The sequence below is a fragment of the Aliarcobacter lanthieri genome (assembly GCF_013201625.1).
Taxonomy (GTDB): Bacteria; Campylobacterota; Campylobacteria; order Campylobacterales; family Arcobacteraceae; genus Aliarcobacter; species Aliarcobacter lanthieri.
Genome location: NZ_CP053839.1, coordinates 1,325,955 through 1,441,297, shown reverse-complemented (window position 1 = coordinate 1,441,297; position 115,343 = coordinate 1,325,955). Strand labels below are relative to the sequence as shown.

The 115,343-nt window shown below is 26.0% G+C and carries 110 protein-coding genes and 1 tRNA gene (2 of these 111 cut by a window edge); 61 read left to right on the top strand and 50 right to left on the bottom strand.

Annotated elements, in window-relative coordinates; all coding sequences use genetic code 11:
- The 5 genes from ALANTH_RS07275 to ALANTH_RS07255 form a co-directional block, all read right to left on the bottom strand.
- Positions 1–617 carry the 5' portion of a hypothetical protein gene (locus ALANTH_RS07275; protein ID WP_026804553.1) on the bottom strand. 139 nt of this gene lie to the left of the window's left edge, so only the first 617 of its 756 coding nucleotides appear in the window; the start codon lies at positions 615–617; the stop codon falls past the left edge of the window.
- The gene (locus ALANTH_RS07270) at positions 608–949 is read right to left on the bottom strand and encodes a DUF2325 domain-containing protein (RefSeq protein ID WP_026804552.1); all 342 of its coding nucleotides are present in this window, start codon (positions 947–949) and stop codon (positions 608–610) included. The genes ALANTH_RS07275 and ALANTH_RS07270 overlap by 10 nt, the downstream gene beginning before the upstream one ends.
- Positions 950–1,091: 142 nt before the next feature.
- Positions 1,092–1,589: a transglycosylase SLT domain-containing protein gene (locus tag ALANTH_RS07265; RefSeq protein WP_026804551.1), complete on the bottom strand. Its 498-nt coding sequence runs from the start codon at positions 1,587–1,589 to the stop codon at positions 1,092–1,094.
- A gap of 80 nt (positions 1,590–1,669) precedes the next feature.
- Positions 1,670–2,386 (bottom strand): carbon-nitrogen hydrolase family protein, encoded by a 717-nt coding sequence (locus ALANTH_RS07260; RefSeq protein ID WP_026804550.1) that lies wholly within the window; start codon positions 2,384–2,386, stop codon positions 1,670–1,672.
- Positions 2,349–2,906, bottom strand: a complete 558-nt coding sequence (locus ALANTH_RS07255; protein ID WP_051583635.1) for a methylated-DNA--[protein]-cysteine S-methyltransferase — start codon at positions 2,904–2,906, stop codon at positions 2,349–2,351. Before ALANTH_RS07255 ends, ALANTH_RS07260 begins: the two co-directional genes overlap by 38 nt.
- A 42-nt stretch (positions 2,907–2,948) precedes the next feature.
- Here ALANTH_RS07255 and ALANTH_RS07250 point away from each other — a divergent pair, with 42 nt between their 5' ends.
- Entirely contained in the window at positions 2,949–3,629 is a 681-nt protein-coding gene (locus ALANTH_RS07250) for a response regulator transcription factor (protein WP_026807905.1), read from the top strand.
- Positions 3,607–4,938, top strand: a complete 1,332-nt coding sequence (locus ALANTH_RS07245) for a sensor histidine kinase (protein ID WP_306458788.1) — start codon at positions 3,607–3,609, stop codon at positions 4,936–4,938. The genes ALANTH_RS07250 and ALANTH_RS07245 overlap by 23 nt, the downstream gene beginning before the upstream one ends.
- A 28-nt stretch (positions 4,939–4,966) precedes the next feature.
- On the opposite strand, the gene ccoG is transcribed toward ALANTH_RS07245, so the two are convergent.
- A complete protein-coding gene (gene ccoG, locus ALANTH_RS07240) occupies positions 4,967–6,283 on the bottom strand; it encodes a cytochrome c oxidase accessory protein CcoG (RefSeq protein ID WP_026807903.1) in 1,317 nt (438 codons plus the stop codon).
- Between the two features lie 116 nt (positions 6,284–6,399).
- Here ccoG and ALANTH_RS07235 point away from each other — a divergent pair, with 116 nt between their 5' ends.
- On the top strand, positions 6,400–7,020 hold the full coding sequence (locus tag ALANTH_RS07235) for a hypothetical protein (protein ID WP_026807902.1): 621 nt from the start codon (positions 6,400–6,402) through the stop codon (positions 7,018–7,020).
- A 25-nt stretch (positions 7,021–7,045) separates the two neighbouring features.
- Here ALANTH_RS07235 and ALANTH_RS07230 read toward each other — a convergent pair whose 3' ends face one another.
- From ALANTH_RS07230 to ALANTH_RS07215, 4 genes are read right to left on the bottom strand one after another with little or no spacing between them, the layout of a single operon-like run.
- Positions 7,046–8,935, bottom strand: coding sequence for a glycoside hydrolase family 17 protein (locus ALANTH_RS07230; RefSeq protein WP_029888342.1), 1,890 nt, complete (start codon positions 8,933–8,935; stop codon positions 7,046–7,048).
- Positions 8,935–10,170 carry a glutamate-5-semialdehyde dehydrogenase gene (locus ALANTH_RS07225; RefSeq protein ID WP_026807900.1) on the bottom strand — a complete coding sequence of 412 codons (1,236 nt, stop codon included), beginning with the start codon at positions 10,168–10,170 and terminating at the stop codon, positions 8,935–8,937. Before ALANTH_RS07225 ends, ALANTH_RS07230 begins: the two co-directional genes overlap by 1 nt.
- A 55-nt stretch (positions 10,171–10,225) precedes the next feature.
- On the bottom strand, positions 10,226–10,984 hold the full coding sequence (thiD, locus tag ALANTH_RS07220; protein WP_026804543.1) for a bifunctional hydroxymethylpyrimidine kinase/phosphomethylpyrimidine kinase: 759 nt from the start codon (positions 10,982–10,984) through the stop codon (positions 10,226–10,228).
- A gap of 2 nt (positions 10,985–10,986) precedes the next feature.
- Positions 10,987–11,208 carry a hypothetical protein gene (locus tag ALANTH_RS07215; RefSeq protein ID WP_026807899.1) on the bottom strand — a complete coding sequence of 74 codons (222 nt, stop codon included), beginning with the start codon at positions 11,206–11,208 and terminating at the stop codon, positions 10,987–10,989.
- Positions 11,209–11,487: 279 nt separating this feature from the next.
- On the opposite strand from ALANTH_RS07215, the gene ALANTH_RS07210 reads away from it, so the two are divergent.
- The 3 genes from ALANTH_RS07210 to ALANTH_RS07200 are packed head-to-tail and all read left to right on the top strand — an operon-like array spanning position 11,488 to position 12,643.
- Positions 11,488–11,802, top strand: a complete 315-nt coding sequence (locus ALANTH_RS07210) for a hypothetical protein (RefSeq protein ID WP_026804541.1) — start codon at positions 11,488–11,490, stop codon at positions 11,800–11,802.
- An 8-nt stretch (positions 11,803–11,810) separates the two neighbouring features.
- Positions 11,811–12,194 carry a hypothetical protein gene (locus ALANTH_RS07205; protein ID WP_026804540.1) on the top strand — a complete coding sequence of 128 codons (384 nt, stop codon included), beginning with the start codon at positions 11,811–11,813 and terminating at the stop codon, positions 12,192–12,194.
- A gap of 44 nt (positions 12,195–12,238) precedes the next feature.
- Complete coding sequence (locus tag ALANTH_RS07200; protein ID WP_026804539.1) at positions 12,239–12,643, top strand: hypothetical protein; 405 nt, start codon at positions 12,239–12,241, stop codon at positions 12,641–12,643.
- A gap of 18 nt (positions 12,644–12,661) precedes the next feature.
- Here ALANTH_RS07200 and ALANTH_RS07195 read toward each other — a convergent pair.
- Positions 12,662–12,745 (bottom strand) — tRNA-Leu (locus ALANTH_RS07195).
- Between the two features lie 43 nt (positions 12,746–12,788).
- Positions 12,789–13,289 carry a gamma carbonic anhydrase family protein gene (locus ALANTH_RS07190; protein WP_026807898.1) on the bottom strand — a complete coding sequence of 167 codons (501 nt, stop codon included), beginning with the start codon at positions 13,287–13,289 and terminating at the stop codon, positions 12,789–12,791.
- A gap of 141 nt (positions 13,290–13,430) precedes the next feature.
- Between ALANTH_RS07190 and ALANTH_RS07185 the strand changes: the two genes are divergently transcribed.
- The 5 genes from ALANTH_RS07185 to ALANTH_RS07165 are packed head-to-tail and all read left to right on the top strand — an operon-like array spanning position 13,431 to position 17,508.
- The gene (locus ALANTH_RS07185; RefSeq protein ID WP_026804537.1) at positions 13,431–13,661 is read left to right on the top strand and encodes an acyl carrier protein; all 231 of its coding nucleotides are present in this window, start codon (positions 13,431–13,433) and stop codon (positions 13,659–13,661) included.
- On the top strand, positions 13,658–14,785 hold the full coding sequence (locus ALANTH_RS07180) for a D-alanyl-lipoteichoic acid biosynthesis protein DltD (protein WP_026807897.1): 1,128 nt from the start codon (positions 13,658–13,660) through the stop codon (positions 14,783–14,785). Before ALANTH_RS07185 ends, ALANTH_RS07180 begins: the two co-directional genes overlap by 4 nt.
- 10 nt (positions 14,786–14,795) lie before the next feature.
- A complete protein-coding gene (locus ALANTH_RS07175; protein ID WP_162830429.1) occupies positions 14,796–14,936 on the top strand; it encodes a hypothetical protein in 141 nt (46 codons plus the stop codon).
- Positions 14,936–16,075 (top strand): MBOAT family O-acyltransferase, encoded by a 1,140-nt coding sequence (locus tag ALANTH_RS07170; RefSeq protein ID WP_026807896.1) that lies wholly within the window; start codon positions 14,936–14,938, stop codon positions 16,073–16,075. Before ALANTH_RS07175 ends, ALANTH_RS07170 begins: the two co-directional genes overlap by 1 nt.
- Positions 16,072–17,508: an AMP-binding protein gene (locus ALANTH_RS07165; RefSeq protein ID WP_026807895.1), complete on the top strand. Its 1,437-nt coding sequence runs from the start codon at positions 16,072–16,074 to the stop codon at positions 17,506–17,508. Before ALANTH_RS07170 ends, ALANTH_RS07165 begins: the two co-directional genes overlap by 4 nt.
- A 34-nt stretch (positions 17,509–17,542) precedes the next feature.
- Here the strand turns inward: ALANTH_RS07165 and ALANTH_RS07160 are convergent, their stop codons facing one another.
- Positions 17,543–18,781: an argininosuccinate synthase gene (locus ALANTH_RS07160; RefSeq protein WP_026804533.1), complete on the bottom strand. Its 1,239-nt coding sequence runs from the start codon at positions 18,779–18,781 to the stop codon at positions 17,543–17,545.
- A gap of 99 nt (positions 18,782–18,880) precedes the next feature.
- Here ALANTH_RS07160 and ALANTH_RS07155 point away from each other — a divergent pair, with 99 nt between their 5' ends.
- Positions 18,881–19,129: a S4 domain-containing protein gene (locus ALANTH_RS07155; RefSeq protein WP_026807894.1), complete on the top strand. Its 249-nt coding sequence runs from the start codon at positions 18,881–18,883 to the stop codon at positions 19,127–19,129.
- Positions 19,130–19,140: 11 nt separating this feature from the next.
- Here the strand turns inward: ALANTH_RS07155 and ALANTH_RS07150 are convergent, their stop codons facing one another.
- Positions 19,141–20,016: a DUF234 domain-containing protein gene (locus ALANTH_RS07150; RefSeq protein WP_026807893.1), complete on the bottom strand. Its 876-nt coding sequence runs from the start codon at positions 20,014–20,016 to the stop codon at positions 19,141–19,143.
- A gap of 214 nt (positions 20,017–20,230) precedes the next feature.
- Between ALANTH_RS07150 and trpD the strand changes: the two genes are divergently transcribed.
- Genes trpD through lptB form a run of 3 tightly spaced genes read left to right on the top strand, consistent with a single transcriptional unit; the run spans position 20,231 to position 22,359 of the window.
- Positions 20,231–21,217, top strand: a complete 987-nt coding sequence (gene trpD, locus ALANTH_RS07145; RefSeq protein WP_026807892.1) for an anthranilate phosphoribosyltransferase — start codon at positions 20,231–20,233, stop codon at positions 21,215–21,217.
- 13 nt (positions 21,218–21,230) lie between these two features.
- On the top strand, positions 21,231–21,644 hold the full coding sequence (gene tsaE, locus ALANTH_RS07140) for a tRNA (adenosine(37)-N6)-threonylcarbamoyltransferase complex ATPase subunit type 1 TsaE (RefSeq protein ID WP_026804529.1): 414 nt from the start codon (positions 21,231–21,233) through the stop codon (positions 21,642–21,644).
- Entirely contained in the window at positions 21,637–22,359 is a 723-nt protein-coding gene (gene lptB / locus ALANTH_RS07135) for an LPS export ABC transporter ATP-binding protein (RefSeq protein ID WP_026804528.1), read from the top strand. Before tsaE ends, lptB begins: the two co-directional genes overlap by 8 nt.
- A gap of 25 nt (positions 22,360–22,384) precedes the next feature.
- Here lptB and kdsB read toward each other — a convergent pair whose 3' ends face one another.
- A complete protein-coding gene (kdsB, locus tag ALANTH_RS07130) occupies positions 22,385–23,104 on the bottom strand; it encodes a 3-deoxy-manno-octulosonate cytidylyltransferase (protein ID WP_026807891.1) in 720 nt (239 codons plus the stop codon).
- 369 nt (positions 23,105–23,473) lie between these two features.
- Between kdsB and polA the strand changes: the two genes are divergently transcribed.
- Genes polA through ALANTH_RS07105 form a run of 5 tightly spaced genes read left to right on the top strand, consistent with a single transcriptional unit; the run spans position 23,474 to position 29,810 of the window.
- Complete coding sequence (polA, locus tag ALANTH_RS07125) at positions 23,474–26,164, top strand: DNA polymerase I (protein WP_026807890.1); 2,691 nt, start codon at positions 23,474–23,476, stop codon at positions 26,162–26,164.
- 59 nt (positions 26,165–26,223) lie between these two features.
- Positions 26,224–26,733, top strand: a complete 510-nt coding sequence (locus ALANTH_RS07120) for a hypothetical protein (protein WP_026807889.1) — start codon at positions 26,224–26,226, stop codon at positions 26,731–26,733.
- A gap of 3 nt (positions 26,734–26,736) precedes the next feature.
- Positions 26,737–27,585 (top strand): ModD protein, encoded by an 849-nt coding sequence (gene modD / locus ALANTH_RS07115; protein ID WP_026807888.1) that lies wholly within the window; start codon positions 26,737–26,739, stop codon positions 27,583–27,585.
- A gap of 30 nt (positions 27,586–27,615) precedes the next feature.
- Entirely contained in the window at positions 27,616–28,464 is an 849-nt protein-coding gene (locus tag ALANTH_RS07110) for a TIGR01777 family oxidoreductase (RefSeq protein ID WP_026807887.1), read from the top strand.
- The gene (locus ALANTH_RS07105; protein ID WP_026807886.1) at positions 28,464–29,810 is read left to right on the top strand and encodes a cryptochrome/photolyase family protein; all 1,347 of its coding nucleotides are present in this window, start codon (positions 28,464–28,466) and stop codon (positions 29,808–29,810) included. The genes ALANTH_RS07110 and ALANTH_RS07105 overlap by 1 nt, the downstream gene beginning before the upstream one ends.
- Before the next feature lie 19 nt (positions 29,811–29,829).
- Here ALANTH_RS07105 and argC read toward each other — a convergent pair whose 3' ends face one another.
- The 17 genes from argC to ALANTH_RS07020 all read right to left on the bottom strand — a co-directional run bounded on the left by argC (position 29,830) and on the right by ALANTH_RS07020 (position 48,330).
- Positions 29,830–30,780, bottom strand: coding sequence for an N-acetyl-gamma-glutamyl-phosphate reductase (gene argC / locus ALANTH_RS07100; RefSeq protein WP_026804521.1), 951 nt, complete (start codon positions 30,778–30,780; stop codon positions 29,830–29,832).
- A 65-nt stretch (positions 30,781–30,845) separates the two neighbouring features.
- Positions 30,846–31,328, bottom strand: a complete 483-nt coding sequence (locus tag ALANTH_RS07095; RefSeq protein WP_026807885.1) for a redoxin domain-containing protein — start codon at positions 31,326–31,328, stop codon at positions 30,846–30,848.
- 16 nt (positions 31,329–31,344) lie between these two features.
- Entirely contained in the window at positions 31,345–31,866 is a 522-nt protein-coding gene (locus ALANTH_RS07090) for a GrpB family protein (RefSeq protein WP_026807884.1), read from the bottom strand.
- An 18-nt stretch (positions 31,867–31,884) separates the two neighbouring features.
- Complete coding sequence (locus tag ALANTH_RS11495; RefSeq protein ID WP_026807883.1) at positions 31,885–33,540, bottom strand: efflux RND transporter permease subunit; 1,656 nt, start codon at positions 33,538–33,540, stop codon at positions 31,885–31,887.
- Positions 33,537–35,090, bottom strand: coding sequence for an efflux RND transporter permease subunit (locus tag ALANTH_RS11490; RefSeq protein ID WP_029888341.1), 1,554 nt, complete (start codon positions 35,088–35,090; stop codon positions 33,537–33,539). The genes ALANTH_RS11495 and ALANTH_RS11490 overlap by 4 nt, the downstream gene beginning before the upstream one ends.
- A gap of 1 nt (position 35,091) precedes the next feature.
- A complete protein-coding gene (locus ALANTH_RS07075; protein WP_026807881.1) occupies positions 35,092–35,805 on the bottom strand; it encodes an efflux RND transporter periplasmic adaptor subunit in 714 nt (237 codons plus the stop codon).
- Positions 35,802–37,151, bottom strand: coding sequence for a TolC family protein (locus tag ALANTH_RS07070; protein ID WP_026807880.1), 1,350 nt, complete (start codon positions 37,149–37,151; stop codon positions 35,802–35,804). The genes ALANTH_RS07075 and ALANTH_RS07070 overlap by 4 nt, the downstream gene beginning before the upstream one ends.
- A gap of 121 nt (positions 37,152–37,272) precedes the next feature.
- Positions 37,273–39,210 (bottom strand): HD domain-containing phosphohydrolase, encoded by a 1,938-nt coding sequence (locus tag ALANTH_RS07065; RefSeq protein WP_026807879.1) that lies wholly within the window; start codon positions 39,208–39,210, stop codon positions 37,273–37,275.
- Between the two features lie 23 nt (positions 39,211–39,233).
- Positions 39,234–39,962 carry a flagellar type III secretion system pore protein FliP gene (fliP, locus tag ALANTH_RS07060; protein ID WP_026804513.1) on the bottom strand — a complete coding sequence of 243 codons (729 nt, stop codon included), beginning with the start codon at positions 39,960–39,962 and terminating at the stop codon, positions 39,234–39,236.
- A 55-nt stretch (positions 39,963–40,017) separates the two neighbouring features.
- Complete coding sequence (gene mrdA, locus ALANTH_RS07055; protein WP_026807878.1) at positions 40,018–41,796, bottom strand: penicillin-binding protein 2; 1,779 nt, start codon at positions 41,794–41,796, stop codon at positions 40,018–40,020.
- A complete protein-coding gene (locus tag ALANTH_RS07050) occupies positions 41,793–42,221 on the bottom strand; it encodes a hypothetical protein (protein ID WP_026807877.1) in 429 nt (142 codons plus the stop codon). The genes mrdA and ALANTH_RS07050 overlap by 4 nt, the downstream gene beginning before the upstream one ends.
- Positions 42,222–42,230: 9 nt before the next feature.
- Positions 42,231–43,475, bottom strand: coding sequence for a murein hydrolase activator EnvC family protein (locus tag ALANTH_RS07045; RefSeq protein WP_026807876.1), 1,245 nt, complete (start codon positions 43,473–43,475; stop codon positions 42,231–42,233).
- Positions 43,468–44,286 carry an FtsX-like permease family protein gene (locus ALANTH_RS07040; RefSeq protein WP_026804509.1) on the bottom strand — a complete coding sequence of 273 codons (819 nt, stop codon included), beginning with the start codon at positions 44,284–44,286 and terminating at the stop codon, positions 43,468–43,470. Before ALANTH_RS07040 ends, ALANTH_RS07045 begins: the two co-directional genes overlap by 8 nt.
- Positions 44,273–44,935, bottom strand: a complete 663-nt coding sequence (locus tag ALANTH_RS07035; protein WP_026804508.1) for a cell division ATP-binding protein FtsE — start codon at positions 44,933–44,935, stop codon at positions 44,273–44,275. Before ALANTH_RS07035 ends, ALANTH_RS07040 begins: the two co-directional genes overlap by 14 nt.
- Positions 44,932–46,125, bottom strand: coding sequence for a tRNA (guanosine(46)-N7)-methyltransferase TrmB (gene trmB, locus ALANTH_RS07030; protein WP_026807875.1), 1,194 nt, complete (start codon positions 46,123–46,125; stop codon positions 44,932–44,934). Before trmB ends, ALANTH_RS07035 begins: the two co-directional genes overlap by 4 nt.
- Positions 46,126–46,127: 2 nt before the next feature.
- A complete protein-coding gene (locus ALANTH_RS07025; RefSeq protein WP_026804506.1) occupies positions 46,128–47,396 on the bottom strand; it encodes a fibronectin type III domain-containing protein in 1,269 nt (422 codons plus the stop codon).
- Positions 47,344–48,330 carry an RluA family pseudouridine synthase gene (locus ALANTH_RS07020; RefSeq protein WP_026804505.1) on the bottom strand — a complete coding sequence of 329 codons (987 nt, stop codon included), beginning with the start codon at positions 48,328–48,330 and terminating at the stop codon, positions 47,344–47,346. Before ALANTH_RS07020 ends, ALANTH_RS07025 begins: the two co-directional genes overlap by 53 nt.
- A gap of 19 nt (positions 48,331–48,349) precedes the next feature.
- Between ALANTH_RS07020 and ALANTH_RS07015 the strand changes: the two genes are divergently transcribed.
- Positions 48,350–49,459: an FtsW/RodA/SpoVE family cell cycle protein gene (locus tag ALANTH_RS07015; protein WP_026804504.1), complete on the top strand. Its 1,110-nt coding sequence runs from the start codon at positions 48,350–48,352 to the stop codon at positions 49,457–49,459.
- A 3-nt stretch (positions 49,460–49,462) separates the two neighbouring features.
- Here the strand turns inward: ALANTH_RS07015 and ALANTH_RS07010 are convergent, their stop codons facing one another.
- Positions 49,463–50,206, bottom strand: coding sequence for an energy transducer TonB (locus tag ALANTH_RS07010; protein WP_026807874.1), 744 nt, complete (start codon positions 50,204–50,206; stop codon positions 49,463–49,465).
- 99 nt (positions 50,207–50,305) lie between these two features.
- Between ALANTH_RS07010 and ALANTH_RS07005 the strand changes: the two genes are divergently transcribed.
- The 13 genes from ALANTH_RS07005 (at position 50,306) to ALANTH_RS06945 (ending at position 65,638) form a co-directional block, all read left to right on the top strand.
- Positions 50,306–50,974 carry an AzlC family ABC transporter permease gene (locus ALANTH_RS07005; RefSeq protein WP_026807873.1) on the top strand — a complete coding sequence of 223 codons (669 nt, stop codon included), beginning with the start codon at positions 50,306–50,308 and terminating at the stop codon, positions 50,972–50,974.
- Positions 50,971–51,309, top strand: coding sequence for a branched-chain amino acid transporter permease (locus ALANTH_RS07000; RefSeq protein ID WP_026804501.1), 339 nt, complete (start codon positions 50,971–50,973; stop codon positions 51,307–51,309). The genes ALANTH_RS07005 and ALANTH_RS07000 overlap by 4 nt, the downstream gene beginning before the upstream one ends.
- Before the next feature lie 66 nt (positions 51,310–51,375).
- Positions 51,376–52,656 carry a glutamate-1-semialdehyde 2,1-aminomutase gene (hemL, locus tag ALANTH_RS06995; protein ID WP_026804500.1) on the top strand — a complete coding sequence of 427 codons (1,281 nt, stop codon included), beginning with the start codon at positions 51,376–51,378 and terminating at the stop codon, positions 52,654–52,656.
- A gap of 8 nt (positions 52,657–52,664) precedes the next feature.
- On the top strand, positions 52,665–52,985 hold the full coding sequence (locus tag ALANTH_RS06990; protein ID WP_026804499.1) for an AtpZ/AtpI family protein: 321 nt from the start codon (positions 52,665–52,667) through the stop codon (positions 52,983–52,985).
- Positions 52,921–53,523, top strand: coding sequence for a hypothetical protein (locus ALANTH_RS06985; protein ID WP_228133192.1), 603 nt, complete (start codon positions 52,921–52,923; stop codon positions 53,521–53,523). The genes ALANTH_RS06990 and ALANTH_RS06985 overlap by 65 nt, the downstream gene beginning before the upstream one ends.
- 64 nt (positions 53,524–53,587) lie before the next feature.
- Complete coding sequence (locus ALANTH_RS06980) at positions 53,588–55,642, top strand: TonB-dependent receptor (protein ID WP_081801323.1); 2,055 nt, start codon at positions 53,588–53,590, stop codon at positions 55,640–55,642.
- Complete coding sequence (locus ALANTH_RS06975) at positions 55,632–56,168, top strand: hypothetical protein (RefSeq protein ID WP_026804496.1); 537 nt, start codon at positions 55,632–55,634, stop codon at positions 56,166–56,168. Before ALANTH_RS06980 ends, ALANTH_RS06975 begins: the two co-directional genes overlap by 11 nt.
- Complete coding sequence (locus ALANTH_RS06970; protein WP_026807870.1) at positions 56,165–57,541, top strand: sensor histidine kinase; 1,377 nt, start codon at positions 56,165–56,167, stop codon at positions 57,539–57,541. The genes ALANTH_RS06975 and ALANTH_RS06970 overlap by 4 nt, the downstream gene beginning before the upstream one ends.
- On the top strand, positions 57,531–58,223 hold the full coding sequence (locus tag ALANTH_RS06965) for a response regulator transcription factor (RefSeq protein ID WP_026804494.1): 693 nt from the start codon (positions 57,531–57,533) through the stop codon (positions 58,221–58,223). Before ALANTH_RS06970 ends, ALANTH_RS06965 begins: the two co-directional genes overlap by 11 nt.
- 95 nt (positions 58,224–58,318) lie before the next feature.
- Positions 58,319–58,558 carry a hypothetical protein gene (locus ALANTH_RS06960; protein ID WP_029888338.1) on the top strand — a complete coding sequence of 80 codons (240 nt, stop codon included), beginning with the start codon at positions 58,319–58,321 and terminating at the stop codon, positions 58,556–58,558.
- A gap of 20 nt (positions 58,559–58,578) precedes the next feature.
- On the top strand, positions 58,579–58,764 hold the full coding sequence (locus tag ALANTH_RS06955; protein ID WP_026807868.1) for a hypothetical protein: 186 nt from the start codon (positions 58,579–58,581) through the stop codon (positions 58,762–58,764).
- Between the two features lie 197 nt (positions 58,765–58,961).
- Positions 58,962–63,965 (top strand): beta strand repeat-containing protein, encoded by a 5,004-nt coding sequence (locus tag ALANTH_RS06950; protein ID WP_172658508.1) that lies wholly within the window; start codon positions 58,962–58,964, stop codon positions 63,963–63,965.
- An 8-nt stretch (positions 63,966–63,973) separates the two neighbouring features.
- Entirely contained in the window at positions 63,974–65,638 is a 1,665-nt protein-coding gene (locus ALANTH_RS06945) for a ShlB/FhaC/HecB family hemolysin secretion/activation protein (RefSeq protein ID WP_026807866.1), read from the top strand.
- Positions 65,639–65,654: 16 nt separating this feature from the next.
- Here ALANTH_RS06945 and rpoD read toward each other — a convergent pair whose 3' ends face one another.
- Positions 65,655–67,529 (bottom strand): RNA polymerase sigma factor RpoD, encoded by a 1,875-nt coding sequence (rpoD, locus tag ALANTH_RS06940; protein WP_026804490.1) that lies wholly within the window; start codon positions 67,527–67,529, stop codon positions 65,655–65,657.
- A 160-nt stretch (positions 67,530–67,689) separates the two neighbouring features.
- Between rpoD and ALANTH_RS06935 the strand changes: the two genes are divergently transcribed.
- The 3 genes from ALANTH_RS06935 to ALANTH_RS06925 are packed head-to-tail and all read left to right on the top strand — an operon-like array spanning position 67,690 to position 70,202.
- On the top strand, positions 67,690–68,190 hold the full coding sequence (locus ALANTH_RS06935; protein WP_026804489.1) for a 3-isopropylmalate dehydratase small subunit: 501 nt from the start codon (positions 67,690–67,692) through the stop codon (positions 68,188–68,190).
- Positions 68,190–69,257 carry a 3-isopropylmalate dehydrogenase gene (gene leuB, locus ALANTH_RS06930; RefSeq protein ID WP_026804488.1) on the top strand — a complete coding sequence of 356 codons (1,068 nt, stop codon included), beginning with the start codon at positions 68,190–68,192 and terminating at the stop codon, positions 69,255–69,257. The genes ALANTH_RS06935 and leuB overlap by 1 nt, the downstream gene beginning before the upstream one ends.
- A 15-nt stretch (positions 69,258–69,272) precedes the next feature.
- On the top strand, positions 69,273–70,202 hold the full coding sequence (locus ALANTH_RS06925) for a DHHA1 domain-containing protein (protein ID WP_026804487.1): 930 nt from the start codon (positions 69,273–69,275) through the stop codon (positions 70,200–70,202).
- Positions 70,203–70,209: 7 nt separating this feature from the next.
- Here ALANTH_RS06925 and ALANTH_RS06920 read toward each other — a convergent pair whose 3' ends face one another.
- Entirely contained in the window at positions 70,210–70,566 is a 357-nt protein-coding gene (locus ALANTH_RS06920; RefSeq protein ID WP_202961206.1) for an HIT family protein, read from the bottom strand.
- Between the two features lie 237 nt (positions 70,567–70,803).
- Here ALANTH_RS06920 and rpmJ point away from each other — a divergent pair, with 237 nt between their 5' ends.
- The 8 genes from rpmJ (at position 70,804) to guaB (ending at position 76,700) form a co-directional block, all read left to right on the top strand.
- Positions 70,804–70,917 (top strand): 50S ribosomal protein L36, encoded by a 114-nt coding sequence (rpmJ, locus tag ALANTH_RS06915; RefSeq protein WP_004509205.1) that lies wholly within the window; start codon positions 70,804–70,806, stop codon positions 70,915–70,917.
- Between the two features lie 5 nt (positions 70,918–70,922).
- Positions 70,923–71,291, top strand: a complete 369-nt coding sequence (rpsM, locus tag ALANTH_RS06910) for a 30S ribosomal protein S13 (RefSeq protein WP_026804485.1) — start codon at positions 70,923–70,925, stop codon at positions 71,289–71,291.
- A gap of 10 nt (positions 71,292–71,301) precedes the next feature.
- A complete protein-coding gene (gene rpsK, locus ALANTH_RS06905) occupies positions 71,302–71,694 on the top strand; it encodes a 30S ribosomal protein S11 (RefSeq protein WP_026804484.1) in 393 nt (130 codons plus the stop codon).
- Positions 71,695–71,704: 10 nt separating this feature from the next.
- Positions 71,705–72,331 (top strand): 30S ribosomal protein S4, encoded by a 627-nt coding sequence (gene rpsD / locus ALANTH_RS06900; RefSeq protein WP_026804483.1) that lies wholly within the window; start codon positions 71,705–71,707, stop codon positions 72,329–72,331.
- Between the two features lie 21 nt (positions 72,332–72,352).
- Complete coding sequence (locus ALANTH_RS06895) at positions 72,353–73,351, top strand: DNA-directed RNA polymerase subunit alpha (protein ID WP_026804482.1); 999 nt, start codon at positions 72,353–72,355, stop codon at positions 73,349–73,351.
- A 14-nt stretch (positions 73,352–73,365) separates the two neighbouring features.
- Positions 73,366–73,716 (top strand): 50S ribosomal protein L17, encoded by a 351-nt coding sequence (gene rplQ / locus ALANTH_RS06890; protein ID WP_026804481.1) that lies wholly within the window; start codon positions 73,366–73,368, stop codon positions 73,714–73,716.
- 161 nt (positions 73,717–73,877) lie between these two features.
- Entirely contained in the window at positions 73,878–75,236 is a 1,359-nt protein-coding gene (gatA, locus tag ALANTH_RS06885; RefSeq protein WP_026807864.1) for an Asp-tRNA(Asn)/Glu-tRNA(Gln) amidotransferase subunit GatA, read from the top strand.
- 18 nt (positions 75,237–75,254) lie between these two features.
- Entirely contained in the window at positions 75,255–76,700 is a 1,446-nt protein-coding gene (gene guaB / locus ALANTH_RS06880; RefSeq protein ID WP_026807863.1) for an IMP dehydrogenase, read from the top strand.
- 41 nt (positions 76,701–76,741) lie between these two features.
- On the opposite strand, the gene ALANTH_RS11555 is transcribed toward guaB, so the two are convergent.
- The 7 genes from ALANTH_RS11555 to ALANTH_RS06845 all read right to left on the bottom strand — a co-directional run bounded on the left by ALANTH_RS11555 (position 76,742) and on the right by ALANTH_RS06845 (position 85,977).
- Positions 76,742–77,869, bottom strand: coding sequence for a methyl-accepting chemotaxis protein (locus ALANTH_RS11555; protein ID WP_051583633.1), 1,128 nt, complete (start codon positions 77,867–77,869; stop codon positions 76,742–76,744).
- A gap of 77 nt (positions 77,870–77,946) precedes the next feature.
- Positions 77,947–78,888 (bottom strand): cache domain-containing protein, encoded by a 942-nt coding sequence (locus ALANTH_RS06870; RefSeq protein ID WP_051583632.1) that lies wholly within the window; start codon positions 78,886–78,888, stop codon positions 77,947–77,949.
- 346 nt (positions 78,889–79,234) lie between these two features.
- Entirely contained in the window at positions 79,235–80,521 is a 1,287-nt protein-coding gene (locus tag ALANTH_RS06865) for a zinc-binding metallopeptidase family protein (RefSeq protein WP_026807862.1), read from the bottom strand.
- Positions 80,522–80,563: 42 nt separating this feature from the next.
- Entirely contained in the window at positions 80,564–83,311 is a 2,748-nt protein-coding gene (gene ccsA / locus ALANTH_RS06860; protein ID WP_026807861.1) for a cytochrome c biogenesis protein CcsA, read from the bottom strand.
- A gap of 101 nt (positions 83,312–83,412) precedes the next feature.
- The gene (locus ALANTH_RS06855) at positions 83,413–84,396 is read right to left on the bottom strand and encodes a site-specific integrase (RefSeq protein WP_162175247.1); all 984 of its coding nucleotides are present in this window, start codon (positions 84,394–84,396) and stop codon (positions 83,413–83,415) included.
- 62 nt (positions 84,397–84,458) lie between these two features.
- Positions 84,459–84,755 (bottom strand): hypothetical protein, encoded by a 297-nt coding sequence (locus ALANTH_RS06850; protein WP_026804475.1) that lies wholly within the window; start codon positions 84,753–84,755, stop codon positions 84,459–84,461.
- Positions 84,756–84,915: 160 nt separating this feature from the next.
- Positions 84,916–85,977, bottom strand: a complete 1,062-nt coding sequence (locus ALANTH_RS06845; protein ID WP_026807860.1) for a replication endonuclease — start codon at positions 85,975–85,977, stop codon at positions 84,916–84,918.
- A 671-nt stretch (positions 85,978–86,648) separates the two neighbouring features.
- Here ALANTH_RS06845 and ALANTH_RS06840 point away from each other — a divergent pair.
- The 4 genes from ALANTH_RS06840 to cmoB all read left to right on the top strand — a co-directional run bounded on the left by ALANTH_RS06840 (position 86,649) and on the right by cmoB (position 98,660).
- Positions 86,649–95,243, top strand: coding sequence for a Calx-beta domain-containing protein (locus ALANTH_RS06840; protein ID WP_026807859.1), 8,595 nt, complete (start codon positions 86,649–86,651; stop codon positions 95,241–95,243).
- Positions 95,244–95,332: 89 nt separating this feature from the next.
- The gene (locus ALANTH_RS11520; RefSeq protein ID WP_026807858.1) at positions 95,333–95,920 is read left to right on the top strand and encodes a response regulator transcription factor; all 588 of its coding nucleotides are present in this window, start codon (positions 95,333–95,335) and stop codon (positions 95,918–95,920) included.
- 40 nt (positions 95,921–95,960) lie between these two features.
- Positions 95,961–97,712 (top strand): GGDEF domain-containing protein, encoded by a 1,752-nt coding sequence (locus ALANTH_RS06830; protein ID WP_029888336.1) that lies wholly within the window; start codon positions 95,961–95,963, stop codon positions 97,710–97,712.
- A gap of 33 nt (positions 97,713–97,745) precedes the next feature.
- Positions 97,746–98,660 carry a tRNA 5-methoxyuridine(34)/uridine 5-oxyacetic acid(34) synthase CmoB gene (gene cmoB / locus ALANTH_RS06825; protein ID WP_026804470.1) on the top strand — a complete coding sequence of 305 codons (915 nt, stop codon included), beginning with the start codon at positions 97,746–97,748 and terminating at the stop codon, positions 98,658–98,660.
- On the opposite strand, the gene ALANTH_RS06820 is transcribed toward cmoB, so the two are convergent.
- The 3 genes from ALANTH_RS06820 to ALANTH_RS06810 are packed head-to-tail and all read right to left on the bottom strand — an operon-like array spanning position 98,661 to position 101,135.
- Positions 98,661–99,635, bottom strand: a complete 975-nt coding sequence (locus tag ALANTH_RS06820; RefSeq protein ID WP_026804469.1) for a GGDEF domain-containing protein — start codon at positions 99,633–99,635, stop codon at positions 98,661–98,663. It lies immediately after the preceding gene.
- Positions 99,636–99,642: 7 nt separating this feature from the next.
- Complete coding sequence (locus ALANTH_RS06815; RefSeq protein WP_172658507.1) at positions 99,643–100,560, bottom strand: GGDEF domain-containing protein; 918 nt, start codon at positions 100,558–100,560, stop codon at positions 99,643–99,645.
- Positions 100,539–101,135: an MBL fold metallo-hydrolase gene (locus tag ALANTH_RS06810; RefSeq protein ID WP_026807855.1), complete on the bottom strand. Its 597-nt coding sequence runs from the start codon at positions 101,133–101,135 to the stop codon at positions 100,539–100,541. The genes ALANTH_RS06815 and ALANTH_RS06810 overlap by 22 nt, the downstream gene beginning before the upstream one ends.
- Before the next feature lie 54 nt (positions 101,136–101,189).
- Here ALANTH_RS06810 and ALANTH_RS06805 point away from each other — a divergent pair, with 54 nt between their 5' ends.
- Together ALANTH_RS06805 and ALANTH_RS06800 are read left to right on the top strand one after the other, a co-directional pair.
- A complete protein-coding gene (locus tag ALANTH_RS06805) occupies positions 101,190–102,014 on the top strand; it encodes a ferritin-like domain-containing protein (RefSeq protein ID WP_026804466.1) in 825 nt (274 codons plus the stop codon).
- A 13-nt stretch (positions 102,015–102,027) separates the two neighbouring features.
- Positions 102,028–102,681, top strand: coding sequence for a hypothetical protein (locus tag ALANTH_RS06800; RefSeq protein ID WP_026804465.1), 654 nt, complete (start codon positions 102,028–102,030; stop codon positions 102,679–102,681).
- On the opposite strand, the gene ALANTH_RS06795 is transcribed toward ALANTH_RS06800, so the two are convergent.
- On the bottom strand, positions 102,678–103,271 hold the full coding sequence (locus ALANTH_RS06795) for a hypothetical protein (RefSeq protein WP_026807854.1): 594 nt from the start codon (positions 103,269–103,271) through the stop codon (positions 102,678–102,680). The genes ALANTH_RS06800 and ALANTH_RS06795 overlap by 4 nt on opposite strands.
- Before the next feature lie 29 nt (positions 103,272–103,300).
- Entirely contained in the window at positions 103,301–104,410 is a 1,110-nt protein-coding gene (gene dnaJ, locus ALANTH_RS06790; protein ID WP_026804463.1) for a molecular chaperone DnaJ, read from the bottom strand.
- 109 nt (positions 104,411–104,519) lie between these two features.
- Between dnaJ and recR the strand changes: the two genes are divergently transcribed.
- Genes recR through ALANTH_RS06775 form a run of 3 tightly spaced genes read left to right on the top strand, consistent with a single transcriptional unit; the run spans position 104,520 to position 106,201 of the window.
- Positions 104,520–105,092: a recombination mediator RecR gene (gene recR, locus ALANTH_RS06785; RefSeq protein WP_026804462.1), complete on the top strand. Its 573-nt coding sequence runs from the start codon at positions 104,520–104,522 to the stop codon at positions 105,090–105,092.
- Between the two features lies 1 nt (position 105,093).
- Positions 105,094–105,276, top strand: coding sequence for a hypothetical protein (locus ALANTH_RS06780; protein ID WP_026804461.1), 183 nt, complete (start codon positions 105,094–105,096; stop codon positions 105,274–105,276).
- Between the two features lies 1 nt (position 105,277).
- Positions 105,278–106,201 carry a dUTP diphosphatase gene (locus tag ALANTH_RS06775; protein WP_034236775.1) on the top strand — a complete coding sequence of 308 codons (924 nt, stop codon included), beginning with the start codon at positions 105,278–105,280 and terminating at the stop codon, positions 106,199–106,201.
- A gap of 6 nt (positions 106,202–106,207) precedes the next feature.
- On the opposite strand, the gene ALANTH_RS06770 is transcribed toward ALANTH_RS06775, so the two are convergent.
- Complete coding sequence (locus ALANTH_RS06770) at positions 106,208–106,417, bottom strand: hypothetical protein (RefSeq protein WP_026807852.1); 210 nt, start codon at positions 106,415–106,417, stop codon at positions 106,208–106,210.
- Between the two features lie 50 nt (positions 106,418–106,467).
- Between ALANTH_RS06770 and ALANTH_RS06765 the strand changes: the two genes are divergently transcribed.
- The 5 genes from ALANTH_RS06765 to ALANTH_RS06745 all read left to right on the top strand — a co-directional run bounded on the left by ALANTH_RS06765 (position 106,468) and on the right by ALANTH_RS06745 (position 112,159).
- Positions 106,468–107,442: an SLAC1 anion channel family protein gene (locus tag ALANTH_RS06765; protein ID WP_026807851.1), complete on the top strand. Its 975-nt coding sequence runs from the start codon at positions 106,468–106,470 to the stop codon at positions 107,440–107,442.
- Between the two features lie 90 nt (positions 107,443–107,532).
- Entirely contained in the window at positions 107,533–108,552 is a 1,020-nt protein-coding gene (locus tag ALANTH_RS06760; protein ID WP_026807850.1) for an aldo/keto reductase, read from the top strand.
- Between the two features lie 70 nt (positions 108,553–108,622).
- Entirely contained in the window at positions 108,623–111,172 is a 2,550-nt protein-coding gene (locus ALANTH_RS06755) for a methyl-accepting chemotaxis protein (protein ID WP_026807849.1), read from the top strand.
- 73 nt (positions 111,173–111,245) lie between these two features.
- Positions 111,246–111,944 (top strand): response regulator transcription factor, encoded by a 699-nt coding sequence (locus ALANTH_RS06750; RefSeq protein ID WP_026804455.1) that lies wholly within the window; start codon positions 111,246–111,248, stop codon positions 111,942–111,944.
- 17 nt (positions 111,945–111,961) lie between these two features.
- Entirely contained in the window at positions 111,962–112,159 is a 198-nt protein-coding gene (locus tag ALANTH_RS06745; RefSeq protein WP_026804454.1) for a hypothetical protein, read from the top strand.
- 16 nt (positions 112,160–112,175) lie between these two features.
- Here the strand turns inward: ALANTH_RS06745 and lgt are convergent, their stop codons facing one another.
- Together lgt and ALANTH_RS06735 are read right to left on the bottom strand one after the other, a co-directional pair.
- Entirely contained in the window at positions 112,176–112,988 is an 813-nt protein-coding gene (gene lgt / locus ALANTH_RS06740; protein ID WP_026807848.1) for a prolipoprotein diacylglyceryl transferase, read from the bottom strand.
- 1 nt (position 112,989) lies between these two features.
- Entirely contained in the window at positions 112,990–114,270 is a 1,281-nt protein-coding gene (locus ALANTH_RS06735; RefSeq protein WP_026804452.1) for a (Fe-S)-binding protein, read from the bottom strand.
- Positions 114,271–114,407: 137 nt separating this feature from the next.
- On the opposite strand from ALANTH_RS06735, the gene ALANTH_RS06730 reads away from it, so the two are divergent.
- Together ALANTH_RS06730 and ALANTH_RS06725 are read left to right on the top strand one after the other, a co-directional pair.
- Positions 114,408–114,965 (top strand): gamma-glutamylcyclotransferase, encoded by a 558-nt coding sequence (locus tag ALANTH_RS06730; protein WP_026807847.1) that lies wholly within the window; start codon positions 114,408–114,410, stop codon positions 114,963–114,965.
- Positions 114,965–115,343, top strand: partial view of a tetratricopeptide repeat protein gene (locus ALANTH_RS06725; RefSeq protein WP_026807846.1) — the start only. The gene runs 1,820 nt beyond the window's last position; only the first 379 of its 2,199 coding nucleotides appear in the window; it begins with the start codon at positions 114,965–114,967; its stop codon lies beyond the right edge, outside the window. Before ALANTH_RS06730 ends, ALANTH_RS06725 begins: the two co-directional genes overlap by 1 nt.

Here is a 115,343-nt window from a genome sequence, read left to right as displayed (position 1 = left end):
TCACCTTTTTTTATAGATTTTATTGCATTATCTAACTCATTTTTTATATTTGGTTTTTTTGCTTCTATATGTTTCCAAGATGTATAAATTTTAACACCTATAGAATCTTGTACTCGTATACAAATAGAATCGCCTAAATCAATAACTTTTTTACTTCCATGAAGTTTTTTTATTTTATCTAAAACAAACTCATGGAATAGTAAATCTTTATCAATTAATAATTGAAATCTATTTTGTATGAAACAAATCGATATTAGTTTTGCTACAGGTAGCAAATTACTAGAAGAAATAACATAACTTATATTACCATTTAAATAATTGTTAATAATCTTTGTAGAACTTACACACAAATTGAACTTCATACTTGTAGTTTTTTTTACTTTTACAAATTCTATAGGTAACATATTTTTTATTTTATATTCAAAAGCTTTATTTAAAGGGATAAGTGATAATTTCTTTTGTTCATATTTTGTAAAATTACAATATGATTTTAAAATATTATTGCTAAGTCCTAAGAATAAATGTCTTAATCTGTATATAGAGTTAAATTCATCAAAATCTTTAGGTAAATACTCTATATTGCTTGAAAATCCAATAAATGTATTTTCTATTGGCATTCAAGTTCCTTATTACTACAGTTAGCATAGCATTGACTACAATCTTTTATTCCCATAATTTTTACATATTCATCATAAACACAAGATATTGATCTTTTTGCACATATAAATGGAATATTTTTCTTTTTTGCTTCATTTTTATATTTAAGCATAGTATTATGGTTTAAAAAAGAAGTTAGCATAACTATGCAATCTGTATCTTGAGGAACTTTTTTCTTTGGAGCAGAAGATTTTTTTCTTGCATCCCAGTGATTTATATTTTTTGCACCTAAATTTGTTAGCATCGAAGTAATTTGTGATATTTGGTCTCCACCGATAATTAAAACACTCATTTTTTATCCTTTATAGTGATAATTGGTATCGGAACATATTACAAGAACTAAACTTAAAAATTAATTAAATTATGATAATTGCTATTATTTTTTTTGATTTTCTTAAACTTTGAGTACAACCAGAAGAAACTGGCTGTTTTTATTATACGTTAATTTTTTTTAGCTCTCTAATGATTGAGGCAATTTCTTTTGAGTATGCTTGAGCTTCTTTACTATTGTATTTATATCCAGCGTTATAACTTCCCCAAACTTTTGACCAATCATTTCGATGAATTTTTTGCCAAAAAGTTAGTTCTTCTATTGCATTTTGAGTAGCAAATTGGAAATCAGAAACAAGTTTTGAAGCAAAAACATTTCTATTCCAAACAGTATCTTTTATATTTTGTCTACTTAAAACAGTTCTTATATTTGCTTGATAAAGTCCAAAATCCTTTGTATCAAGATTTACCATATAAGTACCTAATTTTGACTCTTTTATGGCTATTGCCATTAAAGTATAGCCAAGTCCATGGTCTTCTCCATATTTTTTTATCTCTTTTAGAGTTTCTAATTGTTGAGGGGTTAAATTTTTTATATCTATTTCAGATGCAAAGACATTAGAAATGAATAATAAAACCAGTAGTATTGACTTAAATTTCAATGCTTTTCTCCTTATTGAATTTTTACTATGAGTTTAGATAATATTTTAAAATTGTGAAAAAATTGTATATGCAAAAATAATCATTTTAAACCTACATTTATATAACTTCTAACTTTTTTTATCTCATCTTTATCAAAAGTTGCTTTTATTATAGTTTGTGAATCATCTTTTATAACTGTTCCAAAAGGGCTTATTATAGCACTTCCTTTTGCCATATTATCATTTGCACTATTTGATGCTATCACAAAACATTGATTTACTAATGCTAAAGCTTTATTTATACTTTCATAATGATCTTTTCTTTTTATACCCCACATTGCTGGATTTAATATAATATCAGCACCTTTTAATTGTTCCCAAAGAATAGGAAATCTAAGTTCAAAACAAATAAGAGTTGCAATTTTTAAACCATTAACTTCAATTATTTTTATAGTATTTGAATTGCTTGGTGTGAAATATTTATCTTCTTCTCCTAATGGAAAAAGTTTTATTTTTGATTGAATATGAATAATGTTTCTATTATAAATTATAAAAAGTGTATTATAAAATTTTTCATCTTCTTTTATAATAGTTGTAAATGCTAAAATTTTGTTAATTGATAAATTTATTAATTCTTCTATTGCTTTAATAGAAAATATACTAGCTTCTTCCATCTTATCATATGCAAATCCACTAATAGCTAACTCTGGTGCTAAAATAATAGAATTATCTTCACATTTTTGTATTAATTCTTTTAATGTTTTTAGATTTTCTTCAAAATTATTTGTTGTTTTCATCTGAAGTGCTATTAAATTCATATTTGTCCTTTTTTATATTTTCTAAATTTAGTAAAAACTCTTTTATCCAAATTCCACCTGTGTAACCACCAATCTTACCATCTTTTGCTATAACTCTATGACATGGAACAATAATACTGAAGTTATTCTTTCCATTTGCATTTGCAACAGCTCTATAAGCTTTTTCATTTCCTATATTTTTTGCTTCTTCTTTATAACTAATAGTTTTTCCATAAGGAATTTCTTGTAAAACTTTCCAACATTTGATTTGAAAAGGTGTTCCTATAAATTTTAAAGGTATTGTAAAAAAGAATCGTTTTTTATTAAAATACTCATTTAATTCTATTTTTAATTTATCAAATTTATTATCATCTCTTATGATACTAGATGCACCTAAAATCTTCTTAAATTTTTCAATTCTTTTTTCACAATAATCTTTTTCATAAGGAATAAAAAGAATAAGTTCATTTTTATAACTAGCTGTAAACATATTAAGTATAGGAGTTTTGATAATAGTTGTATAAATATTATAATCTTTCATTGTAAAAATTTTAGCATAATAGTATATAAGATATAATACAAAATGTTAAAAAATATTAATAAAAATATTAAAATTTTATATGTTGAAGATGATGATATAGCAAGAGAAAATGGTATTGAATACTTGGAAAATTACTTTGAAACTATTTATGAAGCTTCAAATGCTATAACTGCCTTACAAATATATGAAAAATATAAACCAGATATAATAATAACAGATATACAAATGCCAAAAATGGATGGATTAGAATTTGTAAAAAGAATAAGACAAAAAGATAAAAATACTCAAATTATTATAATTACAGCTTTTTGTAAACAAGAGTATTTACTAAAAGCAGTTGAATTACATCTTATAAAATATCTTATAAAACCAGTAAATGAAAAAGATTTTGAATCTGCTTTATATTTATGTATAGAAGCTTTGAGTGAAGATATTTCAAATATTGTAAAACTTGATGAAGATTCATATTTTGATACTTTTAATAAAACACTAGTAATAAAAAATGAAATAGTAAAATTAAGAGCAAAAGAGATGGCTTTTTTAGATATTTTAATCAAAAATAAATCTAGATATGTAAGCTATGAAGAGCTTGAAGCTTATATTTGGTTTGATAGTGTGATGACTAAAGATGCCTTAAAAACTTTAGTAAAGAATATAAAACATAAATTACCAAATGATTTGATACAAAATCTTACAAATATTGGATATAAAATTGGACTTTGAAATAAATTTAATACTTTTTTATGGTATAACTTTTGGAATTTTACTAATGACAATAGTATATACCTTTGTTAGATATTTATATTCAAAAGAGATATTTTATATCAGCTATTGTTTTATGCAAATTTTTTCTCTTATTTTTATCATAGGATATAGTAAACTTTATGAAATAAGTCATTTTTATAAAGAGGCATCTTTTATTTTAGCTTCTATTTCTGCTCTTATTTTTGCAATAAATTACTATGAAGGGCAATTTATACCTAAAATTACAACTTATAAAGAATTATTTATAAATACTTTTTTATTAAATATTGTTATATTAACAGCCTTTTATCATTATATTTTATTTGAATATTTACCATATACTATTATTTATGCAGTTTTATTTATATCAATAGTTTTTAATTTAAAACAAGGATTTAAACCTACACTGATTTATGTTGTTGGTTGGAGTTTTTTTTGTATAGTTTTATTTATATTTGATTTAAAAAATTTTTATATAACTAAAGGTTATTTTGATTTAGTTTTACTTGTATTTACTTTAGAAGCGGTACTCTTTACAGTTTCAATAGCTTATAAATATAATGATTTAAAAAAACAAAATATAGAGTTTGAAAAGATGGTTTTACAACAGTCAAAATTTGTAAAATCTGGTGAAATGATAGCAAATATAACTCATCAATTTAGGCAACCTTTAAACAATATTTCATATATTTTAATAAATATAAAAAAAAGATTTGAAAGTGGAAAACTTGATGATGTTTTTTTTGAAAAGAAAATAGAACAAGCAAATGAACAGTTGATATTTTTATCTAAAACAATCAATGACTTTAAAGAGTTTTATGAAAAATCAAAAAATATTGAAGATTTTTTAGTAAAAGATGCTATTGAAAATGCACTTACAATATTAAGTGCAGATATAAAAAAACACAATATTTCTATTAGTTTAGACTTTGAAGTTTATGAAGGCATAAAAGTATTTGGTGTTAAAAATGAACTTTCACAAGTTATTTTATCTATTGTTTCAAATTCTATAGATGTTTTAAAAAATAAAGAGTTTCCTAAAATATTTATAAGAGTTCTAGCATCTAGTGCCGAAGTAATAATTGAGATTTTTGATAATGGTGGTGGAATAAAACCAAAAAATATTAAGAGAATATTTGAACCATATTTTTCTACAAAAGAAGAAGGTACTGGAATAGGATTATATTTATCAAAAATTATAATTGAAGAGAGTTTCAATGGAAAATTACAAGTACAAAATATAAAAGATGGGGCAAAGTTTTCTATATTTATAGAGAAGTCTATTTAATATTATATGGAAAAATTCCATATAATATTTAAGGTTTTGAGAAAATTAGTTTTTTTACAACTTTAAAATCTTTTTCTTTTGTACTAACTTCTATAAAAATAGGTATATTTTTTATTTGAACATATTTCATATCATTTAAGCTTTCGATAATTAATACTATTTTAGCTCTTTTCCCTGCTTCTAAAGTTGGACTTTCAGCTCTTTTTATTTTGAAGTTTTCTTGATCTTGAAGTTTTATATCAAAAGTTAGAAGTTCATCTTGAGTATTATGAATTGTTAAAATATAGTTATTTACTATTTTCTTATCCTCTGTAACTTTATAAAGTTCTGTAGTTTTATTGATATTTACTAAAAATTGTTCTTTTTCAAGTGAAAAGTAGAATGCTAAGAAAATACACATAAAAAGTGAAACAAAATAAGTAATATTTCTTTTTGTAAAAAGAGATACTTTTTTATGATTTAAAACTTTATTTGTACTTCCCCAGTTTATTAGTGATGGTTTTCCTAATTTACCCATAACTGTACTACAAGCATCACTACATTCAAGGCAGTTTATACATTCAACTTGTAAACCTTTTCTAATATCAATATGAGTTGGACAAATTTTAACACATGCATTACAAGTTGTACATTCTTCATTGTTTTTCAATTGATTTACTTTGAAAATAGATTGAATACCATTTTGATATATCTTTCCTCCACGGTTGAAATCATAAGTTACTTGTTTTGTATCATTGTCATATAAAACTGATTGTATTCTTGAATAAGGACAAACATATACACAAAAGTTTTCTTTCATAAAAACAATATCATAAAGTAAAAATAGAGCAACACTTAAAATAAATATAATCATGAAGCTATGTTCAAATGGCTCTTGAATATATATAAAGAAATCCTCAGGAGGTACAAAGTAAAGCATAAAATTTGAAGAAATAATCAATGTTATAATAAACCATAAAATAATAGAGATATATTTTTTAATTTGATTTAATTTTTTTGAATAATCTATATCTTTTTGTTTATTTTTTATTCTTCTTAAATCTAAAATTGTACTTTCAATTAGATCTCTATAAATTACTCTAAAAATAGTTTGTGGACATGCCCAACCACACCAAATTCTACCTAATATTGAAGTTAATGCAAATATTCCAATAAACAAAAACATTAATAAGAATGGCATAACATATAGTTCGTTTACATTATAAGCAACTCCTAAAAAATGGAACTGTAACTTATCAAATGATAGTAATAAAATATGATTTTCATTTATTGTTATAAATGGAATAATCATCACAACTAATGTAATAGCTAAATATACAAAATATCTTTTTTTAGCATAAGACATAAAAACTCCTTTTATTTTTTTTAATGTTAATAAAAAATGGTGGCTATTTGGTGGTATGAATAGTAAATTTATTTATATATATGTATAATTTGTATAAATTATTTAAGGAATAGGCCGTGAAGAAAGCACTTTGTATAATTATATTCTTATTTATTGGTTTGAATAATTTATTTGCTCAAACTAATAGATATGATATGAAATCTGGGATTGTTGAATATGATATTTTAGGAACTACAGGTAATAGTACTATTACTGGTTCTAGTGTATTATATTTTAAGGATTTTGGTAAGTTAGAACTTGTTGATGAAAGACTTATCTATAAAATGGCTAATTTTGATGATGAAGAAGAGCGAAATATCAATAAAATTTCAAAAGATAAACTATATACAGTAGATTTTAATGATGAGATAATTTATTCTCAAGATTTACAAATTGATAAAGAAAACCCAGCTGAAAATATTAAAAATAAAGATAGCTTTACTCAAATGGGAGCTAAATTTTTAGGAAATGAAAATATTTTAGGATATAAGTGTGATATTTGGCAACTTGGTGAATATAAAATTTGGGTTTATAATAGTGTTCCTTTAAAACAAATAACAAAAACTGGAGATAATGAACAGCTTTATATTGCAAAAAATGCAAATTTTAATATTGATATAAAAGATAATAAATTTAAATTACCTAATTTTCCAGTTAAAGCTATAGATATTATAATTTCTGAGGGAGAAGAAGATTAAAATAGATTGAAAATTTCAATCTATTTTAATCAAGAAGCTTTTTATCACTATCTTTTGTAATAACATACATTACAATAATAAATGCAATTGCTCCTAAGAAAGTATTTGTTAGCATAGAAGCTAAAATACTCAAGAATAGTGCTATTAGAACAAATACTCTTGTATTTATCAAAAATGCTACTATTGATGCAATTATTGCAGCAGTTCCAATATAATTAAAGTATAGTAAATACCAAATATATCCTACAAATGAACATAATATTCCACCATTTTCTTTACAACTCATACCTAAACTATTATTCATAATCAAACCATTTTTAAATAAAAGTAGGGCAATAGTTGTAACTATTATATAAAGAATTGGTTTTTTGAGTTTTTCAAAACTACCATTTTTAATTGAACCAAGATAAAGAATAGCTACAAAAATAAAACTTATAATTGCTAAAATATTACTAAAGATATTCATAGTAGTTTCACTATAAATCATAACAAAAGTATTTATAAGTAAAATTATCGCAAATAATCTTTCAAAATTTCCAAATTTTAATCTATCAAAATTACCAATATATGACCAAATAAATGATATTGCAAGAATTGATAAACCATAAATTTCAAAGTTTTCATATCTTCCATTGTATGCTAGTTTTACAATCATAATAAATATAGAAATTGCACTCAAATAAAATGCAACTTTTGATATGATTTCATACTGATTTTTACATATAATGTGTTTTAGAATTTGATAATATACATATATTTGAACTCCTAAAAGTAAAATAGCCCAAATTGCTTCTAAATAGTTTCTTGAAATTACAATATATTGTTCAACTTGAAGCATAAAAAGAATAGAGAATATTGTATTTACAGCACTAAATGTTATAAGTTTAATAGTTGAAGTTTGTTCTTTTCTAAAAATCAGAAAGAAACCTAAAATTAAAACTAAAGAACCAAATGCTAAAGATAAATAGTTTGGAAAGTTTGAAACATCACCACTAAATACATTTTTATCTGCTCTATCTTTATCAAATATTCCCCAAAAGCCTCCAACTGCACCTTCACTTATTCTTTTCCAAGGTTGGTCTATTGCTTCTATTATGTTGTATTGCCAGTTATGTTCATTTGCAAGGCTTACAAAATCTCTTATATATTTTGCTTGATTTATTTTACTAGGCTGTGCATCTTCTCTTGTTCTTCCTTCACTCGGCCAACCAGTTTCTCCTATTAAAATATTTGAAGTTCCCAACTCTTTCTCAACTTCTAATCTTACATTTTTTATATGTTCTATTGAATCATGAATATTCTTTGGTTCATCTTCCCAATATGGCAAAATATGGATAGTTACAAAATCTGTAAGCTCTTTAATTTTTGGATATTTAAGCCAATATTCCCAAACATCAGCATAAGTTACTTGATATTGGGGGAGGGCTTCTTTTACCTCTTTTATATATTTTGCTAGTTGATTTTCTGTTGTATCACCTCTTAAAAGTACTTCATTTCCTACGATAATAGCTTTTATAACTTCTGGATATTGTGCAGCTAATTCTTTTAGTTTTGCAATTTCTGCAATAGCTTGTTTTTCTTCTTTACCTATCCAAATACCCATTAGAACTTGCATATTTAAATCTTTTGCAACTTTTGGAATAAGTTCTTGTCCTACTGTTGAGTATGTTCTAACACAAGAAGTATACTTTGAAAGAAGTTCCATATCTTTTCTGATATTTTCTTCTTTTAAAACTAAACCTTTATCGAATAAAAAAGGTGATTCATCCTTTCCATATGGTGCATAAGATACGCATTGAAGTTTATCAAAACTATTTGTTTCATCTTTTAAAATAGCTTTTTCACCTAAATAGTGCCAAAAAAACAGTGCAATTATTACACTACAAAATATTAAAAAAAGTTTATTCGTGTTCATTATTTTCTCGTTTGTCCTTGTCCATAGATTTTATATTTAAATGTTGTTAAATCATTTATCCCCATTGGCCCTCTTGAGTGAAGTTTGTTTGTAGATATACCAACTTCTGCACCTAATCCAAACTCTCCACCATCAGTAAATCTTGTACTTGCATTTGCATAAACACAAGCAGCATCAATTTCGTTTAAAAACTTATTTATTGTTGTATAGTTTTCACTTAAAATAGATTCAGAGTGTCCAGAACCATATTTTTGAATATGCTCTATTGCTTCATTTACATTTGATACAACTTTTATATTTAGAACATTATCTAAATATTCCATATAAAAATCATTGTCTTGTGCAAAATCTATTTTTATATACTCTAAAGTTTTAGCACAACCTTTTAATTTTGTTCCTTGAAGTTCTAATTCTTCTTTAAGTCCAGTTAAAATATATGGTGCTATTGCATCATGAACTAAAATTGTTTCTATTGAGTTACAAGCACTTGGACGTTGACATTTAGCATTGATTACAATAGATATAACTTTGTTAGCATTAGCATCTTTATCAATAAAAATATGACAAACTCCTTTATCATGTTTTATCACAGGAATTGAAGAGTTTTCACTAATAAATCTTATAAGGGCTTCTCCTCCTCTTGGAACTATTAAATCTACATATTTATCTTCTTTTATTAATTTTGCTACACCTTCTCTACTACTATCTGGAAGTAAAGAGATAGCTTGTTCAGGTAGATCATTTTTTATTAAAACATCTTGTAAAATTTTTGCTATTGCTTGATTTGAGTTCTCAGCTTCTTTTCCACCTTTTAATACACAAACATTTCCACTTTTAAAACAAAGTGCTGCTGTATCACTTGTTACATTTGGACGGCTTTCATAAATTATTCCAATAACTCCAATAGGAATAGATACTTTTTGAATATTTAGACCATCTTTTGTAACCCAACCATCTAAAATTCTTCCTACTGGTTCTGTTTGTGAAGCGATTTGTCTTATCGCATTTGCCATATCAATAACTCTTTTTTCATTTAAAAGAAGTCTATCTTGCATAGCAGAACTTAAGTTATTTACTCTTGCATTTTGCATATCTTTACTATTTTCTTTAATAATATATAAAGAGTTTTTTTCTAAAGCATTTGCAATTTGTAAAAGTACATTATTTTTAACTTCTGTGCTTAAAGTACCGATGATTCGACTACTTTGCTTTGCTTTTTGTAAAAAATCTTGCATAAAATTTCCTAAATTTTTTATGTAAATATACTAAAATTAGGCTTTGTTAAGCCTTTTAAAAATTTAGTATATGATTTATTGGACCATTTCCTCTTCCAAAATTTGGAGCTTGGTTTATAGCTTCATAAATATATTTTTTAGATAAATCTATGCTATCTTTTAAGCTATAATCTCTTGCTATTAAAGAAGCGATTGATGCACTAAAACTACAACCAGTACCATGAGTGTTTGAAATATCGGCTTTTTGCCCAATAAAAAGTTCAATATTTCCATCTTTTGTTAAAAGAACATCAGTTGTTGTTTCATCATTTTTTACTATATTTTTAAAAATAATATTTGTAGGAATATCTTTTAGACTTCTTATATCTTCAATATTTTCTACACCAAAAAAAAGTTTTGCTTCCAAACTATTTGGAGTAATTAGTAAAGCATGTTTAAACATAGATTTTAAACTATTTATAGCTTCATCATCTATTAATTTTGACCCAGCTCTTGAAATAGCAACTGGATCTAAAATAATAGGAATATCTAATTCTTTAATAGTATTAAAAACTTCTAAAATAAGCTCTTTAGAACTTAACATTCCTATTTTTATACAATCTATTTTAAAGTCTTCTACTACAGAATTTATTTGTTCAACTACAAATTTTGGGTCTAAAATTACTGCATTTGATACACCTAAAGTATTTTGAACAGTAATTGCTGTAATTGCTGTTGTCATAAAAACTTTATGATAAAACCCACTTTTTATATCTGCTTGTATTCCAGCTCCTCCACTACTATCACTTCCAGCTATACTTAAAACTACTTTCATTTTTACTCCTTACAAACTCCACTATCTTTTAAAATCTCTTTCATCTTTTTATATTTTAAATTTTCAATGTAGAGATCTAGCCATGATTTTACCCAATAAGGAATAGCACGATTGTTATTCCCCCATGTATTTACACTTTGATATTTTAATCCAATAAAAGTTGCAAAACTTTTTTTTGAAAACTTTGCTTCTTTTAGAAGTTTCTTAAACTCGTCTTTATCCATTTTTTTCCAAATAATAAAATATTCAAAAGTATATCATAATATATTAAAAAATATATAAAAGTATATTTATTTAAGTTGTTTGTAACTTCAAATTAGATAGAATAAATATTATTTTAAAAGGAGATAAAATGCTTATTAAAGCTTTTTTAGCAAGTGGAAGATTTACTTTTATTAAAGTTATTGGATTTGATGATATAAGAAAAGTAGCTAATAATTATAAAAGATGGGAGTATGTATCTTAAAATTATGATAGAATTTATAAAATTTTAGGAAGATATTATGGGAATAAAAGATATTTTAAAAGATAAATCAAAAGAACTTGTAAATATAACAAGTGAAAATGTAACAAAAGCTTTTGACTATCCAAAAATAAAAAGTAAACAATTAAAAGATACTATAAATTTAAAAATTAGAGAAAAAGCAATTATTGCAACAAAAGCAAGATTAATTGAAAATGGAAAGACTATAAATGATTTTAGTGATGATGATTTAGAAATTATTATTGCAGATGAAGAGAGAAAGATAATTGATGATTTGAAAACAAAATCACTTGTTGTTGCTTTAGCCGCTTTAGGAATAAACTTTTTTGTATAGGTTAAAATATGTTTAAGCAAGTAAAATCAGCAGTTTTTTGGTACTACTTATATAAGTTTAGAAAAAGAGCAATTTTAATATTTTTTTTTCTTTTGGTTGCTTTGTTTTCTGGACTTATTTATGGAGATGTTGTTGAATATTTAAAGCTTACAGATAATATAAGATATTTGAAATTTGCGTTATTTATAAAATGGTTTATAATAATTTTTAATATTCTATGTTCTATATATTTAATACTGACTTTATTTAAAAAAGAACCTGAAATAAGAGAAAAAGAGTTAAAAAAAGAACAAAAGATCTATAAAGAAGAAAAATTTACACAAAGAGAAAAAGAACTTTTACATAAAAAAAAGTTGAAAACAAAAGCTGATTCATTGATAAATGAAAATTAGATTTTTTTATTTATAGAAAAATATATAATAGAAAAGGTGGTTTTATGGCTATTTTTGCTTTGCAAGCAATAGCAGGTGGATTTCTAGATGAAGATTTACAACATTTTAATAAAAAATTTGATGATTGGTGTATTTCATTTGAAAGTTATGAAGACGCTATGGATATTGTAAAAACTCTTGAAGAACCAGAGAATATTGATATAGTTGAAATAACACCATTAAGTTATCCAAAATATTTTTTTTCAGAACTTCAAGGTACTATTTATGTAACAAAACAAATTGAAGATAAAATCATTTGTGTTATTGAACCATTTATAGGTTCAAATTTTAGAATTGCAATATGTGATTTAAAAACAAAGAGATTAAGGTTAACAAAAACTGTATATAAAAATATTCCTAGTATTGAAAATGCTTTTGCAAATTTTAAATTGATAGAATCAGAAATATAAGATAATTAATAAAATTTATGGTGCGGCTGGCGAGACTTGAACTCGCACAGCTGTTGCCACTACCACCTCAAGATAGCGTGTCTACCATTCCACCACAGCCGCACAGGAAAAAATAGATTGGAATTATATCTATTTTTTCTTAAGCTTATCTATATTCATTTTTATATTCGACATAGTGTAAAGCATGGTTTATTAAACCTTGAACTTCTTCTTGGCTTAATTCTCTTATAACTTTTGCTGGACTTCCCATAATCATACTTCTTGGTGGGAAAACTTTCCCAGCTGTAACAAGTGAATTTGCTCCTACTATACTACCTTCACCTATTATTGCATTATCTAGAATTGTGGCACTCATACCTATTAAACAATTATTTTCTATTTTACAGCCATGTAACATAACTTTGTGTCCAATTGTAACATTATCTCCTATGATTGTTTTTGTATTTGTATCAGTATGAATACATGATAAATCTTGAACATTTGTATTTTTCCCTATTTTTACTTCATTTACATCTGAACGAATAACACAGCCAAACCAAACTGAACTATCTTCTCCTATTTCAATGTTTCCTATTAAATCTGCACTGGGAGCTATCCAAGCAGTTGAGGCGATTTTTGGGTAAAACTCTTTAAATTTTAATATCATAAAAACTCCTTAAAATAAAGGTTTATTATACTTAAAAATAATAGCAATAAAATTACAAAAAAATTCTATTTTTTTTGATGAATAATTCAAAATATTTTATATAATTCCATTTGTTTTAGATAAAAAAATTAGGATAATAATATGGAGATAATTAATAGGATAAAACCTTTAGTTGAAGAGATATCTTTTAAAAAAGTTGAAATTGATGAAGCACTATATACATCAAATTTAATTGATAGTATGGGAACGGTTGATTTAGCTATGATGCTCGAAGAAGAGTTTGGTATAAAAATAGATACTAGAGATATTATTGAAAGTAATTTTGATAGTGTTAGTAAATTGGCAAAATATATAAAAAGTAGAATAGAATGAAAAAACATATACTTTTAAATATATTTGCTTTATTCACAGCATTTTTTATAGTTTTAGTCACCCTTTATTTTACAAAAGATAAAGTATTGAATTATTATTTTAACTCTTTTGATTCTCTACAAAAAACAATTGATTTACAAAGTGATTTGGAAAATGGAAAAATTGTTTTATTTGGTTCTTCTGAATTAGTAATTTACCCTCATCAAAAATTTTTACCACAAAACTTTTTTAATAATGATTTAAAATTACCATTAAAAGCTCAAGGTAATGAAGGACAACAAACTTTTGTAATTATGTCCCAATTAGCAGCATGTGATAATGAAAAAGTTAGAAATAATGCAAAAATTGTAGTTTTGTTATCTCCTAGTTGGTTCACAGGAAGTAGTGATAATGGACTTACCATGTCAAAATTTTTAGAATATATGAATATTGGAATGATGAATAAACTATATTTTGAAAGTGAATCAGATGATAAATATAAATATATAATAAGTGACTATATTAAAGAAAATTTAGCTTCAATCAAAGAACCAACTTTTATATATGAATATCCCTTTAGTATTGTAAAAAAAGATTATTTTAACAATAAAATTAAAAATCTTTTAATTAAAAGTTTTGATAATAAAAATGTAAAAATAGAAGAAATAAATTATTTTCCAATAAATTTTGACTACGAAAGTTTAAAAATTAAAGCAAAAAACATAGAAGTTTCTTCTTCAAATAACAGTTTTGGAATACAAAATGAATACTACAAAAAATACATTGAACCTGAAGTTACAAAAAACAACTTTCCATTTTCTATAGTAATACCACCTGATTTAGATAAAAATGAAGAATTTCAAGATTTTCTAGTTTTGCTTGATTTTTTAGATAGTTACAAAATTAAGCCTCTTTTTATAATGCAAGATTTACATCCATATGTATTCTCTAAAAATAGGGAAGAAGCAAATAAATTGATGTTATTAATAAAATCAAAGGTATTAGAACATAATTTTGAATATATGGATATGTGGACATATGAAAAAGAGAATTATGAAATTGGAACGTTGATAGATATTGTTCATTTAGGTGAATTTGGTTGGGTTAAAGTCAACCAAAAAATAATTGATTATTTTATAAAATAAGGTAGCTTATATGAGATATTTTTTTAAATTTTTTTTAATATATCTATTATTGATATTTGGTTTCTTATATATTATATATTATAAAAATATAAGTGATTTAAGTGGACAAGATGTTGATTCTACAGTTGAATTTGTTTATGAGGAGTTTTAATGCAAGACTATTTACCTTTTTCTGGATTGGGATTTTTTTTAATTAGTTTTACATTTATCTTTTTTTTATATCTGTTTAAAAATATTTTAAATAAATTTATTTCATATAAAACTTTAATGTTTTTAACTGTAATTTGCTATACATATTTCTTTATCCCTGAATCTTATGAACTTTTTTTACTTCTCTTGTATGTATATATTATTTATTATATTTTTGTTATAAATGATTATAAAGATACTTTATTTCCTATGATTGTTATTGCTTTTCCTATGATTTTACATAAAATTGATATTTCTAATCCAATGTTTAAGATTATAGGGATTTCATATATTACCTTTAGGACTATCCAGGCAATAGTAGATAGTCATAATTACGGCAAACTTTCATTTCTTGAGTTTACTTCTTTTTTATTATTTCCAACTACACTTCTTGCAGGACCAATAGATAGGTCATATAGATTTCAAGATGATTTAAAAAAGGGTTATGAAAATTTAACTTTATCAAATATTTTAAAAGGTTGGGAAATTTTAGTCATTGGAATTTTATTTAAATTTGTTTTTGCAGAGTTTATTGCTATGTTCTGGTTAGGAAAAATTGATTCACATAGTACTCTTTTAATTGATATGATAAATAGTGCATATTCATATACAATTTATCTATTCTTTGATTTTGCAGGATATAGTGCAATGGCTGTTGGACTTAGTATTATGATGGGTATTTTTATTCCTATGAACTTTAATCACCCATATCTTGCACCAAATCCACAAGATTTTTGGAGAAGATTTCATATTACACTTGGTAGTTGGCTAACTGATTATTTTTTTAAACCTTTATATAAATATCTTCATAATTTTGAGTTTTTAAAAGGAAGAAAACTTCTCATTCAAAATATAGCAATAACTTGTACTTTTTTGCTTATGGGAATGTGGAATGGACTAACTTGGTATTTTATTTTTAGTGGTTTTTTATTTGGAGTGTATTCAAGTATACATAATACCTATGTTTTATATTTAAAAAAAGGAGGATATGATTATTTTTCATTTTTTCCACAAGTAATAAGTATAAATTTAAAAAGATTTTTGATGATAAATGGTGCAGTTTTTGCTTTATATTTTTTTAGTGGGAGAGTTCCTATATGAGATTTGATTTTAAACTAATGGATTTTGTTGAATGCGATAAATATAGTCATAAATTAGCAGTTTGTGGAAGTAATAAAGATTTAACTTGGAGTGAATTTAAAAATGAAGTTGATATTTTAAAAGAAAAACTTTTAAAATATCATCTTCCTAAAGCTCATCCAATAATAATATATGGACATAAAGAAGTTGATTTTGTAATAAGTATTGTTGCTTGTATGAGTTTAGGTTTTCCATATATTCCTATTGATACAATCTACCCCAAAGATAGAGTTAATAAAATAGTTGATATTGTAAAATCTTCACTAACAATAAATACAATTGAAAATAACATATATTTTGATGAAAAAAATCTTTCTACAACATATTTTTTAAATGACCAAATTATTTATATAATATTTACATCAGGAAGTACAGGAGAACCAAAAGGTGTACAAATAACGCAAAACTCTATTTTAGATTTCCAAAAATGGTTAAATAATGATTTTGGATTATCACAAAATAGTATTTTTATGAATCAAGCACCTTTTAGTTTTGATTTATCAGTTTATGAATTAGTTGGATTTTTAAGCCTTGGTGGAACTATAGTTTTAAATAGTAAAGATGTAATAGAAAATCATCTTGAATATTTTAAAAGATTAAAAAAATATGCTTGTAATGTTTGGGTTTCAACACCATCATTTATTAGTAAACTTTTACTTTCAAGTGAATTTGTAGAAGAAAATATAAAAAGTTTAAAAACCTTTCTTTTTTGTGGAGAAGTTTTACCATCAACTACTGTAAAAAGAATAAAAAATAATTTCCCAAATTCAAAAGTTTTAAATACTTATGGACCAACTGAAGCTACTGTTGCTACAACATTAGTTGAAATAACTTTAGAAATTTTGGAAAAATATACTAAAAATTTGCCAGTTGGCTATGTAAAGTCTGGAACAGTTATAAATCTATTAGATATTGATAGTGAAAATATAGGTGAAATAGAGATAGTTGGTGATAATGTATCTATTGGATATTTTAAAAATGAAGAGTTAAATAGACAAAAATTTGAAAAGAAATATGAAAAAAGAAGTTTTAGAACAGGAGATTTTGGATATTTTGAAGATAATTTATTGTTTTTTGCAAATAGAAAAGATGAACTTATAAAACTTCATGGATTTAGAATAGAATTAGGAGAGATAGATAAAGAGCTTATAAATAATAAATTAATAGATGAAGCTATAACAATACCACTTAAAAGAGGAAATGAAGTAGTTAAATTAATATCTTTTATTATTTGTAATCATAAGCTAGATATTGAAAAATTAAAAAAAGGTATTTTGAAAAATCTTCCATATTATATGGTTCCATCAGATATTGTTATTTTAGATTACTTTCCATATAATCCAAATCATAAAATTGATAAAAATGAGTTAATAAATATTTATAAGAATATGTAGTTAACAAAGAGATTTTATCTCTTTGTTAATAAATTTATTTTTTATTTTTTTTACCTGCAATTATAAATCTTAAAGCATTAAGTCTTATAAATCCTTCTGCATCTTTTTGATTATAAACTTCATCTTTTTCAAAAGTTGAGTAAGCATCATCATATAAAGATTTTGAAGATTCTCTTCCTACAATAGTTACATTTCCTTTATAAAGTTTTAGTTTTACTGTACCCTCAACATTTTTTTGAGTTGCATCAATAGCAGCTTGAAGCATCTCTCTTTCTGGTGAGAACCAATATCCTTGATAAATTAATTTTGCATATCTTGGCATTAATTCATCTTTTAAATGAGCTTCTTCTCTATCAAGTGTTAAAGACTCTATTGCTCTGTGAGCTTTTAACATTATTGTTCCACCTGGAGTTTCATAACAACCTCTTGCTTTCATACCAACATATCTATTTTCAACAATATCTACTCTTCCAATACCATGTTTATTTCCATATTCATTTAAAGTTTTAAGTAGTGTTGCTGGTGATAACTCTTTTCCATTTATAGAAATTGGATCTCCATTTTTATATCCTATTGTTATATATTCTGCTTGATCAGGCGCTTTTTCTGGAGAATTTGTCCATAACCACATTGATTCTTCAGGTTCATTAGCTGGATTTTCTAAATGTAAACCTTCATAAGATATATGAAGTAAATTTGCATCCATAGAATAAGGGCTTATTTTAGGATTTCCATTTTCATCAACATGTTTTTGTGATATTTCAATTCCATTTTTTTTAGCATATTCAAGTAAACTTTCTCTTGAGTTTAAATCCCATTCTCTCCAAGGTGCAATAACTTTTAAATCAGGATTTAAAGCTAATGCTCCTAATTCAAATCTTACTTGGTCATTTCCTTTTCCTGTTGCTCCATGACTTACAGCTTCTGCACCTTTTTCATTTGCAATTTCTACAAGTTTTTTTGCAATAAGAGGTCTTGCAATACTTGTTCCAAGTAAGTATTCACCTTCATAAATAGCATTTGCTCTAAACATAGGGAAAACATAATCTTTTACAAACTCTTCTTTAATATCTAATATAAAAACATTTTCTGGTTTTATCCCACAAGCAATAGCTTTTGCTCGTGCTGGTTCAACTTCTTCGCCTTGTCCTAAATCAGCTGTAAAAGTAATAACTTCTGCGTTATATTCATCTTGAAGCCATTTTAAAATAATAGAAGTATCTAAACCACCACTATAAGCAAGTACAACTTTTTTTATATCTTTTTTACTCATAAATTTTCCTATTTTGGTTATTGAATTTTGCTGATTTTATCTAAATTTTATTATAAATCTATTTAAACAGTTTTAGTTAAATTTAGTTATAATATTTTTATGAGAATAGATAAATTTTTAAATGCTGTAAATATTACAAAACGAAGAGCTGTTGCTGAAGATATGTTAGAACATAAAGTTGTTTTTCTGAATAATATTGCTGTAAAAAAAGCAAAAGATGTAAAAGTAGGGGATATTATTGAAATAAAATATCTTGAAAAAAGTGAAAAATTTAAAATTTTACAAATACCAAATACTAAATCAACACCAAAATCAAAAATAGATGAATATGTACAAAAACTAAATTAAGTTTTTGAATATTAAACTAAAGCTTTCAAACTTTTGGCATTAAATAGTTTTAAAGTATCACTTTTTAGAGCCTTTAGTTCTGTTGAATATCCATTTTTTGCAAAAATAACTACAATATCAGCAAATATATCTTCTTTTTTACAATCTTCTAAAAATTTGTTTAATTCACTTTTTTTCATTTTATTGTCTGTATATTTAGAAAATCCAATTATTGTTTTATCTGAAGTTGTTTTTGCAACTATAGGAATTTGAATTTTTTCATTCCAGTATTGTCCATGTTGTTTGATTTTATCTTCAACAAATGTATTATTTACAAAAGATAAAGCTAATTCTTCAAATATAAAATCACTAAAATCAGACTCTCTTCCTTCAAGTTTTATTTTGAATTCTTCATACTTTCCCTCTTTTATCCCTTTATAAATAGGAGAAATAAATCCAAACCAAAATCTAATAAATGGATTTGTAAAGATTAGTTTTTTAGGTGTTTTAGAATCATTTCTTTTACCCAAAAGAAAATTTTGTGAAGAGTCAATTTCTATAATCTCTTTTTCATAAAGTGATTCTATACATTTTATACCTTCTTCAAAACTAACATGAGCTCTTTTAAAAGCATTCGTTGTTTTTCTATCTCCTAAAGCTATTCCCGTAAGAATTGCACTATTAACATGATAGCCACCTGTTAAACGATTTATTTCACTTCTAAAATATTGATAATTGTTTAAAATATGTTTTTCTATTAATTCTATTATAGGTTTTGTTATATCTATTTTTATATCAAGACCACCAAATATTGTAAAATATTTTATTGCTATTGGCATATCGGTTATATTATTTGTATTACAAAAAATGCTAAATTGTTCTCTTATTGATTTATCTAATATAATCATAATATGTCCTTATTTAAAAATTGATTCTACAATAATAAATATGATATTTTAATAAATTTGATAATATTAATTTATAGTTAAATATATGATATTAGTATTTAACAAGTAATATAAAAGTTCATATATTATATAATTTAATATAAGTATTTATATTATAATTGGTTTAAATTAGACCTATTAATTAAGTTATTATTGTTATAAAGGATAGATTAAAATGTTTATTGAAACAAAAAGTAAATTCAGTGATATATTTGAAGACAAATTATCTTTCGATGAAATAAGAGATTATTTTTTAGCTCTTTGTGAAAGAGGAGAAACTGCTTCAGAACTTGCAGGAGCTGCAAGTGCAATGAGAGATTATGTAATTCCTCTTCCTATTTCACATGATTTACAAAAAAAATCAATAGATGTTGTTGGAACAGGTGGAGATAAAAGTTATAGTTTCAATATTTCTAGTACAGTTTCTATCCTTCTAGCAGCAGCAGGTTGTTATGTGGCAAAACATGGTAATAGAAGTGTTACAAGTAAAAGTGGAAGTGCTGATATGTTGGAATCTTTGGGAGTAAACTTAAATCTAAGTTTAGAAGATACTGCTAAAATGCTTGAAGATACTGGATTTGCATTTATGTTTGCAGCTAACCATCACCCTGCTATGAGATTTATAACTCCTGTTAGAAAGTCAATACCTCATAGAACAATTATGAATATTATTGGTCCTTTATGTAATCCTGCTGGTGTTGAAAAACAAGTAATAGGTGTATTTCATAAAGATTATATCAATAGAATTGCAACTGCTTTAGATTTATTAGAATGTAGAAGAGCTATAGTTGTAGCATCAAATGATGGAATGGATGAAATATCTGTTTCAGATATTACTTATGCAACATTGTTATTAAATGGTAAAATAGAAGAATTAGAGATAAATCCAGAAAATTATGGAATAAAGTTAAGTCATAAAGATGATATTGTTGGGGCTGGACCAGAAGTTAATGCTCAAATTACAAGAGATATTTTAAATGGTACTTTAAGTGGACCAAAAAGAGATATTGTTTTACTTAACTCTGCAGCAGCTTTAATTGTAGATGAAAAAGCTAGAGATTTTCAAGATGGAATACAAATATCTAAAGAGATTATAGATAGTAAAAAAGCAAAAGAAAAATTAGAGCAAATTATTAAAATTTCACAAAAGATGAGTTGTTAAAGAGGTTAAAATCTTGAAAAAAGAGTTTTTATTAAGCTTAAACGAAGTTAGTACATTAGTTAGTATTTTAAAAGATATTTTAACTAGAAATTGTGTAGTGATTTTAAGAGGAGATTTAGCAAGTGGAAAAACAACTTTAGTTAAAAGTTTTGTTAAATCATTGGAGTTAGATGATTTAGTAACATCTCCAACTTTTTCTTTACAAGCTATATATTCAGATAAAATATTTCATTATGATCTATATAATAAAAGTTTAGATGAATTTATAAGCTTAGGAATGCTAGAAGAATTTGAGAAAAATGGAATTCACTTTGTAGAGTGGGGTGATGAAAAGCTTGAAAAACTTTTAAAAGACTATGGCTATGAAGTTATGGTTATAAATATTTTTAAAGAAAATAATAAAAGGTTGTATAAAATAGATGCATAAATTAGAAATTGTTGATATTAAAAAAAGTATTAAAAAAACAGAGATTTTACATGGTATTTCACTTGAAGTAAATAGTGGTGAGATAGTTGGACTTTTAGGACCAAATGGAGCAGGTAAAACAACTACATTTTATACAGTTTGTGGTCTTGTAAAACCTAGTAGTGGAACAGTATTTTTTGATAAAGAAGATATTACAAAATTACCACTTCATAAAAGAGCACTAAAAGGAATAGGTTATTTACCACAAGAGTCTTCTATTTTTAAAGATTTAAGTGTTGAAGATAATTTATTATTAGCTGCTGAGATTATATTTGATGATGAAGATGAACAAAAAAGAAGAGTTGAAGAACTTCTTGAACTATTTAATATTGAGCCAATAAGACAAAGAAAAGGTATTTCACTTTCTGGTGGAGAAAGAAGAAGAACAGAAATCGCAAGAGCATTGGTTTCTAAACCAAAATTTTTACTTTTAGATGAACCATTTGCAGGAGTTGATCCAATAGCTGTAAAAGATATTCAAGAAATCATTCATCAATTAACAAAAATAAATATTGGGGTTTTAATAACAGACCATAATGTTAGAGAAACACTACAAATATGTGATAGAGCTTATGTTATGAAATCTGGGAGCTTATTAAGTAGTGGGACTTCAGAAGAGATAAAAAATGATCCAAAAGTAAAAGAACATTACTTAGGAGAGGATTTTAGTTTTTAAAAAAGAAAGATTAAAATCTTTCTTCTTATTTAAATAATTTTAAAGCTCTATCTAAATCTTCTTTTGTATCTATCCCAAATGATTTTGATTCAACTTTTACCATAGAAATTTTAAAACCATTGTCGATTGCTCTTAATTGTTCTAATTTCTCTATATCTTCTAATTTTGAAGAGTTTAAACTACAAAACTTATTTAAAGATTTTTTTGTAAACCCATATATTCCTAAATGTCCAAAATAATTAGAATTTTCTTTGTGATCCCTATGATATGGAATTTTTGCTCTTGAAAAATATATAGCATTTCCTAGTTCATTTAGTATAACTTTTACTAAATTTGGATCGTCAGCTGCTTCACTATTAATCTCTTTATAGCAAGAAGTTATTAAAATGTCATCTTGGTCTTTTATATCTTTTACTTTTTGCATCACACTTTTTACAACACTTTCTTCAATAAATGGCTCATCTGCTTGAACATTTATGATTATTTCATCATCACTTAAATTTAATCTATTTACAGCTTCATTTATTCTATCTGTCCCACTATTATGTTCAATTGACGTCATAACTGCATCAAAGCCATATTTATAAGCTAAATCAATCACTTTGTGACTATCTGTTGCTATTACTACTTTATCTAGAGAACTTACTTGTTTAGCAGTTTTTATAACCATTGGAAGACCTAAAATATCTACTAAAATTTTATTTTCAAATCGGCTTGAATTTAACCTTGCGGGTATTATTATCATATTTTATCCTTATGTTTAAAATATCTATTATATTACAAACTCTATAAATTTATAAAAAGATATTAAAATATTATACACAAGTAAAAAAACTAATGAATGCAAATAAACTACTTGCTATTATAAATGTTTCACTCATTCAAAATCTCCTATATATTTTTAACAAATGATGTTTTATTTTTTGTTATTTTATGAATATTATCAAAAAAGAATCAAAACAGCAAAAAAGATTACATTTTGTAATATTTATAAGAATATATTTAAAATTATAAAAAATATTATGAATAAATATTTAAGATTTTTTATATAAATCCACTTTTAAAAAGATTTATTATATTATAAATCAATCAAACTAATATTGAAAGAAGAGTTATGAAAAGAAGTATTACGGTTATAGATACATTTGGGTTTTTATTTAGAAGTTATTTTGCTTTACCTCCATTACGCTCAAATGATGGTGCTCCTACTGGACTTTTGACTGGATTTATAAATTTTATTGCTAGTATAGGTAAAGATTTTAAAACAGATTATATAGTTTTTGCATTAGATGCAAAAGGAGATACTTTTAGAAATGAATTATTTGAAAACTATAAAGCACAACGTCCTGATGTTCCTGAAGATTTATTAACTCAACTTCCTATTGCAGTATCTTGGGTAGAAAAAATGGGATTTAAAATAGCTATAAGAACTGGCTATGAAGCTGATGATATGGTTGCTAGTATTGCAAAGGATGCAAAAGAAAAAGGTTTAGAAGTAAGAATAGTATCTCATGATAAAGATTTATATCAATTAATAGATGACCAAAATAGTGTATATCTTTTTGATCCAACAAAAAAACAGATAATAAATGAATCAAAATGTATAGAAAAATATGGAGTTACACCAAAGCAGTTTACAGATTATCAATCTTTAGTAGGTGATACAGCAGATAATATACCTGGAGTTAAAGGTGTTGGAGCAAAAACAGCACAAAGTTTAATAGAACAATTTGGTAGTCTTGAAAGTATATATAATAATATAGAGAATATTGATAGAAAAAGAACAAAAGAACTTTTACTTGAAAGTAAAGATAATGCTTTTTTATCAAAAAAACTTGTAACTTTAAGAGATGATTGTCAATTTATATCAAATTTAGATGAGTTTATTTTACCTCTAGAAAACCCAATCCTTAAAATTTCTGATGAATTAATAAAATATGATATGACAAAAGTTTTAGAAAGAGTAAATAAAAATGGTCTTAGTTATAAAACTCAAATGCCAGTACCAAAAAAAATAGAATCTGAAAAAGTTGAATATATACTACTTGACAATGAAAATGATTTAAGTTTAGCTATAAATAAAATACCAAGAGATAGTTATATTGCATTTGATACAGAAACAACTAACCTTGATACAACTAAAGCAAAAATTGTAGGGTTTTCGTTTTGCTATGAAGAGAATAAAGCATATTATGTACCAATAGGGCATAATTATTTAGGAGTTGGAAATCAAATATCTCTAGAAGTTGCTAAAAAAACTATTGAGATTCTAAGTAGATATAAGTTGATTTTCCAAAACTTTAAATATGATTGGCAAATAATAAAAAATAATTTTAATTTAGATTTAAAATTATATGCTGATACTATGATTTTATCTTGGTTATTAAACACTAATGAAAAAGTGGGGATAGACTTTCAAGTTGAAAAATATTTTAAGCATAAAATGATAGCCTTTAGTGAAGTAGTAAAAAAAGGTGAAGATTTTTCAAGTATTGAGTTAAATAAAGCTTGTGAGTATGCAGCTGAAGATGCTTTATGGACTTTAAAACTTTTTAATAAACAACTTGAACTTTTTAAAGAAAGAAAAGAGGAAGAACTTTTAAATATAGGCTTTGAGTTAGAGTTTAATTTTATTTATGTTTTGGCTTCAATGGAACAACAAGGTATAAAAATAGATATTGAACTATTACAGAAATATAAAGATATAAGTTCACAATATTTAAGTGAATTAACTTCAAAAATACATGAAGCTGTTGAAGAAATTTTTAATATAAACTCTCCTAAACAATTAGGTGTTATCTTATTTGAAAAGTTAGGACTTGATAGTTCTAAAAAGACAAAAACTGGATATAGTACAGATGAATCAGTTTTGGAGAGTTTAAAAGATAAGCACCTAGTTATTCCAATGTTACTTAAATATAGAGAAGCTTTTAAACTTCACTCAACTTATATTGAGCCTTTATTAGAATTAGCTTTAAAAGATAAACATAATAGGATATTTACTTCATTTTTACATACGGGTACAACAACAGGAAGACTTAGTTCAAAAAATCCCAATTTACAAAATATACCTGTAGGAATACAAAGTAATATACAAATAAGAAAAGCTTTTATTGCTGAAGATGGATATAAACTTGTAGGAGTTGATTACTCTCAAATTGAACTTAGATTACTTGCACACTTTTCACAAGATGATGCTTTAGTTGATGCATTTAAACAAGATTTAGATATTCACTACCAAACAGCAGTTAAAATTTTTGGAGAGAGTAAGGCAAAAAATAAAAGATCAATTGCAAAAACAATTAATTTTGGTTTACTCTATGGAATGGGTAGTAAAAAATTAGCAGATACATTAAATATTACAACAAAAGAGGCAAAAATATATATAGATTCATATTTTGAAGCATTTAAAAGTGTAAAAGATTATTTTAAATCTATTGAAGATGGTGTAAAAGAAAAAGGTTATGTAAAGACCTTATTAAATAGAAAAAGACTTTTTGATTTTCAAGGAGCTAGTCCTATGCTACAAGCGGCATATTTACGAGAAGCTGTAAATACACTTTTTCAAGGTAGTGCAGCAGATTTAATAAAATTAGCCATGATAAAAATACATTTAAAATATAAAGATAATAAAAATGTAAAAATGCTTTTACAAATCCATGATGAACTTATATTTGAAATAAAAGATGAATTTGTAGATGAAATAACTAAAGATATAAAAAATATTATGGAGAATATTTTTATTTTAAATATTCCTCTTAAAGTTTCAGTCGCAGTTGGAAATTCTTGGCAAGATTTGAAATAGCTTAATCAAGGCATTATTTATTTAAGTATATAATGATGTAATTTTTTTAAAGGATATATATGACTAAAGAGATGATTATGACAAAACTTTTTGAATTTTCTGCTCCAACTTACTATAAGTGGAAGAAACAAGATAAAAGAAAGATAATTGATCTTATAGAGTATGCTTTTACTGATGAAGAGTTAATAGAATTTTTAAATACTGGAAAAATAGGGCGTATTGATGATATGGGAAGCCAAGATTATCTTTTAGACTTATCATTAAAATTTTATAAACTTCTTCGTCATATTACAAATTATAAAGTTGCTAAAAAGCTTTTAGTTTTATTAGAAGAGAGTTTTGAAAAAAATTCAAATAAAGTAATAATAGAAAAAATTGCAGAAGATATTTATAGTGAAGAAGAATTTTATACTTCTATGAAATTAGCTATTTTAAATCTTATTCAAAAACAAGAACCTCTTGTTTTAGAGTATATTTGTAAAAATAGATTAAAACTAGAGAGTGAGTTTAGTAAAAAAGGCTCAAGATTATTAAAAAAGACAGATTTTTTAATTCCTAGTATTGCATAAACTATGATATCTTTTACAGATAATGAACTTTTAAATCTTCTAAAAGATGATTTACCATATCTTGATTTAACTACTTCTTTACAAGAAAAAAATAATATAAAAGCAAAACTTGATATTTTCACTAGAGAAGATATTGTAGTTTCTTGTAGTGAAGATTCTTGCCAAATAGCAAAACTTATGAATTGTGAAGTTATATACTATTTGCCTTCAAAAACTTTAGCTTCTAAAGGAGAACTAGTTTTAAGTTTTATTGGAACTTATGAAAATATCCATAAAATTTGGAGGACTACTCAACTTATTTTAGAATATAGTTCGAAAATATCTACGTATACGGCTAATATGAAAAGAAATATTGATGAGGTAAATCCTAATTGTCAGTTATTAACTACTAGAAAAACTTATCCTTTTGCTAAAAAGATTTGTATAAAATCTATTCTAAATGGTGGAGCAAATGTACATAGATTAAATCTTAGTGAAACAATATTGTTTTTTCCAAATCATAGAATAGTATATAATGATAATTTTGAATTTTATAATGAAATAAAAAACTTTAAAATAAAAATGCCAGAAAAAAAGATAGTAATTGAAAGTTCTAGTTTTGAAGATAGTAAAAATTTGTTAAAATTTGGTGTTGATGTTTTACAATTGGATAAAATGAATATTGAAGATATAAAAAAAGTAGTTGAATTAAGAGACCAAAGTTATAAAGATGTAAGAGTTATTTGTAGCGGAGGAATAAATATAAATAATGCTAAAGAATATGCATGTTTAGGAATAGATGCTATTGTAACAAGTGCTATGTATTCTTGTGGGATGGCTGATTTTGGAAGTAAAATATCTATTTGTGAATAATTAATTTAATAAAATCATAAAGGAATATTTATGAAAACTATTGCAATATCAGGTAGTAGTGGATTTGTAGGGCAAAGTTTAGTTGATTTTTTGTCTAAGCAAAATTATAAAATTTTAAATATAAAAAGAGATGATTTAAAAGATAATCAAAAACTTGATTTTATAGTAAATAGTTGTGATATTCTTATAAACTTAAATGGTGCAAATATTATAAATAGATGGAGTGATAGCTACAAAGAACTGCTTGTTTCTAGTAGAATTGATACTACAAAAAGATTAGTTAATAGTTTAAAGAGAGTAGATAAAAAACAAAGAACTTTTATTTCTACATCAGCAGTTGGGATTTATGATAATAAATCACTGTATGATGAAAATGGTTCTTTTTCAAATGATTTTTTATCAAAACTTTGTCAAAATTGGGAAAAAGAGGCACAAAAAGTAAAAGATGATTTTACTAAAGTAGCTATTCTTAGATTTGGTATAGTTTTAGGTAAAAATGGTGGAGCTTTTAAAAAGATGATATTACCTTTTAGACTAGGAGTGGGTGGAGTTATTGGAAGTGGTAAACAATCTTTTTCTTTTATTCATATAGAAGATTTACTCAGAGTTTATAAATTTATAATAGAAAAAAATATTGATGGAGTATTTAACTGTACAGCTCCAATCCCTACAACCAACTTTGAATATACTATAACTTTAGGAAAAGTTTTAAATAGACCTACAATTTTTCCAATACCAGAATTTATACTAAAATTAATATTTAGTGAAGGGGCTAAAGTTCTAACTGATGGACAAAGTACAATTCCAAAAGATTTATTAGATTTAGGTTTTGAATTTAAGTATAACAATATAGAAGAAACTTTAAAAAGCTTAGTGTAATGAAACAAATATTGTGGTTTAGAAGAGATTTAAGAATTATTGATAATGCAATATTATTTAATTCTCAAGATGAAGTTTTACCAATATTTATTTTTGATAAAAATATATTAGAAAAACTTCCAAAGAATGATAAAAGAGTTACTTTTATATATAAAAGTGTTTTAAAATTAAAATATGAATTACAAAAAATAGGGCTTGATTTAGCAATATTTTATGGAATCCCTGAAGATATTTTTAAAAGATTAAAAAAAGATGGTTTTGATGAGATTTTAACTTCAGTAGATTTTGATAGTTATGCAAAAAAAAGAGATGATAAAATTTCAAATATATTAACACTTAGACGATATACAGATTCTTTTTTAATTGATCCTAATGATGTACTAAAAATTGATAAAACTCCATATAAAGTATTTACTGCATTTTATAACTCTTTAAAATTTTTACATCAATCTAAACAAATAGAAGAAAGTAATTTATCTAATAATATAAAAAAAGTTAAATATGATTATAGTTTTATACCAACTTTGGAATATTTAGGATTTACAGAACAAAAACTACCAGATTTTTTATATAAAGATGCAGATGAATTAATAGATGAATTTTCAATAAGGCTTTGTAATTATCAAGAAAATAGGGATTACTTTTACTTAAATGCAGGTTCAAATATATCAGTTCATTTAAGATTTGGTCTTATATCTCCTAGAACATTATTTAATAAAATTAAAAAATTAAATGCTCCACAAAAAGAGATAGATTTTTATATAAGAGAGCTATTTTGGAGGGAATTTTATAATTATATTTTATACCATTTTCCAAAGAGTGAATTTGAGAATCTAAATATAATAAAAGTAAAGTGGAATGAAAATGAAGATGATTTTATAAAGTGGTGTGAAGGAAAAACAGGGGTTCCTATTGTAGATGCATCAATGAAATATCTAAATAAGACTGGGCTTATGCATAATCGTTTAAGAATGATAGTTTCTTCATATCTAACAAAAAATTTATTGATAGATTGGAGAAAAGGTGAAAAGTATTTTTCTTTCAAACTTTTAGACTATGAGTGTAGTTCAAATATTGGTTCTTGGCAATGGGCTGCTAGTACAGGAATTGATTCAGTTCCATATTTTAGAATTTTTAATCCTTATTTACAATCATTAAAATTTGATAAAGAAGCAGTTTTTATAAAAAGCGTTTTAAAAGAACTAGAAGATATTTGTCCTAAGGTTATACATACTGAAAATGGTGTACAAGAAAATATTTTTTTAAATTATCCTAAGCAACTTGTAGGGATTTCATATTCTAGGAGTAGAGCAATCTTAGAGTTTAAAAAAGCAAATAATTCTTAAGTAAATTACCTAAAAAGGTTTAGAGTTTTATCTCCAAACCTTTTTTTTCTTCAAGCCCAAGCATAATATTCATACATTGAATAGCTGCTCCACTGGCACCTTTACCTAAATTATCAAGTCTTGATATAACTACTAAATCAGTTTTATTGTCATAAACTGAAATTTCTAAAGAGTTTGTATTATTACATCTCATAGGATTTAAAAAACCATTTTCTAAGTATTCATCGGTATTTTCAATAACTTTTATAAAACTTTCATTGTTATAGTATTCTTGATAAACTCTTATTAATGCTTCTTTACTTAACTGTTTTCTTAATTTCTTTTTCTCAATATATGAAATTACTAACATTCCTTGTTTAAAATTACCAACACTAGGAGTAAATATAGGAGCTTTATTTATTTTTAAAACATATTTCATCTCTGGTAAATGTTTATGATTTAATCCTAAAGCATAAGGTCTTTGTCCTCCAAAAACTTCAAAACTTCCATTTTCATATTCATTTATCATTGAACTTCCTCCGCCACTAAATCCAGTAATTGAATGGCAGATAAGTTTATGGTTTTTACTTAATATTTTGTTTTTGAATAATGGTTTCATAGATACTATTAATCCACTTGCATGACATCCTGGAACACAAACTCTTTTTGAATATTTTATTTTATCTCTTTGTTTACTTGTAAGTTCTGGTATTCCATAAACCCAATCTGGATTTGTTCTGTGTGCTGTACTAGCATCAATTACTTTTACACTATCATTTTCTATTAAAGATACAGATTCTTTTGCAGCATCATCAGGAAGACACAAAAATACTAAATCAGCACTATTTAAAAGTTCTTTTCTTCTTTGTATATTTTTTTTATCTTTTTCTTCAATTGTTAAAAGTTCAATTTCATCTCTATTTTCTAACATTTGATGGATTTTTAGACCAGTTGTTCCATGTTGTCCATCAACAAATACTTTAAATTTCATTTTTTACCCCAAATATGAATATTATTTATATATATTTTATCAAAATATCACTTGTTTTGAACTTTTTATTTACTCCACCACATTCTAAGATATAGACCAAGCGTAGAAGTGTAGCCAACTTCACTAAATTTCTGATTTTGGTTTTCATCATATATAAATGTTGTTGGAAATGCTTTTATATTAAATTTCTTAGATAAAATACCTTCTTCATCATTTACAACTTTAAAACTAAGTAAGTTTTTTTCTAAATATTCTTTTATTTCTTCTGAACTACCTGATTGTGTTGCAATAGTTATAACTTCATAATCTTTTGATATTTTCTCAATATTTTGTTCTTCAAGTGAACAAATAGGACACCAAGTTGCCCAAAAATGGATTAAAAGTGGTTTATCATTTTTTACTACATAAATAGATTCATCAATTAATTTAAAATTTTGTATCTCTAATTTTTCTTTATTTAAATCTAAACTTTTATAATAGCTTACAACATTTAAAACTATAACAAATAAAATTAAATATTTAATGACTTTTTTAAACTTTTCTTTCATTTTTTACCTTTTGAGATTATATATCTATTTTAGAGAGAATTGATTTTACAAAAGGAGATTTTCCTTTTCCATATACTTCTTGATTAGTTATTCCTTGGTTTAAAATATCTAATTTTGTTTTTTCATATTCTTCTCTAGCTTTAGAATTTGAAAGCATATATTCTTTATATTTTACTTGTTTTTTATGTTCTTCTGAATTTTTTTCTATAACATGTAGATGAATAATATATTTATTATTTTTAAAAAAAACTATTCCATCTTTTCTTGGTCTCTCTTTTGGAAAAGGATTTTCACTAATTTGGTCTTGGAATCCCAAAGATTTTATATAATTTACAGCTCTATCTAGATTTTTATTTTGATATAAAATTGATAAATCAATAATTCCTTTTCCTCCAACCATAAATGAAGTTGAGCCAATATGAATAACTTCAAAATCTTTTGTAGATATAAAATCAATTAAATGTTTTGCAACTTCTAAATATCTTTTATTCCAGGGTTTAAAAGTAGCTTCGATTTTTTCATATTTTAGAATTTGCACTATTGATCCCTTTTTTAATTAAACAATTTTTTTTAAACTATTTCTTATTACTACTGGTACAAAAAACATAGAAACTATATAAGATATTAAAGTTCCACCAATAAGTGCAACTCCAAGCCCACCAAATACAGCGTCGTTTGCTATTAAGCTACTTGCAAAAACTAGAACTAAAACTGTTAAAATAATAGGTTTTGATCTAGTTGCTGCTGCTTTTGCTATTGCTTTATTTGGTCCTAAATTATTTTCAACTACAAGTTGCTTTGCAAAATCTATAATTAAAGTTGAGTTTCTTGAATTTATCCCAATAAGCCCAATAAAACCTATAAGGCTAGTTGCAGTTAGATAGAAAGTATCACTTGAAAATAAATCCATAATAATATGAGCAATAATAACTCCAATAATAGAAATAAAACTTGATAAAACTATAGCACCACTTATAGCAAAATTTTTATAATAAATTACCATAAGTAAGAAAATTAAAACTAAAGCTATAATAAATGCAGCTCCTAAATCTATAAAAGTGTCAATAGTAACTTTTAATTCTCCATCAAATACTAAATCAAACTTCTCATTTGTATTTTTATCTATAAAAGATAGGTTTAACATATTTGTTTTTCTTACTTCATAATCATTTGATAAAGAGTTTAACATATCATTTCTTGAGTTCAAAAGTGGATAAATTTGGCTATCTTTATTTGTTTCAGCTATTACATTTATTATTAAGTTCATATTTTTTGATGTTAAAGTTGGTTCTTTTAAACTCTCTTTGATATTTACAAGTTCAGAAATACTTATCATTTGTCCAATATTATTCATGATTTTTAGGCTATTTAATTTTACTTTTAATGCTTCTTTTGAATTATTTTCTAGGTTTTTTGAATTGTCAAGTCTTAAAAAAATAGGGATTTGACTTTGTGCATTTTTATCATTTATAACTCCTATTTGCATACCTTCAAAAGCTAAGTATAAAGTTGCTTTTAGATGTTCTAAATCAACTTGACTCATAATAGCTTTGTTACTTAAAATTTCTAAATTATAAGATACAAAATCCTTATCTGCAAAAATATCAATATCAACTAATGTAGTTTGTTTTTTGAAAATTTCAGCAATTTTTATAGCAAAATCTCTTCTTGAATTAAAACTATCTCCACCGTATATTTCAGCTACAAGTGAAGCTAGTACAGGAGGACCTGCTGGAAGCTCTATAAATTTTATAACTGCTTCATATTGTGAGCAGTTATTTTGTACATCTTCTCTTAAATGGCTTATTAAATTGTAGCTTGAAATATCTCTATCTTTAGCTTTTTTTATATTTATCATAAGTTCAGCTTGGCTTTGTTTGTCTTTTAAGGCACTTTGTTTTACAAGTCCTGCAAAATCAATAGGTTGACCTTGTGATAAAAATGCTGAGATATTTAAAATGTTTTCATCATCTTTTAAATTCTTTACTACACAATCTACAACTTCTTTTGTTTGATTTATACTTGAACCATCTTTTAAATCAATATATATAGAAAAGCTATCTGAATCTTTGCTTGGAAGCATTTTTGCTTTTACTATTTTTGTTGGAAATGTAAGAATAGATAAAATAAATAGTATAAGAGTTATTGAATATACTAATTTTACTTTTGTATTAGAGTTTAAAATATCTAAAATGATTTTTTCTAATTTCATTTATTATCTCCTAAAAACTTCTTTACTAAATATGGAGTAAAAGCATAAGCAATAAATAGTGAAACGGCTAGTGAAATAGGCACAAAAACTGGAAGAGGGTGCATAAATTCACCCATCATTCCACCAACAAAGAACATAGGTATAAACACCATAATTATAGCAATAGTTGCTATGTTTGTAGGGTTTCCTATCTCGTTTGTAGCATTGATTGCTAAAGTTTCTAAGTCTAAGTTTGGGTGTTCTTTTTTATGTCTATGAATATTTTCTATTACTATTATTGCAGCATCAACTAGCATTCCAAGTGATACAATCAAAGCAAATAAAGTGATACGATTTACTGTTTCTCCTAGTAAAAAACCAATAAATAAAGTTAAAGATAAAATCATAGGAACAGTAAGAGATACTATCATTGCTTCTTTAAATCCTAAAGTAAAGATTAATAAAATTGATATTATTACAATAGAAACCAATAAATCTTTAACCAAAGCATTTACAGCATTGTTTGCAGTGTATCCATCATCTCTTGTAATTGAATATTTTATATTTTTTTCTAGTAAATCATCTTTTAAAGTTTGCATATATGCAAAAATTTCTTCATTTATAGTTACAGAGTTTGCTCCTTTTAATTTTGAAGCAGTTATTGTTATTTGATTATTCTCTTCAAAGTTTTCATCTTTTGAATAGATATAGGCATCTTTTTTATTTTGTATTTCATAAGATTTTTCTATTTTTGCTATATCTTTTAGATAAACTGGAGTTTGGAAGTTATAGGAAATGATTAAATTTTCCAAATCTTTTACACTTTGAATTGCTTGTTGTATAGAAAATACCACAGCTTGATTATTTAATGTATCTGTATTTATATTTGGAGTATTAAAACTTAAAGCTTGAATTTGTTTCATAACTTGTGCTAAAGCTAAATTATAAGAACTTAGCTTATTTATATCAACTAAAATATTAAACTGTTCTTTTTTATCTCCTTTTAAATCAACCATTGCTACATTTTTTATTTTATTTATCTCTTTTGAAATACGGCTTACTTCATTAAAAAGTTCACTTTTTGAGACTAACTCTTTATTGTCTTTTTTTGCACTATAAAAAGCTATCGCAGCTATTGGAATACCTGTATCTATATCCATTGTTTTTATTATTGGTTGCATTGCATTTTTTGGCATTAAATCCATATTTCTCATAACTTGGTCATAAAGTTTTAAGTTTGATTTTTCTTTATCTTCTCCAATAAAAAACTGTACTTGTACAATCCCTACACTATCTTTTGCAAAAGAGTAGATATGTTCAACACCTTTTATCTCTTTTATCTTTTTTTCTAGTGGTTCTATAATTACTTTTTGAATTTCACTAGCTTTTGCATCTGGAAGAGCTACGATTACAACACCACCACTAACTTTTATTTGTGGGTTTTCCTCTTTTGGCATAATTAAAAGTGAAAAATATCCTAAGATTAAAATAAAAGTTCCTAAAATAAAAGTTAAAGGGTGATTTATAAAAACTTTTGCTATTTTTCCTGCGATATTTAGTTTTTTTTCCATATTATTTATCCAAATTTATAGATATTTTTGCATACATATTTGGGTATATTTGAAAATCTTTTTTGTCAAAAGAGATTTTTATAGAAAAAGAGTGAGTATTTGAAGCAATATTTGGAAAAATAGCAACTATTTTACCTTTTGCTTTAAACTCTTGCGAAGGTATCTCAATATTCACTTCTTGATTTATTTTTATATTTTTTAGGTTTGATTCAGCAATATTTGATTTTATTATCAAATCATCTAAATCTGTTAAAATTAAATGAGGCATTCCTGGCATTGCCATTTCACCTTCTTTGATTGATTTTTTGATAACTAAAGCATTGTTTGTAGCTTTTACTTTTAAATAATTAAAGTTTGCATTTAATTCACTTAATTTTGCTTTTGCTGTTATTAAATTGAGTTCTAGCTGTTCATACTCGAACTTTGAAACTAAATCTTGATTGAGTAAATCTTTATATCTTTTTAGATTTAACTCAAGATTTTGTACTTGATTTTTTAAAATATCACTATTATGAATAATATCTGTTGGGTCAATTTCATATAGTAATTGTCCTTTATTTACGCTATCACCTTCATTTACATATATTTTTGTAATGTACCCCATCATTTTACTTGATATAACTTTTTCATTTTGTGATTGTACAATTCCATCAAGTTCTAAAGAGTTAGCAAATAGATTTGTAGCTAATATAAAAAGAGTTAATAATTTTTTCATTGGTTATCCTTTTTCAAATTTTCTCCTAAAACTAGGTTTATTTTTGCTAAAGCTAATGAGTTTTCATAGATTGCTTCTAAAAGCATAGTTTGACTTTGTTCAAAGTTTGTTTGTTGATTTATCAAAGTTGTCATAGATATTAGTCTATTTTTATATTGAAGTTTTGCTTGATTTAAAACTTCATTTGCTAACTCTTTTGCTTCTAGTTTTTCTTTTAAAACTGCTTGTTTTGTTTTATATTCTAAAATAGCTTTTTCAAGTTCTAGTTTTATACCATCTTTTAATTTTTCAAAATCAAGTTTTGCTTTTAATGCTTCAAGTCTTGCTTTTTCGATTAAAGTAATTCTTGAACCATCAAAAATAGTTAAACTAATTCCTAAAAGTGCCATATAGTAGTCTTTGTCTTTTGAAGTAGTAAATCTATCGTCATTTACTCCATACTCTAAATGTGTGAAAACTTGTGGATAGTATGCACTTTTTTGTGCAGATATATTTTTCTCGTTTGCTTTTATAGAGATATTTTGTAAACTTACTTCATCTCTTTTTTCTAAGGCCTTTTTATATAAATCTTCTTGACTTTCTAAAGTAAAATATATATTTTCAATCTCTGCTACATCACTTATATTATCATTTGAAGTTAAAAATCTTAAATATGCTAAGGCTAAATTAAAATTATTTTGTGCTTGAATTAGTTTAGAGTTTACATTTAACATATATACCTTTGCTTCATTTACATCTATTTTTGTAACAAATCCATTTTTATGAAACTCTATTGCACCATTGTGAATAAACTCTATACTTTTTTTTGCACTTTGCATAGTTTTTATAAAATCTTTTGCTAAAACTGCACTATTGTAAGCTTTTAAAACTTCAAATTCTAAATTCTTTTTATCAAGATTATATAAAACTTCATTTGCTTTTTCTTGAAGTTTTGATATATCTTTGTAGCTTTCTAATTTAAAACCAGTAAAAAGTGGTAAATCATAACTTATATAAGTATTTATACTAGTAATGGGTTCTGGTTTATTTAGATCTTTTGGAACTGTATCTATTCCATCATTCATTTGAATAAATCCAAAATCTCTAAAAGTTGCTTCTCTACTTGATAATTTTCCCATAAAAACATATCCAGCATGGTTTGTACGGCTAATATCTGAATTTAAAGATAGTTTTCCATAGTTTAAGGCATCTATATTTTTACTATCTTCTTTTGCTATTTGTATATTTAGCTCTTGTTTTTTTAAATCTTTACTATTTTCTAAAGCTTGATTCAAAGTTTCATCAAAACTTATAGTTTGTGAAAGTAATATAGTTTGAAAACATAAAGTTAGATATAATTTCTTCATATAAAATCCTACCTCTATTTAGTTGAAGGATTATATCTAAAAAAAAATATTTTTCAAATAGAATTATAAATAAATATTATATATTATAAATAAATATTTTTTATATTATAAGTTTGTTTTATTAAGTATCTTGATATTTATTTTTTATTTCTAATATTCTATCAAGATTTTGAAAGAATATATCAACTAGCTTAGGATCAAAATGTTTTCCTTTTTGTTCTTTTAAATGTTCAAGTACTTTATCTAGTTCCCAAGCTTTTTTGTAACATCTATCACTTCCTATAGCATCAAAAACATCTGCTAATGCAGTAATTCTACCAAAGATTGGAATATCTTCACCTTTTAAATTATTTGGATAACCAGTTCCATCATATTTTTCATGATGAGTTAAAGCAATTTGAGCAGCAGTTTTAAATAAAGGTCTTTCTGATACATGCAACATTTCATACCCTTTTAAAGTATGTGTTTTCATAATTTCAAACTCATCAAAAGTTAATTTTCCTGGTTTATTTAAAATACTATCAGGAATTGCAATTTTACCAATATCATGCATAGGGCTTGCCATTTCAAGCATCATAGTATCTTCTTTACTTAATCCGTAAGCTTTGGCTAAAACACTTGAATATTTAGCAACTCTTTTTACATGTTCACCAGTTTCTTTTGATCTAAATTCTGCAATACTTCCTAAAGTGAATATAATCTCTCTTTGAATCTCTTCTATCTCTTTATTTGCTGTTATATCTTCTCTTACAGCAAAATACCCTATATGTTTTCCATTTTCATCATATTCTGGTTCTAAATCAGCAATAACCCAGTAATATGAACCATCTTTTCTAAGATTTTTTATTTCAGCAGTTACATTATTTTTATTTTTTAAATTTTCCCACATATTTTGAAATAACTCTTTTGGCATATCAGGATGTCTTACAATATTATGAGGTTTTCCTATTAATTCACTTTTTGAATATCCACTAATTTTACAAAAAGCACTACTTGCATGAGTAATAACTCCTTTTAAATCTGTTTTAGAAAAAATTACATTTTTATCATATATTGTTAGAAGAGATTTTAATTTCTTTTGTTGAGAATTTATTTTATCGGTTTTAGCAATTACTTCCTCTCTTAATTTTTTTGCATATGATGTTTTAACAAAATATAAAAAAGTAAGAGTATATATTATCATAAATACAACAATTGTATTTAAGTATTGATTCCTAAATTTTGATAATTCTAATAAATCTAAATTCTTTTTATCAAAGAACATTAAAAATAGTGCTAGGTTATTTCCATCAACACTTTTTATTTCAAGATTACTAACTAAATATTTATCAAAAGTTGTATAGTTACCAATATTTACAAAATTAGAAATATCAGTGTTTTCAAGTAAATTTATAATATCTTTTGAAGCATTTAGATTTGCAATATAATTTTTACCTAAAAACATTTGTGTAAAAGGTTCTTTTAATATTTTACTTCTTTCTTCTGTTAATAAAAATAGAGGTTCAATTTTTTTCTCTTTTAAAGCACTTGCTACAGAATTGAATTTTGAAATAAGTTCAATAAAACCTAAAAACTCATCTCCATCATAAATAGGTTGTATACTTCTAAATGTTAAGTCAAATAGTCCAGAACTAACTGCTTGACTTGGCTTTGGATCTTTAAATAATTCTCTTAAATCATCTCTGAATTCTAGTAAAGAATCATCTTTCTTATCACTCCAACTTCTATATCTACTATAACCATCTTTTGAAATTAAATGTAGCCAAAGATTTTTATAATCTCCATTTTTATGTAGAAAATTCATAACATTATCATAGTTTATTTTGTCATTATTTTTTAGAGCATTTATTATTTTTGAATCTTGGCTTATTAAATATGCAAATATTTTTGTTTTTTCTTGTTTCTTTTTTACTTCATCTAAAAATAGTTCTCTCATCATTCTACTTTTTTCTAAGTAAATATCATTTGTTATATCATATGTATTTGGTAAGTAATAAAAAAAGTAAGAGGAACAGAGTAAACCAATAAAGATAATACTAAAGTATAAAAATTTTTTCATATATAAAACCTAGACTATAAACATCATTTAAAGGATTGTGCTAAGTTTCCGATAATTAACAGCCAACCATCAACAACTATAAAAAATATTATTTTTATGGGTAGTGAGATCATAACAGGAGGTAACATCATCATACCCAAACTCATTAATATTGATGCAACTATTATATCAATAATTAAAAATGGTAAGAATATTAAAAATCCTATCTCAAAAGCTGTTCTTAACTCACTTACAATAAATGCTGGAACTAATAAAGTTAAAGCTACATCATCAATATTTTTAGGATTAGGTTCTTTCTTTATTCTATAAAATAGTGCTAAATCAGATTCTCTTGTATTTTTTATCATAAAATCTTTAAAAGGTGCAACACCTTTTGTAAAAGCTTCTTGATAAGATATTTTTTCATCCATATATGGAACAATTGATTCATCCCATGCTTTTTTACCATAAGGTTCCATTATAAAAATAGTTAAAATTAGTGCTAATGAAATAATTATTTGTGTAGGAGGAGATTGTTGTAAACCTAATGCTTGACGTAAAAGAGCTAAAACAACTACAATTCTTGTAAATGATGTAACCATAAGCAATAATGATGGAGCAAGTACCATTAGAGCTAATATTATAGCTATATTGATTGTTTTTACAAATTGTACAGGTTCTTCTATTGCTGCAATAGATAAATTTACCATTGGTAAAGGATCTTGTGCTAAAGAAAAAACTGATAAAGAAAGTATGAAAAAAATTATTTTCAAATATGTATCCTAATTAAAATAGATGTAATTCTAACTAAAAATTTTTAAAGTAAAGTTATTCAAGTTCTGTTATATATCCTAATTCATAAAGTTTATCAAAGATTTTACTAGCAACGCCACCAGTAGCACTACCTCCACCACCTCCATGTTCTTGAACTATTGTAACAACATATTTTGGATTTTTGTATGGTCCATATGCTGTAATCCAAGCATGTGATCTTTGATAATACTCAAGTTCACTCTCTTTCATTCTTACTTTTTCAGATTGAGGAATAGATACAACTTGTGCTGTTCCTGTTTTTGATGCAATAGTTACTTTTGAAGTAGAGTACCTTCTAGCTGTCCCTGTTGGAGCATTTGAAACATCAAACATAGCTTTTTGCATTAACTCAACATACTCTTTTTTAAAATCTAATTCTTGTGGTTCTTCATAAGCTTCTTTTGTTAAATGTGGTTTAGGGAGTTTTCCAGATGCAAAAAAAGCAGTGTATCTAGCTATTTGTAAAGGTGTAGTAAGCATATTTCCTTGTCCAATAGAAGTAATTACTGTTTCACCTATATACCAAGGTTTTTTTAATCTATTTTCTTTCCATTCTTTATTTGGATTTATACCTATAAATTCATTGTCTAAATCTATTCCAGATTTTTGTCCAATCCCAAGTTTATCTAGAGTTTTAGATATTTTGTTGATACCTATTTTTAAACTACCTTTATAAAAAAAATCATCACAACTTTGTGCTATTGCACTTCTAAAATCTATATGACCATGTCCTATTGTTTTCCAACATCTAAAATTTCTATTTCCAATAGGAAGTGAACCAGTACAATCTACACTAAATTTTTCACTAATTCCATTTTCTAAAAATGATAATGCAACTCCCATTTTTATAACTGAACCAGGAGGATAAAGCCCATTTATAATCTTATTTGTAAATGGGTGATTAAAATCATTTCTCATCTCATTCCATTCAGCTTGAGAAATACCTCTTGCAAAAATATTACTATCATATTCAGGGAAAGAGCCAGCAGCAATTATTTCTCCATTATTTGCATCCATTACAACAATTGAACCACTTTTATCAATAAAAAGTTCTTGAAGATATTTTTGTAAATTTACATCAATTGTAATTCTTACATTATTATCATTTGATGGTTCTTTTTCATCTATTACTTCTATTTCTTTATTTAAAGCATTAACTTTTGTATCTTTATATCCAAGTGTTCCTTGTAATTTTTCATTATAGTATTTTTCAATACCACTTTTACCTACAATACCACTATATTTTGCTATATCATTGTTTATAATATCAAGTTTTGAAGCTCTTCCAACATACCCAATTATATGTGCAGCTAACTCTTTATGTGGATAATACCTTTTCGATGAAGATTCAATTTTTATATCTTCTTGAGTTGCTAAGAATGTATATTTAGAAAATATATCTTCATAAGGTACGTAATCTATTATCTTTATAAACTCATGATTATATGGTGAATCATTTCTAATATAATCTTTGATTAATTTTGCTTTTTCATACTGTGGAAATTGTTCAACTATAATATCAATAATGTTTTCTAATTTTTCTTGATTCTTTTTACCTCTCAAATGAGGTTTTATAAGTATAGAAAAACCCATTTGATTTAGTGCTAATGGTTCTCCGTTTCTATCTTCAATTACTCCTCTGGTAGGAGCTTTATAAGTCTTTTTAATATAATTGTTTTTTGATAATTCTTCATAATAAGTATTTGATTTAATACTTAAAAAATATACTCTTGAAAGTATCATCACACAAATAAGTGAAACAAAAATATAGATAATATTTAATCGCCAATTCATAAAAATATCCAAAATATAAGAAGATCTATTATTAAGTTTATTATAAGAATATATATAGATATGTTTTCAAAATGAAAAAACAAATACCATAATATAGCTAATCCTATATAAAAAAATATTATATATAAAAATCCATTTGTATGACTTTGTTCATATCTTGGAATAATAAATAAATACATAAAAAATGATAATAAAGACAGAGAAAATGGTTTTAATCCCATATTTAATTCAATTATTAAAAAAGCAATAATAACAAATCCAAAAGAGTAATAATATTTTTGTTTTAGAGTTCTATAAAAAGCTGTTGATAAAACTCCTGCAAATAAAATAACTAAAAAGTGAATTGATGCTAAAAAGTTTATGCTAACTGCAAAAACTAGTAAAAAGAATAGGAAGAAAGGATTATCTAAACTATTTCTTACCATATTGATTTCCTAAATATTAAATAGATCTCTTGGATCTATATGCGCTGAATCTTTTGTAACTTGAAAAGTTAAATTTGATGTTACTCTACCTACAACAGAACCTTTTTGTACCCATTTACCTACAACTAAATTTGGAGCAATATCATCTAAATGAGAATAAATAGTATGTAATCCTCCTTCATGCTGGATAATTACAACATTATCAAGCATTCCAGCATTTTTTTTCGCATATACAATTTTTCCATTTAGTACTGAAACAACTTTAGAATCTTTTTCATTTGATTGTAAAACTATTGATTCATTAAATAATTTTATTTTATATACTGGATCATAGTATGTTCCAAAGTTTTTTACAACTTTAAAAGATTTTAGTGGAGCTATTGTTTTAGGTCCTTTATATTTTGTTATTTTTATTCCATCTGTTGAAGAGCCTATTTTCTTCACATCTAAATCTAAATCTTTTGCAAATTTTTGATTTCTTACATTTGTAGTTTGTATTTCATCTTCTTGGCTAACTTTTTTATCTTCTTGAGCTTTTTTTATCTCTTGTTGTTTTAATATTTTCAAATCAGATAAAATATTATTTATTGATTCTTGTTGTTGAGCTACTTTTTTTAACTCTTCTTGATATAACTTATGCTCTTTTTCTAGATTTTGTAAAGAGCTTGCATGTTTTGTTTTTAAAGCTGTAAATTGTTCTTTTGTTTTTAACCTATCTTTTATATAAGTATTTAATTTACTTATTTCTTGTTGATTTGCCTTTGTATTTTCAGATATTTTATTATAATTCTCATTTAATTGTAAAACTTTTTGTTTAGAATTTGTTGATAAAAGATTAAAAATCTCATTGTCAATAAGTTCTTGTAAAGAGTTTATTGATGCTAGTTTTAAAGCCATTGATATAGAAAATTCTTCAACTATTGTATTTATAATTTCTTCTTCACTACTATTCTTTTCTTTTAATAAATCTTTAGATTTTGATTGAAGTTCATTTAGTTTTGATTGTGAAGACTCAAGAAGTTTTTGATGTTGTTCTATATCTTCATTTATTTTTACAATATCTGTTTCTAATTTTGATATATTATTATTTTGAGACTCGATTTTATCAGCTAACTCTTTTACTTTTAAAGTTGTATTTTCTTTTGTTTTTTTATTTGTATCTAAAATCTTTTGATTTTGTTGTATTTTTTTATCAATAGTAGATGAAAACAATAAAAAAGATGATAAAAATATTAAAAAAACTATTTTAATCATTGTTTATCTTATACTTTAAAAGAACTCCAAGAATTGTGAATATTGATATACAAAAAGATAGTATAAATATTTTAATTATCTCTTCAAAAATATTTATTTTGATATCAACAATATCTTGTAGCTCTAAAGGAAATAATAGATCTATATTATTAGAAATATATGCTAAAAAACCACTAGCTAGTAAAAAAGCTAGCAAAGAACTAATAAGTGCATATTTTAAAACTGATGAAGCACTATAAAGGATAGAAGCTCCATGAAGCTTAAGTATTGAAATTTTTATATGGTGCTCATGAAACCAAAGTTTTATCTGTTTTGCAATTATGATTATTGCAAAAATTGTTATAATAAAAAATAGTATAAAAGAGACACTATTTAAAATTAGTAGTAGTAAATATACTTGATTATGGTTTTTATAAAAAACTTCTACATTTTTTATATCTTTATTTGAAAGTAGTGTTTTTTTGATAACTTCCAAATCTGTACTTGTCGGAAAAATCTCTAAATAAACTTGATAAAAATATGGTAGCTTTTGTTTTAACAATTCTATTGAATTTGATGACAAATTTGATTTTATATTTTCAATTATTTTATCATTTGGTAATAGTTGAATATTTTCAACTTTTATTCCAGCTAATTCATTTAAAGAATCTTTATTTAAAGGATTTGTAGAAACTACAACAATAGAATAATCTCTTGATATTTTAGTTTTATAATTATCTACTATATTATCTATTATTAAAAATATACAAAATGTTATTAACATTGATAATAGAGGGATTAAAAATGCAAAAATGGCTTTAAGAGACTTCATATATTATCCCATCTTCTATTGATAATTGTCTAAAGTTTATTCCTAAATTTTTTGGAACTCTATGTGTTACTACAACAACTGTAATTCCAAGTTGTTCATTAGCACCTTTTAATAAGTTCCATACTACATCAGCACTAAAGTCATCTAAGTTTCCAGTTGGTTCATCTGCAATTATTATTTTTGGATTATGAGCTAAAGCACGTGCTACTGCAACTCTTTGTTGCTCTCCTCCACTTAGTTGATTTGGATAATATCCTTTTCTATGAGATAGTTTTACATGTTTTAATAAATTATCTGCTTGAAGTTTTGAAACTTCTTCTGAATAGTTATTTATTCTAAGAGGAATCATAATATTTTCTTCAATTGTAAACTCATTTATAAGTTTATAATCTTGAAATATTACTCCAATATCTTTTCTTAGTAGCCTTAAATTTTTACCTTTTATTCCAAAAACTTCTTGTCCAGCTATTTTTAAACTTCCATGTTTTATTGCAATATCACCATAAAAAGATTTTAGTAAAGTTGATTTTCCACTTCCAGAAGTTCCTCCAATAAATACAAATTCTTTTGGTTTTATACTAAAACTACCTCTTTTAATAATATATTTATTATTATCATAAGTCAAATACAAATCTTTTGCAGTAATCATCTAGACAAAATCTCTTTTAATTTTTTATGAGCTTGTATATTTGAACTTGTTGGTAAAGGATCACCTTGATAATATGATATTTTTCCATCTTTTATTAAAAGATATTTTGTTACAGGTCTATCAAAATTCCCCATTGTAACTTTTATTAAACCAGAGTTTAATTCATCAATTATTGTATAAAATTCTTCGATATGAACAAAAAAACTTTTTAGTATAATTGCTTTAAATGGAATATTATTTAAAAATCTATCAAATGATATATCAAATTCAAAGCTAAAATCATAATTTAAGTCTATCTTTTTATCTTCTTTTTGTGAAGTTAAAATTACATCATATATATTTTTACCTTGTTTTTTCCATCTATCTTCATATTTACTTGAAACTTCTAAATCTTTATTTATATCTATACTGATATTTGCTTTATTTAAATTTGTAAGTAGTTCTAAAGAAAAATCAAAGTATTTTCTGCTATCAGTTCTAAGCTCTAAAGTTCCACCCACTTTTAATACTCTTAATGCTTCATAAATAAACTCATTTGAATATATTCTTCTATGTGGTTTTTTATCCCATGGAACTGGAAAATGAACAAATATTTTTCCAACTTGATTTGATTCAATAAACTCCATAAAAAGTCTTGCATCATAATTTACAACTAAAACATTTGTTATATTTTGTAATTCCAGTTGTCTTAAAAGCTGTTCAATAGATGGATAATGTATTTCAAGTCCAATAAATTGAATATTTGGATTGTTTTTTGCTTGATATAAAAGATGTCTTCCACTTCCAAATCCTATTTCAATTTGAATTTCATTAGAAGTTTTGAATTCATCTACGAAGTAGTTTATATCTTTTAAATATTTATGTTCTTGCTCTTTTTTTTGTTTTAGGTTATTTGTATTTGAAAATATAGTTTCTGCATTATTAATACTTACATAACTATTTAAAGCATCTTTTATGAGTGTAACAGGTGAAATTCTAGTAGTTTTATCAGACTTTATTAATAAGTCTTTATCTTTATCTTTTATTGTAAGTAAAAATTCTTTATCCTCATTTTTTACAGCAACTTTATATTCTAATTTTCTATTTTGTTCTTCACCATGATATGAAATTGCTGTAAACAGAAATTCTATCTTCTCCTGTTTAATAGGAGTTTTAAGTAATTTATCTCTTTTAAAAACTATATGAGGCATTATTATATTCTTGAGTTTGAAAGTGTTACTTTAGCTTCATCACTATTTGATGATAATGTACCAAATTCATCAACTGCTTGTACTGAATAGTGGTATTCAATTCCACTTACAATATCATTATCTTCAAATCTAAGCCCATTGATATTTTCAAATTTTGTTGTATCAGAGAATACTAAATATTTTTTTACTCTTTTATTTACATTATATGAAACTGCTCTACTATCTCCAGCTTGCCAGTTTAAAATAACTTTATTCCCTTGAATTTGAGCTAAAGTAATAGTTGGTTTTGCTGGTGGTGCTAAAGTTATACCTTTTATAGCATCTATGTCGTCAGTACTCTCTAATCCATCTTTATCAACAGCAATTACTTTATAAAAATACTCTTTTGCATCATTATTTATTTTGTCTGTATATTCTAATGTATCTGCATTAACTGTTGCTATTTTACTATAACCTAAACTTCTATAACTACTTCTATGAATTTGGTATTGAACAACATCTTGTGTTGGTGATCTTTCCCAAGTTATAAATACACTTTTAGGAATATTATTTGATGCTCTTATATTTTTTGGTGGTAAAGGTGCTGGTTTTGTTGTTGCTTGTAAAATTGGAGATGGAGCTGATTCTACATCATCAAAAGAGAAAGCTTTAATTCTATATTTATGAGTTGTATTGTCTTTTAATCCAGTTTCTATATATTCAGCTGACAACCTTTGATCAATTTTTGTTTTATAAATCCACTCATTAATAAAAGTATTATACTTTTCAACTCTATAGTAACTTACTCTTGTATCAGGATGTGGTTGCCATATAAGTTTTACTTTTCTTGGAAGATTAGATATCGCTTGCGCATATGCCACAGGAGTTATTCTTGGTAAAGTTTCAACTATATAAGCTTGTGTTGTAGGTGATTCACTTCCATCATTTAATCTTGCCGAAATCTGATAAGCATATTTTGTTTTTGGCTCTAACCCTTTATCAACATAATGTGTTACATATCTACTATTTGTAGCTTTAATAAGCTTTAATGTATTTTCACCCTTGTTTAACTCTGTTCTATAAAAATTATATCCTTCAACTCTTGGATCATCAATTCTTTGCCATTCAAAACCAATTGATACCATATCTGGTATAGATTTAATTGAATTATAGTTTACTGTTTGAAATGAATTATTAACCTTTGGTGTAGTTGTTGTATTAAAAATGTTTGCACAACCGCTAATTAGAAAAATTAAAGCAATTAAAGATATTAGGTGTTTCAACTTTATCATATATATTCTCCATATTAAAATTGTTACTTAAAAAATCTACCATATGTTTTGGTAAATTTGCTGTGAAACTCATCTTCTTTTTTGATGTAGGATGAGTAAATACTAAACAATAAGCATGTAAAAAAAATCCTTCTATTTTATTTAATTCGCCCTTAAATCCATATAAAGAATCGCCTATTATATGCCTATTTAATGAATTTAAATGAACTCTTATTTGATGAGTTCTACCTGTTGAAAGTTTACAAGCAATTAATTCAAACTTTTCATTTTTACTAGTTTCAAGTTTACAAAATGTAGTTTTAGCATATCTTCCACTTGGGATAATCGCCATTTTAAGGCGATTGTTTGGATTTCTAGCTATTGGTTCTTCTACAATAGTATGATCTTTTAAAGGTAAATCAATCAAAGCTAGATAATATCTTCCAGCTTCTCTAGTTTCTAATTGTTTTGATAAATCTAAATGTGCTTCATTTGTTTTTGCAATGATTATTATTCCACTTGTTCCTTTGTCAAGTCTATGTACTATACCATGTCTTTCGTCACCACTTATTGTAGAAAGAGATATATTTTTGAGTTTTAGCCAATCGACCAAAGTTGCATCTTTTACACTTGGTGCATCATGTATTGTTAAATTTATTGGTTTATTTACTATTAAAATATCATTGTCTTCATATATGATATTTATCTCTTTATTTTTTAAAGAATTTTCTATAAATTCTTTATCTTTTATATTTGACAATTCATTTTGAGGAAAAAAAACTTCAATATTTTGATTTAGTTTTAGTTTTAATCCATTTTTAATAGTAGTTTTTCCATCAACTTTTACAAATTCTTTTTTAATTAGTTGTTCAATTTGATTTCTTGAAGCTTCTATTTTAGAGCTTAAGAATTTATCTAATCTTATCTCTTCTTCTACAATAAAATTTTTATACATTTTATGATACTCTTTTGTTATGCGATTACTTGATAAAAGAATTATTTCACATTTTGATTATTTAATATTACTATTTATTTCACCTTTAATAATACTATCTTATGTATTAATAGAAGATGTAAATGAAGCATTGGCTAATAAACAGATTTTTTATTTTAGCGTATCTTTGTTTATATTTTTTTTAGTTTTTATGTTACCTATAAGAAGAAACCTAAGATTAGTGCCTATTTTGTATTGGATAGGCATAATACTTTTATTAGCTGTTGAGTTCATAGGTGTTACAAAATTAGGTGCAAAAAGATGGATACATATACCAATAGTTGATACTACTATACAACCATCAGAAATTATAAAACCAATATATATTTTAATGCTTGGATACTTAATACATAATCGTCCACCTCCAATAAATGGATATGGTTTAAAAGATTTTGGATATTTTTCTATTTATATAATAATACCATTTGTACTTATAGCAAAAGAGCCTGATTTAGGTTCAGCTTTAGTTATGCTCTTTGTTGGTTATGGAATACTTTTTATTATTGGAGTAAATTGGAAAATCTGGGCAACTATAATTGTAGTATTAGCAGTTTTTTTACCATTATCTTATAACTATTTAATGAAAGATTATCAGAAAAAAAGAGTTCATGATTTTATAGTTGCTGAAAAACCAAGTTATCACGTACAACAAAGTATTATTGCTATTGGTTCAGGTGGACTTACTGGAAAAAATAGTGATGAAGCTACACAAACACAATTAAAATTCTTACCTATAGCAACGAGTGATTTTATTTTTGCATATTTAGTAGAAAGACATGGTTTTCTAGGAGCTTTAGGTTTAATATTTTTATATATATTAATAATATTTCATTTATTTACAATAAACTATTTCTTTAAAAAAGATTTTGTGGTCAAGGCCTTTGCTTCTGGACTTGCTCTACTAATATTTTTAAATATGAGTATAAATATTTTAATGGTTATAGGATTTGCACCTGTTGTAGGAATACCTTTACCTCTATTTTCTTATGGTGGAAGCTCATTTATTAATTTTATTGTTACTTTTGCTATTCTAGAAAATTTAATAGCATTTAGATATATGGATATGTATAATTATGAAAGAAAAATGTAGTAATTAATACATTCTATAAAATACTCTAAATCTAAGTTTTGTAGGTTCACTAGGTTTTGGATAATCTTTGTATGCAATCTCTATTAGTTCTAAAGTATATTCATCCAAAATAGTGTATCCTGAAGCACCAATTATTTTTAAATCACTTATATTACCATTTGGATGGAACATAAACTCAACAACATTTATCCCACCAATTTTAAGTTTTGCAGCTAATTTTGGATATCCCATACGATTTAAAACTCTTTGAGTTATAATTTGGAAATTATTAATATTTTTTTCTAAATATGCTTTTTGAACTTTTGTAAAGTTATCATACTCTTTCCCATATAGTTCTTGAAGTTCATTTAAAATATCTTTGTTTATTGGCTCTTTTTGACTTAAAAATTTTTCTAAAGTTTTTTCTTGAATTGTTGGTTTATTTGATATCACTTGCTCTTTTAAAACTTTATTTTGAAACTCTTTTGCTTTTTTTATATCTTTTGTTTTAGGTAAAGTTTGTTTTTCTATTTCTGTTTTTTTTGTAATTACTGGTGTTTCTACTTTTGGTGGAGGTGTTGGCTCAACTTTTTTTGTTTCTATTTTTGGTTCAGCTTTTTTTTCTTGAAGTTTTACTATCTTTACTTCTGTTTTTTCAATATGTTCTTTTTGAACATCTTTTTTTGGCTCATCATTTTTTTTATACTCTATAAATAGAAGTAGATGAAGTAAAATAGATATGATAAAAGATATTCCAATAATTCTCATAGGCGAATTATATTAAATTTTGTTGAAATTTAAGGTATATTATTAAAAGATATATAAACTTTATAAAGATATAATTTTGTTTTTCTTGAAAAGGTCGACTTGAAACTTATACAAATTATAAAAATCACATCTCCCATTATTTTTGGATATATTCCATTAGGTATGGCATTTGGTATATTTGCTGTAAATTCTGGTATCCCTTGGTATTTTGCTACTCTTATGAGTGCTTTAGTTTATGCAGGAAGTGCTGAATTTTTACTTATCGCATTTATATTATCTTTTGCTACTTTTTTAGAAGTTTTTGTAATGATTTTTTTGGTAAATTTTAGACACTTTTTCTATGGTGTTTCTATGTTAAATGATTTTAAAAATTTAAAAGGATTTATTAAAAAATACTCTATTTTTGGTTTGACTGATGAAACTTTTGCACTTTTTAAATTAATCGATATAAAGAATAATGATAAGCAAAAAGTATACTTCTTCATAACTCTTCTTAGTCAATTTTATTGGGTTTTTGGTGTATTTTTAGGTTCATACTTTGGACAATTTCTAAATTTTGATCAAACTGGGCTTAGTTTTATGTTAACAGCTTTATTTGTTGTATTAAGTATTGAACTTTATAAAAAGATAAAATCAAATTTAGTACTTTCTATATCTTGTATTATAGGTATTTTTGGATTATTTTTACCAAATAAATATATGCTTATTATTTGTCTAACTCTTTGTACTATTTTTATTATAACATTCAGAAAAAGGATAAAAATTTGAGTGATTTGAATATAGTTTTAGTTATTTTGACAGCAATGATTGCTACTATGCTAACAAGATTTTTACCATTCATAATTTTTAGAAAACAAGAAAAACCATCACAAATCTTACTACTTTTTGAAAAAGCTATGCCACTAGCAATAATGGTTATTCTAGTTTTTTATACTATAAAAAATATAGATTTTTTAAAAGCTCCTTTTGGAATTGCTGAAATAATAGGAATATCTCTGACTATTTTGCTTCATTTAAAATTTAAGAATGTTTTATTAAGTATAAGTGTATCAACTATTTTTTATATGTTTTTAGTACAAATTGTTATTCCAAAATTAATTTAAATATGAATAACCTTTGGCTTATATAATTTATAGTAAAATGAAATAAAATAATTTATAGGAATTAATATGTTTAAAAAATCTATCAAAGCTTATGAAAAAGCTTGTGAAGTAATACCTGGGGGTGTTGATTCTCCTGTTAGAGCATTTAAAAGTGTAGGAGGTACACCACCATTTATTAAAAAAGGGAAAGGTGCTTATATTTATGATATTGATGGGAATAAATATTTAGATTTTGTACAAAGTTGGGGACCTCTTATTTTTGGACATTGTGATAAAGATATTGAAAAAGTTGTAATTGATACTGTTAAAAATGGTTTGTCTTTTGGTGCACCAACTTTACTTGAAACAAAACTTGCAAAAGAGATTGTTGATATGTATGATAATATAGATAAAGTTAGGTTCGTAAGTTCAGGAACAGAAGCTACTATGAGTGCAATTAGATTGGCAAGAGGTGTTACAAATAAAAATGATATTGTAAAATTTGAAGGTTGTTATCATGGACATTCAGATTCATTACTTGTACAAGCAGGTTCAGGAATGGCAACATTTGGAAGTCCAAGTAGTCCAGGTGTTCCAGAAGATTTGACAAAGCATACACTTTTATGTGAATACAATAATATTGAACAATTGAAAAAATGTTTTGAAGAAAGTTCTGATATCGCTTGTATCATAATAGAGCCAATAGCTGGAAATATGGGATTGATTCCTGCAGATGAAGAGTTTTTAACTACTTGTAGAGAACTTTGTGATAAACATGGAGCTTTACTTATTTTTGATGAAGTTATGAGTGGATTTAGAGCAAGTTTAAAAGGTGCAAGTGGTATTTTAAAAGTAAAAGCTGATATTTTAACTTTTGGAAAAGTAATAGGTGCTGGAATGCCTGTTGGTGGATTTGCTTCTTCAAAAGAGATTATGAGTTATTTATCTCCTGAAGGAAAAATATATCAAGCTGGAACTTTAAGTGGAAACCCTGTAGCAATGGCAGCTGGTTTAGTAAGTTTATTAAAATTAAAAGCAAATCCAAAAATTTATAATGATTTATCTAAAAAAGCGTTAAGACTTGTAAATGGACTAAAAAAAGTTGCAAGTGAATGTAATATTCCACTTCAAGTAAATACAAGAGGAAGTATGTTTGGATTTTTCTTTTGTGATAATGAACCAAAAAACTTTAAAGATGTAGGAAGTTGTGATTTTGAAAGATTTGCAAAATTTCATAGAGAGATGTTAAAAAGAGGTTTTTACTTTGCTTGTTCTCAATATGAAGCTGGCTTTATTTGTACAAAAATTACAAATAAAGAGATAGATAATTGTATAAAAAATGCAAAAGAAGTTATGAAAAACTTATAAGGTAAAAAATGGAAAAAGAAGAAAATAAAAATATAGAAAATAAACCAAAACATAGAGATAAGATAGAAGCTTTAGATAGTTTATCTGTTGGAATTTCTATGGTTGCAGCTATTGTTATTGGTGTTTTGCTTGGTTTAGGATTAAAACATTTGACAGGATATACTTGGACACTTTGGTTAGGAATTATTTGGGGAATAGCAGCAGCAATTTTAAATGTGTATAGAGCATATAAAAGAGCTCAAAAGGTTTATGAAGGTTTAGAAAATGACCCAAGATATGCTCATAGAGCAAAATATGGTGATAAATCTTTTGATGATGAAGATAAATAGTCAAATTTTAAATTTTACAAAGGTTTTTATATTCTTAAACCTTTGTCTTAGTCTATATGCAATATTTTTTCAAAATACATTATGGCTTTTAAATATTCAAGTTGCATTCTTTTCATCATTATTTATAACTATTGCTTCATTTTCTTCATATAAAAGAAATATTCAAAATAGATTATCAAATATAGATAGTTCAACTATCTTAAGTGAAGATAGAGATAAAATAGATGAGATAGATGATCCTTATGATTTGTATAGTGAATATAAAGAAGTACCAGAAGATGAATTAACATCACAAAAAATAAAAGAGATAATAGATGAAGAGAAGAGCAGGGTAAAACAAAACTCTTTTAAAAATACATTTTTTAGTGCAGGTGGATTTTTATCTATTTATAGAATTTTAGGTTATATTTTTTTGATTTTTGGATTTTTTGCTTTAAATAATAATCATATTTTTATTCCATTAGCTTTTATCATTGGTTTAGGGATTGTACCTATAGGAGTATTATTTACCAAATTTATTAACAAAGTTGAAATATAAGTAAAAAATATAAATTTAATTATTTTAGAAAAAATATCACACTTCATCACACTTTTTAACTATAATGTTAGAATTTTATAAAAATGAGAAGAAAATGTTTTTTAAAATAGTATTTATATTTTTATTACTTCCTATAATTTTATTTTCTCAAGAACTAGAAAATATATTAGATGATTTAAATAAATATAGTGATAAATCTAACTTAAATATTGATTATAAACCAACAGCAATGACAGTTTTATATGCTAATGATCTACAAACATTAGGAATAAATACTTTGTCTGAAGCTTTAAATTTTGTTGCTGGAATTCAAGCTTTTAAAACAACTTCTGTTAACTCTATTGTATCTGTAAGAGGATATACTCAACCTTTAAATAGTTTTCAAGAGAAAATAAAATATAGAATAAATGGAGTTAGTGTATCTTCAAACTATTTTGAAAATTTTCCAATTAGTCTAATTGATAGAATAGAAATATCAAAAGGAAATGCTTCAACTATTTATGATCAAGGTGGTTTTGTAGCTGTTATTGATATTATCACAAAAAATAAAAGTAATATTGCTTTTGGAACAGGAAGCTTTGATAATAAGAATTTCTCTTTACTTTTAAATGAAAAATTAAATGATAATTGGAAACTAAAATTATCTACAAGTTACTTGAAACACAATAAAAAGGTAGATGCCCCTAGTGCTATTTTGACTAATTCTATAGATTTTGGAACAAATTTTGATAGAAAACAAGAATCTTTAGAAGGAATTGAAGATATTTTAATTGGTGCTTCTTTAGAAAATAAAAACTTTAAAATATCTTCAAATTATATAAAAAATAATAGACAAAACAATTATGGTACTACGGGATTATTAGATTGGAGTGATGATGGTTACTCAAAATATGAGATGTTTTCAAATGAAATAACTTATGATACTTTCTTAAATACAAACAATATTTTGGAAATGAAGATAGGAAGTGTACAAAGTAATTATAAAATGAATACTTACATGTATAAATTTGAACCAAATAATGTTGGAATCTATGACCCACATTTTAAAGTTGATTATACTCAAAGAGAGAGTTATATATCACTTTTAGTAAAAAATACTAGCTTTACAAATAATAAAATCGAATATGGAGTTTATGGTTCTTTAATCCAAATTCCAAAAAATAAATACTATACAAATGTAGATTATCTAACAGGTTTAGGACAATACATTCCAAAATATGATGCCTATTTCCCGATACAAAAGGAGTTAAAAGAGTTTTCAGGAAAGCAAGGATTTATAAGTGATGAGAGTTCAAAAACTAATATGTCATATTTTTTAGCAGATACTTATAGTGTAAATGAGAATTTAACTCTTTTAGCAAATCTTGGAATTGATGACTATCAAGATTATAAAAAGCTTTTAAATTTTAGATTAGGTTCTGTTTACTCTATTGATGATATAAATATATATAAATTCTCTATCTCTCAAGCGAATAGAAATCCATCTTTAATAGAAGACTATTTTGTAGGGCATATAATAAACTCTCAAGACCAAGCTTTAGAAGCGGAAAAACTACAAAGTGTTGAATTGATGTATATTTATCAACAAAATGATGAGAAATTAAAGTTAAATTTATACTATCAAAAGTATATAAATTCTATTGATGGTTATAGGTATAAAGATTCTTTACAATACTACAATAAAAAGCAAGATGAATATAACTATGGAGCAGAGTTAGAGTATAGTAAAAATTTTGAGAATCGTTCAAAAGTAATTTTAAATGCTAGTTTTAATAGTTTTGCTTATAAAAATAGTTATGAGAACTTAAAAATAGATACACCAATAGTTTCAAAAATAACTACAATTTTAGGATATATTTATCCAATAAATTCTAAATTTACTATTAGCCCATTGATTAGATATTATGGTTCTAAAAATCTTTTAAATGGTAATAAAATAGGTGATGTTGCTTTACTTGATTTAACTCTTACTCATAATATTTCAAAAGATGCAAAACTATATTTTGGAGCAAAAAATATCTTAGATAAAGAGTATTTTTACTATGGATACAATACAAAAGATGAGAAAATGCTAAGAGAGGGTACAACTTGGTTTGTAAGTTTTAGCTATGATTTTTAATAAACTTTTACTTATTTTATATCTGTCAATATTTACTTTTGCAAATGGAGTTTACAATATAAATCTTTTAGATTTTCAAGCAAAAGTATTTCCAAAAATAATAATTGCTGATAATAATTTAGAGAATAAACTTATAAATAATAAAATACTTTTAACTATTTTATATGATGATATAGATTTAAACTCTGCACAAATTTTAAAAGAAATGTTAGAAAAAAATTATATAACTTTAAAAGATTTTACTTTTGAAGTAAATCTTATAAGATATAATGATTTTATAAGTAGTAATATTTCAACAGCTTACTTTTTTTTGCTTGGTAAAAAAGATAAAATTGTTCAGATAACAGAACTTTTATCTAAAAATGGTAGATTGAGTTTTGCTTATGATGATAGTTATTTAGACTTTGGAGTCATTTTTGGCTTAAAGATTAGTTCAAAAGTAAATATATTTTTAAAGCTTCAGAATTTAAAAGATAGCGGAATTGAACTACAAAATTCTATTTTTAATGTAGTGATATTAAAATGAAAAATTTAAATATTATCACACAAATCATTATTATAAATACTGTGGTTATGAGCTTTTTTATAGCTGTGTTTATTTATAAAAATTATACAATAGTTTCTAATCAGTTAATTTTACTTGAGAATGAAAAAATAGATTCAATAGTAAAAACTATATCACCAATAATCTCTATAAATCTTACTTTAGGTTTGGAAGAAAATATAAAAGAGCTAATTAGTGAAAGTATGCAAGCACATAGTGAAATAATTGGGATTGATATTTTAGACCTTGATAATAAAGTAATTTACGAAAATATAAAAAAAAATATTAAAAAATCAAGAATATACCATGTGCTTTTGGAAGATACTATTTTAAAAGAGAAAATTGGAGAGTTAAAGGTTTATTATACATTTTCATCTATTTACTCAAAACTTTTAAATGAATTTAATAAATTTATAGTATTTATAGCTATATTTTTTATAGTATCTTTATTTATCTCATCATTTCTTATTAAATATAATCTAAAATCTCTAATGCAACTAAAAGATAAAATGCTCAATTATAGTTTAAATGATAAAATAAGCTTTGAAGAAGAGTGTTTTAAAAATGAAATTTCTGTTATAAATAATAGTGCATATAAAATGATAAAAAAGATAGAGGAAGAGGTTGAAAAAAGAATTATTTATGAAAAAAATATCATGCAAAAAAATCGTTTTGCTTCTATGGGAGAGATGATTGATAATATTGCTCATCAATGGAGACAACCTTTGATGAAAATAAATGCAATATTATTAAATACAGATAGAAATATAGAACTTAAAAATTATGATGAGGAGTATCTACAACAAAGATTAGAAGATATATCAAATACTATATATTTTATGTCAAGTACAATAGACACATTTAGAGATTTTTTAAATCCAAATAAAGATAAACAAAATTTTAAAATTGATCAAGCAATAGAAAAAAGTATAAAAGTTTTAAGTCCTTCATTAAAAAATATAAAAGTAAATCTAAATAAACAAGATAGTGTTATATGTGCTTATGAGAGTGAATTTATGCAAGTTATTTTTTCTATTTTATCAAATTCCATAGATATATTTGAACAAAGAGATATAAAAGAAAAAGAGATAAATATAAATATTTATGAAGATGAAATAAATATTTATATAGAAATACAAGATAATGCAGGTGGGATAAAAAGTGAGAATTTAGATAAAATTTTTGATCCTTATTTCACAACAAAACATAAAACTGGTGGAACTGGAATGGGACTTTATATTGCAAAAATTATTATGTTAAATAGTTTTGGTGATATAAAAGTTGAAAATAGTTCTATTGGGGCAAAATTTATTTTAAATATTTCACAAAAAATAGGAGATAAAAATGGGCAATAAAGATAGTTTAAAGCATTTTACTCTACTTTATGCAGAGGATGATAAAGCTATTCAAAAAGAGATGTTGGAATACTTTTCTAGCTATTTTAAAGAGGTTTTTACTGCAGATGATGGGAATGAGGCTTTAGAACTTTATAAACAACATAAACCAGATGTTCTCATACTTGATATTTATATGCCACATTTAACAGGAATTGAACTAACAAAGATTTTGAGAGAAAATGACTATAAGACAAAGATAGTGTTAATAACTGCGCATTCAAATGATAGTTTACTTTTAGAATCAATCAATATAGATGTAAATTACTATTTAATAAAACCTGCAACTTTAAAAAAAGTTAAAGATATGTTGAATAAAATTTCTATTGATTTATTAAGAAGTTCAGAAAAAATCATAAGATTTGATGAATATATATATTTTAATCTATCTAGTAAAAAACTATTTAATAAAGATATTGAAATAAAACTTAGTAAAAAAGAGCTCTCTTTGCTAGAACTTTTTATAATAAATAGAAATAAAGATATAACTATTGAAGATATTATGTCTCATTGCTGGAGTGATATTTTTATTGAAATATCACTTGATAGTGTCAAATCTCTGGTTAGTAATCTACGAAAAAAACTTCCTAAAAATACTCTTGTAAATGTTTATGGTGTTGGTTACATTTTAAAAAATAGTTAAAGTCTTTAATTTAACTATTCTTTATTAAAAACTTCACACTTCATCACACTCTTTTCTTATAATTCAATTCTAGGAAACAATTTATAGGATATTACATGTTAAATAATTATATAAATCATAACTATCAAAACATTGAAATTGCAAATAAGGGGATTTGCAATTTTATTATATGTGAAATAGAAGAAGAGTTTGAAATAGAAGAAGAGTTTGAAATAGAAGAAGAGTTTGAAATAGAAGAAGAGTTTGAAATAGAAGAAGAGTTTGAAATAGAAGAAGAGTTTGAAATAGAAGAAGAGTTTGAAATAGATGATGAAGATAGTTGGATTAAGATCTAATTATATATTTAGGAGTTGTTTTGGAAGAAATTATTGTTTCAAAAGATGAGCTAATAGAACTATTTGAAATAGAAAAAATTAAAGATACTGGTAAAGGTTGGTATATGGATAGTAATTTTGTAAATATTATTGCCTTACATGAGATTGAGCCAAAGTTTCTCCAAAATATTACAAATGCTAAATTTTATAAAATAGTAAAAAAGTGAAGTATTTTATGTTATTTTTTAACTCTATTTAAAATTCTCAAAATTTCTTTATTTCTACTATCTCCATTTTATAGCTACTTTAATCAAATCTAACTATAAATTTCAAAATTTATTTTAAAAAAGCAAAAAACATCACACTTCATCACACTCTTTATCTATAATTAAGAAATGTAAATTTAAAAATAAAGGAGATAAAGATGTATCAAAATCATGAATATAAAAACCGATTTAGAATACTAAAAGGTGGATTGATTTCCCTTGTTGTTGCTTCAAATCTATACTCAGCTCCAAGTGGTGGAACAGTAGTAAGCGGAAATGCAACAATAAACCAAAATGGAAATACTACAAATATAAACCAAAGTAGCCAAAAAGCCTCTATAAATTGGCAAGATTTTAGTATCTCTAAAAATGAAACAGTAAACTTTAATCAACCAAATACAAACTCAATAACTCTAAACAGAGTAATAGGAAATGAAAAATCTATTATAGATGGAGCATTAAACGCAAATGGACAAGTTTGGATTTTAAACTCAAATGGTACACTCTTTGGTAAAAATGCAAAAGTAAATACTTCTGGACTTCTTGTAACAACTAAAGAGCTATCAGATGATGACTTTCAAAAAGGTAACTACTCTTTTAAAGGTAACTCAAAAGAGAGTATTGAAAATCAAGGTGATATAAACCTAAATGATAAAGCCTATACAGTGTTTGTTGCAAATAGTGTAATAAACAATGGTGAGATAAAAGTGCATAAAGGAACTGTTCATCTAACAGGAGCAGATGAGTTCTCTTTAACTTTAAATGAAAACCAAAATATCTCACTAAAAGTAACAAAAGGTGCTTTAAACTCTCTTGTTGAAAACAATAACCTAATAGTTGCAAATGGTGGAAATGTATATCTTACAACAAATGCAAAAAATGAACTTCTAAAAGGTGTAGTAAATAATACAGGAATTATAGAAGCTGCTTCTTTAGATGACCTACAAAGTGAAGTAATACTTTTTGCTCACGGTGGAACAGCAAATATAGATGGGGAAATAAAAGCTAAAAACTCATTTGTGGAAACAAGTGGAGAAAACATATCTGTAAAAGATAGTTTTAAAATCACTGCAAATAAATGGCTACTTGACCCAGTTGATATGACAATTGAAGCAAATGGTGGAAGTGATTTTAATAGTGGAAGTGTAAGTGCAACTGCTATACAAAATGCTTTAGCTGGAACAAATTTAGAACTACAAGCAGATAATAATATAACTGTAAATCAAAATATCACTTGGAGTACAGATAAACAACTAAAATTAACAGCCAATAGTATAGATGTAAATGCAACAATAAATAATACAAACTCTACAAACGGTGGAGTATATTTTAATGCATCTAATACAACATATAAAGTAGTATTTGGTACAAATGGAAAAGTAATTGTAAATAATATAAATCAAATGCAATGGATAGAAACAGCACTAAATGGAAAATATGAACTAGGAAGTAATATAGATGCAGGTGCTACAAAAACAGATACAGCAAAATGGGGAACAACTGGATTTAATCCAATAGGGAATGATACAAATATTTTTACAGGAACATTTGATGGCAAAGGTTTTACTATCTCTAATTTATATATAAATAGACCAACTCAAGATTATGTTGGACTATTTGGAATTACAAATAATCCAACTATAAAAAATATTGGATTAGAAAATCTAAGTATTGTTGGAAAAGATTCTGTAGGTGGATTGGTTGGAAATCATCTTTATGGAACAATTTCAAACTCATATGCAAGTGGAACTGTAAGTGGTGGTTCTAAAGTAGGTGGATTGCTTGGAGAAAATTCTAATGGAACAATTGAAAATTCATATGCAAGTGGAACTGTAAGTGGTGGTTCTAAAGTAGGTGGATTGCTTGGATATAATACCTTTGGAACAATTTTAAACTCATATGCAAGTGGAACTGTAAGTGGTGGTTCTAAAGTAGGTGGATTGCTTGGAGTTACTTTTCGTGGAACAATTTTAAACTCATATGCAAGTGGAACTGTAAGTGTTGGTTCTAAAGTAGGTGGATTGCTTGGATATAATACCTATGGAACAATTGAAAACTCATATTATGATAATGCAACAAATACAGCCTCTATGAATGATAGTTCTTACGGAAAAACAAAAATAGAAATTGCAACTGCTTTAAAAAATGTAAGTAGTGAATGGGAAACTGATTTATCAAAAGGTAGAGGATATGGTACAAGTGGAACTACAGATTTACCATTTTTAAAAAATGTTACAAAACTTTCAAACACTTTGTTTGAAGATGGTCATGGAACAATCACAAATCCATATACAATTACAAACTGGACACAGTTGCAAAATATTAATAACTCAAAGATTTTAACTAGTGGCTACTATTTTAATCTTTTAAATAATATTGATAGTTCAACAGCTGGATATATGGGAAATAGTGGAGAAGGTTGGATTCCTATAGGAGATGTTAACTCTCAATTTAGAGGAACATTTGATGGACAGGGAAATACTATTTCAAATCTATATATAAATAGACTTAATAGTATAGGATTGTTTGGAGAGTCAGGTAGTGTTTCAACTATAAGAAATATTGGATTAAAAGATGTAAATATTAGAGGACAAATGTTTGTAGGAGCTTTGGTTGGAACTAATGATGGAACAATAACAAACTCTTATGCAAGTGGAGCTGTTAATGGAGTTTTTAGTCATGTAGGTGGATTGGTTGGAGAAAATTATGGAACAATTTCAAACTCGTATGCTAGTGTAAGTGTAGGTGGTACTTCTTCTTTAGGTGGATTGGTTGGATTTAATTATCAAACAATCACAAACTCTTTTTATGATAAAACAAAGTTTAATGGAAATGGTGTAGGAGATGATTTGTACTTCACTGGAGTTAAAGGACTTACAACAGAAGAGATGAAACACGGAACTGTATATAAAACTGCTGGTTGGGATATAGTTGCAGATAGCACTTTGGTAGAAGGAACTCCAGTTATAAAATTTGATAGTGCAAATAATAAATATGTTTGGGCTATTGCTCCAAAAACTTTTACTGCAAATTTATCAAATCAATCAACTACTTACAATGGTTTACTTCAAAATTTAAGTTCTATCTACACTTCACAATCTATCTTTGGTACAGCTGGAGTAAATTTCAAATTTGTAGATGTTGATAATAATGATATAACAGCATATAAAAATGCAGGAACATATTCTAATATAGGTGTTGTATCACTTGATGAGTTCATAGTTGCAGGAGTTGGTACAAAAGGAACTTTGACTATAAATAAAGCCAACCTAGATATTATCGCAAACTCAAATAGTTTGGTTTATAACGGACAAACACAAAGTGTAAATGGATATACATTTGGAACAAATGGACTTTTAGGAAGTGATACAAAAGCTGATTTAGTTGGATTAACTGGAATAACTACAACAAGCTCTAGTAAAAATGTAGGAAATTATGCTACAAATATTGGTGGAACATCTAATAACTATAATATAAACTTTACTCAAGGAAACTTAAGTATCACAAAAGCAAATGCAATAGTAAATGCAAACTCAAATAGTGTAGTTTATAATGGATTAACACAAAATGTAAATGGATTTACTGTAAGTGGACTTGTTGGTGGAGAAACAAAAGATGTTTTAACAGGATTAACAGGTTTAACAACAAGTGGAAAGAATGCAGGAGAGTATAATACAAATCTTGCTGGAGATGATATAAACTATAACCTAACTTTTAATCAAGGTAAATTAACTATTACAAAAGCAAATGCAATAGTAAATGCAAACTCAAATAGTGTAGTTTATAATGGATTAACACAAAATGTAAATGGATTTACTGTAAGTGGACTTGTTGGTGGAGAAACAAAAGATGTTTTAACAGGATTAACAGGTTTAACAACAAGTGGAAAGAATGCAGGAGAGTATAATACAAATCTTGCTGGAGATGATATAAACTATAACCTAACTTTTAATCAAGGTAAATTAACTATTACAAAAGCAAATGCAATAGTAAATGCAAACTCAAATAGTGTAGTTTATAATGGATTAACACAAAATGTAAATGGATTTACTGTAAGTGGACTTGTTGGTGGAGAAACAAAAGATGTTTTAACAGGATTAACAGGTTTAACAACAAGTGGAAAGAATGCAGGAGAGTATAATACAAATCTTGCTGGAGATGATATAAACTATAACCTAACTTTTAATCAAGGTAAATTAACTATTACAAAAGCAAATGCAATAGTAAATGCAAACTCAAATAGTGTAGTTTATAATGGATTAACACAAAATGTAAATGGATTTACTGTAAGTGGACTTGTAAATAATGAAACAAAAGATGTTTTAACAGGATTAACAGATTTAATAACAAGTGGAAAGAATGCAGGAGAGTATAATACAAATCTTGCTGGAGATGATATAAACTATAATCTTACTTTTAATCAAGGTAAATTAACTATTGCAAAAGCCAACCTTGATATTGTTGCAAACTCAAATAGTTTGGTTTATAACGGTAAAACTCAAAGTGTAAATGGATATATATTTGGAGAAAATAAGCTTTTAGGAAGTGATACAGTAGCAGATTTAAATCTAAGTGGAATAACTACAATAAGCTCTAGTAAAAATGTTGGAACTACTAAAACAAATATTAGTGGAATATCTGATAATTATAATATTAATGTAGCACAAGGAACATTGAATATTATAAAAAAAGGTATTTCTGTAACTGCTGATAATAAAAATAAAAAACAAGGTGAAAATAATCCAAACTTAACTTATGTAGCAAATGGATTAATAGAAAATGATACTTTAAATGGAACTTTAAGTACAAATGCTACACAAAATAGTGAAGTAGGGAGCTATGATATAGAAAAAGGTAGTTTGGATAACCCAAATTATGAGATAGATTTTAAAAAGGGTAAATTAATAGTTGAGGCTAAAACTGAACTTCCAAAACCTGAAACTCCAAGAGGAGTTCAAGAAGTAGTAGATAGTATTTCTCATCAGATTGCACAAACATTACAAGTAGAGTCTCAAATAGATAATCAAATATTAAATATAAATCAGAATACTCAAACTGTAAGCTTTAATAAAAGATATGGTGTAGAGATTATAAATGGTGGGATAAATGCTCCAACAAAAGAAGAAGAAGCTAGAAACTTCCAAAATATGATAAATAAGTAGGAAAAAAGATGATAAAACTAAATCAAATAATAACTCTTTCAGTGTTAAGCTCTAGCTTACTTTTAGGAGCAAGTCCAATACCAAATAGCTCAAGTATAGAAAGAGAGATACAAGCCCCAAAAGATATTCCAATAAAGCAAAAAGATATTGTAAAAATAGAGGGTGTACAACAAGATAGCTTAAAAGATATTGCAGATAGTAAAACTATTTTAATTAAAGGTTTTAAAATAGAGGGTAATACAATAATCTCTACAAATGAGATTTTAAACTCTATTAAAGAGTTTGAAAACAGAGATTTGACTTTTACTCAAATTCAAACTTTGTCTTCTATTATCTCTAAACTATATCAAGATAAAGGTTACTTTGTTGCAAGAGCATATCTACCTGCTCAAAATATTGAACAAAATAAAAATATTTTAAATATATCTATTTTAGAGGGAAATTACGGTGAGTTTAAAGTAATTAATAACTCTTTAGTTAGAAATAGTGTGGTTCAGGATATATTTGATAATACAAAGTTTAGCTCTGTTATTGATACAAAAGTAATAGAAAGAGCATTACTTTTAATAAATGATAGAGCAGGAGTTAAAGTATCTAAAGCAGAAATTAGCCCAGGAGCTGATGTAGGAACAAGTAACTTTAATATTGAAACTACTGCAACTCCAAGAGTAGATGGTTATGTAGTAGCTGATAACTATGGAAGTAGATATACAGGTTTGTATAGAACTCAATCTTTAGTAAATATAAATAGTATTGCAACTTTGGGAGATAAACTGTCAGTTTCAGGACTTGTTTCAAATGGTGCTGATTTGAAAAATGGAAGATTTGCTTATGAACTACCTTTAAATTCTTATGGTTTAAAAGCAGATGTTGCATATACTAGAACAAACTATAATTTAGTTAAAGAGTATAAAGATTTAGATGCAAAAGGTAATGCAAATATATATGAGGCAGGATTAAGCTATCCATTACAAAGAAGTACAAATCAATCATTTTGGTTAAAAGGAAAGTATTATCATAAAGAGTTTAAAGATTATATTCTTGATACAAAATATGAAGATAAAACTATAAACTCTTTTGTAGCTTCTTTGGATTTTGAGAAATATTATACTATTGGAGAGTTTCCATCAAGAGTATTTGCAAATCTAAATTTTACAACAGGAAATTTGAGCTCAAAATATAATAATCTAAATAGTGGAAACTATAATAAAGTAGATACTTATATCTCAAATGAGATAGCTTTTTCTGAAATATTTTCACTAAATACAAATCTAATAGCTCAAAGAGTACTAGGAAACAAAAAACTAGATGGAAGTGAAGATTTAAGTTTGGGTGGAGCTTATGGAGTAAAAGTCTATCCTTCTAATGAACAAAGTGCTGAAAATGGATATATGATAAATGTAGAGCTATTTTCAAAACTTCCTAGTATATCTTTTTATAATCATAAAATAGGAACATTTTATGATATTGGAAATGTATATCAAGAGAAAAATCAAGATGTTACATTTCAAAGAAGAACACTTCAAGATGTAGGGTTTGGATACTATGCAAACTATAAAGATTTTTTCGCAAAAGTACAAGTGGCATGGACCTTGAACTCTGACCCAATTTCAAGTGAAAAAACTTCTCATCAAAATAGTAAGATATTGTTTCAAACGGGATTGGTTTTTTAGAACGATTATGTAGAGATTAACTCTCTACATAATTTTTAAGATTTTTACCAACTTTTGGGTGTTTTAGTTTTTTAATAGCACTTGATTCAATTTGTCTAACTCTTTCTCTTGTTACTGAAAGTTCTTTTCCTATTTCTTCAAGAGTTCTATCACTAGCATCTTCCATCAGACCAAATCTCATTCTTATAACTGCTTGTTCTCTTTCATTTAATTGTCCAAGAATTTGGTCAATTTGACCTTGTAAATCTTCTTTCATGATATTATCAATAGGTGTTGGAGCTTTTTCATCTGGTACAAAATCTCCAAATTTACCATCATCATCACTTCCTATAGGTGCTTCAAGTGAAACTGGCTCTTTTGTGATTTTTATTACTTGTTTTACTTTATCAACAGGTAATCCAACTTCTTTTGCAATCTCTTCAACATCTGGCTCTTTACCATTTTCTTGCACACCTTTTCTAATGATTTTATTTATTCTATTAATAGTTTCAATCATATGAATTGGTATTCTAATAGTTCGTGCTTGATCTGCTATTGCTCGGCTAATTGCTTGTCTTATCCACCAAGTTGCATAAGTTGAGAATTTATAACCTTTTTTATACTCAAATTTATCAACTGCTTTCATAAGTCCAATATTTCCTTCTTGAATTAAATCTAAGAAGGCTAAACCTCTATTTGTATATCTTTTGGCAATAGATACAACTAGTCTTAAGTTTGACTGAGCCATTCTAGTTTTAGATGTATCTGTTATCCTTTTACCTCTTTTTATTTGTTCTAAAACAGCTTTTAATTCTTCAGGAGTTAAATCAAATCCATCTTTAGAAGCTTCAGCAGTTTGGAATAATTTTTTTATCTCCATATATGTTGAAACCATTGTAGCTTCAGGTACCATTGCTGTAATTTGTGCTTTTGAAAGATTTACAATATTTTCTAATATTTTTTGGTGATTTTTTTGTAAATTTTCATTAAATAAAGGTAATCTATACTCTAATCTTTTTAGTTCGCTATCAAAACCTGATTCTGATTTTAATGATGTTTCCATAGCTTTTACAATTTCAGTTATTAATTTTGAAGTTGGTCCTAAATCTAGTAAGGCTTCTTTTAATAATTTCTTTTTAAAAGAAGTTGCAAGATTAAAAGTCATCATATCAACTTCATCATCAGATTTTGCTGTTTCTTTTGCTTGAAATTTTAACCATTCTTTTTTTGCTTTTTCAAGATTTTTAAAAGCTTCGATAATAGTTTGTGCTCTTTTATCTAATTTTTTTTGTTTTGTACCAGAGCTTTTTTTATCATCACCATCCTCAGAATATTCATCATCTTCATAATCTTCGTCTAATTCTTCCTCTTCTTCTTCCTCTTCATTTTCATCATCAAAGTTTTTAAATAACTCTTTTACTTTTCTCTCTCTATTTACCAAAGGTTCTTTATATTCTAAGATAAAATCTATAAGATATGGAACGTAACAAATAGCATCAAGGATAATATCCTCACCCATTTCAATTTTTTTAGATATTTCTATCTCTTCATCTTTAGTTAAAAGTGGGATTTGTCCCATTTCTCTTAAATACATTCTTACAGGAGAATCTGATCTTGACCATTCTAAAAGTTCTTTATTTTTTAATAAATCAAATTCATCATCGTCATTTTCAATTAGCTTTTCTCTTTGTTCTCTTCGTTTCTTTGCTTCTTCATCATTTAAAAGTTTAGCTTGTTCTTGTGAACTAATAACTGTTACATTATATAATTGCACTAAAGCTAAAATTTTCTTTATTGTAGCACCTGTCGGAGCCTTTGGAAAAATCTTAATAATTTTTTCATATGTCAATACAGAGTCTTTATACTCTTTTATCAGTTGCTCAATAGTTTTATTTATATCTTTTGTACTCATAGTTTTAGAAAATCCTTCTTTCTTTATGAAATAATCAAACATTATACCCAAATAATTTGAATATCGCATTAAGAATGGCTTATTTAAACAAAGTTTACTAAAATATTGGATAAAATTTTTAATTCAATGAAAATAGTGTTTAATAATATAAGGACAGAATATGAGTAAAATTACAGGTAAAGTTTGGAATTTTGGAGCAAATATTGATACAGACGTTATAATCGCTGCACGATATTTGAATAGTTCAGATCCAGAACATTTAGCAAAATATGTTATGGAAGATGCAGATCCAGATTTTCCAAAAAAATTAAAAAAAGGTGATATTATTGTAGCAGGAGAAAATTTTGGCTGTGGTTCTAGTAGAGAACATGCTCCAATAGCTTTAAAAGCTGCTGGGATAGCTGCTGTTGTTGCTCCATCTTTTGCAAGAATTTTTTATAGAAATGCATTTAATATGGGATTACCTATTTTTGAATTACCTGAATCTTTAGAAATTAAAGAAGGTGAAGAGATCAGTATAGATTTAGATAATGGTGAAATTACAAATAATACTACAAATAAAACTTATAAATTTATTCCAATTCCTCCATTTATGCAAGAATTAATAGCAAGTGGTGGATTGATAAATTATGCAATAGATGAAATTAAAAAGGCAAACTAATGAAAAATTATAATATTTCTATAATAAAAGGTGATGGAATAGGTCCAGAAATAGTTGATGAAGCTATTAAAGTTTTAGATGCTGCTTCAAAAAAATGTGGATTTTCTTTAAGTTATAAAGAGTATTTAATGGGTGGAATAGCTATTGATACGACAGGTGTTCCTCTTCCTGATGAAACAGTTAATGGAGTTTTAAATTCTGATGCTTGTCTTTTTGGTGCTATTGGAGGAGAAAAATGGGATACTCTTCCAAGAGAACTTAGACCAGAAACTGGACTTTTAAATTTTAGAGAAAAAATGGGAGTTTACGCAAATTTAAGACCAGCGATAGTTTATGATGAACTTGTAAATGCTTCAACTTTAAAACCAGAAGTTATCAAAGGTTGTGATATTATGGTTGTTCGTGAGCTTATTGGTGGAATTTATTTTGGAAAACCTAGAGAAAATGATGGATTTAAAGCATTTAATACAATGGTTTATACAAAACCAGAAATTGAAAGAATTGCAAAAACAGCATTCGAATTAGCTATGAAAAGAGATAAGAGAGTTTGTTCTGTTGATAAAGCAAATGTATTAGAAGTTTCTCAACTTTGGAGAGATACTGTAAATGAAGTTGCTAAAAATTATCCTGAAGTTGAGATTTCTCATATGTATGTAGATAATGCTGCTATGCAGTTAGTAAGAAATCCAAAACAATTTGATGTTATAGTAACTGGAAATATTTTTGGAGATATTTTAAGTGATACAGCTTCTATGGTTGTTGGTTCTATTGGTCTTTTACCATCTGCTTCAACTGGAGATAAAACAGCTATATATGAACCAATTCATGGTTCAGCACCTGATATTGCTGGATTAGGTATTGCAAATCCATTAGCTACAATTTTAAGTGCTTCAATGATGTTAAGATATTCACTAAATGAAGATAAAGCAGCAGATTTAATAGAAGATACAATAAAAACTGTATTAAAAGATGGATATAGAACTAAAGATTTAGCTGCTTTTGATGCAAAAGAAGTATTAAATTGCTCATCAATGGGTGATAAGATAGTAGAGTATATAAATAGATAATTTTTAGGAAAATATATGAGTGATAAAAAGTATAGATTAGTTACTAGAAGTGATATGGATGGTCTTGTTTGTGGAACACTACTAAAATATCTTGATATTATAGATGAAATAACTTTTGTTCATCCAAAAGATATGCAAGATGGTTTAATAGAAATTACACAAAATGATATAACTACAAATCTTCCATATGTTGAAGGTGTATATTTGGCTTTTGATCACCATTTTTCAGAAACATTAAGAAATGAAAAACGAGATAATCATATTATAAATCCAGATGCTGCAAGTGCTGCTCAAGTTGTTTATGACTATTATAATGGAGATGAAGTATTTCCAGGATATTTTACATCTATGATGTTAGGAGCAAATAAAGCAGATAGTGCAGATTTTACTTATGAAGATATAGTTGAGCCTAGAGCTTGGGCATTACTAAGTTTTTTAATGGATTCAAGAACTGGGCTTGGAAGATTTAAAAATTTTCGAATATCAAATTATCAACTTATGATGGATTTGATTGATTATTGTGCAAGACATAATATTGATGAAATTTTAGAATTACCAGATGTAAAAGAGAGAGTTGATTTATATTTTCAGTATGAAGAACAATTTAAAGAACAACTTAGAAAGTGTACAAAAGTTATTGGGAATCTTATTATAATAGATTATAGATATGAAGATATTATATATCCTGGAAATAGATTTATGGCATATACTCTTTTTCCAGAGCAAAATATTTCTATTCATGTTTTTTGGGCAAAAGATAAAGATAAAGTTGTATTTAGTACAGGAAAATCAATAATAAATAAAACATCAAATACTAATATTGGTGAGTTAATGCTTAAATATGGTGGTGGTGGACACATAAAAGCTGGTGCTTGTCAAATTTATAAAGAAAAAGCAGAAGAAATTTTAGAAGAATTAACTGAAAAAATAAATCAAGATGGTTAAGAAGAGATTAAAAGGTATTTTTTAACTCTTCATAAAACTTCTCAAATGATGGTAAATTTAAATTTGATTCTCTTTGTTTCTTTCCCCACATTGGCTCTGGAAAAAAAGAATCGTCCTTAAATCTTGCCATAATATGAAAATGAACATGTGGTACATAATTACCAAATGAAGCAATATTTATTTTATCTGGTTGAAAATATTCTATCATTGCCTTTTCTATCATATCTAAATACTTCCATATTTCTTGTTTAGTTTCAATATTACAATGAGAAAACTCTTTTATTGGTTCATTTGTAAATATTTTTAACCAAGGTATTTCACTTTTTTCAATTTGTATATTTATAAATTTATTTTTAAATATTATAGACATGTATAACCCTTCTTTGAATAATAGAAATGTTACTATAAAATTAGTTAAAATATACATTAATATTCAACAAGCTTTAAGCAAATATTAAATATAATCCAGTTCCGTTTTTTCAACCATTGAAGAAGTTTTTATAAAATATACCAATTATTTTATAGAGAGTTGGAAAAGTTTTTTAAATGCTTTTCCTGTTGAAAGTGGAAAATTAAACACAAATAAAGAAGGATAAGACTTATGAAAGTAAGAGCTTCAGTAAAAAAAATGTGTGATAAATGTAAAGTTATCAAAAGAAGAGGTATCGTAAGAGTAATCTGCGAAAACAAAAAACATAAACAAAGACAAGGATAAGACACATGGCAAGAATCGCGGGTGTTGATTTACCAAATAAAAAAAGAATGGAGTATGCTTTAACATACATCTTTGGAATTGGATTACACAATTCAAGACTAATTTTAAATGCAACTGGAATTGATTTCAATAAAAGAGCATTTGAATTAACAGAAGATGAAGCTGCTTTAATTAGAAAAGAAATCCAAGAAAACTACCTTGTAGAAGGGGATTTAAGAAAAAAAGTTGCTATGGATATAAAATCTTTAATGGACTTAGGTTCATATAGAGGGTTAAGACATAGAAAAGGTTTACCTTGTAGAGGGCAAAAGACTAAAACTAATGCTAGAACAAGAAAAGGTAAAAAGAAAACTGTTGGTGCAGCAACTAAATAAGGAATTATAAATGGCAAAAAGAAAAGTTACTAGAAAAAAAATTGTAAGAAAAAACATTGCTGATGGAATAGTTCATATAGCTGCTAGTTTTAATAACACAATGGTTACAGTTACAGATAATGCTGGAAATGCAATTGCATGGTCGAGTGCTGGAAATTTAGGATTTAAAGGTTCTAAAAAATCAACTCCATTTGCTGCTCAAGCTGCAGTTGAAGATGCTTTAAATAAAGCAATGGAACATGGAATTAAAAATGTAGGAATTAAAATCCAAGGGCCAGGTTCTGGAAGAGATACTGCTGTTAAATCAGTTGGAGCTATTAATGGAATCAGAGTTACTTGGTTAAAAGATGTTACACCATTACCACATAATGGTTGTAGACCTCCTAAAAGAAGAAGAGTGTAAGGAGTAAATAATGGCAAGATATAGAGGACCAGTAGAAAAAATCGAAAGAAGACTTGAAGCAGATCTTGGTTTAAAAGGTGAGAGAAGACTTTCAGGTAAAAGTGCTTTAGAAAAAAGACCATTTGCTCCAGGACAACACGGACAAAGAAGATCTAAAATTTCTGAATATGGATTACAATTAAGAGAAAAACAAAAAGTTAAGTTTATGTATGGTGTTTCTGAAAAACAATTCAGTAACTACTTTAAAGAAGCAGTTAGAAGAGAAGGAAATACAGGAGCTATTCTTATTTCATTAATTGAACAAAGATTAGACAACGTTGTATATAGAATGGGATTTGCTACAACTAGAGCATTTGCTAGACAAATTACAACTCATGGACATGTTTTAGTTGATGGTAAAAAAGTTGATATTCCTTCTTACCTAGTTAAAGCTGGACAAAAAATTGAAATTAAAGAAAAATCAAAATCTAATCCTCAAATAGTTAGAGCATTAGAGTTAACAAATCAAACAGGAATGGTTGATTGGGTTAATGTAGATAAAGATAAAGTATTTGGGATTTTCACAAGAATACCTTCAAGAGAAGAGATTGTTATTCCTGTTGAAGAGAGATTAATTGTAGAGTTATATTCTAAATAAAAAATAAAAAAAAGGTAGCCAATGAAAAAGTTTGCAGAAACTCCGTTTTTACCAACTGAAGTTGAAATTGAGGCTATTAGTGCTAATGAAGCTAAAATAACAGCTTATCCATTTGAAGATGGATTTGCTATTACTTTAGCTCATCCGTTGAGAAGACTACTTTTAAGCTCTTCAGTTGGTTATGCACCAATTGCTGTAAAAATTGAAGGTGTTACTCATGAGTTCGACTCTTTAAGAGGAATGCTTGAAGATGTTGCTATGTTTGTTATAAATCTTAAAAATATGAGATTTAAAATAAATAGCGATAAAAATCAAGTTGTTGTTGAATACACATTTAATGGACCAAGAGATATTAAAGGTGAAGATTTAATCAACTCTGAAGTAGATGTTGTTTCAACAGACGAACATTTAGCGACTATAAATAGTGATTGTAACTTAACGTTTACAGTTATTATCCAAAAAGGTATTGGGTATATGCCATCTGAAGATATTAGAGAAATCGTTGGACCTGATTATATTCCAATCGATGCGTTCTTTACACCAGTTAAGAAAGTTGTTTACAATATTGAGAAGATGTTAGTTGAAGATAATCCTAACTTTGAAAAAGCTGTATTTAATGTTATAACAAATGGACAAATTTCTCCAATTGTTGCATTTAGAGAAGCTGTTTCTGTTATGTATTCACAAATGTCAGTATTTAATAAAGTATTTGATTTATCTGAAGTAACAATGAGTGATTCAAGTGAAGAAACAGTTGAATTAAAAGATTTAGTTATAAGAATTGATGAATTAAACTTAACTGCTAGAAGCTTCAATGCTTTAGATAGAAATGGACTTAAATACTTAGGTGAGTTAGTACTTATGAGTGAAGTTGAAGTAAGAAATATTAAAAATCTTGGTACAAAATCTTATAATGAAATAGCTGAAAAGCTTGAGTCATTAGGGTATCCAGTAGAAAATACACTTCCAGAAAATGTTGCATCTTCTTTAAGAAGAAAATTAGAGCAATTAAAAGCATAAAATAAGGGTTTAATATGAGACATAAGCACGGATATAGAAAGTTAAATAGAACTTCTGCTCATAGAAAAGCATTGTTAAAGAATTTAGCAATTGCTATTATTGAAAGAGAGAAAATCGAAACAACTGTTCCAAAAGCAAAAGAATTAAAAAGATATATTGAAAAATTAGTAACTACTGCTAGAAATGCGGATTTAAATACACATAGATATGTATTTGCTGAATTACAATCTAAAGAAGCTACTAAAAAATTAATTAATGAAATTGCACCAAAATACGAAGGTAGAAATGGTGGATATACTTCAATAATTAAAACAAGAATTAGAAAAGGTGATGCTACACCAATGGCATTCATCTCTTTTATCTAATATATATAGTTAGATACTTCTTCTAAGGGATAGTTTTTCTATCCCTTTTTTTATACCTAAATTTCCCAATTTTTATAAAATCTTTAATTTACCTTTTTTTTATACATTATTTGATATAATCAGTCGTTTACTACACCTAAAAATCATAGGAGAACCAATATATGACGTTGAAAGAAGCACTTAGTTTACAAAGTGATGAAATAGAAAAAATAAGAGACGATTTAGCTTCAAAAATCAAAAATAGTAATATAGGTGCTTATGTTGAGCAATTAGAAAATAAAGATATTAATAAAAGTGGTTCAGGTATTCCAATAGCAATTAAAAATAATATAAATGTTAAAGATTGGGAACTTACGTGTTCAAGTAATATTTTAAGAAGTTATATTGCCCCATATAATGCTACAGTTATTGAAAAATTACAAAATGCTGGATTAAGCCCTTTTGGATTTACAAATATGGATGAATTTGCAATGGGAAGTTCAACTGAATCTTCTTGTCATGGGAAGACTTTAAATCCAGTTGATAGTTCAAGAATTCCTGGTGGAAGTAGTGGTGGAAGTGCTGCAGCTGTTGCTGGTGGATTAGCAATAGCTGCTTTAGGTACTGATACTGGTGGAAGTATTAGACAACCAGCTGCATATTGTGGTTGTGTTGGAATGAAACCAACTTATGGAAGAGTTTCAAGATATGGAATAGTTGCATATTCTTCTTCTCTTGATCAGTGTGGTCCAATAACACAAAATGTTGAAGATGCAGCAATTTTATACGATATTATTGCTGGATATGATGAAAAAGATTCTACAAGTGCAAATATAGAATATGAAAAAGTTACTCCAAAATTAGATGCAAATAGAAAATTTACAATAGCTGTTATTGATAATTTTGTTGATCAAGCAAGTGATGATATAAAAGACGCTTTTACTAAAACAGTTAAAATTTTAGAAGAACAAGGGCATAAAATTATTCACACAAATATGATAGATACAAATAAAATTATTTCAACATATTATATTATTGCAAGTGCAGAAGCTAGTGCAAATTTGGCTAGATTTGATGGAGTTAGATTTGGTACTAGAAAAGGTGATGGTGGATTAAAAGATATGTACGTAGAAACAAAATCTCAAGGTTTTGGATATGAAGTACAAAAAAGAATTATGGTTGGATCATTTGTATTAAGTTCAGGATATTATGATGCTTATTATATAAAAGCACAAAAAGTTAGAAGTCTTATAAAAGCTGAATTTGATAAAATATTTGAAAATGCAGATTTAATTCTTTCACCAGTTGCTCCAACAACTGCTCCTAAATTTGGAGCTTATAGTTCAGCTTTAGATATGTATTTAACAGATTTATATACAATAGCTGTAAATCTAGCTGGATTACCAGCTATTAGCTTACCTGTTGCAAAAGATAAAGAAAATTTACCAATTGGATTACAATTAATAGCTAATAGTTTTGAAGAACAAACTTTATTTGATGGTGCTTTATCTATGGAAAAAGCTGTAAATTATACTAAATAAATAAAATAGGATTTTAAAATGAGAATAAGAAAAAGAGCTTTAACTTTTGAGGATGTGTTGTTAGTTCCTGCTAAATCTGAGATTTTACCAAAAGAGGTTTGTACAAAAACAAAGCTTACAAAAGAAATAGAGTTAAATGTTCCTTTTGTAAGTGCTGCTATGGATACAGTAACAGAGTATCAAGCTGCTATTGCCATGGCAAGACTTGGTGGAATAGGAATAATTCATAAAAATATGGATATTGAATCACAAGTTTTACAATGCCAAAAAGTAAAAAAATCTGAATCAGGTATGATAATAGACCCAATTACGATAAGACCAGCTCAAACACTACAAGATGCAGAAGATATTATGGCAACATATAAAATCTCTGGTGTTCCTGTTGTTGATGAAAATGGAATCTTAGTTGGAATTTTAACAAATAGAGATATGAGATTTACAAAAGATTATAGATTTAAAGCAAATGAAAAAATGACTAAAATGCCTTTAGTTACAGCTAAAGAAGGTACAACTTTAGATGAAGCTGCTGAGATTATGCATCAAAATAAGATAGAAAAACTTCCAATAGTTAATGATAATAACAAACTAATTGGATTAATCACAATAAAAGATATAAATAAAAAAAGAGAATATCCAAATGCTTGTAAAGATGAATTTGGAAGATTAAGAGTTGGTGCTGCTATTGGTGTAAATCAGCTTGATAGAGCAAGAGCATTAGTTGCAGTTGGGGTTGATGTATTAGTTCTTGATTCTGCACATGGACATTCAAAAGGTATATTAGATACTGTTAAAGCTATAAAAGCAGAAATGAATGTACAACTTATAGCTGGAAATGTAGCAACAGCTGAAGCAACAAGAGATTTGATTGCTGCTGGAGCTGATGCTGTTAAAGTTGGAATAGGTCCTGGAAGTATTTGTACAACAAGAATTGTTGCTGGTGTTGGAGTTCCTCAAATGAGTGCTATTGATGAATGTGCTATTGAAGGTGCTAAAACTGGTACGCCAATTATTGCTGATGGTGGTATAAAATATTCTGGAGATGTAGCAAAAGCTTTAGCTGTTGGAGCTAGTTGTGTTATGATGGGAAGTGCATTAGCTGGAACAGATGAGAGTCCAGGTGAAGTTGTACTTTTTCAAGGAAGAAAATTTAAAACTTATAGAGGAATGGGAAGTATTGGAGCTATGACAAAAGGAAGTACTGATAGATATTTCCAAGAAGGAACAGCTGCTGATAAACTTGTACCTGAAGGAATAGAAGGAAGAGTTGCTTATAGAGGAAGTATTTCTGATATTATTCATCAATTTGTTGGTGGATTAAGAAGCTCTATGGGCTATTTAGGAAGTAAAGATATTAAAACTTTCCAAGAAAATGCTGAATTTGTAGAAATAACTAGTGCTGGATTAAGAGAATCTCATGTTCATGATGTAACAATTACAAATGAGGCTCCAAACTATCACGTATAAAAATTTAAGAGTTTAACTCTTAAATTTTTATTCTATCTTATTTAATTTATCTTATTAGATTGCTCTTCAAAAAACTTATTTTCTATATTTGTTAAAACTGTACTTGAAATATTTAGAGTTTCTCTTGCAATATTATGTGTATCTGCAGCAGTTTGAGCATTTTTTTGTGTTTGAATATCTAAATTATTTATAGCATTAGTTATTTGTTCAATTCCCAATTGTTGTTCTTTAGAAGATGTTGCAACATCCTCTAATAAATCTAAAGTTTTTGTTATATTATCATTTAAAATTTTATAATCTTCAATCATATTATTAGCTATATCTTTACCACTATTTGCTTTATTTGTTGCTGTTTCAACTAATTCTTTTATTTGTTTTGCAGCTTCTGCACTTCTACTAGCTAGATTTCTTACTTCTTGCGCAACTACTGCAAATCCTTTACCAACTTCTCCAGCTGTTGCTGCTTCAACAGCAGCATTTAAGCTTAAAATATTTGTTTGAAATGCAATTTGATCAATTACTTCTATTGCTTCTGTAATAGAACTAACTTGAGAATTTATTTCGTCCATTGATTGATTAGTTTTAGTAGCTAAAGATTCACCTTTTTTTACTGAGTCTCTTAAATTTTGTGCATTTTGTGACATTATCATAACATTTTGAGTATTTGAACTAACAGTACTCATAATTTCTTCTAATGCAGCTGCAGTTTCTTCAAGCGAAGTAGCAGCAGTATTTGAAGCAATATTTAATACATCTACATTCTTTAATAAAGAGCTAGCACTATTATTTAAAGTAATTCCATTTTTCTTATTTTCTTTCAACATATCTATAATCGTTTCTCTTAAAATATCAATTTTACAAATAAGTTGTTCTACTGTACTATTTTTATCTACACTACATATATCTAGTTTTTTTATATAGTTCATTGATATATAACCATCTAAAGTATCATTTATTTCTTCAAAATTCAGTTTTAAATTTTTTAGCCCAGCATTTATAGTATCTTTTAAATGAATTAGAGTTTTTGTTGTAGGGTTTACTTTTATTTCTTGATTAAAATAGCCAAGTTCAATTTTTGACATTACATCTTGAACATTATCTAAAAACTCTCTATCACTTAGTAACGTTTGTTGTACTGATGAAATACCTTCATTTATCCTACTTGCCATAGAATTAAATTCATCTTTTGTATCTATTATAATCTTTTCAAGATTATTTGTATTGCCTTTTAAATATTCAAAGAAATTTATAACTCCTTCTTGAAGTTTTGGAAGAGGTGATAATGTATGATAATAAAATATATAAATCCAATAATTGTTATAATTAAAAATACTAAAGAAATTAAAAAGAATTTAATTAAATCTTCATAAATTGGATAGAAAGCTTTTGTTTTATCAATTTGTAGAACTAAAGACCAAGAACTTGTAGGTATTGAAGCTATTGAAGCTAAGACTTTTCTATCATTTGAATATACTTCAGCAAAATTTTGATTAGATGATTTTAATTCTTTAAAGATAGTACTTTCTTTACCTATTAATTCTTCATTTTTATGAACTAAATAATTTCCATCTTTATCAACTAAATAAGCAAAGCCTTCAGCTCCTAAATCTATATTTAAAACAGTATTTACAATATCTTCTAGAAGTAAATCTGAACTTACAACACCAATGAAACTTTTATCTATATTATTTATAATAGGAGAATATATTGAAATAGCTAATTTTTTTGTAGAACTATCTAAGTAAGGTTTTGTAAAACCTGTTTGTAAAGTTTCCTTTGCATCTTTATACCAAGGTCTTGTTCTTGAGTCATAGTTATCTATTTTTGGAGAACTATCTTTACCACTCCATCTTGTCATTAAACCATCTTCTTCATAACCAATATAAACAGAACTAAAGCCTCCTGTATCTTTTGATAAATTTGAGATAGTTCTAATTTTTTCAAGTTCTTCATTTTTATCAAAAATCATAACTTTACTTGACATAGAAAAAATTAGATTTTTCCTAAATTTTAAAAACTCATCTATAATATGTGCTTCTCTTGAAGCTATTCCTATCTCTTTTTCTTTAATATTTGTATATCTTGTTTCATAATTATTTGATAGATTAAAATATCCTAATATAATGTACGTGTACGAAACTGCAATTAGTATTGCAACTGGTACAAATATCTTACTTTTTAATTTCATCATTTCCCCTTTTGTTTTCTAATTTCTTTTTATGTTTTTTGAAGTTATAGTTATATTTGATATCTTTACTTTGTATACAGTCAGATAATTGTATTGACTGAAAATTTATTAGTATATTTTCTAATTTTTTTAAATCTTTATTACAATTCTTTTTCACTATTCTATCTATCCTATTATATTAATAGTAGTATCTTATCTTATCTTTCCATTATGAGCCCAAATTATTTTGATGATATTTGTTTATGAGTATTTTAGAAACCAATTAAAATATTTAATTATTATATTTTGGTAAAAAAGATTTTATATTAAAAAAGGAGATTATTATCTCTCCTTTTTTTAAGAGAAGTTATAAATTAAAAGCTATTTTCTTAACTATTTCATATACATTTTCAATAGATTGTTTATATACAAACTCTTTTTTTGAATGAGGAAATTTTATAGTTGGACCAATAGATGCAATTTTAAGATTTGGTAGTTTATCCTTGAAAATAGCACATTCTAAACCAGCATGAATAGCTTTTAATGATGCATTTGGAGTAAATGTTTTGTAAATATCTAAAACTTTTTCTGTAAATTCGTTTATATCTGGTTTCCAAGCTGGATATTTTCCAAAAGTTTCTACACTAAATCCAATTTTTTCAAGCTCTTTTTTAGTATCATTTTTTAGTTTTTCTAAATTTTCATTATTCATTGATCTAGCACTCAATTCGATTGTAATATCATCTATTGAAGTATTTATAATTGCTAAATTTATAGAGTCTTGAACTACATTTAATTCACTATTTAATTCTCTTACTCCATTTGAAAAATTATAAATAAAATCTACAATACTATCATCATAAATATTTAAATGTTCACTTTTTGTATCTATTTTAATAATATTCATATTTTCATGAGTTTTTTGTGGTATATTTTTTGAAGCAATTATTGCTTTTACATTTGCAGGGATAGAATTTATACGCTCTCCACCATTTATATCAAGAAGTTTTCCATCACATTCTTTGATACTTTGAACAAGAAGTTTGATAGCATTTGGTATATTTTTATTAATATCAACTCCACTGTGTCCACCTTGAAGATTAAAAAGGCTTATTTCATAAAGTTCTAGATTTTCAATATTTGGAACTATTTTTTTATTTGAATTTTTGGCAATAATATCAACTCCACCAGCACAACCAATAAAAATTTCACCTTCATCTTCACTATCAAGATTTAGCATATATTGTGCCTTTATAGGTAAATTTAAACCATTTGCTCCAATAAGTCCTATTTCTTCATCACTTGTAAATAAAAATTCTCCATCAAAATCTTCATACATTAAAGCTATCATATATGAACAACCAATACCATTATCTGCACCTAAAGTAGAATCTAGTGCTTTTAATATTTCATCTTCTTCAACTATTTGTGGTACACAATTATCTTTTAAACAAACGATATCATAGTGAGATTGAAAAACTATTTTTGCTTTTGAATTCTCTTTTTTACATAGAATATTTTTATTTTCATCAATTAGACATAAATATCCAAGTTTTGTAGCTATTTTATTCATATAATTTATAAATGGTTCATGTGTTCCTGAACATCTAGGAATAGCTGTGATTTCTTTAAATATATCTATTACTTTTGACATAATTATTTTCCTTTATAAATAAAAAAGGGCTTGAAAGCCCTTTTATTCAATATTTCTTAAATCTCTATTTCTATAAGCTAATAATATAGCAATAAAGGCTGTTGTAACTGTTACATACGCCCATGTAGGAATAGGAACAGGATCACCTGTTGCATAAGAGTGCATTCCAGATAAATAGAAATTTACTCCTAAATAAGTCATCATAATTGAACTAAATGCTAAAAGAGAAGCAGTTGCTAAAACATAAGGAGTATTTAAAGATTTTACAAATCTTAAGTGAATAACTATTGCATAAACAACTATTGAAACATAAGCCCAAGTCTCTTTTGGATCCCATCCCCAATATCTTCCCCATGATTCATTTGCCCAAACTCCACCAAGAAAGTTTCCTATTGTAATACAAGCTAAACCAATAATTAAAGATATTTCATTTATTGCACTAATATGTTTGATAATATCATCTAAATGAGGTTTGTTTTTTCTGAACATAAACATAATTAAAGTTAAAAACCCTAATATTGCACTAAGTCCAAAGAAACCATAAGAAGCAGTTAAAATAGATACGTGGATAGTTAACCAATATGATTTTAAAACTGGAACTAAATTTGTAATTTGTGGATCAACATCTGTTAAGTGAGCAGTAAACATAAAAATTCCTGCAATTATAACTGCTGCACCTAAAGCCAATAAAGATTTTCTAAAAAATATTACTCCAGCAAAAATAGCTGACCAAGAGATATAAACTAAAGTTTCATATATATCACTCCATGGAGCATGTCCTGATAAGTACCATCTATATCCCATACCAAAAGTTTGTATAGCAAATAAAATTGATAATATAATAAATATAATTTTTGTTGTTTTCTGAGCTTTGAATTCTGGTTTGAATATAATTATAAATGCTAAGACAACCATCACAAGACCTAAAAGCATATATGCACCAGTTAATTTAAAGAATATATCTAATTTATTGAATATGATTTCTGCATTAACTTTTGATTTTGAAGGTTTTATATTATCTCCAACTTTATCTTGATATAAAGCTATCATATCTATATAGTTATTCGCACTTTCCCAATCACTTTCAACTAAAGAGTTCATTAATCCTCTAATTACAGAGTTTATAGCTGCTTGATTTTGTCCAGTAAATTCTTGCATAGCTTCTATTGGAGAATACCATTTAAAGTTATCATCAGGGCTATGTTCATCATAAACTCTTGGAAAAATATTTAATAAAGCACCATTAAAAACAGAATAAATAATATTTAATTTTTCTTCAACTTTTATGATATCCTTTTCATAAGTTCCACGTTCAATTGGTTTTGTTTGGAATGCTTTTTCAGATTCACTAGTTAAAATATATTCACCTTTTTCATCAAAAGCTTCTGAAAAAGACATATATTGCTCTTTTTCATCAATTCCTAAGAATTTTTTTAATTTTGGAGTTTGGATTTTTATAATTTTTACATCTTTCCAAACATCAGGACGAGAAAGCATTCCTAATATTATTTGATCTGAATTCATACCTAAAAATGATGCACTTCCACTTAGCTTTTGAACAATCTCTCGATTTAAAGTTGCTAATGGTTTCATTCTTCCACCACTACTTTGTACAATTAAATGTCCGAATTTATCTGCTGTTAAATTAGATTCATCTTTTAATTTATTTAGATAATCAACTGTTATATTGATTCTATCTACATCTCCTTGTTCTGTTGGTTCAACTGCTTGTAGAGGTGAACCTAAGCTAATACAGAGTGCTAAAACAAATATAGCTATGTTTTTATCACCTACATATTTTATAAGTTTCCTAAATCTTGATTTTTTATCAAAGAAGTTTAAAACTAATCCTAAAGTAAGTAAAAAATATCCAAAATATGTTGGCCATTTACCTGGGTCATTATTTACAGATAGTACTGTTCCTGACTCATCTGGAAAATATGAACTTTGGAAAAATAAAAAATTCCCTTCACTTAAAGTTCTATTCATAAAGATTCTATAGTCATAAGTTTTTTCATCTTTTATAACTGTAACTTCACTAGCATAAGATGATGGAGCCATACTTCCAGGATATCTATCTAATTGAAATTCATTTAATCTTATTGAAAATGGTAATTCAATAAATTTTGAACCATATTCTAAGATAACTGTATATTTATCAAATTGTAGTTCTCTTGGTATCCCTATTTGTCCTCTTTGCCCTGGAACACGAATAAACTCTTTTTTATCATTTAAACTAACTTCAAGGCTAAGTAATCCCATACTAGCTTGTTCTTTTTTTTCAAATTGGAAGTTTTTATAATCTAAAATTAATTTGTTATTATCAAAAGATATTGTGTGAGAGAAGTTATTTATTTCAGGAAGTAATGAAGTGAATTCTTTTTGATATTCTTCATAAGCAATTACTCTCTCACCATCTTTTACTGTTACTTGTAAATAAGGATCTAGTGAAATCATTTGATTTGTTGTATCACCTTCTGGTATTTGCATAACACCTTCATATCCAACATACCTAGTAATTATTGCACCTACTAAGATAACTACAAATGAGAAGTGAAATAGAAACCTAGGAAGATTCTTCCACATTTTAAATCTATAGATTATTCCTATTAGATTTATAGTAGTTAAAACCATAATAATTTCATACCAAAGATTATTATATACTAAAACTCTAGCTGATGATGTACCATAATCATTTTCTATGAATGTAGCAACTCCAGCTCCCATACCCAAAATAGCCAGTAATAGCAGGGTGGTTTTAAAAGAGAACAAAATATTTTTTAAATTCAAAAAGTATCCTTTGTTAGATTTTTACGAGATTTTATAACTAATAGATTAATTATATGTTAATAGACTATCATTATATGTTGGTGTTTAAAGATATTGGTGTGTCAATTTTGTACAAAATATAAATATTCATTGTCTAAAAAAGTAGTTTTTTTATCTCTATTACTTTTTATATATTTAGAATATTTTTCACTTGTTATATTTATACTTTTATGACCTAGCATCTGAGAAACCCAAAATATATCTTCTTTGTTAGATAGCATATTACTAGCAAAACTATGCCTGGTTTGATAAATGCTTCTATATTCTAACTTACATTTTTCTAATATTTTTTTCCAATATAATATAAGTGAGGAACTATTATATAACTTTTTGTTTTTATAACCTTTTAAAACAAACAAACTTTCACTTAGTCCAGTTATCTTTCTTTGTTCTTTTAAAAAAGTTTCGCATTGTATAAGCATATCTATTGTTCTGTAACTACTCCTAGTTTTAGGAGTTTTCGTTAATCCCATAGTTCTAGTTTTCGTTATAGATATAGTATTCTCTTCAAAATTTATATCTTTCCACTCTAAAGCTAGAATTTCACCAGTTCTTGCACCAGTAAAAAATGCAATACCTAAAAAGTTTTTAAACCAACCATCAGCATTATCTAAAATTAGTTTTATTTCTTGTAAATTAAAAGGTTTTATTTCATAATCACTTTTTAAAGTAGGGAAGCTAACTATAAAAGGGCTTGTTTTTATATATCCATCTATAATGGCATTTTCAAAAGCTGGTTTTAAAATTCCAGCTACACAAGTATTTAATGTACTTCTATCTTTAAAAGTTTTATACCATTCTTTTAACATAAAAGGGCTTATCTCATGTGGATATTTTTTATCAAAAAAAGGTATAATCCTACTTGAAAATAAACCATAGTAGGTATTTATTGTCGTTGGTTGAAGTCTTTTTTCTTTCTCAATCAAGACTTCTTCACAAAATTCAATTATAGTCTTACCTTTATTTTTAACATTAAATTTTTCATAGAACTCATCATTTTTATAATGGTTTTCTAGTAGTTTACGATTTTCTTTTGTATCTTTCAAACCGCTACTTTTACGAACACCATTAACATAGATGTATAAAATCCCGTTTCTATTGTAAAGTTTCATTTTGTTTTGTCCTTTTTGAACTCTTCAATAGCACCGCTTACATATTTTATTATAGATTTTCTTCCCTTTATTTCTCTATAATAGTGATAACCTTCTTTAAAAGTACCTTCTTTTATATATTTAGATATTGTACTATCTGAAATATTTAAATATTTCATAACTCCATTTCTTCTACTCAAATCATATTTAGGTTTTAAATGTTGTTTTAATTCGTGTATATCTTTTTTAAGATTTTGCATTTCTTCAAGAACTTTTGGAATTAAATTTATTGTACTAATATCAACTAAACTCATTATATTCTCCTAAAATTGGAGTATATAAAGCAGGATTAATATAATCTTCTTGTAAAAAACCTCTTTTTATCATTTCATTTTTTGTAATTCCAAAATGAATTAAATTTATATTATCTATATTTTTGTTTAATATATTGAAATAATTATTTAGTTGATAATCTTAAAGTAAAGATGGAATAACTGGCATTAAAATGAATTTATTCATTTTTTTTGAATAAATATATTTTTCAAAATCTGATACAAATGCTATTAAATTTGTTTTAAATTCTTTTTTAGAATATTTTAAAGATATTATTTTATCTTTTTTTATTCTACTCCTTAATATTAAATCTGTATTTTTCTGCCATATATTTATTTCTTCTATTTCACCAGTTGATTTATTATAAAACATATAATTATAAGTTGTATCATCAAATAACCTAAGAATATTCTTTTCTTTTAATAGTTTTGAAATTTCTAAATAGTCATCTTGATATTTATCTTTAAAAAAATATCTAATTTTTCTATAAACCATTAAAGGGGCTAAAGTTCTTGAACAAGAAAATCGCCTTACATTATTTTTTATATACCAATACCAAGCTTTATTCTTTGAGTTATTCTCATTCTTAAAAGTTTTAGTTATATATTTCATTAAATAGGATATAGCCCCTTTAACATTGTAAAATGTATATCTAAAATCTAAGCTTTTTACATTATTACCCCATCTTACTTTATTTGTAAAATATTCATAAAATTTTTGTTTTACTTCTAAAATATAGTGATTAGGTAAAAATAGCATTATATGAGTATGTGGAACTCCACTCTTATGTGGCTCATTTACTCTAAAATAAGTTAGACTTTCTCCTAACTCTTTTCTTAGTTTTTGAAAAACTTGTATATTAGTAAATTTATTAAAAGTTTGAGTTAAGTCTTTTGCAGTTTGATTTGGAGATAATATGAGTTTTCTATTTTTATCAGTTTGATGATATTTACTAGGTGCAGTAATAGTACAAAAAACTGGTTTTAACTTTTTTTCATTTGCATATTTGAAAATACTATTTATTCTATTATTCATTTCTGCAAAATATTTATTAGGATTTAAATTTGCTGAATATGTAAAATCTAAAATAGACTTTTGTTCATTTTCAATTCCAAAATTAAAAAACATATTTTTTATATATTTTTCTTGTTTTATGAGTTTACTATCTATACTAGTAAAATCATCTTGTGATAATCCATACATTTTTATTCCTTTTAATTTATGTAGTAACTTTTTTAAAAGTAATCAAGGGCTTTTGACAATCGCTCCGTAACCTACACGATTAAGTCAAAAAAGCCTTTTTACTTCTGTACTCTGTAACAAACGGATTAAAATATTATTGTGTAAATAACTAAAAAACCGTTTGTTTGCTCATTTTTTATAAATAAAAAATTGAGCCTTTAAAAATAACTTTTGATTTGTTTGTATGAATTATCGACCTACACAAAAATTTGTTGCGACATATATTAAGACTTAATCGATTTATATAAATATTTCTTATACGACTAATTTAATAATTATAATTAAATTTATTAGTATTGTCAATATGTAATATAAATAATTGTATGTACACACTGTACAAAGTGTGTTAAATTTGTACAAAAGAATAGAATATTAAACCATATATTTAAAATTTTAAATAAAATAAGAATGTCTGTAAGAGTGCTATTAAAGGCTTTTGTTAGTTTGTTTAATATGTTTTAATCATTTGCTTTTCTAATTATATGTTAATGGAATGGTATCCAATAGAAGTTTAATCTTGAAAGATAGATAACTAATGATTTTAAAATGGTAATAAGTACCCAAAGGGGTACTATCTTTTATTAATATTAAAAGATAATATTTTTCCAAATATAAAAATTAGAAGGATACTCATGTCAACTCAAGCTGGAAAAGTACAATTTATAGAGAATGGAAAGTTCTTAGTAAAAGATAAAAATGATAATATAAATGAGTTAAAAGTAGGGGATATTATATTTGAAGATGACACAGTTTATGGAGTTGATTCAAATTCAAGTTCTGCTAAGATAGAAATAGTTTTAGATGGAAATGATGTAATTGTTTTATCTGAAGGTCAAAAACAATTAATAGATAGCTCTTTAATAGAAACAGCATTTGGAAATGAAGAGTTGTTTTTTACAAGAGAAGGAATAGAACAAATTTTAGATACATATAAAAATAGTACTGATGTTTGGAGTGATTTAACAGATGCCAATTTTGATGGTTTTCTAGATATAACTGAAGAAGAAACAACAGCCGGTGAAGAAGATGAAGAAATTGAAGAAGGAAGTATCGGTACTTTTGCAAATAGAGATGGAGATATTGTAGATGTTATAAGTGATCTAAGAAAAAAATTTTGGGTAAAAACTCAAACTTATAAAGAGGTAGAAAAAGGAGATGAATATGATTCTTTAAATTCAAAACCTTTAGGAAATAATAATCCAGGTGATAGACCAATTACTACACCAGGTGAAAATGTAACTCCACCAACAGTAACTCCACCAACAGTAACTCCACCAACATCTATTCACCCTGCAAATTTGAGTATTGATGATGTAACTATGTATGAACAAGATGGATATATGGTATTTACTGTAGCTTTAGATGGACCAGCATCTGGGAATATTTCTGTAGACTTTGCTACAAGTAATATTACAGCTGAGGATGGTAAAGATTATGTCCATTCTACAGGAGTTGTTACAATTTTAAGTGGTAGTTCTGTAGGAGAAATAAAAATTCCTATAAAAGATGATTACTATTATGAAAAAAGTGAACAATTTAAAGTAACTTTAACAAATCCAATTGGAAATGTAAATATAGTAAAATCAGAGGGAATAGGGACTATCTTAGATAATCCTTTAGCAAATAATAACCCTCTTGATCCAAATAAACCTGATAGTGCATATGGAACTTATGGAGAAGAAGATACTGTATTTGTACTTGTTAGTGGTGATAAAATTGTAAATGAAGGTGATATAGCAAAATATATAGTTCAAATTGTAGATAAAGATGGAAAAGAAGTAATTGTAACAAAAGATACAAAAGTAACAGTAGTATACAAAAATATAACAACTTCAAATGATGATACAGAGTATAAAGATGGTGAATATATAAAAGAAGATATTATCATTAAAGAGGGAACTTCAAAATCACAAATTTTTGAAGTAAAGACATTAGATGATTATGTAGCAGATAATGGAGAAAATTTTAGTATTGAGATAGCAGGGGTAGAATCAACTGGTGAATTCGAAAATATAAAAATTGGAGATAAAAATGGAAATCAAAAATATGTAACAACAACAATATTAGATAATACAACAACAAAAAATGCAGATATTGTTTCGGGTGGTTCGGATACAAATAGTATTACTTATGGAGCAGAAGATACAGTATATGCAGTAATTACAGCAAATAAATCTTCAGTAGTTGAAGGTGAAGTAGTTACATACACAGTTAAACTTGTTGATTATAAAGGAAATGAAGTAAAAGTTTCAAATCCTACAGATGTAACTATTAAATTTTCTGGTTCAACAACAAATCCAGCTGATTTAAAAGATTTATTGAAAATTAATGGTATAGAAGTTACTGACACTACAAAAGATACTTTTACTATTGAAATTCCCAAAGATAAATCATCTATAGATTTCACAATTGAAACAAAAGATGATGTTTATACAGAAGGGAAAGAAAGTTATACATTAAAAATAGAAGATATAGATACTAATGAATTTGAAAATATTAAATTCAATGAATATACAGGATTAGACACTATAAAAGTACCAAATCCATCAAATACTACAACTACAGAAATAAATGATAATGGTACAGAAGTAAAAATTCTACTTGTTGCTGTAACTTCTTCTGCAATTACAATTGCAGATATTACTGATAGCAATGGAAAATTAGTATACAATGATAACAATATAACTCCTGAAAGTGGTAAATTGTACTATGTAGCAGTTGCTGTTGATAAAGACAATAATGTACTTATACAAGATGGTAAAGTAAAAGTTTCAACATATGATGTAGCTGATGGTGCAAAAGGTGGAAATTCTGTTAAACCTCAACTTGATGGAAGTGAAGATTATCAATATTTAAAAGACAAAGAAGTATCTCTTGGAGAAGTATTTGACGTACAAACAAATGATGATTATGTAAGAGATAATAATGAAATATTTACTGTAAAAATAGATTCTATCATAGATGGAAGTAAATATGAAAACCCATCTATAGATACAACAAGAGATACAGTAACTTCAACTATTACAGATAATGATCCAACAACAAATGCACCTATTAGTGAAAATCCAACAGTAGATGGACAAGGATATGGAAAAGAAGATACGGTATATGTAAAAATTATAAATAATGCTGAAACTGTAGAAGGTTGGGATTTAGTTCATCATATACAACTTGTAGATAAAAATGGAGATCCAGTAATAATTCCTGATGGAGAAGAAATAACTGTAACATTACAATATACTTCAACAACAGGAACTGTAGAAAATGCTGATTTCTCAAATATAAGACTAGAAACTGTAAAAATAACATCATCTACACCAAAAGATGAAAATGGTATTTATAAATTACCAATTACAAATAAAACAATTGATGATTTTACTTCTGAAGGAGATGAAGTTTATACATTAACTATCACAAATGTAGCTCAAAAAGATGGCAAATTTGAGAATATTGCTATTGGTAATCCAAACGGTGCTGAAAGATCAGTAACTGGAACTATAAAAGATGGTATTACGTTAGGAAATCCTGTAGATACAATAGTTTATGAAGATGGATTAAATAATTCTTCAGATGATAGAGAGGACTCTAAAGATAATTCTTTGGGTATTAAAAATCCAAATAATGGTACATATACAGTATCTTTTGATAAATCTATTATAACTTCTACTGAGAAAAGTAATGGACAAGACATTACTTATAGCTATAACGAAAGTGGAACAATATTAACAGCAAAAAGAACAGATGGAAAAACAGTATTTACAGTAGAACTTAAAAAAGATGGCAGTGGAAATGATGTATATGATTTTAAACTTTTAGAAACAATGGATCATATTAAACCAACTAATGATGAAAGTTTTGTTTTACCATTCCAATTTAATGTAACATCAAATGGAACAACATCGGTGAATAAAACTTTTAATGTAACAGTAGTAGATTCTGTACCTGTAGCACAACCTATAACAGTAAGTACAAATGAAGATACAGATACAACTATTAGACTTTCAAATGAAGCATTTAAAGATGGAACTATTAAAATTAATGGTATTGATCTTGCAAAAGGTGCAGAAATTGATATTTATGAACCATCGGATACGAATAAAGAATATCCTATTGGAAAACTTTTAAATCATGGAGATGGTACAGTAAAATTCACTCCATCACCTGATTATAGTAATTATGATTTTACAAAAAGCCCACAGTTCTCATATACAGTAACAGATTTTGATGGAGATGAAGCAACAGCAACAGTTACAGTAAATGTAAAACCAGTAGCTGATGCACCAACTATTTTTGTAAAGAATGTAGAAACTTATGAGGATAATAAAAATACTCAAGAAGGTACAAATAAAGTAGCTTTAGAACTTAAAGTACCAAGTTTATCAAAAGATCAAGTAGATAAAAATGGAGCTAATGGAGATCATCCTGAAAGAAATGGGGAAATAACTCTTACATTTACAAATGGTTCAGCTATAAATGGTGCAAAACTATATAGTGAAAATGATGAAGTTTTAACTATTTCATCAAATAATCAAGAAATAAAAATTGTAATAGTAAAAACTTCAGGTGGAACAGATATAGATACATCTTATCATCATAGTGGAACACTACCAGCAAAAGGTGGAAATGTTTTATATCTTACAAGAACAGAGTATGAAAACTTAAAAATCCAACATGCAGAAGATAATGATACAGATATAAAAATTACTATAAAAGTAACATCTTATGAGTTAGATGATGACAATAAACCATTGATTGGAGAAGATGAGTATAAATCAGAAACATCAGCAGATATGACAGTAAATATTCTACCAGTTACAGATAATATATCTATAAAATGGGACAATAACTCAAATGGAACTATAAGTAATGCAGATAAAACATATACGTTTACAGATGTAAATAAACAAAAAGATACTGTATTAAATATCAAAAATATTTTATCTCCTACAAGTGGAGCTTTAAATGGAGATGGTGGAACAAAAGGTGATTTAGATGGAAGTGAAAAAAGAACTTATGAAATCACAGGTTTACCACAAGGCACAGTTGTAACTATTGGTGGACAAAGTTACACAGTAACAGCAAGTGATAATGGAAAAGCTACAATAGTATTTAATGATGCAAACAATAAAAATGCTGATCCTGATTTTAGTATAAAATTCCCAGAATACTATGCAGGAACTGTAAATGGAACTATCACTTTAAAAGTACAAGACAAAGGAGTAGAAGAGATTTCTGATAGCAGTAAATGGGGGGATATAAAAACAGACTCTGTAAACTTTAAGATAAATGTAAATCCAGTTGTTATAAGTGATCCATCAAATCAAACTATTCAAATAGCACAAGCTATTGGAAATGAAGATGCAGGAAGAGAAAATAACAATAAATTAAATACAACAGGAGGAGCTGTTTCAAGTAGTGGAAATATTACAGACCCAACAAAAGGTTTAAAATTAAATATTGAACCAAAAGGTTCAAATTTAGTGGCAAAAGGTGAAACTGCAACTATTTTCATAGATAAAGTACCAGTTGGTGGAAGTTTGTATATATTTGATAATAGTACAAAAAATTATAAATTAATTGGTGTTGAAAATGGACAAGTTATTGAATATACAAAAAATGGTAGTGAATGGACAACAAAAACAGTTTTAACAGATGGAAAAACTGGGAATATTTCTGTATCTTTAAATGGTGATGGTACTTATAAAGTAGAGATATTAGATTATCAAAACTCAAAACTACCAACATTTATACCACCACACAATGATGATAAAGATTATACTTTCAAAATAAGTGGAGAAAAAGTATCAAGTGCTATAATAGATGGACAAACTATAATTAGTAAAGAACAATACAATAGTGGAAATCCTCTTGATATGAGTGTAATAGTAAAGAATATTGCAGATGAGCCTATAAATACTGAACTTGTAGATAGTGATGATAAAGTTGTAACTATTGGTGGAACAAAATATATCAAGGCTATAGAAGATGAGGTGTTTTATCTAAAAGATATTTATAAAAATACTCCAAGTTCATATGACAATGATGGTTCAGAAGTTCTATCTATTAAAATCACTCTTCCTTCTGGTGTTACTATGGTAGATGGTGCAACATATAGGGTATATGGAAATGAGTATGTAATAAAATCTACAGATTTAGACAAAATTAAATTACAATTTGATAAAAACTTTAGTGGAACATTAGGAGATATAAAATTAAAATATATTACAACAGAACAGTCTGGAGAAAATAGTAGTAAAACACACTTTGAGCAAACTGTTAAATTGTTTGTATCACCTGTCGCAGAGGCTGAAATTTCTAAATCTACAACAGGAAATGAAGATAGCATATTTAAAGTTGATTTTGATATTGCTCATAAAAATGGAGATAATGATGAAACTTTAGAGAGTATTATGATAAAAGCTTCTGATATTTTATCTAAAGATTTCACTTTATATATTGGAAATGGTGAAGATAAAGTAGCAGTAACAACTTTAATACAAAATGTAGATGGATATTATGAATTAACAAAAGCTCAATGGGAAAATATATATGCACTAAATACAACAGAACATACTCATGGAAACTACAAATTTGATGTAAAATATATCGTAAAAGATACAGCGAATGGAGTATCTGATACAAAAACATCAAACTTTGATTATGAGTTAAATATTAAAGCTGTTACAGATATACCTAAATTGACTCTAGATACTATAACTACTGTAGACAATTCAAAAGTAACTATTACAGATAAAACTGTAACTATAAAAGAACCTAGTGCAGAATTTAAAGTATCTTTTAAAACTACAAGTGATGACAAAGATGGTAGTGAAACTGTACAAGAAATAGTTATAAGTGGTGTACCTCAAGGAGTAGAAGTTATTGGTGCTACATATTATGGATACAATGGAAGCCCACACAATGGTATTTGGGTTATAAATAATCCAACTGATAAAGCACTTAATATAGATGGTGCTTCATCAGAAATTACTTTTAAAGTACATCCTGGTTCAAACTTTGAAGATAGAGATATAAAAATCACAACTTATACAAAGGATAGTGGAGATGCAGAAGTAAAGAGTGATTCACAAACTATAAAAATTGAAAAAGGACACGATTATACTCCAGGAACTGGACATGGAACTCCACCACTATTTAATTTAAGTACACAACCAACAACTATCTATGAAGACAATGATAGTGATCCAAAAACTGATGGAAAACAAGATGAATATAATCTAGGAAAATCAATAGTTGTAACTGCTGAAAATGGACATCCAGACAATGGAAATTATGCTATAACAATAACAGATTTTCCTACTGGAACAGTTGTAACTGGATATGATTACTCTTATGTTGAAGGTGGAAAAACTTTCTATGTAGTTGTAGGAAATGGAAATGCAGCAGATATTATGACTAAACTATCAAATGTTATAGTAACTCCACCAAAAGATATGAATACAGGTGGAGATATAAATGGAAAGATGACATTTAGTGCAATGATTTCTACTTGGGATGGTGGTACATTTAAAGAGGGTACACCAATAAATAATCATCAAAATGATATTACACCTGTAACAGACCCTATGACTGTAACTATTACAGCAAATAATATAAATGAAGATGGAACAAGTATTATAAATATAAATCTATCAAATCCAAGTGATGGTACTAAAACAGTGCTAGGAAATACTATTAATATAACTATTATTGAAACTTGGAAAGATATAGTAGATGGTGGTGGGACTAATGGAACATTTACTGTACCAGCTGGGTATATAATTTCATCTACATCTACTGATTCAAATGGGAATACTGTGTATAGTATTCAAAAGAGCGATAAGTCTGTTTTTTCAGTTGGAGATATAGATGGATTAACATATAAATCAGCAAATAATAGAGATGGTGAAGTGAAGTTTGAAGTAAGTGTACAAAATAACGAAATAGGAAGCACTGTAACTTTAGACTCAAAAGGAGATAAAACTATTACTGTAACTCCCGTTATTGATACAAATTTAGATGCTAGTACAGTTGTAGCAACAGGAACAGAAGATTTAGCTATTGCAGGACTTGCAAATCCAATAAAAATAACAATTACAGATGGAACTGTTCCACTAGTAATAACAGATAAATCTGAAACTCTAGGAAATATAGTATTAGATAAAATACCAAATGGTATGACAGTTTGGTATATGGATGGCACAACTTTAAAAATGGCTACAAATATTGGAACTTCAACTGGAAACTATACTTTAAATCCAAATGGGGATAAAGTAAATGTAGGGGTAAATAAATGGTTAATCCCAACAAATGGAAGTAATACAATCCCTGAAATATATGTAAACGCTCCAGAAAACTGGGCAGGAACTTTTAATTTTGATGTTAGTCTATCTATATATGAGCAAAATTTATCAACTCCTATTGAAAAAACTATAAATTCTACTGGAAAAATAGAATCTGTTGCAGATGGTTTTGAAAGTATTAGTGGTACAAAAGCTACTAAAAATGTATTCCAGTGGGCAGATCTACAACTAAATGCAAATATGAAAGATGTTGATGGTAGTGAGGTTATGAATCTTGAACTTAATGGACTGAGTTCAAATGCACAGTTTAAATTAAAAGATGGAAGCTTAACAAATCAAGCAGTTTGGGATGGCTCTAAATGGACAATTTCAGGTATAAAAGTAGATGATATAAATAAAATCCAATTTATGGATACAAAAGCTACTACTAGTGTAACTGCAAAAGCTTGGACACAAGAACTAGATGAAAGTGGGAATCCTCTAACTGGTACTAACTATGAGTCAAATAAAGTTGATATATCTGGAGATCTTGTAGAAATAAAATCTATTTCTGGAACATTTACTTTTGATAAAGAGCTTAATATGAACTTTGATAATATTGGAGATATAAAAACTGGAGAAAATTATAATATTGGATTAAAAGATATAACAACTATCAATTTGGGTTCTAATAATGGTGCTAAAAATGAACTGCTAAACTTAACGCTAAAAGATGTTTTAGATATGGGTAAAAAAGAAAATGGAGAGATAAATATTACAATTTTAGGTGGTGGAAATGGAACTAATAAGGATAAGGTGACATTTGCAGATGATAATCAATGGCTGAAATCATCTGAAATTACTAATGGATATTATGAATATACGAATACATTAGATCCGACTGTTAAAGTAAAAGTTCAGCAAGAAATTGAACAACCATTATAAATAAAAAGAGAGTAAAATCTTCTTTTTATTTATTTCTTAATTATTATTAGATAATATTATGTATTATTAGTGTAGGGATAGAAAATTAAATGAAAATTATACTTTTTAGTAGTGACATTGCTCTTATTTCAAGATGGGAAAAATTTATACAAGATAATGAATCATCTATATTATATAATGAAGATGAACTTTTTAGTATTAAAAATTCTATTTTGATTTTAAGTAGTTGTACGAATATAAAAAACAAAATACAAAAATTTAAAAAAATAAAAGATAAAAATAATAAAATTATTTTATTAGAAAGAGAACCTAATATATTAAATGCTAAAAGATATCTTTATTTAGGAGTAGATGGATATGGAAACTCTTTTATGAGTTTATCATTCTTTAAATCGTCTATTGAAGCTGTAAAGAATGATTATGTATGGATCCTCCCACATATAACACAAGGTTTAATTAAAGAAATATCAAAATTTGAAAATGCTAATGATAAAATATTAGAAAAACTAACTTCTTCTGAAAAAAAAGTAGCAGAATTTTTAAAAATAGGGTATAAAAATCAAGAAATAAGCTATGAGTTGGATATATCAGTAAATACTGTTAAAAAACATATTAAAAATATTTACAACAAACTAGATGTTCACGATAGGATATCATTTACAAAATTATTTATATAATAATTAAAATATATTTACAAATAAATATTTAAGGATAAGTATGAATTTTTTCAATAAAGAAAAATCATTAAAAACAACAGTTTTATCTCTATTTGGATTTATAATATTTTTATTAATCTTTATTTTTGGGATACAATTACTTTATATAGATAATGAATTAGCCAAAAAAAGTATTAATACTAAATTAGAAAGTCTAGCTTATAACGTTGAATCTTCGATAAAAAGTGCAGAACAATCAAATTTTAATACAATAGAAATGCTAAGTTTTATAAATAAAAAGAATAAGATTGAACAAGATGAAAATTTTAAAGCTTATGTAGATATATTAAAATTACAAAAAAAATATTATGCAGCATATACAGGATATAGTGATGGAAGTTTTTATGAAGTTATAAGTCTTGACATAGATAAAAATTTAAGAGATACTTATAATGCAAAAAATACAGACAAATGGCTACTTATAAAAATTGATGGTGAAAATATAAAACAAAGAGAGCTTTATTTATATGATGAATATTTAAATCAAACTTCAAAAAAAATTGAATTAAATAATAATTATGATGCTACAAAAAGACCTTGGTATAAGTTAGCATTAGAAAATAGTGGAAGTCCTGTAAAAACATCACCATATAAATTTTCGAATATAGATACTTTTGGAATAACTTATTCTAAAAAGTTAGCTGATACTGAAAATGTTGTTTCTATTGATTTTTTAATGGAAGATTTTAAAAATTTATTTAGAGATAATATTGATGAAAATAGTATGGATTTATTTTTATTTAGAAACTATGATAAACAGGCTATATCTTCTATTACAAAAGATGAAAGTTTACTTGAAGAATTTTTTAAATCTTATGAAAATATTTTATATTTTAAAGAAATAAAGATAATTGATTTAAGAGATAATAGTTATATTGTACAAATTATACCTATAAAAAATAGTAGTCAAGATGAATATATAATACTATTTGCTGATTATAAAAAAACGATACAGCCGTATCATATGCAAACATTAAAACTTGTAATGACTCTAGGAATAATAGGTATTCTTATGATACCAATTATTTTATATTTTTCAAAAATTATTGTAAAACCAATATATAGATTGGTAAGAGAGAGTGTAAAAATAAAAAATAGAAATTATAAAGAAGTATCTAAAGTAAATAGTTCAATTTTAGAAGTTTCTATCTTATCTAATGCTTTTTTAGATATGGCAAAATCTATTCATGAGTATCAACACTCATTAGAGCAAAAAGTTGAAGAGAGAACAAAAGAATTGTCTTTTAAAAATAAAGAGCTTTTAACTTTATCTATTACTGATAAATTGACAGGATTATATAACCGTGTAAAACTTGATAAGGTTTTACAAGAAAATATTGATAGAGCTCTAAGATATAATACTATTTTTTCTATTATTCTTATAGATATAGATTTTTTTAAAAAGATAAATGATAATTTTGGTCATCAAGTAGGAGATGATGTATTAAAAGAGACAGCAGAAATTTTAAAAAATAGTATTAGAAATGTTGATATCCTTGGAAGATGGGGTGGTGAAGAATTCTTGATTATATGCCCTGAAACACCTCTAACAGGAGCAAGAGAATTGGCTTTAAAATTAAATAAAGCTATAAAAGAATATAAATTTTCTACTTATCCAAATAGTGTAACTATGAGTATTGGTTGTTCTTCTTATAAACAAGGAGTTCTAACTTATGATGAGATTATATCAAATGCAGATAAAGCTTTATATATAGCAAAAGCAGGTGGAAGAGATAGAGTTGAAATTTTTTAATAACTTTAAGCTAAACTATCTATAATTGCATTTATGAATTTAGAAGAGCTAAAAAAGAAAAAAGACGATTGTCGAACTTGGAAAAATGTTGAACCATGGTTTTTACAACTAAAAGAAGCTTGTAAAATAGAAAAAAAAGATTTAAATATAGATTATGGTGATTGGTTTAGTATTGGGAATAGGGTAGATTTAAGTGATGATGAGTATGAAGTTATACTTAAAACAGCTAAAAAGCTAATTCCTTGGAGAAAAGGACCATTTAAAATTTTTGATTTAGAAATCGATAGTGAATGGCAAAGTAATATAAAATATAATCTTATTCGACCATATTTTAATTTAAAAGATAAAATTGTTGCAGATATTGGATGTAACAATGGATATTATATGTTTAGAATGCTTGAAGATTGTCCTAAAAGATTAGTTGGATTTGATCCTTCACCTTTGACTTTACACCAATTTGAATTTATAAATCATTTTGTAAAATCAGATATTATTTATGAAATGCTTGGAGTTGAACATTTAGAATTTTATAATCATAAATTTGATTTTATCTTTATGCTAGGAGTTTTATATCATAGAGCAGATCCTGTTGGAACTTTAAAATCACTAGCTCGAGGATTAAATAGTAAAGGAGAGATATTAATTGATACTTTTATGATAGATGGAGAAGATGAAATATGTTTAACTCCAAATAAAAGATATTCAAAGATTCCAAATATATATTTTATTCCTACAATTTCTGCACTTAAGAATTGGCTTGAACGAGCTGGATTTGAAAATATAGAAATATTAGCAACAGTAGTTACAACATCTAGTGAGCAAAGAAAAACGCCTTGGAGTTTTGATGAAAGTTTAGAAGACTTTTTAGATAAAGAAGATAGTACAAAAACAGTAGAAGGTTATCCAGCACCAAAAAGAGTTTATGTTAAAGCTAGAAAAGTTTTATAACTAAAATAGTTCAACATTACTAATAGTAGATATTTGGGAAAATTTAAAAAATTGCCCTCTACCTTTATTTTTGGCTTCATATAAAGCTATATCTGCATTTTTTATTGCATCATTGACTGTTTTACTAGAATTAAGTTCAAATCTTTCAAATCCTATACTTATACTTTTTTTCAAAGTTTGACCACTATTTTCATCTACAACAACTTCAACTTGTGAAAAATCAGAGATTATCTTTTTTGCTATTTCACAGGCTTGGTGTTCATCTTCATGACTTAAAATTGATACTAAAAAAGTATCAGACTCTAATCGTCCAACTAAATCAAATTCATTTATATTTGAGTGAATAACTCTTGCTAGTTGAACTAACATTTTATCTGATATCTCATAATCAAATTCATCAATAACTGATTTAAATCTATCAATACCTATCATAAGTAGGTAAATTTCATTTTGTTTATTATTTGATAATTTTAAATAAGAAGATAAATTTTCAATCATATATTGTCTCGTTAAAACATTTGTAACAGAATCTAAAGATGCTGATTCTATGAAATTTTTCTTTAAAATAGAGTTTTGAACTATTGTAGATATTATAAAAAATGCTGAATCAATAGTATTATAATTTTCTTCTAAAAAATTAGAGTGTTCAACTGAAGATGCACAAAAAGACACTGTAGCATTCATATTTGTATGAGTATTTACTATAAAATAGTGAGATAGATCATCATCTAAAAAAAAATCTTTTCCTCTTGATAATACATCTAGTTTTTCATTTTTATTGATATCAAATAGAGAAAATACTAAATTCTTTACATCAAATTCTCTTTCTAACCAATCAAAAATATCAACAGCAACTTGGTTTAAATTTGTTGCATATTGTAGTTGTTCATATAACTTAAAAATGCTTTGTATAGCTTCAAAAGACTCTGGATCACTTGCTGATCTTTTTATTAAATTTAAAATACTATTTTTCATATGTTCCCTAAAAAAGTTCAATTTTTGATGTTTCTTCTTCGTTAAATAAAAATGCACTACCTCTAGAATTATTTTTCGCTTCTCTTACAGCAATATCTGACTTTCTTATAATTGTATCTAAATCTAAGCCATCTTTTGGATAAAAAGTAATTCCTATAGAGATAGTTTTCATTAAAACTTGCCCTGTTTGTTGATTTACAACTACTTGTTCATTTTTAAAAGTAGCTATTAATTTATTTGCTACAAGTAGAGCATTTTCTTCTTTTACAATATTTTGTAAAATTACAAAAAAAGTATCATTTGCCATTCTAATAATTAAATCAGATTCTCTTACTTGAGATTTTAATACATTAGCTAGAGTTAATATAACTTTATCCCCAATTTCATAGTTAAATTCATCTAGTACTGCTTTAAAATGGTCAACTTCTACTACTAAAAAAGCTATTTTATTCCCTTCTCTTAGTGCAAGACTAAATAGAGGTGGAATACAATGGTTTAAATAAGTCCTATTATAGCAATTTGTTAAACTATCTATAATTAATGAACTATTTAACTTATTTTCTAAAATTTTTATATATATTATATTTGAAAAATTTTTTAAAAGTAGATTTATCTTTTCTACATTATTTTGTATATTTTTCAAATTCTCAATATTTAAAAAAATTAGTCCAAATATTAGTTCAATTTCATTTGATAATTTAAATTTTTGTGTATAAAAAAACTGATTGTTATCTTGAGAATTATCAAAAATATTTCTATTTTTACCATTTTCTTTGATATAGATTTTTATTGAATCTACTTTAAAATTTTCTTCTAAAAAATGAAATATTTTAATATATGATTTATTATTATCAAATGAAATTAGTTTTTGGTTTAGATTTGTAATATTTTCAAAAGATAGGTTCATCTTATATGCTTTTCCCATTGTCTAAGATTTTCTATTTCATTGTTTAAAGTTGTTTTTTGACCATGTCCTGGATAGATATGGAAATCTTTATTCCATTTTAAAATTTTATTTATACTATTTTTCATATCTTTTGCATTTGACATTGGAAAATCAAATCTTCCAATAGTACCTTTAAAAATAAAATCTCCACTAAATAAAGTTTCATTTATTTCTATAACACTACAACCTGGAGTATGACCTGGAAAATGGTGGAATTTTATTTTGATGTTATCAATTTCAATTTCTTCATCTGGATTTACTAAAATATCAGCATATGAAGGAGGCATTCCTAGATTATAAGGATTTAACGTTAGCATAAATTCATCATCTTTTGGAGTATATAAGCTTATATTAAATAGTTCTTTTACTTCTTGGTTTGACCAAATATGGTCAAAGTGACCATGTGTATTTAAAACAGCAATAGGATTTGTAGTATTATATTTAATCCAAGTAGTAGCTTCATATCCTGGATCAATTATGATATCTTTACCTTCAATAGTTATTATATAGCAATTTGTTTGATAATCACCCATAGGATGAACTTTAATCTGCATTTTAAACCTTAGTTTGCTAAAATTACTCCATTATAACTAAAAAAAGGTTAATCTATGAATTATTATAAGGTTCTTGAAGATATTTTATTAACAAGATTACCAAATGAAAAGATAGAAAAATTTAGAATTTTCTATAATGATTTTTTAAGTGGTAATTTTCACTTCACTAATGATTATAACCCACCAAGTTTAAAAGAACAAGAACCATCATATTCAACATTTCTAAATATTTTAAAACCTACAGCTTTACCTGAAATAAAGAATTTTAAGAGTATCGAAGGTAAAAAGTATTTAGTTCATACTATTTTACATATAGAGTATTCTGCTATTGATTTAGCACTTGATGCTAGTTTAAGATTTAAAAATTTGCCACTAAAATATTATCAAGATTGGCTTGAAGTTGCTAATGATGAAATAAGGCATTTTTTAATGCTAGAAGAATTATTAAAAGAATTAGGTGGTAAATATGGAGATTTTGATGTACATAAAAATCTTTTTGAAGCTATGCAACAAACACCAGATTTTTTAAGTAGAATGGCTTGTGTTCCAAGGTATTTAGAAGCAAATGGACTTGACCAAAATCCAAAAATTATGCAAAAACTTAATTCAAATAAAGATGAGTTTAATACAAAATTTATAAAAGCCTTAGAAATTATACTAAAAGAAGAAGTTGATCATGTAAAAAAAGGCGATATTTGGTTTAAATATGAGTGTCAAAGACTAAATTTAGAACCAGAAAGCACATATTTAGAATTAATAGAAAAAGTTTTCCCTGGTAGTTCAAAAAGAAAGATGGATTTAAATTTTAGTGCTAGAAAAGAAGCAGGATTCTCTTGTAATGAATTAAAGACATTATCAAAAAAAGATGATTGTTTTTAGATAGAGGTTAAATATGATTAATTCAAATTATGATGTTGCTTTTTTTAAATTAAAAAATTTAAATGACAATAATGATAAAAATATAGGAAGTGGATTTTTATCGAATGTTGAAAATATAATAAATAAAGATATACCAAGAGATGATAGTTTAACTTTTGAAAATATTAAAGGAATAAGTTTAGAAGAGATTGAAGTACATTTTAAAGATGAAGATAAAAAAAATATAGCAAAAAATCTACGTGTTGCTACATTGTTTTCAAATGATGAAAAACTATCCAAAGCTTTGTTTAATACAGTATTAGGACAACCTTTTGATGTAGGATTTGATTATTTAAGTAATAAATATGAAGATAAAAGAAGTTACTTAAAATCAAAATTTGGTGGTTCAAATTCATTATTTGATTTACTTCATAAATCTATGAAAAATAGATTAGATGGTGAAAAATCACAAACATCAAAAGAAGATTTGGATGATATTTTATTAGAAATAAACTCTTTTGATTTTATAAGTGTTTTAGGAAAAAATTATAAGAAAGGTTATGATAAGTATAAAAATGATGACAAATATTCTTTTTTATATAAGAACTATACTTTAGAATACCAAGATTTAATCGATAAATATAAAAATATAGATAAGATTAATCTTGATATTATTAAACAATTTTAGTATATTGACGTTAAGAATTTTAGTCTTAAATTAGAATCGATATATTCTACTTTTATATTACTATTTATTTTTTCAGATGCTAAAACACCTTGTAAAGTTTTAATAACATGCCAAAACTTTTCATTAAAAGGTATATTTATCTCTTTTATTTTATTGGTTTTTATAGTTTCAGCAATAGATAATACACTATAATAGTAAAAAATTTTATTTTTTGCTCTTTTTATTCTATAATCTCTCATTAAATTTAAGTTTGTTTTATAAATATCTTTTTCTATATCACTCAAATTAGTTCTATTTTCAATATCTTCAAGTTCCAAATCTAAATGTTTTTCATAAGAATTTAATTTTTTTTCAATATCTTCATCTAAATTTGAGAAATGATCTAATATCCTATTATATAACTTACTAATATTATCTGAACCTACTTTTATACTATATGAGTAATTTTTGTTTGTTTCATAATTATTTGATAATGCATTAATAATTTCATATACATAAGGTAAATAGATGAATTTATCATCTTTACCTTGTTTAAAAGATATACCATTTTGACTTATAATGGGTCTAAATCCTACATATTCTAATTTCATATTATGTTTCCTTTGTATTATTTAATTTTTTAAGAAAACCATTTCTTAACTTTATCAAATACTCCTTCAAATTTTGTTTCATGTGGAGTACTCTCTAATCCAAAACTTTCTTGAAGTTTTTCTAGAAGTTCTTTTTGTTCACTATTTAAACTTTTTGGATATTCTATTTTAACTTGAACAATTAAATTACCCTTTCCATATCCTTGAACAGATTTGACACCTTCATTCCTAAATGTAAATTGTTGTTTGTCTTTTACGCCTTTTGGAATTTCGAGCTCTAATTCTCCTCTTAAACTAGGTATTTTTATTTTTGCTCCTAAAATAACTTGAGTAAAGAAAATAGGTGCTTCAAAATAGATATCATCATCATGTCTTACAAAGTGAGAATCTTCTTTTACATTAACTTCTAAATATAGATCTCCTCTTTGACCATTTGGTGCAATATTTCCTCTATTTGAAACTCTTATTCTCATTCCATCATTTACACCCTCAGGGATATCAACTTTGAAACTATCTTTAACTTCTTCATATCCAACGCCTTTGCAAGAACTACAAGCTTCTGCTTTTGATTGTCCTGTTCCAGAACAGTTTGGACAAGTTTGTGCAAAAGTCATAAATCCTTGTCTTGAGTGAACTTGACCAACTCCTCCACAAGTTTTACAAGTAGCTAACTTACCATCTTTTGCACCAGTTCCACTACAAGATTTACAAGCAGTTTTATATTTGTATGTTATCTCTTTTTTACACCCAAAAACTGCCTCATTAAACTCTAAAGATATACTAATAACTGTATCTAAATTATAGTTATAAGTTTTTCTTTCCTTCTTGCTACTTCTTCCTCCAAAACCAAACATCTCTTCAAACATTGAACCTAAATCATCAAAACCACTAAAACCACCTCTTTGACCATGCCCTTCTAGTCCAGCTTTACCATATCTATCATATAAAGCTCTTTTTTCTTCATCACTCAATACTTGATAAGCTTCATTTATAGCTTTGAATTTTTCTTCAGCTTCTTGATCATCTGGATTTTTATCAGGATGATACTGCATAGCCAGTTTTCTATAGGCTTTTTTAATAGTAGATTTGTCTGATGTCTTACTAACTTCTAATAATTCATAATAATCAACTTCAAGCAATTTGCAATCTCCCAAAAATATAATAAAATTTTATAAAGTGAATATTCTAACTAAAAAGTAAATAATTTCTTATTAAGCTGATTAATTTTTATTTCGATATAATCCCAAAATGAATAGAGGATTAGAAAAATTTTATGAATTAGTTGAAGCTTTTGAGTCTTTACCAACTATTGGTAAAAAATCAGCTTTAAGACTTGCTTATCATATTGTTATGAATGACAATTATTGTGGAATAAAAATAGCTCATAGTATAGAAAATGCACTAAAAAGTATAAAAAAATGTAAGAGGTGTGGTTCTATGAGTGAACATGAAATCTGTGAATATTGTTTGGATGAGAGTAGAGATAAAACAAAACTTTGTATTGTTCAAAGTGCAAAAGATATATTTATAATTGAAGAATCAAAAGAGTTTGATGGAAGATATTTTGTAATAGATGAATTAGTTATTGATGAGATTATTAAACTTCAAGATTTTATAAAAAATAATGAAGTTAAAAATATACTTTTTGCTATTACTCCATCTATTGCGAATGATGCTTTTATACTATTTATTGAAGATAAATTAAAAGATTTTGATATAACTTTTACAAAAATAGCACAAGGTGTTCCAACAGGTGTAAGTCTTGAGAATGTTGATTTATTATCTTTATCTAAAGCTATTCAAAGTAGAGTAGAGGTTTAGAATGCAAAAAAGAGTTGTATGCCAAAAATGTATACACTATTTTGTTACTTGGGAGCAAAATAAACCACATGGATGTAAATCTTATGGTTTTAAATCAAGAGTTCTTCCTTCTATTGTTGTAAAAAATAGTAGTGGAGAAGATTGTAAACTTTTTATAGAAAAAAAATTTGAAAATAGGAGTTGATTTGTTATATAAAGATTTTAAAGAGGCAATAAAAAGTATAGGATTTAGTTCTGTTGATGAGTTTATATCTTATGCAAAGATAAGCTCAAATGAAGTTTTAGCTTGGATAGAAAAAGATGAAGTTCCATATTTAGTATCTTTGCTTTTACATACTTTAAAAGGTGATAAAGATGTTCTACCAGCTAGTATTTCTTTAGAAAGTATAGTTGAAGAGTGTTTACCTCTAGCAACACTTCTTGAAGAAGCTTCATCTTTCCCTCATAAACTTGAAGAGATGTTTTTATTACAAAAACAACTAAATGATTCAACAAATGGTAAAAATTGGGAACTAGGTAGTAATAAATTTGGAAAAGAGATAAATTGGCTTAGATGTATTCATATGGAAGTTGCAGAACTTATAGATTCAACTCCTTGGAAACACTGGAAAAATATAAATTCAAGTCCAGATATGAATAATATTCATGTTGAATTAGTTGATATTTGGCATTTCTTAATGTCTTATATTTTACAAGAAACAAATGTTCCAAAAGCTGTATCTTTAGTAAATACTCATTGTATATATGAAGCTTCAAATAATATAGATATAAAACTTGTTGTAAAAGAAGCAGAAAAATTATCTTATATATCTTTAGCAATAGATACAAAAAATATGCCATCTTTTAGTGGAATAGAAAGATTTATTGAACAATATTTTAGATGTTGTAAAATTGCTGGTTTATCTTTTACTTGGCTTCAAAAATTATATATTGGAAAGAATTGTTTAAATCAATTTAGACAAGATAATGGTTATAAAGAAGGAACTTACAAAAAAATTTGGAATGGAAATGAAGATAATGTTGTAATGGTAAACTTACTTGAAAAGATTGAAGATGTGAGTTTTGAAGAACTTTATAAACAATTAGGTATTGAATATAATAAAGCTTAATAGATTTTAAGCTTTAGGATTTAATTTTGCTTTTAGCTTTTTGGGTAAATGAGCAAAAACAATTTTGCTATTTTTTATAAATTTATCATTTTTAAAAATAGCAATATCCAAACTCATAGAATTTTGGTTAAAATTTAGTAGTTTTATTGTTTCATCTTTTTGTATGAAAGTAAGATTTTCATTTTTTAAATCTACTATTTTTTTTATTTTTGCCAAATTTACTCCAAAATTTAATATTAAATAATTTTACAAAAATAGGATTTAAAATGCAACAAGAGAGTATTAAAGCAATTCCTTCAAATAGATTGCAGTTTTTCCCAATAATGATGTTTGCTACTATTATGGGACTTGGTGGTTTGACTTTAGTTTTTGAGAGATTGTATTCAACTTTTAATTTTCCAAAATTTTTTGCTACAACATTAATAACTATTACAACAATTTTATTTTTTATTCTAATTTTTACGTATTTATTAAAAATTATAAAATATAAAGAGGAGGTTCTAAAAGAACTAAATCATCCTATAAGAATAAATTTCTTTGCAGCTATCTCAATATCAATGCTTATTTTGTCAGCAACTTATAAAGACTATTATATGGAAGCATCAGAGATATTTTTTTATGTTGGTGCAAGTTTACATATATTTTTTACTTTTTATACAATTAGATTTTGGATAAATAATAATCTTGAAATAATTCATTCAAATCCAGCATGGTTTATACCAATTGTTGGAAATCTGATAGTTCCAATAGCAGGAACAGGTTTTGTTGATAATCAGATTTTGATTTTTTACTTTGCAGTAGGAGTATTTTTTTGGATAATTCTATTTTCTATTATTTTAAATAGAATTATTTTTCATAACCCTTTTGCTCCTAAATTTTTACCAACAATGTTTATTCTAATAGCTCCACCAGCTATAGGATTTATTTCATATATAAAATTGACTTCTAGTTTAGATTTCTTTTCCCAAATTTTATTTAGTTTAGGAATATTTTTTGTGATTTTACTATTTTTTATGTATAAAAATTTTGTAAAAATAAAGTTTTTTATATCTTGGTGGGCATTTACATTTCCTATGGCTGCAGTTACACTTAGTACAATTTTAATGTATGATTTAACACAAAACTTTTTTTATGAGGTTTTGTCTTACATCTTTAGTGTAATTACAACTATAATAGTACTTTTAGTTGCTTTTAAAACAGTACAACATATCTTAAAACAAGAAATTTGTATTATGGAATAGGATAAGATATTAATAGGCTTTTCTACTTTTATTAAGTAGTATAAAATTATTGGTTTCTTCTATATAAGAAACTTATTTAAAGGATTTTCTATGGAATTTAGATATATTGGAAAAAGTGGACTTAGAGTTAGTTCTATATGTTTAGGAACTATGACTTTTGGAAGTAGTACTTCTAAAGATGAAGCATTTAAAATTTTAGATAAAGCTTATGATAGAGGAATAAATTTTTTTGATACGGCAGAACTTTATCCTGTAACTCCCAAAAAAGATACTATTGGGAATACAGAACTTATTGTTGGAGAATGGCTAAAAACAAAACCAAGATATAGTGTGATTTTAGCAACAAAAATAGCAGGAGCAGCTTCTGGTTGGTTTGTTCCACCAGTACGTCATGGATTTACTGCTATAGATAGTTTTCATATAAAAAAGGCTATTGAAGATAGCTTAAAAAGACTTCAAACTGATTATGTAGATTTATATCAAATGCATTGGCCTGATACTATTGTGCCAATTGAAGAGAGCTTAAAAGCTTTTGATGAACTTGTTCGTGAAGGAAAAGTGCGATATATTGGAACTTCAAATGATAGTGCTTATGGACTTACAAAAGCAAATGAAGTTAGTAAATATAAAGGTCTTGTTCGATTTGAGTCTATTCAAAATAATTTTTCATTATTAAATCCAAGATTTCATGATGAATTAGCAAATGTTTGTAGAAGAGAAAATATATCATTATTACCATATTCTCCTATGGCTGGAGGAGTTTTAAGTGGAAAATATAATAATGAATTTGTATCACCAGATGTAAGATTTTCTATTTATCTAAAAGAAAAAAGTAAAAGAGTCCAGGCTATGGCAAATAGATTTGTAAATGATAAAACTTTACAAGCTACTCAAAAATATTTAAAATTAGCAAAAGAGTATGAAGTAAGTCCTGTTACTTTAGCTATTTCATATTCTAAGCACTTTGATTTTGTAGCTTCAACTATAATTGGAGCTAGAAAAATAGAGCAGTTAGATGATTCTTTAAAAGCTTTTGATTTTAATATAAATGATGAATTATTGAGTAAAATTGAGCAAATACAGAAAGAGATTTTATACCCTATGGGTTAATAAATATAATTTTTATTAATATTTAACTAATTATAAATTAAAATGCCCTAATCTACATAAAAGGGGTATAATGAAAAACTTGACTATTAGTTGGAAATTTACTATTATCAATATAGCAGTTACTATATTGGTTTTAGTATTTGGGTATTTAATTTTAAATAAATATAAAAATGACTTAACGGAAGATATCCAGTACAAAGTTATAGATAATTTAAATTCTTTGAGTGCTTTAAAAATTGAAGCTAAACTAGATGTTGGTATTTCAAATGCAATCTCAATAGCAAATGATTCATCTATAAAAGAAGCTTTAGCTACTAATAATAGAGAGTTAGCTATAAAAACTTTATCTGAACTATCTATTAAAATGAAAGAATCTACACCATTTCAAAATATTCAGATTCATCTTCACACAAAAGATAATAAATCTTTTCTACGTTCTTGGAAACCAACAGATTTTGGTGATGATTTAAGTTCTTTTAGAGCAAGTGTTGTTAAAGTAAATAGTGATAAAAAAGCTATAAATAGTTTTGAAATAGGAAATGATGGTTTAAGTATTCGTTCAGTTGTTCCTATCTTTGATGAAAATAAAAATCATGTAGGTTCTATGGAATTTATGCAAGGTATTAATTCTGTTGCAAAATCTTTTGATGAAGAGAATAAAGCATTTTTACTTTTAATGGATGCAAGTTTAGCAACTACTAAAATTAAAGATGAAAATAAACTTGATAGATATTTAATATCACAAAAATTTATAAATCAAGATTTTTTAGAAGATACTAAAAAAATTAATTTTGATAAACTTTTAAAAGATAAATATTTTATAACTAAAAAATATTTTTATACATATTCAGAAGTTAAAGATTTTAATAGTAAAAATCTTGGAATTAGTTTAATTGCTGAGCCAATATCAGATGTTACAAATGAAATAGATCAAGCTTCAAGGATAATATTTATTGCTTTAACTATTTTAGTTGCATCACTTTTAATAACTATGCTTATTTCTTTACTAAATATGAAAAATGGAATTATTAAGCCTATATTTAAACTAAAAAAATCTATTGATGAAGTAGCAAAAAATTCTTCAGGAGATAATATAAGAATTGAAGTTACATCAAATGATGAAATAGGGGATGTTGTTACAAGTTTTAATAACTATTTAGACTCTATTGAAGTTGGATTACAAAAAGATAATCTAGTGATTCAAGAAGCAAAAGATATTATTGAAATGGTAAATGCTGGATTATTTAATGAAAAAATAGAAAGTAAAGGTAACTCTGATAGAGTTAATTCACTGATTTCAGAAATAAATGGATTGATAGATAAAATGGGAACAAATCTATTAGTTATAAATGAGGCTTTAATTGCACTGTCAAATGCTAAATTTGACTATGAAATTCCTAAAATAAATAACATTACAGGATTGATGGCATCTTTATTAAATGGAATTTTAGTAACTCAATCAACTGTTAATGAAATTATGTGTTTAATAGAAAAATCTAATGTAGAATTAACTCATAGTTCAAAAGAATTAGCTGAAGCATCTTCAAATTTAAGTAATTCTTCTAATATTCAAGCAGCTAGTCTTGAAGAAACGGCAGCTGCAATAGAAGAAATTAGCGCAACAATTACAAGAAGTACAGAAAATGCTATAAATATGGCAAAATATGCAGAAAATGTAACAAAATCTACTCAAATAGGAAAAGAATTAGCTCAAAAAACAGCTACTTCTATGGATGATATAAATAGTCAAGTAAATAGAATAAATGAAGCAATATCTGTGATAGATAATATAGCATTTCAAACAAATATCCTAAGTTTAAATGCAGCAGTAGAAGCAGCAACAGCAGGAGAAGCAGGAAAAGGTTTCGCAGTTGTAGCACAAGAAGTAAGAAATCTAGCAGCAAGAAGTGCAGAAGCAGCTAAAGAGATAAAAGATTTAGTAGAACATGCAACATCAAAAGCAAATGAAGGAAAAGAAGTAACTACAAGTATGATTGAAGGGTTTAATGAATTAAACGAGAATATTGATGTTACAATAAGATTAATTGAAGATGTTTCTACTGCTTCTAAAGAACAACAACAAGCTATGAGTCAGATTAGTGCTACAGTGAATAGCTTAGACCAAGCTACTCAAAAAAATGCTTCTTTAGCATCAACTATTAATGAAATGGCAGCAAAAACTTCTCAACTTGCAGAAGAGTTAAATGAAGCTATAAATCAAACAAGTTTTGATAAATCAGCTAGTAAAAGAATTTGTGATTCAAGTATGATTGTTGAGATAAATAGATTAAAATCAGATCATATTAACTTTAAGAACAAAAGTTTTTCACAATGTAAAGTAGGTAATAGTTTTACTGTAACAAATTCAAAAGAGTGCAATCTTGGTAAATGGTTGGCTTCTCATGAAAATCATGAGTTTGCACAGTCACAAGAGTGGGAAGAATTGAAGAAAGCTCATGATAATGTACATAGTTTTGTTCAAAAAACAATAAATTTATATGAAAAAAATAGTCCAAATAGTGAGATATTAGAAGTATCTAATCATATAGAAGCTAATACTACAAAGGTATTCCATTCTTTAGATAGTATTAGAGAAATAAATTGTAATAAAAGAAAATAATAAAAAACTTTGACAATTTAGTATCTTTTTTGTTATTATTCTAAAGATAAAATTATTTATATAAAGAGAGAACATGGAAAGAAGTTTAAAAAATATTAGAAAAGTAAGTAATATAAGGGTATTTGTTATAAGTGATGATACTACTACTAAAGAATCTATAAAAAAAGAGTTTGGATCTAAATTTAAAGATATAAAGCTTATTTCAAGTAATGATGAAATAAATTCAAAAAGTATATCTTCATCAGATATCATTATAGTTGATTTAGATATACAAAAAGGAATTTTTGAAGAATTAACTTCAAAAATTCAGAGTGTAGCTTCATTTATTCCAAAAATAGTTATATCTTCAGAAGATAGTGAAGATAAGATTTTTGACGCGGTTAATATTCAAGCATATACTTTTTTATTAAAACCACTTGATTTAATAAATTTAAAGTTATCAATAGTTATGTGTATTAACCAAACAAAAAGATCTGATAAAATAGAATTGAGTCATGGAATCTATTTTGACGAATATAGAGATCAATTTTTCAAAAAAGGTGGTGCTATTATAGACTTCACTAGACTTGAAAAATCTTTCTTAAAACTTCTAATAAGCAGAAAAGATGAAATTACAGATTATGATATGATAAAAGATGTTGTTTGGAAAGGTAAGGAAATGTCAATTTATACTATGAGAAATATTGTAAATAAAATTAGACAAAAGACTTATTATGAAATTATTAAAAACCACTCGGGAAGAGGTTATACAATAGATATTATAAAAAATTAAATTTTGATAGGTGTGATTTGGAAGAAATTATAGTCTCAAAAGAAGAACTGATTGAAATGTTTGAATCAGAGAAAATTGTGGATACTGGTAAAGGTTGGTATATGGATAATAGTATTGTTGATATTGTTGCCCTTCATGAAATCGAACCAAAATTTCTTCAAGATATTGCAAATGCAAAACTTTATAAAATAATTAAAAAGAAACCTCTTTATTAAACAAACAAGTATTATCTTACTTGTTTGTATTTCTTCTCACACTATAAATACCTAAGCAAACAACTAATATTACTAAAGATTGTAAAATCCCCATTGTTAACCAATTCCCAGCTAAAAATCCTAATTGAGAATCAGGTTCTCTATAAAATTCTGCAATAATTCTAGCAATTGCATATAAAATTCCATACATTAAGGCTAATTGACCATCAAAGCTTTTTCTTTTTCTAAAATATACTAATATTAAGAATACAATTAATCCTTCTAATATTGCTTCATAAATTTGTGAAGGATGTCTTAATATCCCTTCAACATATATTCCCCAGGGAACATCTGTAATTCTTCCTACTAATTCTTGATTAAAGAAGTTTCCAATTCTTCCAAAAATATATGCAGCACTAATTCCAAGAACTGCAATATCAGTTATAAACCAAAAAGACACTTTTTTTCTAATAGAGAATAAATATGACGCTATTATAAATCCTAAAAATGCCCCATGGTAGCTCATCCCAGAAATACCAACATAAGAACCATTTACATAAGGATTGAAGATTTGCCAAGGATGTGTAAGGTAGAACATTGTTTGTGTATCATAAAATAATACATAACCAAGTCTTGCTCCTAAAATAACACCAATTTCAGCCCACCATATATATGAATCAAATATATCTTGACTAATATTTATATTATCATATTTTATAAACCATTTTGCAATAAATATAGCACTCAAGAGTGCTAGAGCATACATTATTCCATACCAATGAACTGCTATTTCTCCAATATTAAATGCTACTGGATTAAAATTAGAGTATATATTTTGCCAAAATTCCATATTAATCTTCCAATGCTTCAGCTATTAATTCTATAGGGTTTTTAAATACAACATCAACATCTGCTAAATATAAAGAGTTTGTTATTTGCATTCTACAGGCACTACACTCTGCACTAACTATTTGTGCTTTAGTATCTCTTATCATTGCTGCTTTTGGTGCTCCAGCAGCTTTAGAAAATTCATACTTTTCAGTTTGCATAGTAACTCCACCAAATCCACAACATCTATTTGAATCACTCATCTCTTTTAAAACATAGTTTTGTTTTAGAAGTTCTCTTGGCTCTTTCCAAACTCCTTGCATTTTTTTAGCATGACATGGATCATGGTATGTTACCATTTGGTCAAACTTTTTTCCACTTTTTGCTAATAAATTTTTGAGTTCAGTATTATTTTCTAGCCATTTTGTAGCTAAAAATATTTTTTTAGATAATTTTATGGCTCTTTCTTTCCATTCAGGTTGGTTATGTAAATAATGCTCCCAATCTTTATTTATCATTGCACTACAAGTTGCTTCTGGAATTATTACAGCATCAACATCATCTATCCATGATTCAAAATACTCAATATTTTTTTTAGTTAAATAATCAACAGTATCAAAAGCACCTGTAAAATATGCAGGTGCTCCACAGCAAAGTTGTTTTTTAGGTATAAAAATGTCAAGCTCTAATTTTTTTAATATTTTTACCAAACTATCACCAGTATTTGTATATGTATAGTTACTCATACAGCCTATAAAAATTGCTACTTTTCCTTTTCTATTCTCATCTTTTACAATGATATTTTCTGGATATTTATTTAAAAAACTCGTACTATCAGCATAAGGTAATGCTCGATTTTTCTTTACTATTGGAAGAGAAAATCGTGGAACTGCACTCTTTTTAGCTTCATCTATTTTTATAGCACATGTTTGAAACATATATCCTAGTTTTGACATAAAATCCATAATTTTTCTATGTCTTAAAAGAAAGAAGAATAGCCTTTTATACCAAGCAATTCCATATTTTTTTGCAATATCACTTCTTACTTGTTCTATTATCATATCTGTTGGTAAATCATTTGGACAGACTTCAACACAGTTTGTACACAAAAAACATGATTCAAAAATATTTTTTGCTGTATCATCTAGTTCAAGTTCATCTCTTTTGTAAGCTCCTAATAGATCTATAAATCCTCTAGGGCTTGTTGCTTCATCTTGATTGATATTAAAAATTGTACAAACTGGTTTACATTTTCCACACTTAACACAATCATCTGATATCTTTGTATAATCGAATTTTTCCATTTAAAAAAAGCCTTATAAATTCTATAATAAAAGATTTAATATACAAAAAAAATAGTTAAAAGTTGTTAAATTGGCATTTTCTCCTATCTTAAAGCAAAAAAGGATAGAATTTATCATCTAGTAAAGAGAGGTTTTTTATGTATTTATTTGGCTTTGGATCATTAGTAAATATAAAAAGTGCTCAAAACTCATTTAAAAAAAGAGAGTTAAAAAAAGAAGATTTATTACCTATAGAAATAAGAGGATATAAAAGAGTTTGGAATGCACTTGAATCAATAAAATTTGATAATGTAGAAGTAAATGGAGTATTTTTAAATATACAAAAAGATAAAAATTCAACTATATTTGGAGTTGTAATAAAAATAACTGAAGAAGAGTTTGAGGTTTTAAAACAAAGGGAAAAAAATTACAGTTGTATTACTATAAAAAAAGAAGATATTTTAAATTTAGAACTTGAAGATAATTTAGTGGCTTTTATGACTACGAATGAAGATAAAATAGCTAATATTGGAGATATTAATACTTTTATTCCAAAAAGATATATTGATATAGTAAAAGAAGGAATAAAAGATTTTTCAAAAGATTTTCAAATAAATTTTGATGATATTTTAAATAATTTCCCTTTTCCATTAAAAGATGGAGTATATAGTTTTAGTGATACTTTACAAAATCAAGCTTCAAAACAAGAAAAATAATGAATTGCACAATAATTACTTCAAAATTAGCAAATAACAAAAGAGTTTCTATAAACTATAGTTCTATTTTTAAAGATGATAAATCTTTACATATAACATATTGTGAAAATGATACTTTAGATAAATTTGAAGCAGATATAAATTTATTAGTAGGTAAAAATACTAGTTTTTTATATACTTTAAATAAGAGATTAATTCCTTTAGCTATATCTTTAATTTCAGTATTTGTAATATTATTAGCGTTTTTAACTATTGCTATTTATGAGGACTTTTTAAAGAAAATTGTACTTGAAATGCCTACAAACTTTGATTTAAAAGATTATATATCTTTATTCTTTGTTGTTTTTTTATTTTTTTGTCTTCTTTTTATGCCAAAAA

Bases quoted from the DNA above. Each gene is read 5' to 3' on its own strand.
- ALANTH_RS11490 (WP_029888341.1), bottom strand. From the start codon at position 35,090: ATGGAAAAAAAACTAAATATCGCAGGAAAAATAGCAAAAGTTTTTATA.
- ALANTH_RS07015 (WP_026804504.1), top strand. From the start codon at position 48,350: ATGCGATTACTTGATAAAAGAATTATTTCACATTTTGATTATTTAATA.
- rpmJ (WP_004509205.1), top strand. From the start codon at position 70,804: ATGAAAGTAAGAGCTTCAGTAAAAAAAATGTGTGATAAATGTAAAGTT.
- ALANTH_RS07160 (WP_026804533.1), bottom strand. From the start codon at position 18,781: ATGAGTAAAAAAGATATAAAAAAAGTTGTACTTGCTTATAGTGGTGGT.
- ALANTH_RS07020 (WP_026804505.1), bottom strand. From the start codon at position 48,330: ATGTATAAAAATTTTATTGTAGAAGAAGAGATAAGATTAGATAAATTC.
- ALANTH_RS06795 (WP_026807854.1), bottom strand. From the start codon at position 103,271: ATGAAATTAGAATATGTAGGATTTAGACCCATTATAAGTCAAAATGGT.
- ALANTH_RS06815 (WP_172658507.1), bottom strand. From the start codon at position 100,560: ATGGGAAAAGCATATAAGATGAACCTATCTTTTGAAAATATTACAAAT.
- recR (WP_026804462.1), top strand. From the start codon at position 104,520: ATGAATAGAGGATTAGAAAAATTTTATGAATTAGTTGAAGCTTTTGAG.
- ALANTH_RS06730 (WP_026807847.1), top strand. From the start codon at position 114,408: ATGTATTTATTTGGCTTTGGATCATTAGTAAATATAAAAAGTGCTCAA.
- ALANTH_RS06925 (WP_026804487.1), top strand. From the start codon at position 69,273: ATGAGTGATAAAAAGTATAGATTAGTTACTAGAAGTGATATGGATGGT.
- ALANTH_RS07150 (WP_026807893.1), bottom strand. From the start codon at position 20,016: ATGATTATATTAGATAAATCAATAAGAGAACAATTTAGCATTTTTTGT.
- trmB (WP_026807875.1), bottom strand. From the start codon at position 46,125: ATGCCTCATATAGTTTTTAAAAGAGATAAATTACTTAAAACTCCTATT.
- ALANTH_RS06765 (WP_026807851.1), top strand. From the start codon at position 106,468: ATGCAACAAGAGAGTATTAAAGCAATTCCTTCAAATAGATTGCAGTTT.
- ALANTH_RS06845 (WP_026807860.1), bottom strand. From the start codon at position 85,977: ATGTATGGATTATCACAAGATGATTTTACTAGTATAGATAGTAAACTC.
- thiD (WP_026804543.1), bottom strand. From the start codon at position 10,984: ATGAAAGTAGTTTTAAGTATAGCTGGAAGTGATAGTAGTGGAGGAGCT.
- ALANTH_RS07260 (WP_026804550.1), bottom strand. From the start codon at position 2,386: ATGAATTTAATAGCACTTCAGATGAAAACAACAAATAATTTTGAAGAA.
- ALANTH_RS07070 (WP_026807880.1), bottom strand. From the start codon at position 37,151: ATGAAGAAATTATATCTAACTTTATGTTTTCAAACTATATTACTTTCA.
- ALANTH_RS06950 (WP_172658508.1), top strand. From the start codon at position 58,962: ATGTATCAAAATCATGAATATAAAAACCGATTTAGAATACTAAAAGGT.
- ALANTH_RS06895 (WP_026804482.1), top strand. From the start codon at position 72,353: ATGAAAAAGTTTGCAGAAACTCCGTTTTTACCAACTGAAGTTGAAATT.
- ALANTH_RS07105 (WP_026807886.1), top strand. From the start codon at position 28,464: ATGAAACAAATATTGTGGTTTAGAAGAGATTTAAGAATTATTGATAAT.
- ALANTH_RS07095 (WP_026807885.1), bottom strand. From the start codon at position 31,328: ATGAAAGAAAAGTTTAAAAAAGTCATTAAATATTTAATTTTATTTGTT.
- ALANTH_RS07155 (WP_026807894.1), top strand. From the start codon at position 18,881: ATGAGAATAGATAAATTTTTAAATGCTGTAAATATTACAAAACGAAGA.
- ALANTH_RS06820 (WP_026804469.1), bottom strand. From the start codon at position 99,635: ATGAAAAATAGTATTTTAAATTTAATAAAAAGATCAGCAAGTGATCCA.
- ALANTH_RS07200 (WP_026804539.1), top strand. From the start codon at position 12,239: ATGGCTATTTTTGCTTTGCAAGCAATAGCAGGTGGATTTCTAGATGAA.
- ALANTH_RS06960 (WP_029888338.1), top strand. From the start codon at position 58,319: ATGTTAAATAATTATATAAATCATAACTATCAAAACATTGAAATTGCA.
- ALANTH_RS06870 (WP_051583632.1), bottom strand. From the start codon at position 78,888: ATGAAATTAAAAAGTAAGATATTTGTACCAGTTGCAATACTAATTGCA.
- gatA (WP_026807864.1), top strand. From the start codon at position 73,878: ATGACGTTGAAAGAAGCACTTAGTTTACAAAGTGATGAAATAGAAAAA.
- ALANTH_RS07250 (WP_026807905.1), top strand. From the start codon at position 2,949: ATGTTAAAAAATATTAATAAAAATATTAAAATTTTATATGTTGAAGAT.
- ccoG (WP_026807903.1), bottom strand. From the start codon at position 6,283: ATGTCTTATGCTAAAAAAAGATATTTTGTATATTTAGCTATTACATTA.
- ALANTH_RS06840 (WP_026807859.1), top strand. From the start codon at position 86,649: ATGTCAACTCAAGCTGGAAAAGTACAATTTATAGAGAATGGAAAGTTC.
- rpsM (WP_026804485.1), top strand. From the start codon at position 70,923: ATGGCAAGAATCGCGGGTGTTGATTTACCAAATAAAAAAAGAATGGAG.
- ALANTH_RS07215 (WP_026807899.1), bottom strand. From the start codon at position 11,208: ATGGATAAAGACGAGTTTAAGAAACTTCTAAAAGAAGCAAAGTTTTCA.
- ALANTH_RS07205 (WP_026804540.1), top strand. From the start codon at position 11,811: ATGTTTAAGCAAGTAAAATCAGCAGTTTTTTGGTACTACTTATATAAG.
- modD (WP_026807888.1), top strand. From the start codon at position 26,737: ATGATATCTTTTACAGATAATGAACTTTTAAATCTTCTAAAAGATGAT.
- kdsB (WP_026807891.1), bottom strand. From the start codon at position 23,104: ATGATAATAATACCCGCAAGGTTAAATTCAAGCCGATTTGAAAATAAA.
- ALANTH_RS07075 (WP_026807881.1), bottom strand. From the start codon at position 35,805: ATGAAAAAATTATTAACTCTTTTTATATTAGCTACAAATCTATTTGCT.
- trpD (WP_026807892.1), top strand. From the start codon at position 20,231: ATGTTTATTGAAACAAAAAGTAAATTCAGTGATATATTTGAAGACAAA.
- ALANTH_RS07120 (WP_026807889.1), top strand. From the start codon at position 26,224: ATGACTAAAGAGATGATTATGACAAAACTTTTTGAATTTTCTGCTCCA.
- ALANTH_RS07180 (WP_026807897.1), top strand. From the start codon at position 13,658: ATGAAAAAACATATACTTTTAAATATATTTGCTTTATTCACAGCATTT.
- ALANTH_RS07035 (WP_026804508.1), bottom strand. From the start codon at position 44,935: ATGATTACTGCAAAAGATTTGTATTTGACTTATGATAATAATAAATAT.
- ALANTH_RS06760 (WP_026807850.1), top strand. From the start codon at position 107,533: ATGGAATTTAGATATATTGGAAAAAGTGGACTTAGAGTTAGTTCTATA.
- ALANTH_RS06735 (WP_026804452.1), bottom strand. From the start codon at position 114,270: ATGGAAAAATTCGATTATACAAAGATATCAGATGATTGTGTTAAGTGT.
- rpsD (WP_026804483.1), top strand. From the start codon at position 71,705: ATGGCAAGATATAGAGGACCAGTAGAAAAAATCGAAAGAAGACTTGAA.
- ALANTH_RS07045 (WP_026807876.1), bottom strand. From the start codon at position 43,475: ATGATTAAAATAGTTTTTTTAATATTTTTATCATCTTTTTTATTGTTT.
- ALANTH_RS07225 (WP_026807900.1), bottom strand. From the start codon at position 10,170: ATGCAAGATTTTTTACAAAAAGCAAAGCAAAGTAGTCGAATCATCGGT.
- ALANTH_RS06755 (WP_026807849.1), top strand. From the start codon at position 108,623: ATGAAAAACTTGACTATTAGTTGGAAATTTACTATTATCAATATAGCA.
- ALANTH_RS06980 (WP_081801323.1), top strand. From the start codon at position 53,588: ATGTTAGAATTTTATAAAAATGAGAAGAAAATGTTTTTTAAAATAGTA.
- ALANTH_RS11495 (WP_026807883.1), bottom strand. From the start codon at position 33,540: ATGAAATTAGAAAAAATCATTTTAGATATTTTAAACTCTAATACAAAA.
- ALANTH_RS07050 (WP_026807877.1), bottom strand. From the start codon at position 42,221: ATGGTAAGAAATAGTTTAGATAATCCTTTCTTCCTATTCTTTTTACTA.
- rpoD (WP_026804490.1), bottom strand. From the start codon at position 67,529: ATGAGTACAAAAGATATAAATAAAACTATTGAGCAACTGATAAAAGAG.
- leuB (WP_026804488.1), top strand. From the start codon at position 68,190: ATGAAAAATTATAATATTTCTATAATAAAAGGTGATGGAATAGGTCCA.
- ALANTH_RS07170 (WP_026807896.1), top strand. From the start codon at position 14,936: ATGCAAGACTATTTACCTTTTTCTGGATTGGGATTTTTTTTAATTAGT.
- ALANTH_RS07270 (WP_026804552.1), bottom strand. From the start codon at position 949: ATGAGTGTTTTAATTATCGGTGGAGACCAAATATCACAAATTACTTCG.
- cmoB (WP_026804470.1), top strand. From the start codon at position 97,746: ATGAATTTAGAAGAGCTAAAAAAGAAAAAAGACGATTGTCGAACTTGG.
- ALANTH_RS06865 (WP_026807862.1), bottom strand. From the start codon at position 80,521: ATGTCAAAAGTAATAGATATATTTAAAGAAATCACAGCTATTCCTAGA.
- rplQ (WP_026804481.1), top strand. From the start codon at position 73,366: ATGAGACATAAGCACGGATATAGAAAGTTAAATAGAACTTCTGCTCAT.
- ALANTH_RS06780 (WP_026804461.1), top strand. From the start codon at position 105,094: ATGCAAAAAAGAGTTGTATGCCAAAAATGTATACACTATTTTGTTACT.
- ALANTH_RS11520 (WP_026807858.1), top strand. From the start codon at position 95,333: ATGAAAATTATACTTTTTAGTAGTGACATTGCTCTTATTTCAAGATGG.
- ALANTH_RS07230 (WP_029888342.1), bottom strand. From the start codon at position 8,935: ATGAACACGAATAAACTTTTTTTAATATTTTGTAGTGTAATAATTGCA.
- ALANTH_RS06935 (WP_026804489.1), top strand. From the start codon at position 67,690: ATGAGTAAAATTACAGGTAAAGTTTGGAATTTTGGAGCAAATATTGAT.
- ALANTH_RS06810 (WP_026807855.1), bottom strand. From the start codon at position 101,135: ATGCAGATTAAAGTTCATCCTATGGGTGATTATCAAACAAATTGCTAT.
- ALANTH_RS07190 (WP_026807898.1), bottom strand. From the start codon at position 13,289: ATGATATTAAAATTTAAAGAGTTTTACCCAAAAATCGCCTCAACTGCT.
- ALANTH_RS06945 (WP_026807866.1), top strand. From the start codon at position 63,974: ATGATAAAACTAAATCAAATAATAACTCTTTCAGTGTTAAGCTCTAGC.
- ALANTH_RS06805 (WP_026804466.1), top strand. From the start codon at position 101,190: ATGAATTATTATAAGGTTCTTGAAGATATTTTATTAACAAGATTACCA.
- rpsK (WP_026804484.1), top strand. From the start codon at position 71,302: ATGGCAAAAAGAAAAGTTACTAGAAAAAAAATTGTAAGAAAAAACATT.
- ALANTH_RS06850 (WP_026804475.1), bottom strand. From the start codon at position 84,755: ATGAGTTTAGTTGATATTAGTACAATAAATTTAATTCCAAAAGTTCTT.
- ALANTH_RS07185 (WP_026804537.1), top strand. From the start codon at position 13,431: ATGGAGATAATTAATAGGATAAAACCTTTAGTTGAAGAGATATCTTTT.
- ALANTH_RS06975 (WP_026804496.1), top strand. From the start codon at position 55,632: ATGATTTTTAATAAACTTTTACTTATTTTATATCTGTCAATATTTACT.
- ALANTH_RS07040 (WP_026804509.1), bottom strand. From the start codon at position 44,286: ATGAAGTCTCTTAAAGCCATTTTTGCATTTTTAATCCCTCTATTATCA.
- ALANTH_RS06750 (WP_026804455.1), top strand. From the start codon at position 111,246: ATGGAAAGAAGTTTAAAAAATATTAGAAAAGTAAGTAATATAAGGGTA.
- ALANTH_RS07065 (WP_026807879.1), bottom strand. From the start codon at position 39,210: ATGAAAAAATTTTTATACTTTAGTATTATCTTTATTGGTTTACTCTGT.
- ALANTH_RS07210 (WP_026804541.1), top strand. From the start codon at position 11,488: ATGGGAATAAAAGATATTTTAAAAGATAAATCAAAAGAACTTGTAAAT.
- ALANTH_RS11555 (WP_051583633.1), bottom strand. From the start codon at position 77,869: ATGGCAAGTAGGATAAATGAAGGTATTTCATCAGTACAACAAACGTTA.
- lptB (WP_026804528.1), top strand. From the start codon at position 21,637: ATGCATAAATTAGAAATTGTTGATATTAAAAAAAGTATTAAAAAAACA.
- ALANTH_RS06830 (WP_029888336.1), top strand. From the start codon at position 95,961: ATGAATTTTTTCAATAAAGAAAAATCATTAAAAACAACAGTTTTATCT.
- guaB (WP_026807863.1), top strand. From the start codon at position 75,255: ATGAGAATAAGAAAAAGAGCTTTAACTTTTGAGGATGTGTTGTTAGTT.
- ALANTH_RS06800 (WP_026804465.1), top strand. From the start codon at position 102,028: ATGATTAATTCAAATTATGATGTTGCTTTTTTTAAATTAAAAAATTTA.
- ALANTH_RS07025 (WP_026804506.1), bottom strand. From the start codon at position 47,396: ATGATAAAGTTGAAACACCTAATATCTTTAATTGCTTTAATTTTTCTA.
- hemL (WP_026804500.1), top strand. From the start codon at position 51,376: ATGTTTAAAAAATCTATCAAAGCTTATGAAAAAGCTTGTGAAGTAATA.
- ALANTH_RS07010 (WP_026807874.1), bottom strand. From the start codon at position 50,206: ATGAGAATTATTGGAATATCTTTTATCATATCTATTTTACTTCATCTA.
- polA (WP_026807890.1), top strand. From the start codon at position 23,474: ATGAAAAGAAGTATTACGGTTATAGATACATTTGGGTTTTTATTTAGA.
- ALANTH_RS07255 (WP_051583635.1), bottom strand. From the start codon at position 2,906: ATGAAAGATTATAATATTTATACAACTATTATCAAAACTCCTATACTT.
- argC (WP_026804521.1), bottom strand. From the start codon at position 30,780: ATGAAATTTAAAGTATTTGTTGATGGACAACATGGAACAACTGGTCTA.
- lgt (WP_026807848.1), bottom strand. From the start codon at position 112,988: ATGGAATTTTGGCAAAATATATACTCTAATTTTAATCCAGTAGCATTT.
- mrdA (WP_026807878.1), bottom strand. From the start codon at position 41,796: ATGAATTGGCGATTAAATATTATCTATATTTTTGTTTCACTTATTTGT.
- ALANTH_RS07175 (WP_162830429.1), top strand. From the start codon at position 14,796: ATGAGATATTTTTTTAAATTTTTTTTAATATATCTATTATTGATATTT.
- ALANTH_RS07110 (WP_026807887.1), top strand. From the start codon at position 27,616: ATGAAAACTATTGCAATATCAGGTAGTAGTGGATTTGTAGGGCAAAGT.
- ALANTH_RS06970 (WP_026807870.1), top strand. From the start codon at position 56,165: ATGAAAAATTTAAATATTATCACACAAATCATTATTATAAATACTGTG.
- ALANTH_RS06965 (WP_026804494.1), top strand. From the start codon at position 57,531: ATGGGCAATAAAGATAGTTTAAAGCATTTTACTCTACTTTATGCAGAG.
- ALANTH_RS06985 (WP_228133192.1), top strand. From the start codon at position 52,921: ATGACCCAAGATATGCTCATAGAGCAAAATATGGTGATAAATCTTTTG.
- ALANTH_RS06990 (WP_026804499.1), top strand. From the start codon at position 52,665: ATGGAAAAAGAAGAAAATAAAAATATAGAAAATAAACCAAAACATAGA.
- ALANTH_RS07165 (WP_026807895.1), top strand. From the start codon at position 16,072: ATGAGATTTGATTTTAAACTAATGGATTTTGTTGAATGCGATAAATAT.